The 115,343-nt window shown below is 36.5% G+C and carries 102 protein-coding genes, 21 tRNA genes, 3 pseudogenes, 3 riboswitches and 1 other annotated feature (2 of these 130 cut by a window edge); of the genes and pseudogenes, 21 read left to right on the forward strand and 105 right to left on the reverse strand.

Features of this window, described 5'->3' with window-relative positions; all coding sequences use genetic code 11:
• From NQZ71_RS21670 to NQZ71_RS21695, 6 genes are all read right to left on the reverse strand, one after another.
• Positions 1–1,330, reverse strand: the 5' portion of a protein-coding gene (locus NQZ71_RS21670) for a YndJ family protein (RefSeq protein WP_317012404.1). 251 nt of this gene lie to the left of the window's left edge; 1,330 of the gene's 1,581 nt are visible here — the first part of the coding sequence; the start codon lies at positions 1,328–1,330; its stop codon lies beyond the left edge, outside the window.
• Positions 1,299–1,910 (reverse strand): DUF4166 domain-containing protein, encoded by a 612-nt coding sequence (locus NQZ71_RS21675; protein WP_275008982.1) that lies wholly within the window; start codon positions 1,908–1,910, stop codon positions 1,299–1,301. Before NQZ71_RS21675 ends, NQZ71_RS21670 begins: the two co-directional genes overlap by 32 nt.
• A gap of 1 nt (position 1,911) precedes the next feature.
• The gene (locus tag NQZ71_RS21680; RefSeq protein WP_317012405.1) at positions 1,912–2,826 is read right to left on the reverse strand and encodes a DoxX-like family protein; all 915 of its coding nucleotides are present in this window, start codon (positions 2,824–2,826) and stop codon (positions 1,912–1,914) included.
• 175 nt (positions 2,827–3,001) lie between these two features.
• On the reverse strand, positions 3,002–3,661 hold the full coding sequence (locus NQZ71_RS21685; RefSeq protein ID WP_144454326.1) for a suppressor of fused domain protein: 660 nt from the start codon (positions 3,659–3,661) through the stop codon (positions 3,002–3,004).
• A 497-nt stretch (positions 3,662–4,158) separates the two neighbouring features.
• Positions 4,159–4,482: a hypothetical protein gene (locus NQZ71_RS21690; RefSeq protein ID WP_185763607.1), complete on the reverse strand. Its 324-nt coding sequence runs from the start codon at positions 4,480–4,482 to the stop codon at positions 4,159–4,161.
• Between the two features lie 351 nt (positions 4,483–4,833).
• Complete coding sequence (locus NQZ71_RS21695; RefSeq protein WP_317012406.1) at positions 4,834–5,742, reverse strand: LysR family transcriptional regulator; 909 nt, start codon at positions 5,740–5,742, stop codon at positions 4,834–4,836.
• A 108-nt stretch (positions 5,743–5,850) separates the two neighbouring features.
• Between NQZ71_RS21695 and NQZ71_RS21700 the strand changes: the two genes are divergently transcribed.
• Positions 5,851–6,519, forward strand: coding sequence for an O-methyltransferase (locus NQZ71_RS21700; protein WP_275008980.1), 669 nt, complete (start codon positions 5,851–5,853; stop codon positions 6,517–6,519).
• A 495-nt stretch (positions 6,520–7,014) separates the two neighbouring features.
• On the opposite strand, the gene NQZ71_RS21705 is transcribed toward NQZ71_RS21700, so the two are convergent.
• Both NQZ71_RS21705 and NQZ71_RS21710 read right to left on the reverse strand, forming a co-directional pair.
• Positions 7,015–8,199, reverse strand: coding sequence for a hypothetical protein (locus NQZ71_RS21705; RefSeq protein WP_317012407.1), 1,185 nt, complete (start codon positions 8,197–8,199; stop codon positions 7,015–7,017).
• Between the two features lie 250 nt (positions 8,200–8,449).
• Positions 8,450–9,322, reverse strand: coding sequence for a LysR family transcriptional regulator (locus NQZ71_RS21710; protein ID WP_144454313.1), 873 nt, complete (start codon positions 9,320–9,322; stop codon positions 8,450–8,452).
• Between the two features lie 133 nt (positions 9,323–9,455).
• On the opposite strand from NQZ71_RS21710, the gene NQZ71_RS21715 reads away from it, so the two are divergent.
• Positions 9,456–10,148 (forward strand): DUF554 domain-containing protein, encoded by a 693-nt coding sequence (locus tag NQZ71_RS21715; protein WP_394374157.1) that lies wholly within the window; start codon positions 9,456–9,458, stop codon positions 10,146–10,148.
• Between the two features lie 316 nt (positions 10,149–10,464).
• Here the strand turns inward: NQZ71_RS21715 and NQZ71_RS21720 are convergent, their stop codons facing one another.
• From NQZ71_RS21720 to NQZ71_RS21755, 8 genes and pseudogenes are all read right to left on the reverse strand, one after another.
• A complete protein-coding gene (locus tag NQZ71_RS21720) occupies positions 10,465–11,148 on the reverse strand; it encodes a DUF3600 domain-containing protein (protein ID WP_275008975.1) in 684 nt (227 codons plus the stop codon).
• Positions 11,138–11,718: pseudogene (locus NQZ71_RS21725) on the reverse strand (sigma-70 family RNA polymerase sigma factor). Before NQZ71_RS21725 ends, NQZ71_RS21720 begins: the two are co-directional and overlap by 11 nt.
• Positions 11,719–11,893: 175 nt before the next feature.
• The gene (locus NQZ71_RS21730) at positions 11,894–12,109 is read right to left on the reverse strand and encodes a hypothetical protein (protein WP_317012408.1); all 216 of its coding nucleotides are present in this window, start codon (positions 12,107–12,109) and stop codon (positions 11,894–11,896) included.
• A 253-nt stretch (positions 12,110–12,362) separates the two neighbouring features.
• Positions 12,363–12,569: a hypothetical protein gene (locus tag NQZ71_RS21735; protein WP_317012410.1), complete on the reverse strand. Its 207-nt coding sequence runs from the start codon at positions 12,567–12,569 to the stop codon at positions 12,363–12,365.
• Between the two features lie 167 nt (positions 12,570–12,736).
• Entirely contained in the window at positions 12,737–13,228 is a 492-nt protein-coding gene (locus NQZ71_RS21740) for a hypothetical protein (protein ID WP_317012411.1), read from the reverse strand.
• Positions 13,229–13,638: 410 nt separating this feature from the next.
• A pseudogene (locus tag NQZ71_RS26250) lies at positions 13,639–13,953 on the reverse strand (methyl-accepting chemotaxis protein); the annotation flags it as partial.
• A gap of 724 nt (positions 13,954–14,677) precedes the next feature.
• Positions 14,678–15,715 carry a ketopantoate reductase family protein gene (locus tag NQZ71_RS21750; RefSeq protein ID WP_275008968.1) on the reverse strand — a complete coding sequence of 346 codons (1,038 nt, stop codon included), beginning with the start codon at positions 15,713–15,715 and terminating at the stop codon, positions 14,678–14,680.
• A gap of 14 nt (positions 15,716–15,729) precedes the next feature.
• Positions 15,730–16,476: an acetoacetate decarboxylase gene (locus tag NQZ71_RS21755; RefSeq protein WP_317012412.1), complete on the reverse strand. Its 747-nt coding sequence runs from the start codon at positions 16,474–16,476 to the stop codon at positions 15,730–15,732.
• A 138-nt stretch (positions 16,477–16,614) separates the two neighbouring features.
• Here NQZ71_RS21755 and NQZ71_RS21760 point away from each other — a divergent pair, with 138 nt between their 5' ends.
• On the forward strand, positions 16,615–17,502 hold the full coding sequence (locus NQZ71_RS21760; protein WP_317012413.1) for a LysR family transcriptional regulator: 888 nt from the start codon (positions 16,615–16,617) through the stop codon (positions 17,500–17,502).
• Positions 17,503–17,897: 395 nt separating this feature from the next.
• Here NQZ71_RS21760 and NQZ71_RS21765 read toward each other — a convergent pair whose 3' ends face one another.
• Together NQZ71_RS21765 and NQZ71_RS21770 are read right to left on the reverse strand one after the other, a co-directional pair.
• Positions 17,898–18,761, reverse strand: a complete 864-nt coding sequence (locus tag NQZ71_RS21765; protein ID WP_317012414.1) for a hypothetical protein — start codon at positions 18,759–18,761, stop codon at positions 17,898–17,900.
• A 454-nt stretch (positions 18,762–19,215) separates the two neighbouring features.
• Positions 19,216–20,148, reverse strand: coding sequence for a HEAT repeat domain-containing protein (locus NQZ71_RS21770; protein WP_317012416.1), 933 nt, complete (start codon positions 20,146–20,148; stop codon positions 19,216–19,218).
• 427 nt (positions 20,149–20,575) lie between these two features.
• On the opposite strand from NQZ71_RS21770, the gene NQZ71_RS21775 reads away from it, so the two are divergent.
• From NQZ71_RS21775 to NQZ71_RS21785, 3 genes are all read left to right on the forward strand, one after another.
• On the forward strand, positions 20,576–21,208 hold the full coding sequence (locus NQZ71_RS21775; protein WP_317012417.1) for a GntR family transcriptional regulator: 633 nt from the start codon (positions 20,576–20,578) through the stop codon (positions 21,206–21,208).
• A gap of 233 nt (positions 21,209–21,441) precedes the next feature.
• A complete protein-coding gene (locus NQZ71_RS21780; protein WP_317012419.1) occupies positions 21,442–22,191 on the forward strand; it encodes an SDR family oxidoreductase in 750 nt (249 codons plus the stop codon).
• Positions 22,192–22,408: 217 nt separating this feature from the next.
• Positions 22,409–23,743 (forward strand): gluconate:H+ symporter, encoded by a 1,335-nt coding sequence (locus tag NQZ71_RS21785; protein ID WP_317012420.1) that lies wholly within the window; start codon positions 22,409–22,411, stop codon positions 23,741–23,743.
• 109 nt (positions 23,744–23,852) lie between these two features.
• Here the strand turns inward: NQZ71_RS21785 and NQZ71_RS21790 are convergent, their stop codons facing one another.
• The 7 genes from NQZ71_RS21790 to NQZ71_RS21820 form a co-directional block, all read right to left on the reverse strand.
• Positions 23,853–24,035 carry a hypothetical protein gene (locus NQZ71_RS21790; protein ID WP_144454298.1) on the reverse strand — a complete coding sequence of 61 codons (183 nt, stop codon included), beginning with the start codon at positions 24,033–24,035 and terminating at the stop codon, positions 23,853–23,855.
• Positions 24,036–24,230: 195 nt separating this feature from the next.
• Positions 24,231–24,458: a hypothetical protein gene (locus tag NQZ71_RS21795; RefSeq protein WP_144454297.1), complete on the reverse strand. Its 228-nt coding sequence runs from the start codon at positions 24,456–24,458 to the stop codon at positions 24,231–24,233.
• A 24-nt stretch (positions 24,459–24,482) separates the two neighbouring features.
• Positions 24,483–24,695 (reverse strand): helix-turn-helix domain-containing protein, encoded by a 213-nt coding sequence (locus tag NQZ71_RS21800; protein WP_317012421.1) that lies wholly within the window; start codon positions 24,693–24,695, stop codon positions 24,483–24,485.
• A 10-nt stretch (positions 24,696–24,705) separates the two neighbouring features.
• Positions 24,706–25,182, reverse strand: a complete 477-nt coding sequence (locus NQZ71_RS21805) for a DUF2975 domain-containing protein (RefSeq protein ID WP_144454295.1) — start codon at positions 25,180–25,182, stop codon at positions 24,706–24,708.
• Positions 25,183–26,278: 1,096 nt separating this feature from the next.
• Complete coding sequence (locus NQZ71_RS26255) at positions 26,279–26,482, reverse strand: YjcZ family sporulation protein (protein ID WP_144454294.1); 204 nt, start codon at positions 26,480–26,482, stop codon at positions 26,279–26,281.
• Positions 26,483–26,628: 146 nt separating this feature from the next.
• Complete coding sequence (locus tag NQZ71_RS21815) at positions 26,629–27,480, reverse strand: protein-glutamine gamma-glutamyltransferase (RefSeq protein ID WP_317012422.1); 852 nt, start codon at positions 27,478–27,480, stop codon at positions 26,629–26,631.
• Between the two features lie 167 nt (positions 27,481–27,647).
• The gene (locus NQZ71_RS21820) at positions 27,648–28,034 is read right to left on the reverse strand and encodes a collagen-like protein (protein WP_275008958.1); all 387 of its coding nucleotides are present in this window, start codon (positions 28,032–28,034) and stop codon (positions 27,648–27,650) included.
• 322 nt (positions 28,035–28,356) lie between these two features.
• Positions 28,357–28,637: a binding site (T-box leader), on the forward strand.
• Between the two features lie 60 nt (positions 28,638–28,697).
• On the opposite strand from NQZ71_RS21820, the gene NQZ71_RS21825 reads away from it, so the two are divergent.
• Entirely contained in the window at positions 28,698–29,912 is a 1,215-nt protein-coding gene (locus NQZ71_RS21825; RefSeq protein ID WP_317012424.1) for an MFS transporter, read from the forward strand.
• 89 nt (positions 29,913–30,001) lie between these two features.
• On the opposite strand, the gene NQZ71_RS21830 is transcribed toward NQZ71_RS21825, so the two are convergent.
• The 3 genes and pseudogenes from NQZ71_RS21830 to NQZ71_RS21840 all read right to left on the reverse strand — a co-directional run bounded on the left by NQZ71_RS21830 (position 30,002) and on the right by NQZ71_RS21840 (position 32,062).
• Entirely contained in the window at positions 30,002–30,571 is a 570-nt protein-coding gene (locus tag NQZ71_RS21830; protein WP_317012426.1) for a DUF6434 domain-containing protein, read from the reverse strand.
• Positions 30,572–30,830: 259 nt separating this feature from the next.
• Positions 30,831–30,983, reverse strand: a pseudogene (locus NQZ71_RS21835) (group II intron reverse transcriptase/maturase); the annotation flags it as partial.
• Positions 30,984–31,321: 338 nt separating this feature from the next.
• Positions 31,322–32,062 (reverse strand): SDR family NAD(P)-dependent oxidoreductase, encoded by a 741-nt coding sequence (locus NQZ71_RS21840; protein ID WP_317012428.1) that lies wholly within the window; start codon positions 32,060–32,062, stop codon positions 31,322–31,324.
• Positions 32,063–32,194: 132 nt separating this feature from the next.
• On the opposite strand from NQZ71_RS21840, the gene NQZ71_RS21845 reads away from it, so the two are divergent.
• Complete coding sequence (locus NQZ71_RS21845; RefSeq protein ID WP_317012429.1) at positions 32,195–33,049, forward strand: LysR family transcriptional regulator; 855 nt, start codon at positions 32,195–32,197, stop codon at positions 33,047–33,049.
• Positions 33,050–33,254: 205 nt separating this feature from the next.
• Here the strand turns inward: NQZ71_RS21845 and ltrA are convergent, their stop codons facing one another.
• Complete coding sequence (gene ltrA, locus NQZ71_RS21850; RefSeq protein WP_455710047.1) at positions 33,255–35,066, reverse strand: group II intron reverse transcriptase/maturase; 1,812 nt, start codon at positions 35,064–35,066, stop codon at positions 33,255–33,257.
• Between the two features lie 1,013 nt (positions 35,067–36,079).
• Between ltrA and thyA the strand changes: the two genes are divergently transcribed.
• A complete protein-coding gene (gene thyA, locus NQZ71_RS21855) occupies positions 36,080–36,955 on the forward strand; it encodes a thymidylate synthase (protein WP_275008951.1) in 876 nt (291 codons plus the stop codon).
• Between the two features lie 575 nt (positions 36,956–37,530).
• On the opposite strand, the gene dfr is transcribed toward thyA, so the two are convergent.
• Entirely contained in the window at positions 37,531–38,028 is a 498-nt protein-coding gene (gene dfr / locus NQZ71_RS21860) for a DfrD/DfrG/DfrK family trimethoprim-resistant dihydrofolate reductase (protein ID WP_317012430.1), read from the reverse strand.
• A gap of 387 nt (positions 38,029–38,415) precedes the next feature.
• Between dfr and NQZ71_RS21865 the strand changes: the two genes are divergently transcribed.
• Positions 38,416–39,582, forward strand: a complete 1,167-nt coding sequence (locus NQZ71_RS21865; RefSeq protein ID WP_317012431.1) for a cation:proton antiporter — start codon at positions 38,416–38,418, stop codon at positions 39,580–39,582.
• Between the two features lie 26 nt (positions 39,583–39,608).
• Positions 39,609–39,887, forward strand: coding sequence for a hypothetical protein (locus NQZ71_RS21870; RefSeq protein WP_317012432.1), 279 nt, complete (start codon positions 39,609–39,611; stop codon positions 39,885–39,887).
• 237 nt (positions 39,888–40,124) lie between these two features.
• Here the strand turns inward: NQZ71_RS21870 and NQZ71_RS26260 are convergent, their stop codons facing one another.
• The 7 genes from NQZ71_RS26260 to NQZ71_RS21900 all read right to left on the reverse strand — a co-directional run bounded on the left by NQZ71_RS26260 (position 40,125) and on the right by NQZ71_RS21900 (position 45,996).
• The gene (locus NQZ71_RS26260) at positions 40,125–40,217 is read right to left on the reverse strand and encodes a hypothetical protein (protein WP_394374158.1); all 93 of its coding nucleotides are present in this window, start codon (positions 40,215–40,217) and stop codon (positions 40,125–40,127) included.
• A gap of 1,049 nt (positions 40,218–41,266) precedes the next feature.
• Positions 41,267–41,842, reverse strand: coding sequence for a pyridoxamine 5'-phosphate oxidase family protein (locus tag NQZ71_RS21875; protein ID WP_144454282.1), 576 nt, complete (start codon positions 41,840–41,842; stop codon positions 41,267–41,269).
• Positions 41,843–42,017: 175 nt separating this feature from the next.
• A complete protein-coding gene (locus NQZ71_RS21880; RefSeq protein ID WP_317012433.1) occupies positions 42,018–42,272 on the reverse strand; it encodes an NUDIX hydrolase in 255 nt (84 codons plus the stop codon).
• 262 nt (positions 42,273–42,534) lie between these two features.
• Positions 42,535–42,840, reverse strand: coding sequence for a hypothetical protein (locus NQZ71_RS21885; RefSeq protein ID WP_144454281.1), 306 nt, complete (start codon positions 42,838–42,840; stop codon positions 42,535–42,537).
• A 368-nt stretch (positions 42,841–43,208) separates the two neighbouring features.
• On the reverse strand, positions 43,209–43,847 hold the full coding sequence (locus NQZ71_RS21890) for a hypothetical protein (protein WP_144454280.1): 639 nt from the start codon (positions 43,845–43,847) through the stop codon (positions 43,209–43,211).
• A gap of 831 nt (positions 43,848–44,678) precedes the next feature.
• On the reverse strand, positions 44,679–45,206 hold the full coding sequence (locus NQZ71_RS21895; RefSeq protein WP_317012435.1) for a hypothetical protein: 528 nt from the start codon (positions 45,204–45,206) through the stop codon (positions 44,679–44,681).
• A 112-nt stretch (positions 45,207–45,318) separates the two neighbouring features.
• The gene (locus NQZ71_RS21900; RefSeq protein ID WP_144454278.1) at positions 45,319–45,996 is read right to left on the reverse strand and encodes a hypothetical protein; all 678 of its coding nucleotides are present in this window, start codon (positions 45,994–45,996) and stop codon (positions 45,319–45,321) included.
• A gap of 572 nt (positions 45,997–46,568) precedes the next feature.
• On the opposite strand from NQZ71_RS21900, the gene NQZ71_RS21905 reads away from it, so the two are divergent.
• Entirely contained in the window at positions 46,569–47,504 is a 936-nt protein-coding gene (locus NQZ71_RS21905; RefSeq protein ID WP_144454277.1) for an NADP-dependent oxidoreductase, read from the forward strand.
• Positions 47,505–47,893: 389 nt separating this feature from the next.
• Here NQZ71_RS21905 and NQZ71_RS21910 read toward each other — a convergent pair whose 3' ends face one another.
• From NQZ71_RS21910 to NQZ71_RS21935, 6 genes are all read right to left on the reverse strand, one after another.
• Entirely contained in the window at positions 47,894–48,478 is a 585-nt protein-coding gene (locus NQZ71_RS21910) for a DUF6366 family protein (RefSeq protein WP_317012436.1), read from the reverse strand.
• A gap of 36 nt (positions 48,479–48,514) precedes the next feature.
• A complete protein-coding gene (locus tag NQZ71_RS21915) occupies positions 48,515–49,000 on the reverse strand; it encodes a hypothetical protein (protein ID WP_260055131.1) in 486 nt (161 codons plus the stop codon).
• A gap of 198 nt (positions 49,001–49,198) precedes the next feature.
• On the reverse strand, positions 49,199–49,693 hold the full coding sequence (locus tag NQZ71_RS21920) for a hypothetical protein (RefSeq protein WP_317012437.1): 495 nt from the start codon (positions 49,691–49,693) through the stop codon (positions 49,199–49,201).
• Positions 49,694–50,079: 386 nt separating this feature from the next.
• The gene (locus tag NQZ71_RS21925) at positions 50,080–50,550 is read right to left on the reverse strand and encodes a hypothetical protein (RefSeq protein WP_317012438.1); all 471 of its coding nucleotides are present in this window, start codon (positions 50,548–50,550) and stop codon (positions 50,080–50,082) included.
• A 133-nt stretch (positions 50,551–50,683) separates the two neighbouring features.
• Positions 50,684–51,130 (reverse strand): GNAT family N-acetyltransferase, encoded by a 447-nt coding sequence (locus tag NQZ71_RS21930; RefSeq protein WP_144454273.1) that lies wholly within the window; start codon positions 51,128–51,130, stop codon positions 50,684–50,686.
• Positions 51,131–51,239: 109 nt separating this feature from the next.
• Complete coding sequence (locus NQZ71_RS21935; RefSeq protein ID WP_275008939.1) at positions 51,240–51,758, reverse strand: NUDIX hydrolase; 519 nt, start codon at positions 51,756–51,758, stop codon at positions 51,240–51,242.
• A 370-nt stretch (positions 51,759–52,128) separates the two neighbouring features.
• Between NQZ71_RS21935 and NQZ71_RS21940 the strand changes: the two genes are divergently transcribed.
• The 3 genes from NQZ71_RS21940 (at position 52,129) to NQZ71_RS21950 (ending at position 55,001) form a co-directional block, all read left to right on the forward strand.
• Complete coding sequence (locus NQZ71_RS21940) at positions 52,129–53,160, forward strand: Delta(5) desaturase DesA (RefSeq protein ID WP_317012440.1); 1,032 nt, start codon at positions 52,129–52,131, stop codon at positions 53,158–53,160.
• Between the two features lie 111 nt (positions 53,161–53,271).
• Positions 53,272–54,405, forward strand: coding sequence for a sensor histidine kinase (locus NQZ71_RS21945; protein WP_144454270.1), 1,134 nt, complete (start codon positions 53,272–53,274; stop codon positions 54,403–54,405).
• Complete coding sequence (locus tag NQZ71_RS21950; RefSeq protein WP_144454269.1) at positions 54,402–55,001, forward strand: response regulator transcription factor; 600 nt, start codon at positions 54,402–54,404, stop codon at positions 54,999–55,001. Before NQZ71_RS21945 ends, NQZ71_RS21950 begins: the two co-directional genes overlap by 4 nt.
• A 56-nt stretch (positions 55,002–55,057) precedes the next feature.
• Here the strand turns inward: NQZ71_RS21950 and rbsB are convergent, their stop codons facing one another.
• The 23 genes from rbsB to mmuP all read right to left on the reverse strand — a co-directional run bounded on the left by rbsB (position 55,058) and on the right by mmuP (position 82,125).
• Complete coding sequence (gene rbsB / locus NQZ71_RS21955; RefSeq protein ID WP_144454268.1) at positions 55,058–55,975, reverse strand: ribose ABC transporter substrate-binding protein RbsB; 918 nt, start codon at positions 55,973–55,975, stop codon at positions 55,058–55,060.
• Positions 55,976–55,992: 17 nt separating this feature from the next.
• Positions 55,993–56,916: a ribose ABC transporter permease RbsC gene (gene rbsC / locus NQZ71_RS21960; protein WP_127741977.1), complete on the reverse strand. Its 924-nt coding sequence runs from the start codon at positions 56,914–56,916 to the stop codon at positions 55,993–55,995.
• Between the two features lie 43 nt (positions 56,917–56,959).
• The gene (locus NQZ71_RS21965) at positions 56,960–58,441 is read right to left on the reverse strand and encodes a sugar ABC transporter ATP-binding protein (protein ID WP_275008936.1); all 1,482 of its coding nucleotides are present in this window, start codon (positions 58,439–58,441) and stop codon (positions 56,960–56,962) included.
• Positions 58,442–58,455: 14 nt separating this feature from the next.
• Positions 58,456–58,854, reverse strand: a complete 399-nt coding sequence (gene rbsD, locus NQZ71_RS21970) for a D-ribose pyranase (RefSeq protein WP_317012442.1) — start codon at positions 58,852–58,854, stop codon at positions 58,456–58,458.
• Between the two features lie 2 nt (positions 58,855–58,856).
• Positions 58,857–59,735, reverse strand: a complete 879-nt coding sequence (rbsK, locus tag NQZ71_RS21975) for a ribokinase (protein ID WP_144454265.1) — start codon at positions 59,733–59,735, stop codon at positions 58,857–58,859.
• Positions 59,728–60,714, reverse strand: a complete 987-nt coding sequence (locus NQZ71_RS21980) for a LacI family DNA-binding transcriptional regulator (protein ID WP_260055125.1) — start codon at positions 60,712–60,714, stop codon at positions 59,728–59,730. The genes rbsK and NQZ71_RS21980 overlap by 8 nt, the downstream gene beginning before the upstream one ends.
• Before the next feature lie 226 nt (positions 60,715–60,940).
• A complete protein-coding gene (cobA, locus tag NQZ71_RS21985) occupies positions 60,941–61,720 on the reverse strand; it encodes a uroporphyrinogen-III C-methyltransferase (protein ID WP_317012508.1) in 780 nt (259 codons plus the stop codon).
• A gap of 26 nt (positions 61,721–61,746) precedes the next feature.
• The gene (locus NQZ71_RS21990) at positions 61,747–62,589 is read right to left on the reverse strand and encodes a formate/nitrite transporter family protein (protein ID WP_260055124.1); all 843 of its coding nucleotides are present in this window, start codon (positions 62,587–62,589) and stop codon (positions 61,747–61,749) included.
• A 21-nt stretch (positions 62,590–62,610) separates the two neighbouring features.
• Positions 62,611–62,931, reverse strand: coding sequence for a nitrite reductase small subunit NirD (gene nirD, locus NQZ71_RS21995; protein ID WP_144454261.1), 321 nt, complete (start codon positions 62,929–62,931; stop codon positions 62,611–62,613).
• A 15-nt stretch (positions 62,932–62,946) separates the two neighbouring features.
• Positions 62,947–65,358, reverse strand: a complete 2,412-nt coding sequence (gene nirB / locus NQZ71_RS22000; protein WP_275008931.1) for a nitrite reductase large subunit NirB — start codon at positions 65,356–65,358, stop codon at positions 62,947–62,949.
• 481 nt (positions 65,359–65,839) lie between these two features.
• A complete protein-coding gene (locus tag NQZ71_RS22005) occupies positions 65,840–66,334 on the reverse strand; it encodes an LURP-one-related/scramblase family protein (RefSeq protein ID WP_144454259.1) in 495 nt (164 codons plus the stop codon).
• Between the two features lie 388 nt (positions 66,335–66,722).
• The gene (locus NQZ71_RS22010) at positions 66,723–67,859 is read right to left on the reverse strand and encodes a glycerate kinase (protein WP_317012443.1); all 1,137 of its coding nucleotides are present in this window, start codon (positions 67,857–67,859) and stop codon (positions 66,723–66,725) included.
• A 22-nt stretch (positions 67,860–67,881) separates the two neighbouring features.
• Positions 67,882–69,153, reverse strand: coding sequence for a GntP family permease (locus NQZ71_RS22015; RefSeq protein ID WP_317012444.1), 1,272 nt, complete (start codon positions 69,151–69,153; stop codon positions 67,882–67,884).
• Positions 69,154–69,273: 120 nt separating this feature from the next.
• On the reverse strand, positions 69,274–70,392 hold the full coding sequence (locus NQZ71_RS22020; RefSeq protein ID WP_317012445.1) for a sugar diacid recognition domain-containing protein: 1,119 nt from the start codon (positions 70,390–70,392) through the stop codon (positions 69,274–69,276).
• A 559-nt stretch (positions 70,393–70,951) separates the two neighbouring features.
• On the reverse strand, positions 70,952–72,265 hold the full coding sequence (locus tag NQZ71_RS22025; protein WP_275008927.1) for an MFS transporter: 1,314 nt from the start codon (positions 72,263–72,265) through the stop codon (positions 70,952–70,954).
• Between the two features lie 65 nt (positions 72,266–72,330).
• Complete coding sequence (locus NQZ71_RS22030) at positions 72,331–73,278, reverse strand: phosphoglycerate dehydrogenase (protein ID WP_275008926.1); 948 nt, start codon at positions 73,276–73,278, stop codon at positions 72,331–72,333.
• Between the two features lie 65 nt (positions 73,279–73,343).
• The gene (pdxA, locus tag NQZ71_RS22035) at positions 73,344–74,348 is read right to left on the reverse strand and encodes a 4-hydroxythreonine-4-phosphate dehydrogenase PdxA (protein WP_275008925.1); all 1,005 of its coding nucleotides are present in this window, start codon (positions 74,346–74,348) and stop codon (positions 73,344–73,346) included.
• Positions 74,349–74,380: 32 nt separating this feature from the next.
• Positions 74,381–75,679 (reverse strand): four-carbon acid sugar kinase family protein, encoded by a 1,299-nt coding sequence (locus NQZ71_RS22040; protein WP_275008924.1) that lies wholly within the window; start codon positions 75,677–75,679, stop codon positions 74,381–74,383.
• Positions 75,680–75,696: 17 nt separating this feature from the next.
• Positions 75,697–76,863: an iron-containing alcohol dehydrogenase gene (locus tag NQZ71_RS22045; protein WP_275008923.1), complete on the reverse strand. Its 1,167-nt coding sequence runs from the start codon at positions 76,861–76,863 to the stop codon at positions 75,697–75,699.
• Positions 76,864–76,884: 21 nt separating this feature from the next.
• Positions 76,885–77,772, reverse strand: a complete 888-nt coding sequence (dapA, locus tag NQZ71_RS22050; RefSeq protein ID WP_275008922.1) for a 4-hydroxy-tetrahydrodipicolinate synthase — start codon at positions 77,770–77,772, stop codon at positions 76,885–76,887.
• A 148-nt stretch (positions 77,773–77,920) separates the two neighbouring features.
• A complete protein-coding gene (locus NQZ71_RS22055; RefSeq protein WP_275008921.1) occupies positions 77,921–79,660 on the reverse strand; it encodes a PrpR N-terminal domain-containing protein in 1,740 nt (579 codons plus the stop codon).
• 133 nt (positions 79,661–79,793) lie between these two features.
• Positions 79,794–80,741: a homocysteine S-methyltransferase gene (gene mmuM, locus NQZ71_RS22060; RefSeq protein ID WP_317012446.1), complete on the reverse strand. Its 948-nt coding sequence runs from the start codon at positions 80,739–80,741 to the stop codon at positions 79,794–79,796.
• Positions 80,719–82,125 (reverse strand): S-methylmethionine permease, encoded by a 1,407-nt coding sequence (gene mmuP, locus NQZ71_RS22065; RefSeq protein ID WP_260055113.1) that lies wholly within the window; start codon positions 82,123–82,125, stop codon positions 80,719–80,721. Before mmuP ends, mmuM begins: the two co-directional genes overlap by 23 nt.
• A gap of 72 nt (positions 82,126–82,197) precedes the next feature.
• A riboswitch (SAM riboswitch) is annotated at positions 82,198–82,301 on the reverse strand.
• Between the two features lie 306 nt (positions 82,302–82,607).
• On the opposite strand from mmuP, the gene NQZ71_RS22070 reads away from it, so the two are divergent.
• Positions 82,608–83,819 carry a CynX/NimT family MFS transporter gene (locus tag NQZ71_RS22070; protein WP_144454246.1) on the forward strand — a complete coding sequence of 404 codons (1,212 nt, stop codon included), beginning with the start codon at positions 82,608–82,610 and terminating at the stop codon, positions 83,817–83,819.
• A 261-nt stretch (positions 83,820–84,080) separates the two neighbouring features.
• On the forward strand, positions 84,081–84,566 hold the full coding sequence (locus NQZ71_RS22075; RefSeq protein WP_317012447.1) for a CBO0543 family protein: 486 nt from the start codon (positions 84,081–84,083) through the stop codon (positions 84,564–84,566).
• A gap of 7 nt (positions 84,567–84,573) precedes the next feature.
• On the opposite strand, the gene NQZ71_RS22080 is transcribed toward NQZ71_RS22075, so the two are convergent.
• A complete protein-coding gene (locus NQZ71_RS22080; protein WP_317012448.1) occupies positions 84,574–86,226 on the reverse strand; it encodes a M20/M25/M40 family metallo-hydrolase in 1,653 nt (550 codons plus the stop codon).
• Positions 86,227–86,296: 70 nt separating this feature from the next.
• Positions 86,297–87,037, reverse strand: a complete 741-nt coding sequence (locus tag NQZ71_RS22085; protein ID WP_275008919.1) for an IclR family transcriptional regulator — start codon at positions 87,035–87,037, stop codon at positions 86,297–86,299.
• A gap of 299 nt (positions 87,038–87,336) precedes the next feature.
• Here NQZ71_RS22085 and NQZ71_RS22090 point away from each other — a divergent pair, with 299 nt between their 5' ends.
• The gene (locus NQZ71_RS22090) at positions 87,337–88,533 is read left to right on the forward strand and encodes an ornithine--oxo-acid transaminase (protein WP_317012449.1); all 1,197 of its coding nucleotides are present in this window, start codon (positions 87,337–87,339) and stop codon (positions 88,531–88,533) included.
• Positions 88,534–88,566: 33 nt separating this feature from the next.
• On the opposite strand, the gene NQZ71_RS22095 is transcribed toward NQZ71_RS22090, so the two are convergent.
• The 30 genes from NQZ71_RS22095 to hmpA form a co-directional block, all read right to left on the reverse strand.
• A complete protein-coding gene (locus NQZ71_RS22095) occupies positions 88,567–88,992 on the reverse strand; it encodes a CBS domain-containing protein (RefSeq protein ID WP_144454241.1) in 426 nt (141 codons plus the stop codon).
• Complete coding sequence (gene kdpDN / locus NQZ71_RS22100; protein ID WP_394374159.1) at positions 88,992–90,173, reverse strand: KdpD-like non-kinase potassium sensor; 1,182 nt, start codon at positions 90,171–90,173, stop codon at positions 88,992–88,994. Before kdpDN ends, NQZ71_RS22095 begins: the two co-directional genes overlap by 1 nt.
• Positions 90,174–90,229: 56 nt before the next feature.
• Positions 90,230–90,793, reverse strand: a complete 564-nt coding sequence (gene kdpC / locus NQZ71_RS22105; RefSeq protein ID WP_317012450.1) for a potassium-transporting ATPase subunit KdpC — start codon at positions 90,791–90,793, stop codon at positions 90,230–90,232.
• A 31-nt stretch (positions 90,794–90,824) separates the two neighbouring features.
• Entirely contained in the window at positions 90,825–92,879 is a 2,055-nt protein-coding gene (gene kdpB / locus NQZ71_RS22110; RefSeq protein ID WP_317012451.1) for a potassium-transporting ATPase subunit KdpB, read from the reverse strand.
• Between the two features lie 12 nt (positions 92,880–92,891).
• Positions 92,892–94,559, reverse strand: a complete 1,668-nt coding sequence (kdpA, locus tag NQZ71_RS22115) for a potassium-transporting ATPase subunit KdpA (protein WP_317012511.1) — start codon at positions 94,557–94,559, stop codon at positions 92,892–92,894.
• Between the two features lie 26 nt (positions 94,560–94,585).
• Entirely contained in the window at positions 94,586–94,666 is an 81-nt protein-coding gene (locus NQZ71_RS26265) for a potassium-transporting ATPase subunit F (protein WP_394374160.1), read from the reverse strand.
• A gap of 197 nt (positions 94,667–94,863) precedes the next feature.
• Positions 94,864–95,005: riboswitch (cyclic di-AMP (ydaO/yuaA leader) on the reverse strand.
• 79 nt (positions 95,006–95,084) lie between these two features.
• Positions 95,085–95,230: riboswitch (cyclic di-AMP (ydaO/yuaA leader) on the reverse strand.
• A gap of 400 nt (positions 95,231–95,630) precedes the next feature.
• Positions 95,631–95,704 (reverse strand) — tRNA-Arg (locus NQZ71_RS22120).
• Positions 95,705–95,740: 36 nt separating this feature from the next.
• Positions 95,741–95,815 (reverse strand) — tRNA-Asn (locus tag NQZ71_RS22125).
• Positions 95,816–95,824: 9 nt separating this feature from the next.
• Positions 95,825–95,901: transfer RNA gene (locus NQZ71_RS22130), tRNA-Ile, on the reverse strand.
• 9 nt (positions 95,902–95,910) lie between these two features.
• Positions 95,911–95,984 (reverse strand) — tRNA-Gly (locus NQZ71_RS22135).
• Between the two features lie 46 nt (positions 95,985–96,030).
• A tRNA-Gln gene (locus tag NQZ71_RS22140) sits at positions 96,031–96,102 on the reverse strand.
• Positions 96,103–96,113: 11 nt separating this feature from the next.
• Positions 96,114–96,189, reverse strand: a tRNA-His gene (locus tag NQZ71_RS22145).
• An 18-nt stretch (positions 96,190–96,207) separates the two neighbouring features.
• A tRNA-Tyr gene (locus NQZ71_RS22150) sits at positions 96,208–96,291 on the reverse strand.
• Positions 96,292–96,330: 39 nt separating this feature from the next.
• Positions 96,331–96,407: transfer RNA gene (locus NQZ71_RS22155), tRNA-Asp, on the reverse strand.
• Between the two features lie 4 nt (positions 96,408–96,411).
• A tRNA-Met gene (locus tag NQZ71_RS22160) sits at positions 96,412–96,485 on the reverse strand.
• A gap of 25 nt (positions 96,486–96,510) precedes the next feature.
• Positions 96,511–96,603 (reverse strand) — tRNA-Ser (locus NQZ71_RS22165).
• 16 nt (positions 96,604–96,619) lie between these two features.
• Positions 96,620–96,696: transfer RNA gene (locus NQZ71_RS22170), tRNA-Ile, on the reverse strand.
• 19 nt (positions 96,697–96,715) lie between these two features.
• Positions 96,716–96,792: transfer RNA gene (locus NQZ71_RS22175), tRNA-Met, on the reverse strand.
• A 29-nt stretch (positions 96,793–96,821) separates the two neighbouring features.
• Positions 96,822–96,897: transfer RNA gene (locus NQZ71_RS22180), tRNA-Ala, on the reverse strand.
• A 21-nt stretch (positions 96,898–96,918) separates the two neighbouring features.
• Positions 96,919–96,995: transfer RNA gene (locus tag NQZ71_RS22185), tRNA-Pro, on the reverse strand.
• An 8-nt stretch (positions 96,996–97,003) separates the two neighbouring features.
• Positions 97,004–97,080, reverse strand: a tRNA-Arg gene (locus tag NQZ71_RS22190).
• Positions 97,081–97,104: 24 nt separating this feature from the next.
• Positions 97,105–97,179: transfer RNA gene (locus NQZ71_RS22195), tRNA-Gly, on the reverse strand.
• A gap of 13 nt (positions 97,180–97,192) precedes the next feature.
• A tRNA-Leu gene (locus NQZ71_RS22200) sits at positions 97,193–97,277 on the reverse strand.
• A gap of 4 nt (positions 97,278–97,281) precedes the next feature.
• Positions 97,282–97,357: transfer RNA gene (locus NQZ71_RS22205), tRNA-Lys, on the reverse strand.
• 19 nt (positions 97,358–97,376) lie between these two features.
• Positions 97,377–97,452: transfer RNA gene (locus tag NQZ71_RS22210), tRNA-Thr, on the reverse strand.
• Between the two features lie 5 nt (positions 97,453–97,457).
• Positions 97,458–97,533: transfer RNA gene (locus tag NQZ71_RS22215), tRNA-Val, on the reverse strand.
• A 6-nt stretch (positions 97,534–97,539) separates the two neighbouring features.
• Positions 97,540–97,614 (reverse strand) — tRNA-Glu (locus tag NQZ71_RS22220).
• A 482-nt stretch (positions 97,615–98,096) separates the two neighbouring features.
• Positions 98,097–98,279: a hypothetical protein gene (locus NQZ71_RS22225; RefSeq protein ID WP_317012452.1), complete on the reverse strand. Its 183-nt coding sequence runs from the start codon at positions 98,277–98,279 to the stop codon at positions 98,097–98,099.
• Positions 98,260–98,385, reverse strand: a complete 126-nt coding sequence (locus NQZ71_RS22230) for a hypothetical protein (protein ID WP_317012453.1) — start codon at positions 98,383–98,385, stop codon at positions 98,260–98,262. Before NQZ71_RS22230 ends, NQZ71_RS22225 begins: the two co-directional genes overlap by 20 nt.
• Before the next feature lie 411 nt (positions 98,386–98,796).
• Positions 98,797–99,993 carry an NO-inducible flavohemoprotein gene (gene hmpA / locus NQZ71_RS22235; protein WP_317012454.1) on the reverse strand — a complete coding sequence of 399 codons (1,197 nt, stop codon included), beginning with the start codon at positions 99,991–99,993 and terminating at the stop codon, positions 98,797–98,799.
• Positions 99,994–100,158: 165 nt separating this feature from the next.
• Between hmpA and NQZ71_RS22240 the strand changes: the two genes are divergently transcribed.
• A complete protein-coding gene (locus tag NQZ71_RS22240) occupies positions 100,159–100,608 on the forward strand; it encodes an Rrf2 family transcriptional regulator (protein WP_144458470.1) in 450 nt (149 codons plus the stop codon).
• Between the two features lie 296 nt (positions 100,609–100,904).
• Here NQZ71_RS22240 and NQZ71_RS22245 read toward each other — a convergent pair whose 3' ends face one another.
• Positions 100,905–101,405 (reverse strand): CBO0543 family protein, encoded by a 501-nt coding sequence (locus tag NQZ71_RS22245; protein WP_144458469.1) that lies wholly within the window; start codon positions 101,403–101,405, stop codon positions 100,905–100,907.
• Positions 101,406–101,622: 217 nt separating this feature from the next.
• On the opposite strand from NQZ71_RS22245, the gene NQZ71_RS22250 reads away from it, so the two are divergent.
• The gene (locus NQZ71_RS22250) at positions 101,623–102,495 is read left to right on the forward strand and encodes a YitT family protein (RefSeq protein ID WP_127738719.1); all 873 of its coding nucleotides are present in this window, start codon (positions 101,623–101,625) and stop codon (positions 102,493–102,495) included.
• A 96-nt stretch (positions 102,496–102,591) separates the two neighbouring features.
• Here the strand turns inward: NQZ71_RS22250 and NQZ71_RS22255 are convergent, their stop codons facing one another.
• The 6 genes from NQZ71_RS22255 to NQZ71_RS22280 all read right to left on the reverse strand — a co-directional run bounded on the left by NQZ71_RS22255 (position 102,592) and on the right by NQZ71_RS22280 (position 112,450).
• Complete coding sequence (locus NQZ71_RS22255) at positions 102,592–103,719, reverse strand: SH3 domain-containing protein (protein WP_260056112.1); 1,128 nt, start codon at positions 103,717–103,719, stop codon at positions 102,592–102,594.
• Positions 103,720–103,971: 252 nt separating this feature from the next.
• Entirely contained in the window at positions 103,972–106,047 is a 2,076-nt protein-coding gene (locus NQZ71_RS22260) for a methyl-accepting chemotaxis protein (protein ID WP_144458467.1), read from the reverse strand.
• A 554-nt stretch (positions 106,048–106,601) separates the two neighbouring features.
• A complete protein-coding gene (cydC, locus tag NQZ71_RS22265) occupies positions 106,602–108,320 on the reverse strand; it encodes a thiol reductant ABC exporter subunit CydC (protein ID WP_317012456.1) in 1,719 nt (572 codons plus the stop codon).
• A complete protein-coding gene (cydD, locus tag NQZ71_RS22270; RefSeq protein WP_260055796.1) occupies positions 108,317–110,050 on the reverse strand; it encodes a thiol reductant ABC exporter subunit CydD in 1,734 nt (577 codons plus the stop codon). Before cydD ends, cydC begins: the two co-directional genes overlap by 4 nt.
• 37 nt (positions 110,051–110,087) lie before the next feature.
• Entirely contained in the window at positions 110,088–111,101 is a 1,014-nt protein-coding gene (locus NQZ71_RS22275) for a cytochrome d ubiquinol oxidase subunit II (protein ID WP_144458464.1), read from the reverse strand.
• Complete coding sequence (locus tag NQZ71_RS22280) at positions 111,098–112,450, reverse strand: cytochrome ubiquinol oxidase subunit I (RefSeq protein WP_317012458.1); 1,353 nt, start codon at positions 112,448–112,450, stop codon at positions 111,098–111,100. Before NQZ71_RS22280 ends, NQZ71_RS22275 begins: the two co-directional genes overlap by 4 nt.
• A gap of 589 nt (positions 112,451–113,039) precedes the next feature.
• Here NQZ71_RS22280 and NQZ71_RS22285 point away from each other — a divergent pair.
• On the forward strand, positions 113,040–115,343 hold the 5' portion of the coding sequence (locus NQZ71_RS22285) for a YhgE/Pip domain-containing protein (RefSeq protein ID WP_275008905.1). It continues 342 nt past the right edge of the window; 2,304 of the gene's 2,646 nt are visible here — the first part of the coding sequence; the start codon lies at positions 113,040–113,042; its stop codon lies beyond the right edge, outside the window.

Raw genomic sequence — 115,343 nt, forward strand, 5'->3', positions numbered from 1 at the left:
CGATCATTGTAGAAAAAGGAAGCGGTAAGGCGATATTCATATATGTTGTGCCATTATTTTCATGACTAGAATAAATGGCCGTGAAAACGGTACTTCCATTCACATCTCGCACCCAAGCTCGAGGGCTTTTTCGGCCATCAAGCACTGGATTGACCCCAAGAATTTGCCCGTGCATTTCCACCCGTTTCTTTGAAGCTGGCAGATTCAATTGATTAAGCCAAATACCGACGGGTTTATATATAATAAGCAGTGGTTTAAACCAAGCTGCCCAATATGTTGTTGCAAATAAACGATATTTATTCGTTTGCTCATAGAAATTTATGATTGTTTTAGGTAATTCATTAATGTCAACAAATTCACTAAGATCATCAACTAGCCCTGATTTATAGCTATTATCTGTAGTTAATCTCCCTCTTATCCTACTGACGGGAAAGCTCCAGACAGCCTGCTTCGATTCAGGCAGATAAAGTGACCATCCAAGTACACCTATTAGCCCGAAGAATATACAGTTACCTAACCCATGAAATAACAGCATAAAGTCTAATGTTACATACCATTTTCCGTAGGCACGTCCAATTGAATAGACGAGAGAGAACAGGATTGTGATACCAAGGGCACTAAATGATAAACGAATAAACAGCCCTTGCAGGAAATAGGCAAATTTTGTCTTAAGTGCAAGATATATTAAGCTATAAATCGCAAAGATATAAAAAATAACTGCAATAAATTCGAGAAGTGGCCAAAATGTTATGCCTATCGCAACAAGCATTGGTGCAGCTAAAATGATTGGCACAATGATATTGTAAAGAGCTGACTTATGAATACGACCAAAGAAACCAATTGATATTGGCAATAAGAAGGCAGAATAATGAAAGTGTATCGCTGTCAGCCAATTAAGCATTGGACTGAAACCTGTATTTATCCCATTAATATGAATAAAAAACCAAATTCCTCCCATAAATAAATACATCATACCGATATCAATAGATATCTCCGCCCAGTTGACAAAGCCACGCCTAAAAAATCGGCCAAGGCCCCATAATGCCACATACAGTGTAAACAATAGATAAATTATAGATAATAATATTTGTCCTGTATGAATAGTGATAACATGCAATAAAAATACAGACACTTGACCTGCGCCAATAATAAACACCTGTTTCTTGTTTATTTCCATTACTAAATGGAGTGTCATTGGAACAAGAATCAGTTGTGCAGCCGTTAATAACATGAAATGAAGCTCTGTTGTATAAAACCAGCTTGCCAGAAATAATACCAGTCCACATATCATCGTAAAGTTATCTATTCTCTTGCTTGAACCTGCCTTCATAAGCCATCAACCTTCCTAACATCGGGTTTCTGATATCCACGTGAATAGTGTATAGTCCATTTACGTCATCATAGCCCTCCTTAACCGTTACTTTACCTTCTAATAAACGCGGGATAGGAACCTCCCATTTTCCAAGGAGGATGCGCTGTGCTCCAGATTGGATATGCAATTCTCCACTCGATGCAACCAGAAAGGTTAAATCAGAATAAAACAAATTCGGTTCTCCTAAATAATCTTTGACAATCCTGCGTTCTGGATCGATTGTCATAAAAGCATTAAAATGTCTTGTAACTTTGTGAAAATGGAAACTGCGTTCCCAATATATTTCTTGTTCACCATTCGCAAGCTGCTTAGATGTATTTCTTATTGTAAAAGGAATATTGCTGCCTTCTTCAGGAAACAGAAACTTCCAGTGAACAGCTAATTTCAAAAAGGGCTTTAACCATCTTTTTCCGTTGTTAATATGAAGCATTATTCCCTTTCCGTGAAATGGCCGATCCATTGTGATTGAATAGCGTTCCTGCAGCTTTGGATGAAGCTTATTGAAGTCATCACCAAGTATTTCTTTATATATCATCATCTCACCTGATCCTTTTCTTTCTTATAGAGTTAGTCGCAGTTGGGACATCTTTTGCAAGTACAAATCCTACTACAGAAAGAATCCACAGACTCATATTAAATGGGACAGGACTAAAAGGATGTGTCCAAATGGACGGCTCTGCAATCACTGCTGACAATGTTAATACAGGAAAAACAATTAACTGCAATATATATAGCTGCCTCTTGTTACGGTATAAAAGCCAAACGACGCCAAATACAATTTCAGCAATGCCAATAATGGCTACTGCTGCCTCAGCTTTAGTCCCAGTTAAAGATGTTAAGCTCGATAGCATGGATATTTCTAAAGGATGATGTGCCAGTATTTTAGGGACAAACCCTTGATATACCCAAACAAAGCAAAACAGCAAAGAAATAAGTATATTACAGCAATAGCGTAAATACTGCCATCCTGGCAATTCACCTTTCTCAAGCCATCTTTTTAATACATCAAAGCTTAATGCTGTTCCCCAGCCGATGAGCGGACGAAAGAAAATATCAATAAACTGACCAAACACCCCTTTATTATGTAAATCATAGTCATATTGCGTGAGAAATATTGTTCCTTCTTCAGCCGGGATATATTGCCAATAACCCCTTCCTTCCTTAATTGGTGAAATTACTTGCTCTGTCCCAAAATGAAGTGAAGAGGTTTTGGTCCCATCCTGCTTATTATGTGTACCAACACTTTTTCCCCAGCCTGTTACCTTTAAGCCAAAGCAAAGTTTTCTTTCATATCGAAAGGACTGTGGCTCTGCTTCTGTCTTTTTCGGTAAGTAGGAAATAGAAGAAAATCTTATATCCCATTGCTCATGCAGCTCTGGTGTTTGCGTCCTTTCCCACACCTCTTCTATATTTGCTTTAATGAGGGTTTCTACATAAATTGGCTTGTTTTTCATTAATCGACCTCTATATCTTGTGATAGTTTTCACAAGTAGTGAAATAACACTTCTTCAACAAACTTATTCATACTAGCATTATATCCGCTTTCCATCTGATATCTAGTAAATCTTGCTTTTTTTTCCTTTTTTCAGTTAAAAAAGCTGTCCTCCTGACAGCTGAAAACGGCATAAATTAGAGATAAGAGTAGCTCCTCTTCATATCTGTTACCAAATAAGGATTGTCTTGCTTCATTTTTCCCACAAGCTCATTCGCTTTTGTATGATCTTCTTTTATTAACTCCAATTCCCTTTCCGTAATTCCTACTAACTGAAGAAAATCGACCCTGCCGTGAACTGTGTCAACACCAGCCGCTTCCGTATCATTAACAACCAATAATGCCGTGATTTGCGATTCTGCCCCGATATGTATGGAAGTGCCATTTCCTGCAATATATTGGAGTGGTTCTAAAAATCGCTTTTGTGTAAAGGTATAGCTAGCCAAATTAGACAACATGTCAAGCGCCCACATACAGTCATCATAAGATTCTTCCTTTAATTTAATGGTCATCTCATAGCCCCATTTGCTCCACTCGCCACCAAAGGCTTCTTCTTCAGAGTAAAGCTCAGTCATTCCATATGTCAGAATATGCTTATACCCATTTGCTGACTGATAAATACTATAGCCATCTAAATATTGGTCGCCTCCGAATATCGCTCTTGCATGGAGGTCTGTTGCGAAATGAGCCGGCTCTTGCTCTGCATAAAGTCCCGCAAAAACATCATCAATGGCATCCCAGCCTGGTGCCCAATCCTCTTGTTCTGCTGCCTGCTTTTTATACTCCTGTTTATTCACATTCGTTTCCTCCAAACAATCTATTATTCTATGCTTTCCTAATTGCTACTTACTTTATCCACGTTATCTATGGATTCCCAACCTGTTAACATGAAAAATTCACACCATCGAAATATACATTAACTCAGCTTATTTACCGATACAGAATATCCAAGTATCTACCTATTCACATTTTGTCTATACTGTATGTATCATTTTATCATTACCAACCAAATTATGGATAAGAAAATAATTATAAAAAATTTATTTTTTCATATTTTCACAGATTTTATTATTTTTCAAGTTCGTTTTGTTGGTGAATATCCTGCAAATCCTTTGGGAAAGCTGACAATATCACTTGTCTACAGCACTTTCAATAAGTTATGCTTTACTTAAGACAAGCTTTATTCATGCTTGCACTTATTGACTTTAATCAGTCATTTTTTATAAAGTGCGTCATACTATATAAAAAGCAAAGCACATTCGTTGGCGCGAATGTGCGTTAAAGAAATAATCTACTATTTGCTTTTTTTATTTTGTTTATTTCGGTATTCGTCTAACCATCGAAATAAGCGTTCCTTATCTGCGGCTTCGGCTTTTTTCTTCCGTTCTGCATTGGCGTGCAGAAGATAAAGGATAAGCCCAACAACAGCCCAGATTGCAACCCACTTATAAGCCCAGTCGTCCATCAAGAATTGAACCATCTCCAAAATTGGCGTTTTGGAGAATGATACAGTCCCACTGGCAAAACCGTCGCGGATCCGTTTGAAATTTTCGAACAAGGCGGTTAATACAAAACCACCATAGAGAAAATTTGAAATGAACAGAAGTACTTTCTTCATTTTTACTCTCACCTCCGTGATAACGAAGAATGTCCTTATAATCTTCCGATAGACGACTCGGGCAAAGCTTATTTTTTTTCGGCAGCACATCCCCCCTTTCAATACCACAAAAAGGAAAAAATAAATAATAACCTTATCAGAATTAAATATATTAAGTAATTGGCGAAAATATTCCTATTCTATTTAAACATTATTAGGCTTTTTAGGAGTGCTGCAAATATTATTGGGATTTGTTATTTGGAGGGGTTATTAGCTTTGGTTATAGTATTGCCAGCACTATTCCCTGCCTATTCACTACTGCTTGTCCCTATTATAAATTGAGGCTTTCTTCGCGCCTCTTCCTACCTACATCTATTCTCCTGCATTATTGTGTTTACTGCTTTCCATACATAAACGAATAAATTCCTTAACTACTGGTGGAAGATTTTCGCCCTTCCTTGTACAAATGGCAATAATATTCTTCACTGGCGCTATATCAACAAAAACCCTTGCAAGCTGTCCTGTTTTCACATACTCCTTAACAACTAACGAGGACACGAAGTTGACGCCATAACCTGTCATAACAGAACGGACGGCCTCATTTAAACCGGTAAACTGCAAAGCAATCTTTGGTGGTTTCACCTGATGTGTGTGACATAAGGAGAGCAGCCTTTCTCTTGTGGAACTGCCTGCTTCTCTCATGATAAAAGGCTCTTTCATAACATCCTCAAGTGATACGGTACTGTTCGCAAGCCTATGCTGAGGGGAAACGACAAACCATATCTCATCCTGAAAAAGCTGTCTCCACTCTATTTCCTCCATCTGCTCTTCCAGTCCGCCTGCATACATGGCCATATCGGCTTTATAATGAATCAATTCACGAAAGGCATCCGTTGAATTTCTCGTTGTAATGCTTATCTCAACATCCTCATTGGCTGCTTTAAAGGCTGCTGCCCATTGCGGGATAAGAAAGTTCGCAGGAAGAAAGGTAGCAGTAATATGAAGCCGCCCCTTTTTCGCTGTTTTATAATCTTGTACAAACTGTTCTAGTTGTGCTTCATGAGCAAAAAACAACTCCGCTTTTTGCGCCAATGCTTCTCCAAACGGTGTTAAAGTAAACCTTTTGCCATTCTTTTTAAACAAGGCGATTCCCAGTTCTTTTTCAAATTGCTTTATTTGGCTCGATACAGCAGGCTGACTTATCAGCAGAATTTCCGCAGCTTTAGTAAAGCTCCCCAAACTTGCTACATGATGAAACAATCGAAGTCCATGAAGGTTCATTCAACTCCTCCTTATAACTTTAATTTATATAAATATAAAAAACATATATTTTATTTATATAAAATTATAACTTACAATGAATATATAATCCAAAAGGAGTTGGTTATCATGAAAAACGATAAAACTTGGAATTCAGTTGACCACTATTTTACGGCACAGCTTCAGCCAGAAAGCAAAGATTTGCAATATGTAAGAGACAATAATCAAAAGAATGGCTTACCCGATATTGATGTTACTCCAACACAAGGAAAATTCCTCGCAATGCTTGCACAGCTAAAAGGAGCAAAAAACATATTAGAGATAGGCACACTTGGCGGCTACAGCACCATATGGCTCGCTCGCACCCTCCCCGAGGACGGAAAAATAGTCACATTAGAGGTAGACCCCATTCATGCAAAAACAGCTCAAGCAAATATAAACTCAGCTAAACTAGGGGATAAAGTTACAATAATAGAAGGACCTGCATTAACCACCTTGCCTACATTACAGGAACAAGGATTCTCCAATTTTGACTTTATCTTCATTGATGCAGATAAGCCAAATAATCCCCATTATATTAAATGGGCACTTCAATTGGCCGCAAAAGGTGCGGTGATTGTTTCTGATAATGTTGTCCGGGATGGCGAAGTCATAAATAAGAACACCTGTGATGAAAAAGTGCTCGGAATCAGGAAATTCATTGACATCCTTACAAAAGATGAACGGGCCGATTCAGTCGGTATCCAAACAGTTGGCGAAAAGGGATATGACGGATTTGTGCTAACAATTGTTCAATAAAAAAAGAAAGGGAGGAGCAAAAACTTGCTCTTCCCTTTCTCTCATGATTGAATTGTTTCCTCTTTAGAGCGAGGCTTTCGTTCTTCCTTATATCCTCCCTTTGGATGGTCGCCATTGGAGAAAATAATAAATAGAACCGAAAGGAAAACAAACAGGTTTTTCAATGTAAAAACTTCTTTCTAGATTTATAGATTAATAACGTGTAAACATATTTAATTATATATTGTATGATTTAGAAAGACAATTGTCCTTTATTCCCCTTTTCCTTAGTACGGCTGGAAAAACAATTGATTATGTCTCCTGACAAGCTCTAAACTAAACAATAATAAATACTTTCAATAGTCCTATTTTTTCCTATACTTAAATCAGAGGTTTCTGTCTAGGAAAATATTATTCTAACACTAAACAATTATTCACTCCAAATAACCTCCATGTTAAGGGGCAATTGGCGTAAGAAGCGCTCAAAATCCATAAAGAAAAGCATGAGAAATATCCTCATGCATTCAAGCTTGCGATTAATTTTACTGATTTATACGTTTCTGCCGGGTCGTCTGTATTCTTATAGAAGTATAATTTGTAATTTCCTAAATCGTAATATAGAAGATAGCTTCCATCTTGTTCACTATATTCTTTAGCAATTGGTTCTCCTAATGATTGGATTACTTCCTTTTCTGATAGGTTAATTGGTAAGTAATAGGATGAAATTGGTGTTTTTGGATCTTGAACGTACTCATGGGGTGTTCCAAATCCGATGTGGTAGTTTTTATACATTAGCTGATATCCACCTTCTACCGCTACTACCCAATCAGGTTGGCCATGGCTTTCCATCATCGCGCCAACTGTTGACTTAAGAGGTACATCTATACCTTGAACAATTCCTTTTTTGGCATTCACTAAAAAGTCTGGAACCTTGACTTTCTGATTGTTTATTTGAGCTGAAGCTGCATCAAATTCTCCAGTGTTCTTCGTTGGAGATGGTTCTGTTTCTTTAACCTCTTCAGAATCAGATGATTCTGTTGGTTTTGGTGTGGTGATTGCTTCTTGAGACTCATTATTTTCCTGTGTTTCTTGATTGCCTTGCGATGTTTCTTCTTCCTCTGCCTCTTTATCTTCCTGGTTTGTTGCGCTATTGAACTCAGTTTCTGTTAAATACGTAACTTCAATCGTATAGTCCGTATTATTTCCAGCGCTTGAATCATTAGCTTCGTGAATCAGGATTTCTGCAAATCCGTCTGCCAAACGGTAATAATAGCTGTTTTGACTATCTGCTTGTTCTGCATTACCTTTAACGAGAGTAAACACAGGTGGAAGTAATTTTTCAGCTAAGCTATGAATTTTTTCTTTATCTCCGGCTACGTTGAATTTAAGGGAGGTAATTGCATTAGCTTGATCATAGTATAGAGCTATCTCATTTTTCACTTTTCCTGAGAGCTGGAAGGCCTTTTGTCCATCACCTTCAGACGTTGGCTCTCCATATAGAGATTGTGCTTCTTGGATGTTATCTCCAAGCTGAGGATATTTTAAATTTAAAAGTATCGAAAGTACATCCTCTTCTACAATTTCCTCTTTAACTGCTTCTGATGAATCATTGATCTTAAACACTTCTAGCTTCCATAATACCAATAGCGCCAGTATTACGATTAATACTGTTGTGATAATGATGACCAGCTTCTTTTTCAACGCTTCCTCCCTGCCTTCTGTGTATTATAACTTTCAATGTCACTTTAACACATTCACGGTGTTTTTTGTCATTTATATTACGAATGTTACAATCTTTACAAATTATTGTAACAAAATTTACATTAAAAATGGTGAACCCTATTCATATATTCAAAATCAGCCTTTGTATGAAAAAGATTACTTCCTATTTGCAAATAAAAAAAGCATGCGAAGAAGCCTTGATTACTCCTTAACTTCATATATTTTAGGTTTACTTTGACTCTAACAAGTTTTTGATAAATTCGATAAATCTTTGCGAAGCTGGAGCGATTTCTTTTAGTGATAATGCCGCAATACCAATAATTCGATGCTGCTCTGGCTCAAGACGAAGTGCTGTCACTTTGTATGGCATGCTTTGCAGGACTAGTTCAGGCATAATGCTGACACCTAATTCATTTTCCACCATCGCTAAAATCGCTTGGTCATCAGCCATTTCAAAACTGTTTTGGAGTGTAACACCAGTATCTTTTAATATGCGTTTTATGTCGTGGTTATAACCCGATTTTAGAGTAATAAAGGCTTCATTTTCTAATTGATCAATACGTACCTTATCAAGATTACTCAGAGGGTGTTTTTGTGGAAGGATACATAATATCCGATCTTTTTTTAATGGAATTGTTTCGAATTTTTCTGTTGTTGGTAAAGTTGTAAAACCAAAATCTATAACACCGTTCACAATCCACTCTTCCACATCCTGGTAGCCCCCTTGAAAAATTTTTATCTCAATGAAAGGATGTTCTTGTTTAAAGTTTTTCAGCAATCTTGGCAGCCATTGAATACAAACACTTGTAAAAGCCCCAATACGTACTGTTCCTACTTCGAGTCCCTTGATTGACGCTGCTTCTTGCTTCAGTTTTTCGTCCCAATGCAGGACAGTTCGAACAGACTTTAACATTCTTTGCCCATTACTTGTTAAAGTAATTCCAGACCGACTTCTTATTAATAGTGGAAATCCAAATTCCGCCTCAAGGTTTGCGATTGAATAACTAACCGCAGACTGCGTTATATTTAATGCTTCTGCCGCTTTTGTTAAGCTTCCCAATTCTACAACTGTGTTAAAAACTTCATATCTTGCCAGGCTCATCCCTATCATTCCTATCTATCGATTTCATTCATGCTTACTATCTAAAACTTTGATTTTATTTATATATAATTTACCCCTATAATACAAGAAAACACAACAATATGGAAAGAGTCGGTGAACTACAGTGATTTTAATGGGGGCTTTAGCAAATGCAATCGGTGTAAGCGTTGGTACATTATTAGGGAGTCTACTTCGTCGTATTCCAGAAAGCATGAAGGACACTGTTATGAAAATAATGGGCTTAGCCATTGTCGTTTTGGGAATGCAAATGGGACTTAAAACGGAAAATTTTCTTATCGTGATTTTAAGTCTTGCTATAGGAGCAGTTATTGGTGAGTTACTTTCCTTAGAAGATAAAATTACCAAGCTAGGGGATTGGTTAGAGAAACATGTCGGCTCAAATAAACAAGGAAGCATATCACAAGGATTTATAACTGGTACATTGATTTTCGTAGTTGGGGCAATGGGCATAATTGGTGCCTTAGATAGTGGTATTCGAGGAAATAATGATGTGCTATACACGAAAGCCGTTATTGACGGATTCATTGCAATTATCTTAACGACCACATTGGGTATCGGCGTGTTATTCTCTGCAATTCCCGTCATTTTATATGAAGGGTTAATAGCGATTTTCGCTACCCAAATTGTTCGATTGGTTCCAGATGCTTTAATGGATCAGTTTGTTATAGAGATGTCAGCAACTGGCGGTATTATGATTATTGCTATTGGGTTAAATTTAGTTGGAATTACAAAAATTAAAATAGCTAACCTTCTACCTGCGTTAGTAGTTGCTATTGTTGTCGTTTCGATAATGCATTTATTTTAAGTTTTATTTATTAGTACGATTATAACTTAATATCATAAAGAGGCTGGGACATAAGTAAGTGAATCTGTATAAAAACCGAACTGCTTAATCAATGATTAAATAGTTCGGCTTTTTTGTGTTTTTTTAGTTTTAATACACTGATTAGAAAACTTAGAGGAATGGAGTTAACGTCTCCATAGGAAAGTAGTTAAACTTCCCCCAAGTGGCTAGAATACTTTTAGTTGGCAGCATTTTATCACCTGCATTTAGTAGAATGTTTTAATAATAGCAACTATTTCTGCAATAAGGGACTGAAATCCTCCTTTAACTAGTTCTTTTACTCCATTTGTTTTTCATTTACATAGTCAATAAATGCCCTTGCTTCTTCAAATGGACCTTGCAAATCCGTTGGTATTTCCTTTGTTTCTATATAATGGTCCGGATTTATCTGACTCTTTGAAATGATTTCTTCATAAATCATAAGAGATTTAATATAATGCTTGTATTCCTCTTCAGTTAACAACTCCTTACTAGATTCCAGACCATTTAATTGATCATAGTATGGCTGTATTTCTAAATAAACTTTTGCAAGCTCTGTTTGTTTTTCTTGTGAGAGTGCAGCATAGTTAATCCCTCCATATTTGTCACCAAATTCAAGCTTAGCATCAGTCATTATTTTTACAAGTCCGATAAACTCTTTATATTCTGCTGGTTCAATCTGGCCTTGTGCTTGGGCAATTTTTGCATCCAACCTGAGGTAGCCTTCCATTGTTGCACTTGTAATATGCTTTTTCAAATTATCAAAAGAGCCGTATAGTCCATCAGCTATGAGAGATTTCGTGGCAAATGCCCCTGTCGGTATTAGCAATGAAGCAGCTAAAACACCTGTGATAATTCTTTTTTTCGTTTTTGACTTTCCGAGATGGATACTAGTCATAACATTCATTCTTAGTCCTGGCGGAGGAGTAATTTCTTTTCCAATCTCTTGTAAGGACTCCCTAAGTTTAGTCTCAATATTCATAAACCTTCCTCACTTCTTCAAGAATTTTTTTATTTTTTCCTTTTGTACGTAATTTTGTTAAAGCTGCATTTATTCTTGACTTAACTGTTCCAATAGGAACCTCCAAAATCGCTGAAATCTCATCTTGGGTATAATCGTTTAAATAACGAAGAATAACTACCTGTTTCAGTTTATATGGTAATTCATCCACTAATTTGACTAGCTGTTTATTGTTATTTTTTCAATAACTTCGGTTGAGAAATCTAATTCTTTTTCCTCTTTAAATTCCTCAACCTTCTTAACAGTTCTAATGATCATCCACTTTTTTCTTCGATAAGCTTTAATTTGTTTTAACACAATTCCCATTAACCAAGGCTTAAACTTCCGTTCAACATCGAATTTTTTTATAGACTTAAACACCTGTATGTAAATGTCTTGTACCAAATCATCTACATCTGTTTTTTCCTCCACTAAAAAGTGAACTGTTTTAAATACATCTTGGATTGTTTTTTCGTAAAGTTCCCCGCATGCCTCTTTGTCTCCAACTCCAATAAGGTTAATTAATTTAATAAATTCATTATCAACACTCAACCTTATTCACCTCCTTTATGTCTTACACTATATATTGGTAGCAATTTCAAATTTCGTTCGATTTTTTTATAATAAAAAAGAGCCTATTATGCATTGGCTCAAGAAAGTACTTATTAATAGGGCTTGTTTAAGCTATCCTTAAGTAGAGTGCTTGTTAATGGCTCTCGATAAAAAATTAATATCCAAAAAATCTTGGAACCTGAACACCAAGATCAAATAGTGTACTCATTACAAAAAAGAAAAGAATGATAACCACACAAATGTTTACAATAATATTTCCAAATGTACTACCCGCTTCTGCAACATCCTCTTGCTGCTGTCTTTTTATTTCTCTATATATCCCTTGTACCTTTTGTTGTTTTTTCGTTTTTGTATGATTTTTTTCGTTCATCTCGTCCTCCATTATATGAAAGGATAATATAATTACCAGTTTACTACAAATCTTCATATGGATAAATATGTATTTCCTAATCAGGAAATTGGAAGAATTATAAATTGTATATCAAACAAAAAAAAACTCCCCATAGGCAGTTTTATGTTTTACTATATTTAAATTATATTTGAAGATTAAAATATCTCCCTAAAAATCTACTAAAATACGAAGGTTTTCTGCAAAATGCAAACATTGCTTATGTATATAGCTATCATTTTTCTTTATAAAGCTTCCACAATTCATTCTGTTTTTTGCTTATATTTTCATTATCTAACTTTATTTTCTTCAGTCTTCTTTTGAGCATAAGGTTTGTTGGTTCTTGCTGCAGCCTTTTTATGATTTTTATACTACGTTTTCTATTATTAGATAATTCATTATTTAATGTTTGTATATCAAGGAGGATAAGCCTTTTATTCATACGAACTCCCTCTCTTTTAATAGATTGACCTTTTAATTTACCCCAAATAATAGTCTTCAAACAAGTAACCAGTTAGTTCTTTAATACTTTTCTAGAATATCTTTAAGGATTAAAAATAAAAACAGTATCGCCTTTGTAATGAAAGGCTAATTGATTTAAATATTACTTCATAATTCCGTAAATTTATATTGTGCTCCTTCTACTCTATTTATATATATCACATTTTCATCCAAACCATTACAAACAGCCAAATAGCCTTCTTCAAGGTGTAAACCGACTCCAGTCAATTGTTCGAAGCATTCAATAATTTCTACCTTATCTATGCGTTTGTTAATAAATTCAGCAAGTTGCATTAACTTATTTTGTTCCCATCTAAGCAAGAAATCGGTACCATAGTAATCAATTTCCTCCGCTAAATCTATTTGATCAAATGTTATAGCGTATTCGCCACTCTTATATGCACACAATTCCAACTGGCAATCTTCAAACCTAATTATTACGGGTAAATCATTAAACCACTCATCACTATATTCTTCCCATGCAACCAAGATATCCTTTATCATTTTACCTTTAAGACCATGTAGTCTAATTTTCTGGTCCTTTATTATTTGAGATAGTTCTGTGTAAAGTTTAGGATTGTAGCTTTTTATCCCTAGCATGAAATCACCTCTGAAGTAAGTTGCTGCATTACTATAATTTTAACATTAATTATTTAGCAGAAATGACTGGTTTGTTAAACTTTATATACTTTTAACCAAAATACACCCATTTTCATATCAAGCCCTTAACGAACAGACGCTTATTTTATCCTTTTAGAAATCAAAAGAGCTTTTCTTCTGTCGAGAAAAGCACCATTTAATAGGTTATTAGTTAGCTAGTTAAAACAAGCAACCTCCAAATTATTTCTGACTAATCATTAGAAAAAGGCGTCAATCCATAATGGATTAACACCTCTGTTACATCAATTACAAATTACATAATTAACACTAACATGCAATATTTTGAAATAAAGATATTAATTAGTGTATACCATTTTTTAAAATGTGGTTACAAGGTAACTTCCCCTTAATTAAATTAACTCTTTCATATAAGCAAAAACCTCTTTGCTTTGTTTTTCTAATTTTTGCATTTCCTCTAAGAAATCTACCATTACAGTGGATTGTTCTTCAGATGATGCACTTACTTCCTCGATACTGATTTTCAAACTTTCAATGCTATTTTTTATTTCAACTAAAGATCCGCCGATTGTTCCAACTGCTTGTTTAGTATTCTCTGAAAGTTTTCTTATTTCTGTTGCAACCACTCCGAAGCCTTTTCCAGCCTCTCCAGATCGTGCTGCTTCAATTGCCGCGTTTAATCCTAATAAATTAGTTTGCGTTGAGATTCCTTCAATGATTTTCACTAAATTTCCGATTTGCTGTGTATTATCATTTGCTTTAATGGCCTGGGAAGTAATTTCATTACTTGTCGCAGATAATTCTTCTGATTGTGCAGCGACAATTTGGATTTTTTCATGAAGTGTGCTGATTATTGCATTTAATGAACTTAATTCCCGATCCAGTTTTTCTTCCACTTCTAATGTCTTGCTTATAGAGAATAAACCTACAACTTCTTTTGTTTCTTTATCTTTAATTGGTGTTACAGTGGAGAAAAAGGGAATACCAAGACTTTCTTTCGGGACATATTCTTCTACTTTTTTCGCTTCCTTCAACGCACGAATTAAAAGTTCATTTCCTGGTACAAAAGCAGGATCGCCAACTTTTATATTTAGAGGAAGACTTGTTGATGGTGAGAAATAAATGATATTTTGTAAATCTGTAATCATAATCGCAGTAGTTTTGCCTGTTGTTTCTTTAATTATAGGTCCTAAATCAACTAAAGTTTGTAATGAATTATGCAATGATTTTTGCCCCTTTCTTTATATCTTTCATATATATCGGTTAAAACACTTAACTATTAAGGACAGGAATACTAGCTATAGCGCTTACTTTAAAAGTTTTTTTAAAAAGTCCCTAAAAGCTGTGGAATGAATTAATTATCGGAACACTTTATAGCAGTAAACAGCTATGCAGACAAAAAAGGATTGCCATAGCAATCCCTTCATCTGGTTACATCTTGTGTTTATTTATTAGCTCTTCAAAGTTTTTTATATTGGTTTTAAAATCAGGTACAGTTTGAGAATCTTCCGCAGACTTAACCAGTTTAACAACCATGTCATTAAATGGCGTTGAAATACTTGTACCTTCTGCCATTTCGGGAACAACTCCATTGATGAAATCAATTTCAGTTTTGCGTTTTTTTTCAAGATCCTGTAGCATACTTGCCTTTAAAAGTCTTGAAGGCTCCATTACTGTCCTAAAGGTTTGAACTCGTGCAGGAACTTCTTGTTCATTTGTTACTTCTAATGAAGCGATATCGAAACCATTCATTTTTGCGAATGTAACCCCAATAGCGTGACCAACCTTAATCGTTTCATCTGCAATATGAACGGCGCTAGTGATGCCATATTCATTATCGAGAATGTCACCATATTCGCCATTCAATGCTGCGGATAACCCACTGAACGCATTATTGATAAGTAGTTTGGACCATTTCGTTCCAACTAAGTTGTCAGATATATGTGTTCCGCCCACAAGGTCTAACACAGCTTTAATTTGCTTGATTCTATCTGTTGTTTCACCATTTAATTCACCGATTTGAAAGGCATACTTTTTAAATTGAGTATATTCGGTTGTTAAGCTGGATACTCCAGGCTCAATAAACGTTGCGCCAAACTCAACAGAACCTGCAATTACACGCTCTTTACCGACAATGGATGCAACATTATTCTCCGGAATACCGTTCTGTAAGGAACAAACTACACTATCCTCATCTAAAAACGGCAGTAGCTCACTAAGAACAGAGTTGTTAAATAATTGTTTCGTCAGCAGTAAAACTAAATCATATTTGCCAGATTTATTATCTGGGGTAATAGCTTTCACCTTTGCTTGAAACTCATGTGTACCAATCACTTTAGCACCTGTTTGATTTAATGCATCTACATGTGCCTCGAATGTATCAATTAATTCAACCTCCATTCCACCTGCACTAAGATATGCACCCACGATAGTTCCTAAAGAACCTGCTCCTAAAACAGCAATTCTCATAATAAAAATCCCCCTTATTTTTCCTCTAGATAGTTATATACAGGCTGTGCAGCATTTAAGGTTAAATCCGTAACAAAATGGGATGCTGAAACGACTTCTAACACAGGTAAATCTGCCAGAGGTGCCAATGCATGTTCGAATAATTGTAGGCGAGCTGGACCTGTCCATGCTTCTTTCACTTTTATATCTGTTATTTGTGTTCGTATTAAATCACAAATCCTCAATTCTCCCGTATAATCGGTTGCGATTTTCACCATAAAATTAGGACGGCAAATTTCACTTTTAGCCTTATCCTTGTCCATTTCGGCATGCTTATACCCCATTGTTGCGGTTGCTACTCGAAGGGATCCGTAATCCAATGTTCCAACTAGCGTATCAGAATCTGTATATAACTTAGGTGCCCCTAATTTCTTCGGATAAGCAGTTAGTTCACGTCCACTTGCAATTGCTGGAAAGTTGTCTACATACATAGAATGCACATAATCCCCTTCCTCTCCATTAAAGTTGACAGGAATCACTTGTCCAGCCTCCGTATAAGCACCAAGTCCAGAAACATCGGGCATCCACATAACTTCGAATTTGACTAATGGTTCCGTAATTTGAAGAGGTTCTGGCACTGCCGCACGTAAGGCTTTTTCATCTGTGCGATAAATAATATTTAGATATTCGCGATTCACAAACTTATACGGCGGCATAGGATAAGCTGGTGCAGTTAACGGTGTATTGAGATTTTGTGCTATGTTGTTTACATCTATTTTCATTAAAATGACACCTCTCCTAAGTTTTATCTATTACTTTTTCTAAACTATGTAATTATCTTACATCTGCATTTACATTTAATCTAATACATATTAAGATATATATATATTTATCGAAATAAATAAAGGAGTTTCAAATCAATGGAATTACTACAACTCAAATACTTTCAGACAGTTGCTTATACAGAGCATATTTCAAATGCGGCTAACCAGTTAAATATTGCCCAGCCCTCTTTAAGCTTGACTATTAAACGACTTGAGGATGAATTAGGAACTGCGCTTTTTAATAGGAATGGGAGAAATATTCAATTGAACTCCTCCGGAAGAATTTTTTTGAAGCACGTTGATAGAATTTTTATAGAGCTTGAAAATGCACAAAAGGAAATTCAAGCAGAAGAGGATAAAATGTCTCATACGATAAAAATCGCTATCTCCAACCCAAGATTTCTTGCAGGACTAATCAGCGACTATATTAATACCTCTCCTGAATCAACGATTCACCAAGGAATAAAAGCCAAAAGTGACATTATTTCAAGCATAAAAAAGGGGGACGTTGATTTAGGGATATCTGGTCATCTGATCGAAGACGACGAATTAGAGAGTTGTTTATTAGTAGAAGAAGATATTGTGCTTGTTTTGCCGCATACCGATAAGTATAGGGGTATAACGGAACTATCATTAAGTGAGGTTGCAAATGAGCCTTTTATCGCTTTGGCAGATAATGAGGAATACAGCGAATTCACTACAAATCTTTGTAAAAAACATGGATTTGTTCCGAATAACATTTTTGAGGTAGATTCCTACTTACTTTTAGAAATAATTAAAGTAAATCAAGGGGTTGCACTACTTCCCATTTCAGTCTGTAGGCAATTAAAGTTAAATTATGTGAAAATCGCAGACATTTCCCCCTCCTATTCAGTCAGTCTGTCATGGATGAGAAATAAATTGCTGTCCTCATCAGAAAAAAGCTTTAAAGACTTTATTATTGCTTATTATCAAGAGAATATTAAAATGTTTAAGGTGGATTAAATATAAATAGATGTACAAAAAGAGGCTGGGACAAAAGTATGTGAATCTACGTAAAAACGGAACTATTTAATCAAAAAAACGATTAAATAGTTCCGTTTTTTAGTTTTAATACAATGATTAGAAATCTTAGTGGAATGGAGCCGGAGGACACTCGACTACTAAGGGAAATAGAGGACGCTTTAGACCCCGACAGGCGAAGACGAGGAGGCTCAGCTTTCTCCCCGCAGAAAGCGAGAGGACGAGCGCGCAATGAAACGAACTAATATTAAACCCATATTCTATTTAGTCGTGCTTCATTTTTCAAATTTAGATGTAATTTTTATTATTCGTGTATAGAAAGTTTATCTTTTGTTTAGTCCCAGCCTCTTTTTGCTTACAATTGGTTAATGAAGAAATTATTTAAAGCTCACATTATCCTTTGATATTTGCACACTTATAAAGTCACCTAATGCATGGACTACAGCTATTGTGACAACAATTGAATCCTCAGTTACATAAACAAATACCTCAGGAAAGTTCATTTTATCTGCTTCTAAAAATTTCTTAAGTAGGTCTTGATTATCTAAGCCTGCGATATACTTTTGGATTTCCTGTTTATATTCAGAGGATTGATCTGTAACAATTTCCCCCTGTTTAAACGCTTTAACAAACGCATCATCAAGATTGACTAAATCATTTAACCTTATTTTTTCACCTGTTTCCATATTTACAAGTGTTGAATAAGATAAGTTTATCGGATAGCTGTTGATTGGACTCGTAAGTAACCCTTCATATGTTATACTAACAAACTCATCATTTACAAATGGAATGTGGTACTTGATTTCTCCTGTATAGCCTTCATAATAATCTTTTTCAAAATAATAACTCGCATCCTTTGTTATTACACTGTTCATTTTATTTGCCTTACCCGAATCTTCATGAGCTAATTGCGGATAACTTACATTAATATTGCCTTTTGTATATTGTTTTGAAGTGAAGCTGTTTTCCTTATAAAGTACTTTTGATTCATCATTTGGTGCTGTTTCCTGATTTTCTACTGCACCGTTATTATCGTTCGTTTCTTGTTCTTTATTTTCTACTGTATCATTTTCAGCTTTTGTTTCTTGATTCTCCACAGCATCATTATCAGTATTCGTTTCTTGGTTCTCTACTGCATCATTTTCGGAGTTCAAATCTGAAGCCACATTACGTTCCCCGTTACTGCACGCCAATAACCACAATAGAGATACAATACCAACAATTATTATTTTTAAATACATTACATCACCTATATTGGTAAATTCGTTCACTTTAACAAATACGAAGAACCTAAATTACGATTAAATTTCTGTCACAAACGCGAATTCTCTTTTTTTAAACTAAATGAAAAGATAAGGCTAACAATCACATAATAAATACCTAAAATAGAAAAGCAATCTGTAGCAATTATTAATAATTCTATATGCAAAAATACGTATCGCCAACTAAATGAACTAAGCATAAATGTTATCGGAAGTACAAGAAATAGAATAATAAAGATGAAGCTTCTTTTATTATTTATTGTATCTCATCTCCTTTTTATCCATATTATAACAAAAATAAATGGTTTATTCTTTCCTTATAAGCATAAATTCCACTGCGTAAAAAGCAGCGGAATTATTTTTAGATTTTTTCACTCTATATTCAAACATAAATATTTATGATTTACTTCTGTCAACATTAGAATTAAATTATTTAATTACCTCCCTTCTTAAAACCTTCCTTTTCCCTCTCTGAAAGAAAATCCCACTTTTTTAATTTAATCCAATTTAATAATTTTTGAACGTTATCATTATCATTTTTGTACTGATTTAGGAATTCAAAAGCTGGCACTAGCTCATCACTATCTATCTTTCGCTTTTTACTTAAAACTGTTTTTACTCGTTTATAAACAGCATCTATAGCCGTTTTATCACCATGATTTTTAATTGCTAACAGAGCATAGCTTTTTACATGAGGGGAACGGTCGCCTAAAGCCTCTATATATAGTGGAAGGTATGCTGCCCCTCCTAAACTATCGAGTGCAGAGACAGCAGAACGTCTTACTTCTCCTTTTGTATTCGTGAATAATGGGAGGATATATGGAATGGATTTTGCAGACCCAATTTTACTAAGAGAACCAAGTGCATAATAAAGATCATATTCATCTTGCGATTTTGTAATCACTTCTATAAGAGCGTCTTCTACGTCTGAACTTTTACATCTTCCAAGTGCTGAAATCGCCGAATGTCTTACCACCCATCTGTCATCTTCTAAACACTTAATAATGGAAGAAGCGTCTGGTATAACCGCTTGTTCTTCAATACTCATGAGTATGCTTTCTAACGTATGTTTATTTGTTTCCTTATCAATCTGTTTTAAAAGAATATCTACTACACGTTTATCACCTGTATTTGCTCCAATTTTTCCTAAAGCAAAATAAATATTACTTTTGAGCGATTCTTTTTTGCTTGTTTTCAACATGTCAATGAGATAAGAGATATAGGTTGTGTCTGTCAATTCCCTAACCTTTTCATAGGCATTCCAAGAAGGAGCTCCCTCATTTGTGTAGGTTCCATCCTCTTCATTATAAATAGTGTCCTCTCCATCCATTTCATTGATTAAATCCTGTAATTCTTTCTTATTCATGATAGAAACCTCTACTCATTATTATTTAAACTTATTATATAATAAGTGTGTATCAAGCTGACTGCAATTATATTTCTAAAAAAAGCTTAAGCCTCACACCTTAGGATTTATGCCACTTTACTTTTCGTATATTAAAGAGGAATATCTTCATTACATTTGTCATTTCATGTACTCCTTCTAATAAAAAAACTGTCAGTTCCAAATATAGATAATTTACTGCAGGTATTTTCCACTTTTATATCTCTTTCCTCCAGATGTAATTTTCATATTCCTTTTATAATGGTTTGTGTTTTCCTGCTAATTTAATGAAAACTCCCACTGATTAAAGACAATTTCAGGGAAGTTTATATATAATAAAGTAATAAACATGTTGAACTCACTACTTACGACCCAGATAACCTATTATTTGAAAAGGAACGGTATAAATATGGATAGATTAAAAGAAGATTCGTCAATATCGTTAAAAGATCAAGTGAAGAAAATTATTCGTGACGAAATTATTATTAATAAATTAAAACCAGGTGAACGGATCGTAGAAACAGAGGTTGCCAAAAGACTTGGGATTAGCCAAGTTCCTGTTCGGGAGGCCCTAAGAGGCTTAGAGGAAGAAGGACTTATTCGTACAGTTAAGTATAAAGGTGCCTTTGTAACAGAGATAAATAAGACTGAAATGTATCACATTTTTTCGTTGCGAGCATCCATTGAGACAGATGCAATTGAAATAGTCACGCCAAATCTGACAAATCAAAAGCTTGGAGTGCTGTATGATATTGTCGAGCAAATGAAGAATGAAAAGCCGGATTATTTGCTTCAGGCTAAATTGGATATGGAATTTCACCGCACCATTATTGCTTGGGCAGAAATAGCAACATTCGATAGAATATGGTCCATGCTGAATAGTCATATTCAGCGTTATATTACCATTCTCAATCCAGAAATCAGAATACTGCCTCAAGAAGTGCATACATACCATTTAGAGCTAGTAGAAGTATTAAAGCAAAAGGATATTCAAAAATCCAAGGAAGTATTTAGGCAGCATATTATGAAAATGGTTCTGTAAGTCTTTTGTGCTCAATAGTATAAAGGTAGAGTGTTGATCATTATATATATAACTTAAAATTATATATAATATGCATCGACACGCCCTTAAAGATTATATATAATGTTACTAGTTATATATAATCTTTACATAAAGAGGTGTTGATCTCCAATGAAAAATGTTGTTTAACAACAAAATGATAACGGTTTCTTTTTATCAATGATTAACAGATTTATGAAGGAGGAAATGCTACGATGTTTCGATTAGATGGAAAAGTCGCTGCAATAACAGGTGCGACAAGAGGCATAGGAAAACAAATGGCACTAGCTTTAGCGGAAGCTGGAGCAACACTTGCGTTGCTCCAAAGGAATACGGAGGATGACAGCGTTCAAAAGGAAATTGAAGCAATTGGCAAAAAGGCGGTTATCGTGCCCTGCGATTTAGAAAATCAAGCTCAAGTAAAGCGGGCCATACCAACAGTTGTAGAGCTGCTAGGCAGCATTGATATTCTTGTTAATAATGCAGGCATTCAACGTCGTTCCCCTTCAATATCGTTTACTGAAGATGACTGGGATGATGTCATCAATGTGAATCTGAAAACTGTTTGGCTGCTATGTCAGGAAGCAGGTAAATATATGGTTCCGCAAAGACAAGGAAAAATCATTAATATGGCATCCCTTCTATCCTTTCAAGGAGGATTAACTGTTCCTGCCTATGCTGCTGCTAAAGGCGGAGTGGCTCAGCTGACTAAAGCATTAGCTAATGAGTGGGCAAAGGAAAATGTTAATGTTAATGCGATTGTACCTGGCTATATTGCTACAGATATGAATGAAGCGTTAGTTGCAGATGAATCACGCAATAAACAAATTCTTGAACGCATACCTGCTGGCCGCTGGGGAACTGCAGAAGATTTCAGCGGAACAATTGTATTTTTGGCATCAGAGGCTTCCAATTATATACATGGGCATTTATTGGCAGTAGATGGAGGCTGGTTGGGCCGTTGAATTATGGGTAGCTTTCTACAATTAGGTCTTTCTCATTTATGAGAAATTAGCAACAAATTGCAGGAAAAGATAATGATTTATCTAAATATGCCCATTAAAAAAGGGTCCTATAGTAATAATCAAATGATGCCTTGCTTGTCTTCTAAGCAGGGTAAAATCACGCATTTATGTAAGCGTTTTATCATGATTGACTATACCATTTCCTGGAGGTAATACTATGCCTATTTTAATTGTTGCTTTTGGTGTCCTTATTTTATTATTCCTTATTATGAAAATGAAGCTAAACACTTTTGTATCCCTGGTGATTGTCTCGTTTTTAGTTGCTGTTGGGCTTGGAATGGAATTAACGGAAATTGTAAAGACAATAGAAGCTGGTATTGGCAGCCAATTGGGGCATTTAGCTTTGGTTTTTGGACTTGGCGCAATGCTTGGAAGATTAGTATCTGATGTAGGTGGTGGACATAGAATTGCCATTACCCTTATTAATAAATTCGGCAAGAAGCGAATACAGCTGGCTGTTGTTGTTGCTTCCTTTATTATCGGGATTGCTTTATTTTTTGAAGTTGGACTCGTACTATTAATTCCAATTATTTATGCAATAGCGAAGGAAGTAAAATTGCCTTTTCTATATTTAGGAATCCCAATGGCAGCGGCATTAAACGTAACACACGGCTTCTTGCCTCCACATCCAGCACCAACTGCGATTACAGCTGCTTATGGTGCAGACATTGGTCAAGTATTATTATTAGGTACACTTATTGCAATTCCGACAACGATTGTCGCAGGGCCGCTATTTAATAAGTTCGCAATGAAGGTATTGCCAAATGCTTATAATAAGAGCGGCAACTTAGCTGCATTAGGTCCTCAAAAAGAATTTGCATTAGAGGACACACCTGGTTTTGGCATCAGTGTATTAACATCACTATTTCCTGTTATATTTATGGGGCTTGCAACGATATTCTCCTTGCTAATGCCTGGGGAATCTACAGTGAAGGAAGTTGTTGAATTAATTGGTGCACCTGGTACAGCCATGCTGTTATCGCTTTTAATCGCCATTTATACGATGGGATATGCAAGAAAGATTCCAATGAAAGAGATTGGCAGTACACTTTCTGAATCTATTGCACAGATTGCCATGATGCTGTTAATCATCGGAGGCGGCGGTGCCTTTAAACAAGTCCTTGTAGACGGCGGTGTCGGTGATTATGTGGCAACATTATTCAGCGAAACAAATATGTCCCCTATTTTAGTTGCCTGGATGATTGCTGCAATTTTACGTCTTTGCTTAGGATCTGCAACAGTGGCTGCACTGACAACAGCAGGGCTCGTCACCCCTTTACTGACGTTAAGCACGGTAAACCCAGCGCTTGTCGTTTTAGCAACAGGAGCAGGCAGTGTCATATTCTGTCATGTTAATGATGCAGGATTTTGGATGGTAAAAGAGTATTTTGGTTTAAGCATGAAGGAAACATTTCAGACATGGAGTGTGCTGACAACCGTGATTTCTGTCACAGGGCTTTTGTGTGTGTTGCTGTTGGGTGTGATTATTTAAAGTATGCAAGCGGTTTTTTGCGAGAAAGTTATGAAGCTATTAAATACATAAAATCTTTATGTAAACGTCCCATTATTCCATCTTAAGACAGGTAATCCTGTCTTTTTTTTCATTGAATTATATGCAAGCTCGTCCCCTGCATAAATGCTGCAGATGAATCAACTGCATCACCGGCATTCACAATCAATTGCACAACTATGTTGAAATTAATAGTTTCCATCTCTTCAATCATTGTCTGACCCTTGAGATTATAATCCCAAGTAAACCAGTCCTTTTTCGCTGTCTCGATCACTACAAAAATTGTTCTAACCTTTAAGCGAGCACCAGAAAACCTCCATTTTGTTAAACACAGATAAAAGGTATTTCCCTCTCACTTCCTCTTATCCAAAGAATTGCAAATGGACATGCGGACTCCTAAACAAGCACTATACTTTTGATATGGTTATGCAACTATTTTTCTGGAGACACTTCTTTGCAATGGGCCATTTTAATCTATTACCAGAAATGCTCTGCCTTCCTCTAAGAACGCTTCCAGCTCCTCAAACTCCAAATAGGTAAATCCATGTGTTCGTGACACACAGGTAATTACATCATTTTCTTCATCCACACTAAATATAGTGTATCTACATCCATCTAAGATGATGGCCAATCCTAGCGGAAGATTTGCATGATTATCATTACTATAAAACCCACTTGTTTTCTCGAAAACTTTCATACTATCACCTCTTTATAAAATAAGTTAATTATCATCTTGACGGTACTCTAAAATGTCGCCAGGCTGGCAATTTAATGCCTTGCAAATCGCATCCAATGTAGCTAACCGCACCGCTTTAGCTTTCCCGTTTTTTAGAATGGAGAGGTTTGCCATAGTGATACCGACCTGCTCCGAAAGCTCTGTCACACTCATTTTTCGTTTTGCTAGCATCACATCTATATTAATTACAATTGCCATATTTTCCACCTCATATCGTATGCTCATTTTCGTCTTTTAGTTCAATTGCGTCCTTCAGAAGCTTTTGAAGGACAGCAGCAAACACCGCAATAACGATGGAAGCAAAAACAGGAACCATGCCAATAAGAACTAATCCTGGAGCATCGTCTAGCTGTGCTACAAAAAAAACAAATGGAAGCATAAATACATATAAGCAGCTAATGACCATTGCACTTAGTTTTATCCACTTTAACGCATTCACTGAGTCTTCTGAGAATGCGTTGTTCTTATCAATATAGTTTAAAAGTCGGTAAGCCTGATACAACGCATAGAAATAAGGGGCAGCTGATGCATACATGATCGTAACAATGGGATATAAAACTTCCGCATAATCTGGATTTGCAGCATGTGTGGGTAACCAAGTTAAACCAAAAATCCCTAAAGCTAAAATCGGAATTCCTAACAGAAAAACAGCTAATTTTAAAAAGGACGTAGACCCTCGTTTCATTTAAAACACCTCACCAAATGAATTTAACACATAATTTATTGTTTTACAATAAATTATTATTGATTTTTACTAATTAGTTATTGAAAGACATTTTGTAATGAGCCTATTAATCTTTAAAAAATCTAGACTAAATTTCAATAAAAAAAGGCCTAAACCCCATATGTTCCAAGAGTTTAGACATTTTACTAAGACATTTATTAATAAGATAAAGTACAGTATCTTATTACCTGAATTCTTCACTTATTGTATAAGATATAAAACAGCAGTTTTTTGCTATATTTAGCAATACCGCTTTTTATCAATTCGTATTTTATTTTCCTATCAAAACAACGATCACATAGGAATATAACCTTTAGTCAGATATACAAAAAACACAACGGGAATGAAACTAAATATCATACATAAATTACATAAGGCTAACCATCTTGTGTTAGAGAGTATTCCTAAAATCATTCCAACAGGGTTAATAATTAAAGTAAGCATCCCATACGGTGCCTGTATTTTAAAAGCCAAATAAGGCATCCAGACGACTATGCCACAAGGAATAATGTCATAGATAGCCAAAAGTATCGTTCTCTTTTACAAGTGACATGATTAAGTAATTTCACTCTTTTCAGTCCCTTTTTACACTTATTATAACATGGTTTTAAAAATTTATTGGCTAACCCTTCTTAATAAGCATTCACTTATCTCTAAATAGACAGTTCACACAGTTATCTAATTATAAGCGCTATTTGTCTTAGAAAATGAAGATGTTAATGTTCTTAGCACCTTTTATACAGGGCAACATCTCAACATATTTACTACTGTTTATCTTTATCCGTTACTAAAAGTAAATTTTTTAATCAATAAGCTTTTTTGATAAATAACATATGTAAATTGTCTTTTTCAATAATCTACTTATTCGCATACAAAGAAAAGCACTCCCCTTTAAAAAGGAATGCACTCCCCCGCTTTATCTCTTACGTTTTTTATTAGCTTTCACAACATTTCTAGAGGCACTTTCTATAGTCTCTTGCATCTTAATTGTAAATCCTCATGTTACAACTTATAACACCAAATGAGCTATTTTTTTCTGCCTAAGCAGAAAAAATATTTAACAGAGACATGCTCCAACAATGATTAATAGAATAAATAACACGACAATTAAGACAAAATTATTATTTTGATATGTCGGACATGCATAACTGTAAGCTGGTGCTGTATAGGTAGGGAATGATTGAACAAAAGCAGGAGACGTAGTGGGCTGAGGCGGTACATTCGCACCGACTGTTGGAGGCGCGTTCACATTTGCATACATATTTAAACATCCTTTCTTTTTAAGTAAGCTTCTCACTACATAATACTCTCAGATATGAAAATGGAGCCCGTCTACTGAAAAATGGGTGTTTTACCTGGTAATTAAAAATGTCATTTATCGAATAAGGTACTTATGCTATTTTTGTCTTAGAAGAACTGAAATCCCAATGAAATTAAATAATTATTGTAATTTAGTAATGAAATGGAACTGAGGTTATGGTGTACGAAAGGCTGTTTTATTTTGAAGTCAATGCTAGTCGGTTGTCTGTTTGTCAATGCTGATAAACGAGAAAAAGAAGGTCTTGTCAACAAACTTGTTAGGGCTGCGGAACGATTACTCCCTTGCCTTCTCTGTTTATTGAGAACCTGAACTATTTTTTCATTAGTTTTAATAGAAAATCCGTGTCCGAAAAAGCTTGAGTCATCGAGAAGTATGGCATTTACCCCTCTAAACCAAGGTGTTTGTGGGTTAAAGTCGGGATTATCGAAGTAAACAATGTCACCAGGTAAAAAACCACTTGAATGAAATGTAACGAGACCGAGGTCAGTATCAGTATGCCAGCTGTAAAGATAAAGTCCTTGAAAATAAGCATTGAATATATGATGACCAAGGGTCTGTAACGTAGCATAGTAATAGATAATCACAGAAGCTGTAGCACATTCAAACGCATACAGCGAACTGTTCTTAAAAATGTCCATAATTGCATCAGAAGGCCTAACATCCGGTCTCAGTAGAAAACCACCAGCCTTCGTTAATTTCCAGTAATTTGGGTTACATCGAGCTTGCTCGAAAATAGTAAATTCAGGCCTGGCTTCATTCATTGCTCTTGCGCTGTTAATAATATTTTTCCGTACTTTTATTTCAAATAGTAATTCTCTTGAAGAATTATAAGAATATACAATATTATCTTCTTGCATAAATTGCATTATGTTTTTCTCAACTTGATCTAATTCCAAATTTTCTTGGAATTCAAAGGATTTACCCATTACTTGTATCACTCTTGTTCCTCCATTCTCTGCTTTTTCCAACTGTATTAAACATAACTTATTCCCATCTTCTTTTTAAAATAGAGCAAATCCTGTTAGCAGGAAGCTATCCTTGCATAATAAATAGTTTCTACCTAAGTAAAAGGGCGATGCTCTAATTAAAGCATCACCCTGTATATTTAGTAGCATGTAAATGAAATAATTCTTCTTGTGTCAATACCAAAAATCACCCAACCCCTACCAGTCCATCTGAAACCAGCCACAGATCTTGGGCCTACGAATACTGGATAAAACCAAAATCCTGTACCATTACTTAGCCAAATAAAAGTATTACGAAACAGGCATAATCTTATTGCTCCAGGATCCACAGCGAATGGTGAAGCAGCTGCTTGTTGAGGAATAAATGGTGGAGGAGGAGCTGTTGGAGCTTGTGAAGGTTGTAATGGTGGTAGACCTGATGGTCCTCCAAAACCAGGTCCTCCAAAACCAGGTTGACCTGATGGGCCTGGAGATTGTGGAAATAGAAAATTCAGAAATTGTCGATCATAATTTATATTTTGATACATTTGAAATATCGCCACCTTATTTTAAATAAATCCTAAAGGTATTGTATGTTTTACTTTTTTTTGTGAAGCTTATTCGCCTAAAACTTAGGCTGTTAAATTTCATTGTTGATATTACTTAAAAGATAAAAACACAAAAATACTTTGGTTTTTCGTGTTTCTTGTTCAACTCCCCCCTGTTAGTGTAAGTACATTCCTTCACAAATTTGTCTTTCGCTATTTCTTTTATTACAGGAATGCTTCCATGATTGTTACATAGGTAAAATCTCAATTTTTATTTTTTTATACTATATTTATTCTGTTAAATATTGTATAATCCCCTTTAATAAATGCAATGAAAAGAAGAGTAAGTGTGCAAAAGCATAACAGAGAACTCCAGTTGCTGGAAATGGAGGATGTAATTGTACCCTGAACCAAGTCTTAGAGCAGCATATAGGATATTTCTTTCTGATATTGATTATATGTCGGTTTTCTTCCGTTAAAGAGAAAGAGTATAAACATTCCACTAATTTGGCTTGTAGTACTCGAAAAGGTTTCTGTGGTAACACAGAAATAAACTGGGGTGGCACCACGATCTTCTTAAATATAAGAAGTCTCGTCCTCAAGGAGTATTCCTTGGAGGTGAGATTTTTTTGTTTTTAAAACTTATATTGAGGAGTTATTAGAATGAAATGGAAAAATCCCCTTTTACTTTTATGTGGAATTGGAATTTCAAATATAGGTGCATGGGTTTACTTAATTGCATTAAATTTAATTATATTAGATATGACGAGGTCACCGTTATCCATTTCCTTACTATATATGCTACTGCCTATCGCCACCTTGTTTACAAATCTCTGGTCGGGAAGTTTTATTGATCGATTTAATAAAAGAAACCTCATGATTTTTCTTGACTTATTTAGAGCAATATTTATCTTTACATTGCCTTTTTTTGAGTCTCTTTTTCTAATTTACATAGTAGTTTTTATCATTAATATAGCTAACACTATATTAATGATAAAAACTACTATGGTTTACATGACAAAGTTAATTCCAAAAACAAATAGGCAAAGATTTAATGCCTTAAGAAACTTCATTAATTCATGTGGATTTATACTCGGACCTTCCATAGCAGGATTTCTTTTTATTATTGGTACTCCAAATCTAGCTATTCTGCTGAATTCTTTTGCGTTAATCTTATCAGCGATAGTCATACTGCTACTTCCAAATGTAGAAATAAAGAAGGGAGATATACTTTTACAAAAGATCAATATTGCATTAATCTTAAACGATTGGAAAAGCGTATTTCAATTTAGTAAAACTAATGTCTATGTGACTCTCATTTATGTTCTATTTAGTTTAGTTACAGTGTTTATGACTGCCTTAGATTCTTTAGAAGCAGCTTTTGCTACAGAAGTACTATCATTATCTGATAGTACCTATGGATTTCTAGTCAGTATTGCAGGAGTTGGAATCATTGCTGGTTCACTTGTTAATACTTTATTCGCAAACAAATTAAAACTAAATGTTCTAATTGGACTTGGTGCATTCTTCACACCTATTGGCTACATAATCTTTGCCTTTTCAACTGATTTTATATGGGCATCTATCGGATTCTTCACTTTAACTTTTTTCTTGTCATTCGCAAACATAGGGTTCTTAACTTTCTATCAAAACAATGTCCCTGTAGAGATTATGGGAAGGTTCTCCAGTATTTTAGGAATTCTGGAAGCTGGTTTAATTATATTATTGACAATGACATTCGGTTTATCTGCTGAGCAGTTTGACATTCGTCCCATTTATATCCTTGGATCGGTAGCTTTCTTAGTATTAGGGTTAATAATCATTATTTTTGTAAGTACTAAGTCTAAAAGAAATTATCATGAACAGGTGCTGGAATAAAAACCAAGTAAGTCCCTTTCTAAAGTAGAAAGGGACTATTTTTAAGTTATCACTCAAATCTGTTCTTCCAATATCCTGTCACGTTTTTACTATTTAGTAATTAAATATTTATTGTTACCCGGCTGTTTCTTGGTTTCATTCCAGGCTTTAATCGCTTTTTCACGACTTACACCTTGGTTCTTGGGATCAGCAAAAAAATCACGAATGAATTGATTATATTCAAATTGAGGTGCTATGATTTTCTTATAGGAAGGATCTTTCAATCGTTCTTCTTCCTCATTCCAGGCTTTTACAACATCACGATATGTTTTTCCTACATTGTTTTTAATAAAGTTTTGTATAAAGGTGGAAAAGTGAAATTTTGGGACAACTGACTTAAAAAATTTTCTTACATTTTGACTACAACGATGGTTTTCGGTGATGACTGTATCCAAGCTTAAGTTTTCTTGAGGTGGAAGCTTCTTATTCGTATTTGATTTTCTTTGAGGTTTTTTTATTTCCCCTGTCCGAAGAAATATTTCAATCCTATTGGTAATCTCTATTTTAGAACCTAAAGCACTGATACCGTTTTCTCTACAAAAAGACTGTAATTCTTCCTTTAACCAATAGAAATCTTTAAAACTTTCTACACTTATATCTTTCGTTAAATCAGGTCGCATAAGATTACCCCCCTCACTTTCATTCTACATTATAGAACAATTGTTCTTTTTTAAATAATACCATATTTTAACTAATGATATGTAAAAAAGCCACATTAAAATGCGGCTTAATCTTAAGTATAAATTCATCAAGAGGGCTTTTTTCAATCAAATCGCATTTTCACTTATTACAGGAATGCTGCCCCGTTTCTTCCTTTCATAAGCTATTTTCCATTTGTCGTTTGTTTCAGCGAACTTTCTCTCGTTATATATAAATGCAGAGTTTACCTTGGACTTTCTTCCTGCTCGACTTCCGTTTTACACGAAATTTCCCTTGTTTACTTTTGCTGCAAAAATGGGTAAATCCAAGAAAATCAAAGCTTGCTGGTTTGCTATTTCCTATTCTTTTTGCGTTATGTTCCGCAAACCTCCCATGTTGCTTTCTGCACGCAGGTAAGGCATCAGCCCTCTCAGTTTACAAACGTTTATGGAGCTCAATCCCTTCAACCATATGGCTTGTGGCACGCTACCTAACTGTCTAAGCTTAAAGACTAAAGTTACCTTTAATCCTCCAAGACTCGCTACGAACGAATGGCTAGTTCTTACTCGGCGGGAATCCCACCCGCTATATGATACGACCTATGCTCGGCCGCACACCTGCCACGTTTATAACATAAGAAATTCTTCTCTTTATTTAATCCAAGAATGCTTTTTTTGATGAATAAATGTGAAATGATAGATTATTCTGTCCTTATAAATAAACCCTCTTAATTAGAGGGTTTGACCATTATCTATAGTAAATACTTGCCCCGTTATAGACTCTTGAGTTAGTTGAAAAATTATAGCTTCTGCTATATCATCTGGTGTGGAAATCCTTTGAAGTGGCAATTTACCTGCAAGTTGATACATTTTCTTTTCATTACCAGCCCACCACCTTGTTTCTACAGCTCCAGGAGAAATACTATTAACTCTTATTGAAGGTGCCAATGCGATAGCCAATGACCTTGTCATTGTGTGTATAGCAGATTTTGTTGCTGCATATGGGATGGATGAACCTATACCAGTAATTCCTGCTACACTTCCTATATTTACTATTACTCCAGATTGTTGTTTTTTCATATAAGGAACAACAGCCTTTATGCAATAGAACATTCCCTTCACATTTACACTGAAAAGAGAATCCCATATTTCATCTGTTACAGTATCTAAGTCATCCATAGCTATTTGAGCTGTAATACTAGCGTTGTTTATTAAGCCATCGACAGATCCAAAAGTTTGAACAGTTTGATATACTAATTCCTTTACTTCCTTTTCTTTTGCTACATTTGCTTTATAAGCAATAGCTATCCCTCCATTTTGTTTTATCTCATTGACAGCTTTAAGAGCTTCATTTTCAGATTGGTTGTAATTTATCACCACTTTTACACCTTCAGCTGCTAGTTTTACAGCTGTAGCTCTTCCTACTCCAGTGCCACCACCAGTAATGATTACTACTTTATTTATTAATTTCATTTCACGACCTTCCTTCCTTATTTTTAATTTATTTGTACTATTACATTATGCTTTATTTTAAAATGAAGAGTATAATACAGAATAATGAATTAGGTATCATTTAAAATGATACCTACGAGAAGGGTGAAACTATTGGAAAGTCATGAATTAAAGATTTTCAAACACGTTGCAGGACTGCAATCAATATCTAAAGCTGCTGAAAAGTTAGGATATGTACAACCAAATGTTAGTCAACGGATAAAGAATTTAGAAAATGAACTAGGTGTTCGGTTATTTATGCGAAATAATCGGGGAGTAACATTGACTGAAGAAGGGAAAAAATTATTAGATTATACAAATGAAATATTACAATTAATAGACGAAGCTAAGACAGCTGTTAATCCTAATAAATGGAGAGAACCATTAAAGATAGGGGCCTCTCAAACAATTTCTGCAGTTAAAATTCCTCACTTACTTTCTTCTTTTTTAAAAGAATATAATAATATAGATGTGAAGGTAAGAACAAATAATAATTTGACGTTAGAAGAAATGCTTTTCTATGGTGAAGTTGATGGTATATTTGTAAATAGTAGCAAAAATATAACTAATTGCGATATTATTTATAGTTACTTTGAGAAAATTGTACTAATAACTCCTAAACTTAATCCTTTTGACATTAATTCTAGTTATACGTTAATAGTTAATAGTGATGTAAATTGCATATATAGAAAACAATTATTGGAGTTGTCCAAAGAAAGCAACTTTCATAGTTCCAATATCATTGAGTTTGATTCACTAGAATCCATTATTCAAGCAGTTCATGATGGACTAGGTATTAGCATAATACCTGCAGACATTGCAGAAAATCGAAAAGGTACAAAGGAAATCATATTCACAGAATTACCTAAGAGAATACAAGTAGACTTTTTAATCAAGAATAAAAAACAGCAAACACCGGGTCTAAAAAAATTCATTCGCTTTTTGCAAATAAACAACAATAAAAGTTAACAGTGGTTATATTAGGCAGTCATACTATATACTGCCTATCTTTGTGAGTGAATTCACTTAATACAGATAGGTAAGGGTTTGAGGTTATCGCTCCCTTTTCCCCCTGTTCACACCGTACGTGCGACTTTCACCGCATACGGCGTTCCAACTAAACCAATTTATTGTTTTCTATGTATTTAAGCAGTTAGAGTGCTGGATTCCAATGTTAGATAATTTCATTTTGACATTTTAATCGTAGTTTATTTACTTTTTCTTTCTGCTTTCTATCTAGATTTAAAGATTGTAAAAGATTTTTTATTTTAACTTTGTCTCTTAGATGTATCAACTGATGTATTGCTTTATGAACAACAATCAAGTTTGAATAACTGTCATCTCTGGACAGTGAAAAAGGAGTTATATGATGGCAGTGCCATTCATTAATTCCTAACTTTTCATCTAATATGGCACATTTTCCATATTGTGCGATAAACTTACTGATTCTGTTGTCATTGTACTCAATTGTTCTGTTTGGAATGTAGTTTTTCATGATATAAGAGAGCGTTGTTTTATCAATAGCTTTCAGGCTATTGTGTATTTTATCTCTACCTTCGGTAGTAAAGTTACAAATCGTTTGCGAGAAACACAGTGGAGTTCTCCAACGCTGGGCATGTATGGGGACAAATACCATCTGTTGTATCTTAAATAGTCTCACATTATAACCCTTGTACCTCTTCTGTAAGGTTTTTGTCATATCATGAATACTTGCCTCTGTTCTAATGTTCTTTAATTGATTATATATCGATTTACGAAGATGAGCGTTTAACTGATTAAGATTAATAGTAATGTTTGTTGCGAAAGCGTAATAGTTTTGGATACCCATAACGACAGTATTGAAATTCCAAACAGTTTCAGCACAAGGTTTTCTTTTGACTACTTTTATAGCCTTTTTAATCTGTCGGGAGGTATTTTCTTTAGCCTTTTTGGACATATCAGACCTCGCTACATAACCAAACCTTGTTTTTCCTTTCCTTACAGCCTTTATTAAGAATCCAAGGAACTCGGAAGAGTTTTTCTTTAGATTTATTACTTTCGATTTCTCCTCGCTAGTTTCCAACTGCAGTCTTTTTCTCAAGAAATCTCTCAATGCGTAATTCATTCTTATTGCTTGTGACCTAGTTCTGCACAGTACCTTAAAATCGTCCGCATAACGGATGATAAAACATTCTTTTAACGACGTTTTCTTTAGCTGCTGATATTTATTACCAGAGGTGGAATAGGTATATCTGCTTTCAAACGTTTCCCATTGGTCACTAACCCACCAATCTAATTCATTTAACACAATGTTAGATAATAAAGGTGACAGTATACCTCCTTGCGGAGTACCTTTAATAGGTACTCCTTCCCCTTCAATCTCTGCTTTAAGTAGCCTAGATATAATGGAAAGAAGTGATTTATCCCTAATACCTATAGACCACATTTGCTTCAAAAGCTTGCTATGATTAACGTTATCAAAGAATCCTTTAATATCCACATCAACACAATGATATAGGCCCGATTGGTTAATGAGAAACTCAAGTCTGGCTTTGGCATGATGCGTGCTGCGATTCGGTCTAAATCCATAACTATGTTTATGGAATTTTGCTTCGCAAATTGGCTCTAAAATTTGAAGTATGCACTGTTGAAAAATTCTATCCCATATGGTTGGAATACCCAAAGGTCTAGTTTTCCCATTTCCTTTTGGAATAAATACGCGCCTTACTGTTTGTGGTTCATACCTTTTAAACATAGATTGAACCTTTGCTATTACATCTTCTACTGTTAAATGCAAAATATCATTAATTGTTAACTTGTCAGTTCCACCAGTTTTACTACCAGTGTTCCTTTTAATGTTCCGGTAGGCAAGTCGTATATTATCTTGAGAACTCATTAATTCTGTTAATTCATAGAAGCTATGACCACTGACACTTTGAGAATATAGTCTGTCAAAACAATCTTGCATACTATAATACTCGCTGTGCCTCAATTTCTTCCGTTTCAATAAGTTGGTGACTCCTTTCGGAGTTAAACCTCTTTTAGTCTTACGAGAACCTTATTAATCGATAAAGAACTGCCTTACTTGGTTCAATAAATCTTTATTAGTCTAGTGGCTATCCCTCCATGTGGATTAGACATTTCATAGGTACTGTGCCACCACTTTCACTGATATAAAGACAAGTTATGCAGTAACTAGTATCATTATTGCTTTCCTTGTCATCGTTTCATTAGAAGTAAGTCCTCCACGTTATCAGTTTACAACGTTGAGTTATATCTATTATAGAATGAACTTAGGTGCTTCCTTTAAGCCTGTTAACGTTCATACGCCTGTAACGTATCATGGGTTTTTATATTAGTTATTCTTACTCACCCACAGCTAACCTCACAATTTGGTGATATACACATTTCTATGTATCGCAGTTATAGACCCGTACATTCAGAAATTTGTCAGCTTAACCTTTACTTTTAGGTTTTTTCGCATTCTCACCATATTCATTCAACTCAAGCACCATGAATTACACCACTCCATCGAGTAGGCTTTCGTCAGCCGAACTGATACGGTAATTTCTCATGCCTTTTCATCGAGCTTATAACACTTTCATCCTTACTAAATCAGTGCTATTCGACTAAGAGAGAACCCTTCCGAGCGTTACCTCATCATTTGATTCTTTGATATAACCCTTCAGTTCCGAAAGGAACTGCCTAATCTTTACCGGAGTAATGTATCCATCCTCCATTTAAACTAGGAACATTTCGCACAACTATCCTGCCCTGTTTCTCCCATAAGAGTTTTTTCATTTTTTACATGCTACCCATTTCCTTGTTATGTCGGCATTAGGGTTAAAGGAAGAGGTTGGTTTATTGCAATGGTTAGGTGGATTCACCATCTTATTTGGCATTGCAATATGTAATTTCCGCTTTAAAAGAGCTAAAGTATCTAGCAATTTAAAAATTTATTAAACTGTTAATTTGTATGTTATGATAACTGCTACTAAAAGAAATAAAAAGGATGATTTTATGCTTAATTATACTGGATATGACAAGATTTATCGGGATATAGTAATGGACATTATTAACAATGGAACTGATCAAGACCCTACTTTGGTTCGTGCTAGATACTCTGATGGAAGTCCTGCACCAACAAAGTTTATCCAAGGAATCAATTTTAAAATCAGACCTGAAGATGGGATACCTATTTTGCGCTCCAAAAGAGTTTTCCAAAAAACTCCTTTGGTAGAATTAGAGTGGATTTGGCAAGAGTTGTCAAACGATGTGACATGGCTTCAAGATCACAAATGCAAGGTCTGGAACGAATGGGCAAACACAGAAAATACTATTGGGAAGGCTTATGGATTTCAACTTGCGAAGAAATGTCGTCAGGTGTCTTGGCAAACTGAAAAGTTAAATCAAGTAGAGTATGTTCTTTATCAACTCGAAAAAAATCCTAGTTCTCGTAGAATAATGACAAGTCTTTGGGACGTTGATGACTTAGATGAGATGACCCTAGAACCTTGTGTATGGGCTACTAATTGGAAAGTAAACAATAATGTACTCGATTTACATGTTAAGCAAAGATCTGCCGATATGGCTTTAGGTCACCCATTTAATGTCTACCAATATTCCGTCCTTCATAGATTAATAGCTGATCAATGTGGTTATGAATTAGGCACAATGCATTGGTGTATTGATGATGCCCATATATACGATAGACATATCGATATTTTAATAGAACAATTGTCTCAACCTATTCCTGAATGTTCACCTACGCTTATTCTTCCAGATAAATTCGATGAAAATGGTCGAAAATCCTCATTCTTTGATCGTAGATTATCTGATGTCCAATTGCTTGATTACCAACATAACGGTATATTTAAATATCAAATAGCTGAATAATATAGAAAAATTTATAATAAATGTACAAAAAGAGGCTATGACATAAGTATGTGGATTTGCGTAAAAACCGAACTTCTTAATCAATTAAAGATTAAATAGTTCGGTTTTTACGTTTTAATACAATAATTAGAATTCTTAGTGAAATGGAGCGGAGGACACTCGACTACTAGGGAAATAGAGGACGCTTTAGACCCCGGAGGAGGCTCAGCTTCCTCCCCGCGGAAAGCGAGAGGACGAACGCGCAATGAAACGAACTAATTTTATATCCATATTCTATTTAGTTACGTGCTTCATTTTTTTAATTTAGATGTAATTTTATTATTCGTGTTTAGAAAGGTTATCTTTTGTTTTGTTCCAGCCTCTTTTGGGTGCCAGGCTACGCCTTACTTTCAACAAGGAAAAGCCTAACTTCCTTGTCTGGTATGAGAACAGGTTTGACCTTCTCACTAGCGCTGCAAATTAATTAAGGACACACCTTTTTTACTTTAACAATTTTTTTACGTTCTTAATTTTTCAAGTAACATCCTATGCATAAAAAACACCCAATTTTATTGTATACTACAGAAATTGTGTTCTTAGCTGTTTATACTTTTTCTTTCATAAACATGGAAATAGTAGATATAAGGATTTTTATCGTTCATAACTCCTTTTTCAACAGATACTTCTCTCCACTCATTGAAATTAACTTCAGGAAAAAATGTATCTCCTTCAAAATGATGATGTATTTTTGTAATGTGCATTTTATTAACATAAGGCAAGAATATATTATAAATCTGTTCTCCTCCGAAAATGAATATTTCCTCCTCATTCACACACAAATCAAAAACTTCCTCGACTGAATGAGCAATTTCACAGCCATCAAAATTAAAATTCTTATCTCTTGTTAGAATAATATTCCTTCTATTAGGTAAAGCCCTTCCGATTGATTCGAGGTTCTTTCTTCCTAATACAATTGTATGTCCCTTAGTAGTATCTCTAACATACTCCCAATCCTTAGGAATTCTCCAGGGGATATCGTTATTTTTTCCTATTACTCTATCCTTAGCCATTGCAACAATTAGGGAAATTCTCATTTTTATCACCGCCTTTTTACTATTTTACCATATAAAATTTATCTTACTATTGAAGCTCTTTGTTAAGTTTAATTACCCAATAGTTTATAAAGCAGAGAGGATCTCCTTCTCCATTAAATAAAGAAAGCTCCCCCATTGTTAGCTGTAATTCATAATAGAATATTTAATTTTTCTCGTTTTTCCATTTCCATTTTTTCCTAACGCTAATTCACCCCCTCTTCACACGCATATAATTAGCTTCTGAATGATTTTGCACCAAATATGAGTAGCTATATTAATTGTTTTTTTTCATTCAATAAAACGGTGTTTATTGTTGTTAAAACAGCATATTGACAGATTGTTTTTAGGGTATTAAACTGTAAATCAACCTAAAAAAGGGGGTTAAGAATGGAATTCATTTTATATCTGTTATTAATATTAATTGCTACAAAAATTGCAGGTGATCTTTCCGTAAGATTAGGACAACCATCTGTACTGGGAAAACTAATAATCGGGATTATATTAGGTCCTGCAGTCCTTGGGTGGATAGAAAATAATGATTTTATTCATTATTTCTCTGAAATCGGAGTTTTATTACTCATGTTCTTAGCCGGTTTGGAGACAGATCTAGATCAACTTAAGAAAAATTGGAAAGCTGCTTTTGCAGTTGCTATAATCGGCATCATCCTTCCTTTTATCGGAGGATTTGGTATTGGAGAACTCTTTGGATTAAATACAACATATTCCCTATTTATAGGAATACTACTATGTGCAACATCTGTAAGTATTACTGTCCAAGTGTTAAAGGATATGAATAAACTCAATTCCCCTGAGGGGAGCACTATATTAGGTGCTGCAGTTGTAGACGACGTTCTGGTTGTCGTGCTCTTAGCTGTCATGACTAGTTTTCTTGGGAATGGAGATGAAGTATCCCTTGGACTTCTAATAGGTAAAAAAGTTATCTTCTTTATTGGTGTATTACTTGCAGGAGCTTTCCTAGTTCCCCAAATGTTAAAAATACTCTCTAAATTAAAAGTTACAGAACCTGTGGTATCCATTGCCCTTGTCGTTTGTTTCGCTTTTGTATATTTTGCAGATATTCTTGGAATGGCAGGAATTATTGGAGCATTCGCAGCTGGCATAGCCATTTCTCAAACAAACTTTAAGCACACCGTCGAGAGTAAGGTGGAGCCTATAGCATATGCTGTATTTGTCCCCGTCTTCTTTGTAAGTATCGGTTTAAATGTTTCATTTAGTGGTATAGGAAGCCAGATTGGGTTCATTGTAGCCCTAGTAATTGTTGCTATCCTTACAAAACTTGTAGGTGGGGCTATTGGAGCAAAGTTAACTGGATTTAAAAATCGTTCTTCTCTTATTATCGGAGCTGGGATGGTTTCTCGAGGAGAAGTAGCACTAATCATTGCGGCTACTGGTTTGCAAGAATCCCTTTTGTTACCTGAATACTTCACTGCTATAGTAGTCGTTATAATTGCAACAACCTTGTTTGCTCCTCCATTATTAAAATATTTAATACAAGGGGAAAGTAAATCTTTAAATAGAGAAGAAACTATTTAACTTTAAAATTTAAGGTGGTCATTTACTTGGCAAATAAAATTTATCTCTTTTCGTACGACACTGAAAATGCGGTTACTAAAGCAAGTGTTGAAGCCATTATGGATGATTTATATGACGTATTAAACATCTTTAACAAGAATGTATACCTTATTAAAACAGAAGATGATTTAAGTATATTAGATAAATATATCCAAACTTATCTAAAGAATGATGATAGATATATATTAGTCGATATAACGGAGCAACCACTAAATTTCAATAATTTAAATGCTACTGATCCTAACTATTGGTTCTATAATATTTAATCTAGATTAATTAGTTTAGTTAGGATTACACAAACTGTCTAATATAAAACAATCTCAACAATAATGGCAGGAAAGGCGCGTCGAAATGAATAGGTGAAATATCGGTACCTGTTCGTGTTGCGTTTATAAGGGCGCTGAACAATTGACCGATGTATAGTTCTTCTCCAATTCTTAGTCGACCTCTTCTAATTCGTCTAGCGTTTTCATTCTTTTTTTATGTACTTCATCATCTCGTCATCAAATTTTAGAGCGGGAAAACGGTTCTAGCGGTACTAAGTCATCTATTTCACGAAAGATATTTTCTAACGCTCTTCTCTGTTCTGTAACCATTTCATCTGCTTGTCGTTCTTTTTGAGCGAGATCTTCCTCCAAAAAGGACTGTATACTTTTGTGTTACCACCAAGTTCTTTATCTTCTAATTTTCCGGCACCCCCTTCGTGAAAGGCAATTTGACGATCAACGAATCGTTCCCAGGCACTCACTACATCAAGTTGTCCTTCGAAAAAACTTTTTATGGCGGAGGCTCCTTAGCCTTCGAAATCATCTAAGTCTGTTATATCTTGCATTGTCTGCGGATCTCAGTGAATTGTTGTCTTATTCCCTTGTAGTGTTCTGCTCTTTGTTCCATAGCCTCTCCTAAACTGGAAACATCTAAGTTTTTCACCTTATCTCCTCGCTTTGTTAAGGATTATGGGAGAAACCTTGTGATAATATTATGCATAATTACCCATAGTTCTATTGTAAAAAAGTAAGAAAATGGATTATATAGGTAAATGGATGTGAATTTTTAAAGGGACAAATACAATTATATTTGGCTTTGTTAAAAGTTAAGGTTGATAATGAAGAATAAAGAACTTATTATTAACATTTTTATCCATTTCGTGTTGAATAAAAATGTTAATCTATGGATGTGAAGAGAATGATAAAAGAATATTTTAGGGATGGATTTTTAATTTTAGTAATGTTTCTAACAATGTTTTGGTCACTTTATAGTATTGATGGGATTATAGATTTTACCGATCCATTAATCTTATTGCCAATGTTATTAATAAGTAGTTTTCACCTAATTTCTCCACTTTTTTTAAGTACGGAAAGAATCAATTCTATAGACAATTGGTTTGATTCTTTATTAGGTTTTAATTCAAAATAATGAATAAACTATAAGAGTGATGTGAAAATAGCTACCATTAGTAGCTATTTTTATGTTAATTAGCTATATAAAAAGTTGGCATCAGGATACCACAAATGATTGACTTTTAATAGAAATCAACCATTAACTTTAACATAGCCTTCATTTATTACAGGAATGCTGACCTGATTTGCGACATAAGAGAAAAGCTTCCCTCTAATTAAGGAAAGCCCTGGTTAGTACAATAGAATTATTTAAAATTATTAAAGTTAGCTAAACTTTCTCCAATCGGTGTAACTATCCCATCCATACTTATAGAATTTTTCTTTTTACGATATTCCTCTAAGTCTTGTTCACTTTTATTGTTAGTCCATTTTTGAAGAGTATCTCGTTCACCGTCGTATGAGTAGAACGGTACACTAAATCCACATGATGTTTTTACTGTTTCAATCCTTGCATGAATAATCTGTCGAGCACCAGGAAGTATGTCAAAATGTTTCGCCATATCAGTCCATTCAGGTGTGCCAGGTAATATCACATTACCGCTACCATATAGCCTTAAAATCATAGGAGGTCCTTCAAAAGCTAAGAACATAAAAGTAATTCTTCCGTTATCCTTTAAATGTGCACTTGTTTCATTTCCACTACCAGTTAAATCTAAATAAGCTACCTCATTCGAGGAAAAGATTCTTAATACATCATGACCTTTTGGTGAGATGTTAACATGACCATCTGCTGTTAGAGGTGCTGAGCCAACAAAAAAAACCCGTTGTTTTCTTATAAATTCTTCGTGTTTTGGAAGTATTGATGAATAAACAGTTCCCATAATAAATTCCTCCTCATCTAACAAATGTAAAAATTAAAAAGCCTACCATCTCATATATAATGGTTATATTTATATTTATTATAGGAGTGCTGTACTTTATGAATCTGTAGAAGTTTTACGAAGATTTTTAGCTTCCTTAATATTGTCAATTAACCCAATAGGAGCATTTGAATGGTTAAATATCTCCTCTGTTGTCATCCAATAAACCTTTACTACCTTCATCTGGGCTTTTTATATACGGCTCATCATTATCAAACTCACAAAGGAAAACGATATCATTTACTTTATAAACATTTTCTTTTTCAAAGGGAGTATTTCTTACATAAATTAAATTATCTTTTACTTTAACACCAACCTCTCCAAATAACTTCCTTTTTAATGTTTTATAGTAAGTTAATTGAATTAACCTACTTTTCGACTGTTCCACCAACCAAGAAGAGAGGTCCTCCCGGATAGTCTTCCTTCATGCTTCTTTGGTTAATTTTAAATACTAATCCTTGCTATACTGCTCCTTTTACATTTATATAAAACAATATTACTGCCCCTTTTAGTTTATTATGGTAACTATTTTCTATGAATAACTATATAATCCCTTCCTCAACAAATGCCCTGTTTCTTCCACAAGCATCACGAATTTAGCCATGATAGTACCATAAACAAATGAAACTAAGTGATAGAACCTTACCAATAAATTAGCCCCACCACATTGCGCAAACAATGAATGACCACATAGATACAACTATTCCTACTGTTCCAAATGAAAATATGTATAAAAGAGTGTATTTTTTATCAAGTATTTTTGTTTTTATCATCAAAAATGCGATTAACGGGGTAACTAAGCACATGCTGATGCTAATAATAGTCATTATTGTTAAGTAATATAGACTATCAGTTGTATTACTTATTCCCTCAAGAAAGTAGGCTAATGATTGTCCATATACACCTAATACTGTTCCCATTACAATAAGCACCCATAAAACTATATGACTTAATTTCATCGTAATTCACTCCTTATGTAATATATTTTTTGCGTTAGTATAATATTACACTAATAATAACAAAAGTTACCCACTTTTAGTATCTTATTTTCAAATTAAATTTAAACCCCTCACTTGTAAAAAGAAAAAACCACCTTACAAGTGGTCATTAAAACAGTTTATTTAACTAAGAAACGAAAATACAATGCTGACCGTTTTTTACTTCTTCGTTATATTTTTATTTGCCAATATAGCCACGCTTATCACAAGATATTGTGTTGTGACAGATAGTACTGATGCTGTCAACCTGTATGTTTTATAGTTAATATATAAAAAAAACCAAATCTTTAATGGATTTGGTTTTTTCGGTACTAGTTCCTTTTGAGCTATTAGTAAGATGTTTGTCCTTCTGTATCAGATTCTGAATCTGAACCGTCATCTTCCATATCATCAGGGTAAACAATTGTATCAATTTCTTTATTAGTAGATTCATCTATTACTTTAATAGTTGTTTTAATGTTATCTGCAGCTGCACCATCATAAAGTTGATAATACATTCCAGCAAATCCAACTGTAATAAGGCCGAAAGCATCCATACTATCTTCGTATGCAGCTTGATCAACCGTTATAGTCACTTCTGAAAAGGAGTCGTTATGAGTAACTTTCTTAAATGATGGATAATCACCACTTGTTGGTAATTCGTTTAATGTGTCTTCCATACTTTTACTCATTTCTTCCATCATTTCTTTGTGTTTGGATTTTGACATTTTATATGTTAGGGAACCGTCATCGTTTTTTGTAACTTTTATTCCCTCTGCTTCTGCGTCTTTTGCCATACTATCGATATCTTCATCCTCTAAGAAAGAAGCTGGTAATGTTACTTCTACATTCAGAAAGCCTTTATCTACTTTTACAGCCTCATCTGAACTTTCCTCTTCGGAATTTTCACTTGCTTCTTTATCCGAACCACAAGCAGCAAGTGCAAGCATTACCATTGCTAGTAGCAATGCATAACTAACCTTTTTCATTACTAAGAATCCCCCTGTGTACGTATAGTATATTTTTTGTACTATAGTAACATACCATATTTACTAGGATTCATCTACCTGTCTTTTATGGCTTGAGGACGGGGAGTTAATAACTTTATAATTTCAACGTTGGGAGAATGCTCCCACTTTAAAACACAGCTATGTGATAAATAATTTGAAGCTTAAGTGGGGGATGAATCGCTTAGATAGGATTTTTATTTATTTCAGTTATAATGCCATTATTGTTTCATTGTATATTACTAGTACTAATGCTTATCATAGATAAATACTACCTGATTTACTTATTAGAATACAATGTAAATCATATACTAATATACTTTATATAGTGTACCTTTAGATTTTTCTTAGTCAACTTCCCTCTATATAATGAGGGAAGTTCAAATAGATACCACATCAACGTAGAAGCTTTACTGCCGGTTTGGCAGAACTAGTGTAATTCTGCAAGGTCCTCAATGACTGGATTGCCTAGCACATGGTTCTTTTCATTGATTGAGGTTACAATTAGTTCACTTCGTGATTAAGAGCAATATACTCAATTTCTTTTAGCAATTCAACTACCACAGGTTAATCGGATTTATTCTCCGCAGAATAACCGACAACCTAGCATTGTTCCATTTTATTAACTAATACACTTCCTAAGACTTCTAATACTTCAACTCTTGTTATTTTCATCATATATCTCCTTTAAGCACTTGTTATTCTTAGTAATTATAGTGGGGGGTTCTTCCTTGAATGGGGAATTAAAAGAAAAAACAACGGGAGTAATTTCCGCTGTCTTTTGTGTAGGAATGAGTTCTCTTTTTTAATTTACTACTTAAGATTATCGATTTCCCAAAATGCCGGCATAGGATCAGCAGTACTATCAACTAGGAAAGAAAAATCATCTTCTATTTTATCAACATTGAAACTAACAGTAATATCTTTTACCTCTTCTGACTGTATTTCAACAGGTTCTATTGTATCTTTATAGACAGTTGATTTGTCTATAAGAATAAACTTAGCTTCTGAAGGGTTTATAGCTAGTTTATCGTCTCGTACGTTCTTAATAGATAGATGAACATCCACTTTATTATCAGCGGTGCTTTTTGCTCCTAGAACAGTTATTAAATAATGGCCACCCTTAATAGCTTCACCATAGTTTAAAGATGATTGTAGAAGTATATTTTGGTATTCATTTACTTCTTCCGATGCTTCCGTATTAATCTCGCTGGTTGTTTTTTCTGCAGTAACACCTATTGTTTTTTCCTTTGCATCATCCGAAGTGGATGACTGGTTACAAGCACCTAATACAAACAAGGCAAACAACGAACATAATATTGTGTATAACAACTTCCTCAAAATTAAATCCACCTTTCTCCTTTAATTGAATAATATTCAAGTAGAAAAAATGACGAATATTAATACTCGCCATTTTAATTTTGTTATACATATAACTTCTTATAGTTGCTAATTAAAAAGTATATTCAACTTGTTGCTCCGGAGTAATATCTTCGTAGCTGTCAGCATCCATTGAAGAACCGAAAATAAGCTTCAGTTTAGAAATATCTTCATCTTTCACGATAAATGCATCTACGAATTCCTTTTTTACTTTTCCAAGAAAGACTGAATCTCCGTCTGCTTCTGTATAGATAAAGTCATTAGAAATAGCATCGATTTGTTGGCCCTTATCTGTTACAAGATCTGTTAGAGCATACCATTCAATATTCTTTTCTTCTGTATTTTCTACATCATATTGAATTTGAACGTATGTGAATTCATCACCAATCGATTGAGCTGCATCTGACTCATAAGACAGGTCATTCTTGAATTCTTCATCCAGGTTCGTCATTTTGAATAGTTTAATATCTTTCATCGTTACCTTTAGCGGAGCGATGTCTACTGTTTCATTGATATCTTTGATTTTTAGTAATTCTAGTGTTCCACCCTCGATATCTGATTTTTGTCCTGCTTCTGTGAAAACAATGTTTCCATTATCGTCCTTAGGCGGAGCGTTGCTTACATCTTTTTGTTCAGCAGCCGTTGGTGCCTTTTCTTTTTCTGTTGAAGAAGTCTTTTCAGAATCACTTCCACAAGCAGCAAGTACTAGTCCTGATGCCAATACAAGTGTTGTTAAGATAGTCTTTTTCACGTTTGTTTCCCCCAGTTTATATATGTTTAAGACTTACACATTATAGCAAATTCAAACAATTTGCGTAATAGGGTTTTACTTGTAATATAAACTGTCCTACTTTTGTCTAATGGTGGCTTCATAATAAATTATTTACTGACATTTTGATTTAAAGAAAAAAATTTTGAATTTAAAGCGTGTATTTACTTAGTTCACAACTAATATACAAACTATCCTCAAGTTGATTGTTCTAAATGATTGACTATACGATTATACATTTCGTAAAATCTTACATAAAAACTTCCGCAACTTTGTGAAAAATCAGTTAAATCTGTAAAAACTTAATATTAAAATTAAGACTTTTTATTGTTAAAAAAATGACTCCTCAGATTCCTCGAAAGCTATGCCTATGGTTTATATATCTATAGACAATCGTTTTTCATAAAACTATTTTGAATAGCTTGATTAAAAATTTTAAAAAAGGAAAAATAAATAAGAAAAGTTCCCCTTTTTGTCAGGAGAACTTTTAAAAAATCACATTTTTATCAATAATAATACGTATTAGGCTATCATATTAAAGGAGTGTTATAAAAATGAAAGCAGTTGTGATTAATCAATATGGAAGTAAAGAAGAATTAGTGGAGCAGGAAGTTAATAAACCAAATGCAGAAGCCAATCAAGTGGTTCTAAAATTAGAAGCTACATCCATCAATCCAATCGATTGGAAATTAAGAGAGGGTTATTTAAAAGAAATGTTTGATTGGGAATTTCCTATCATCTTAGGCTGGGATGCGGCTGGAGTCATAACAGACATAGGTTCAAACGTTACTAAGTGGAATGTTGGAGATCGAGTATTTAGTCGTCCTGAGACAACTCGTCGCGGTACGTATGCTGAATACATAGCAATTGAGGAGCACCTACTGGCAAAACTACCTGATTCTATCTCATATGAGGAAGCTGCAGCTGTACCTTTAGCTGGTTTAACGGCATGGCAGGCATTGTTTACTCATGGCCATTTAAAAGAAGGTGAAACTGTACTTATTCACGCTGGTGCTGGTGGTGTAGGGATTTTTGCTATTCAATTAGCAAAGTATGCCGGTGCTCATGTTATAACAACAGCAAGTGAAAAAAACCACGAACTTCTCTATTCCTTAGGTGCTGATCAAGTCATTGATTACAAAAAAGAAAACTTTGAAGAGGTTCTAAAAGATGTAGATTTAGTGTTTGACACGATGGGTGGAGAAGTAGCTGAGAATAGCTATAAGGTACTTAAACAAAATACCGGAAGATTAATTACCATTGTTGGTGAACCAAATCATGATACTGCTAAGTCTCACAATGTATCGGCAAAGGGTATTTGGCTGCAGCCTGATGGTGAACAATTGCAGAAAATGGCGGATCTAATGGAAGAGAAAAAGATAAAGTCTATTGTAGGGGCAACATTCCCGTTTAGTAGACAGGGTATTTATGATGCACATGCTTTGAGTGAAACTCACCACGCTGTAGGTAAAATTGTCATTACATTTTAAAAAGGAGATTGGCAACGCACAAATTTAGGTAGACATTATAATAGGTATGCTCTTTTGAAACGGATGAGCCTGCCTATTTTTTATTAATAATATTTCATTTTCATAAGAGAAAAAGGGGATCATTATATTTAAACAATAAACCAAGAACGAAGTGGTTTCCCCACTTTCTCAACCCTTATTGAACCTCCACAGATTTTACGAATATCTTTTGAATACTGCCCTGTTAGCATTAGAGCAAGTTAGAAGTATTAATCCTTACTAGATTACTACCAAGTTTGTGACACAATAAGAATTCTCTCCATTTATTATTGGAAGCCTGCCCTATAGTAACATAAGAAAAGCTCCCATTACTTCAGAAAATGGTGAGATTTTAATAAACCTCATATCTATCAATAATTGTTGAAATACACAGTGTCATTAAATGTCATTCCAAAATGGCTATATTCTATATAAACATTATTTATTTCTTCATTATAAATGACACTAACCCCATAAATTTCATCATCTTTTGAAACAGTTTCATCATCTTTTGAAGTACCTGCTTTTATAACTACGTCTTCTATGTTAGTAAAACCATATGCTTTCGCTTCCTCACTCTGAAAATCATCTGTTAAGACAAAACCTTGTAATGAATTACTAACTTGTAATTTCGTTTCTATAGGCTTTTCATTGTTATTTACTGAAACATCTAATATTTTCACATCACGAAAACCATTGTTATCAATCCCAACAACAACTGATTTATTATCTTCATTTGAAGCAATAGTGTCAATCTCCAAAGGCGGATTAAATTTCAATAAAAAGTATACACCAAAAATAATTATTACGAGAATAACCATTCCGGTAAACTTCCAATTCAAACCACCCACTAATTCAGCAAGCTTGCTTCCTTGAATACTACTAGAAGGACTTTTTAATTCTTCTTGTCTCATTTTTTCTCTTTTTACTTTAAGATTATCTTTAGCATTTCTCATTTTAATTCCCCTTAATCTTTTATCAGCTCTATATACTTAAATATATTTTAAGCTGAATTCTTCTACGAATAATCCACTCGTTATTACTTTTGTGCTTGCTTTAGGACAATCATTAGCAGCTCCAATATACATATAATAGTCGTATCCAAAATGAACAGAGAACTGTTTTTTATAGCTTAAACTACACCAAATGGATTCCCGTAAAGTTAGCTTTATTAACTCTTTAATTTCTCGCTTAGATACTCCTTTGCCTAACCACATTGTTAACATAAAGCTGGAGGCATTTTGTTCCACTACTCCATCAGAATGAAGCTCCAAATCCTTCAAATACAATTTATCTATATTCATTTCATTCATAAAAGATAAAACTGCATTTATATATTTGTCTTCCGTTTCTAAATACTCTTCCTCACTAACTTTACTACCTATATCAGAATAAGAAGTCCATTCATCTTTAATTTTATAAGAACCATTATCATTCCTGTGTAAAGGGTTATATTTCGTTACTCGCCACGAATACAATAGGGTCTCTCCTCAATTCATTTTAAAATTATGAGACTAACACTAAGATAAGTTTCTCCAACAAGGTAAGTTCTCTTTATATAATTCAGAAATACTACCATGTTTGTTCACTAAAAATAGCAGCTTACCTTCCATAAGCAAAAAAATCCTACTTAAAAAAGTAGAATTTATAATAATTGCATTTCAAAAAAATCTTTCTCATGACCATTTCTCATCATCATCTATCCATTCCCAAGCAGTTAAATCGAATGATTTCATTGCGTCATGAAAAACAAAATAAGAAGGTAGATTTAATGATTCTGCAACAGTATTCTTCCAGCAATTTTGAAACCACTCTCCAATTGCTTTTTCTTCCTTAGATGCTAACTCTTCTTCATTTTCCTCATAAAAGCTGTAAAATTCATCAAGCTGTTCATCTGATATTTGACTTATTTCCACATCTGAGACTATTCCTTCGCTACCAGCAAATAACACGGAATCTTCGGTTTCTTTAAATACTTCATTATTATCTCTATCCATTGTAAACATCCTAATACTAAATGATGATTGATCCATAAAAACAACAAAGTCTAATAACTCAATTTCAGGAGAAAAATCATATGTTCTTATCTCCAGTAATTTTTTTGTTAGAGTTTCTGTATTATTATTTAAGCTTTCTACAAATGTATCCATATACTTATTAACTAAAAACATAACAACCCCCTTGGTATATTTACCCATTATATACCAATAATTACCGAGAAGTATAATGTAAATATTTATTATTCTAGTTAACTAAAAGAGAGGTTGCCCAAATCGCAACCTCTTAACAGTATAAAACTGATATATGCTTATTTTATTTACTTGAAATAAAATTCAAAAGCAAATAAACCATGGTTGACAATACAATAACAGGTACAATTCCTACAACAGCACGTGCTACATATACCTTTACACTACTTGATTGATATTTAGTGAATTTTAACTTTTTCACAAAATTAGAAACCACAATAATTGAGAATACTGTAACTAAAATAGTGACTGTGCTCCTCATCGCTGTGACCAACTTGTTAAAATCCCTGCACCAAATAATTTAAATTTCATTTGTTTTTTCCCCTCTTAAATGGATAGCGTTCTAATGATAAAACTAAAGCTTTAAATTCATCAATATCTTCTGTTACCCACTGATTTCTATCAAGTTCGCGTATTACTTTCTTTGAAACTGAAAGTACAGAATCCTTGAGTTCTTTCAATAGGAATCTTCCTTTAAAACTGTCATCTAAATTATCTTCAAATCTAAAATTCATTTCTACTTGATTTTCACTTATTTTTTTCAAAAAAATTTCTGGTGTGCCAGCCATAAAACCCAATTTATAGTTTGTTCCAATTCTAGAAATATCAACACCTCTAATAGATTTAATCCACCAAGATAAGATGATTACCAAAAAATCATCCCACCCTTCACTAGGAAAGTATCGATGATAATCAATAATAAAATATATCGTGCCTGTTATACTTCGATTCATTTCTAATGAAGCTAAATCAACATTAAGGGAAATATGCTGTTCCAAATAATTCATCCTTTTTACACTTTGTTTCCTTTACTATTCTCTAAACCTTAATAAATTCCTTTTGCCGGAACTGCATGATTGTAACATAAATAAGCCTTTTTTCTTTTATTACAGGAATGCTGACATTATAAGTCTATTCTACTAGACCTAATTCATAATGATAAAAAGTAATGTCTTTCTCGTATCCATTTTTTTCATATAAGCGTTGGGCTGTATAATTATCTGGTGCTGTACTTAGACTAAGACTTTTTGCACCTGTTTCAATAGCAAATTCTTTTGCTTTATGTAATAGCAGTTCACCAACGCCTTGTTTTCTTGCTTGTGCATCAACATATAAGTCGTTTAATATCCACGCTCGTTTCATTGAAATGGATGAAAATGTAGGATAAAGCTGAGTAAATCCAAGATAGTTTTGTTCGTCTTTAACAACAAATATTATGGATTCCCCCTTATTAATCCGCTCTTTTATGTAATTCTTAGCTCCTTCTAAATCAGATTCTTGTTGATAAAATGTACGATACAAATTAAATAAATTTGCAACTCCATCTAGATCTTCCATTGTAGCTTGAAATATAATCATTCTTGTTCCTCTCCTACTACTTTTAATTTTTTTATATTTATTAGGTATAATTTTATATGGTATTTTATTAATTGCTTCTTAGTAGGCATCACGCCTTTTTAAGCTTCATTTAAAGACGGATCGAGCCATAATGATCGCGACCCTCAAAAAGAAAACCAATGATACTTTGATAATAAGGTATAAATTTTTTTTGTTCGATTAGCTTTAAGATTTCCTCTTTAGAGGCCCATTTAGCTGCTTGTACCTCTTCAGCCTGTAACGTCAATTCATTTAAATCAAAGTCATATTCGATTAAATAATAATCATCAAACCCACGTTCAAAGTTAATAGTAAAGTGTGGACGAATTTTGTCAAAGTTATAATGAATTCCCAACTCCTCGAATAGCTCTCTTGAAGCGGCCTGCTGACTTGTATCGCCTGCAATGGCACTGCCGCCACATGTGATATCCCAAAGGTTCGACCATCCTTCCTTAAAGGGCTGACGCTGTTGAATGAGCATTTCTCCTTTTGAATTAAATATACATACATGTACTACTAAATGAAGCTCGTCTGGTGCCATTTCATCTCCACGTGTTATTTGTTTTTCTATTTTATTACGATGCTTATCAAATACATCCCACTTTTCCATAGCAAAACTCCTTTGTATATTTTAATTACAAAATTTACCTAGTATACTATAATAATCATTTAAAATAATCATTTTTACAATGATTTTTTAATGTCAGAAGCGTTTATGTTATTTAAGACAGATTTCCCTACCCTGCTTTTAATTCCAATATCAACTAAAATCCAGTAAGGGAAACGTAATTCTACATCCCTTATTATTAAGCAGCCTCATAGTAGTTTACTTGCAATTTTGTTAGCGTTTTAGTGGCCATCTCACAAGGAAATGCTCCCTATATGACAAATGTCATATAGCGACCATGACATGTATGTCTGCAAATATGTTAGGGCTATATTTATAATGGAGATATCGAATAATAGAAGGGAAGCTAATTATGAATATAAAAAACTTAAAACAATTGAGAACTGCTGTAGCGCCCTTTGAGAAGTCCACTTTGAAAACGAGTGTCTGGCAGCTTGTCAATACTATCCTGCCCTTTGTGTTGCTCTGGATTGCGGCCTACAAAAGCTTAACAATTTCTTATATTTTAACACTTGTGTTCGTTGTAGCTGCAGCAGGATTTTTGGTCAGAATTTTTATTATTTTTCATGATTGCTGTCACTTTTCTTTCTTTAAGAACCGGAAGGCGAATAAGGTTTTAGGTACCATTACAGGAATCCTGACATTATTCCCATACAGCAAATGGCAGCATAGCCATTCTATTCACCATGCAACAAGCAGTAACCTGGATAAACGTGGCGTCGGCGATTTATGGATGATGACGATTGACGAGTATGAGAATGCCTCTTTGTTTGTAAAGCTGCAATACCGCTTGTACCGCAATCCATTCATCATGTTTATTTTAGGGCCTATTTATGAATTCCTTTTGGCGAATCGCTTTAATCGTAAAGAAGCTAGATGGAATGAAAGGCTAAATACGTACGCAACTAACATTGCCCTTGTATTATTGGTTATTCTGCTTGGAAGTACACTTGGCTGGTCCTCTTTCTTGCTTGTACAGCTGCCGATTTTTCTTATTTCTGGCTCTGTTGGAGTTTGGTTATTTTATGTACAGCATACTTTTGAAGATACGTATTTCGAGGAAGATGAAAATTGGGATTATGTTAAGGCGGCTGTTGAAGGAAGCTCCTATTATCACCTGCCGAAATGGATGCAATGGCTGACTGGTAATATCGGCTACCATCATGTGCATCATTTAAGTCCAAGGGTTCCTAATTATAAATTGGAGCAGGTTCATAATGAGACAGAACCACTGCGGAATGTACCAACGATAACACTGGCAAGCAGTCTCCGTTCTTTGAAGTTCCGTTTGTGGGACGAAAAAGACAAGAAGTTTATTAGCTTCTATGAATGGAAAAAACAAAAGAAATCACTTAAATTGTCTGCAGAATCAGAGATGCAATAACATAAACCAATCTTATGAGCAGCAATTATAACGGCGTTTATGCCATTAATTGCTGCTTAATTATGTTAAAATGTACAAATGACAGCCAATAAATAACGAGGTTTTAAACTGATGATAAAAAAATTAGAGGTTTTAAAGAAGAGCACCGGCATTTCTCCTTATATATGGACATTACTTACTATTTTGCCCTTTTATTTTATATTTCACGCCTCTTCAGCGGTTGATGTGATTGCTGGTATCATCCTAACGATTTTATTTTTTCTATTTTATAGATTAGCCTATCTTTCAAAAGGCTGGACGATATATTTATGGCCTTCCCTTTTGATTGGGATATCCACCTTTGCCATTTATGCATACAGCTATGTGTATTTTTCTTTTTTCCTGTCGTACTTTATTGGTAATATAAAAAAACAAATTCCCTATTTTGTCCTTTACTTTATACACTTGGCGGTTACCACCTTCGCCATTTACTACAAAGTAATAATAGGTGATTCCTTGCTGTTAAAGCAGCTTCCGTTTGTGCTGATTATATGGTTCGGTGTTATTTTATTGCCATTGACCATCCATAACCGCAAAGAGAGAGGCCAGCTGCAGGAAAAGCTGGAGGATGCGAATAAACGCATATCAAATTTAGTCAAACTAGAGGAAAGACAGCGGATTGCCAGAGACCTTCATGATACACTTGGCCAAAAACTTTCCCTTATTGGCTTAAAAAGTGATTTAGCAAGAAAATTAGTTTATAAGGACCCTGAACAAGCCCGCTTGGAGCTTAAGGATATTCAGCATACTTCAAGAACAGCATTAAACGAAGTCCGAAAAATGGTCTCTGAAATGCGTGGCATTAAATTGAGAGACGAGCTCCTCCTCGTAAAAAAAGTATTAGAGGCGGCTGAAATAACCTTAATTAGCGATATTGCTTCCAATCTAAAAATGTCATCGATTGCTGAAAACATTATTAGCATGTGCTTAAAAGAGGCTGTTACAAATGTGGTTCGCCATAGTAATGCCACCTCTTGCTATATAAGCATCAGCCAAAATAAAAAAGAAACAATCATGGAAATTAAGGATAATGGAACAAGTCCTTTTAAGGAAGAAGATACTCACAATGGAAATGGATTAGCAGGCATGCGAGAACGATTGGATTTTATCAATGGTACTTTAGAGATTTCCATCAATGAGGGAACAATATTAACAATCGTGATTCCACATGATGGGAAATTAATCGAAAGGGAGGAGTTATTATGATCCGGATTGTCATTGCCGAAGACCAGCGCCTGCTTTTAGGTGCTTTAGGTTCATTGCTTGATTTAGAAGATGATATTACGGTTGTCGGTAAAGCAAACAATGGTGAAGAAGCAGTCCAGCTTGTTAAGGACCAAAATCCTGATATTTGTATCATGGATATTGAAATGCCTGCCAAGACTGGCTTAGAAGCAGCGGAAGAGCTCATGAACCATCCATGCAAAGTCATTATTCTAACTACCTTTGCCAGATCAGGCTATTTCCAGCGGGCCTTGAAGTCTGGCGTATCGGCGTATTTACTCAAGGATAGTCCAAGTGATGATTTGGCAAAAAGCATCCGCAGTGTGATGGAAGGAAAAAGAATATACGCACCTGAGTTGGTTGATGATGTATATAGAGAAGAAAATCCCCTTACAGAGCGGGAAAAAGAAGTCCTTATGCTAGTTGCAGATGGTAAGAATACAAAAGAGATTGCTCAAGAGCTATCGATTAAAACCGGAACAGTACGCAACTATATCAGCATGATTCTCGATAAATTAGAAGTGAAAAATCGCATAGAAGCCATCACGAGATTTAAGGAAAAAGGATGGTTCAAATAAAAAAGGACTGAAACCAGTCCTTTTTTGTCTTTAGGCTACTCAAACCATTCGCAAATTTAATCCTTTGTAACTAATTTAAGCGGTGCTGCAATGTTTTCCTCGACCTTTTTACCTTGTAAAACGTCTCTTGCAGCATTTACCGCAAGCTTACCAATTAGCTCTGGTTGCTGAGCAACTGTTGCTTCCATGTCTCCAGCTTTAATGGCATTTAGGGCGTCGTCATTTCCATCAAATCCAATAACCGACACATCTTTACCAGAGCTATTAATTGCCTCAATAGCCCCTAATGCCATTTCATCATTATGAGCAAATACTGCTTTAACATTTGGGTTTGCTTGCAGTAGATTTTCCATGACAGTTAAGCCTTTTGTCCGATCAAAATCAGCTGCTTGTTTAGCAATGACATTCAATTTTTGATCCGCTATATTATGAAAACCTTGACCTCTTTCCCGAGTAGCTGATGCCCCTGGCACCCCTTCTAATTCAATAACCTCAGCTTTTTCTCCTAACTTTTCAATCAAATAATTCGCAGCCATTTCTCCGCCTTTTATATTATCAGAAGCTACTAACGCTTCTACCTTCCCTTTATCTGCAGAGCGATCCAACGTAACTACCGGTATGCCAATATTATTTGCTGATTGAACAGCTGTTGAAATAGAAGCAGAATCGGTTGGATTAATAAGCAACGCATCTACCCCTTGCTGAATTAAATCCTCGACATCATTCACTTGTTTTGCCGAATCATTTTGTGCATCAACGATAATAACTTCCATCCCTAAGCTTTCCGCTTCCTTCACAACTCCATCTCTTAAAGATACAAAAAATGGGTTGTTTAACGTCGAAACTGATAAACCAATTTTAATATCCTCTAAATCTTCCTTTTTAGCTGGCTTTGCCCATGAAGGCGGTTGCATAGAACAAGCACTTAGGAGCAAAAGTGTGAGTGTTAAACATAAAACGATTAATTTTTTCATGGTAATCTCTCCTTATACTACTTTTTACGATCAAGTAATACTGCAATTAATATAACAATCCCCTTAACTACCATTTGGTAGAAGGAAGATACGCCAAGCAGATTCAATCCATTATTTAAAGTACCAATAATTAACGCACCAATAAGTGTCCCAAAAATCCGTCCTTTTCCCCCTGAAAGGCTTGTCCCTCCTAACACAACCGCTGCAATTGCATCAAGCTCATAGGAAGTACCCGCTGTTGGCTGTGCTGAATTTAAACGAGATGTCAGAATCGCACCTGCCAAAGCGGCAAGCATGCCGGATAGACTATAAATCATGATTTTTACTTTTGGTACTTTAATACCTGAAATTAAGGCTGCCTTTTCATTGCCACCAATCGCATATGTTTTGCGACCAAATGGAGTTTTGTGAAGAAGAACAAATAAAAACACAAATGCTAGAATCATCGTAATAGCTGGTACAGGTATTCCTAGAAAATACCCACGGCCAAATAACTGAAACAGATAATTATCTCCAAGACCAGTAATAGGGTTACCACCAGTATAAACAAGTGTTAAGCCTCTGAAGATCGTCATTGTTGCTAGTGTTGCAATAAATGGGGCCATTTTTCCGATTGTAATGAATAATCCGTTGACCATTCCCATTAAAGCACCAAGAATACAGCCAATTAAGATGGCAACAATTGGGTCTACGCCAGCTACCATCATCCCTGCAGTCAATGCACTGGATAACGCAAGAATAGCTCCGACAGATAAATCAATTCCTCCTGTTAAAATAACAAAGGTCATCCCAAAAGCAATTAGTGCATTAATGGCAACCTGCCGCAATAAATTTAATAGATTCAAAGGTTCAAGAAAACTAGGATTTAAAATGGACACAATCACTACTAATAAAAACAAACCTAGTAATGGTCCTAACTTTTGGGTAATAGTATTCATCATATTCGTCTTACTCGGTTGTGTTACTGTATTAAGGGGATTCATATTATTGACCTCCTGTTGCCAATGTCATAATTTTTTCTTGGGTCGCATTTTCTTTTAGTAATTCTCCATTTACTTTTCCTTCATGGACGACGAGTATTCGATCACTCATGCCAAGAATCTCAGGTAATTCCGAAGATACCATGATAATAGCAACACCTCGCTCTGTTAGCTCATTCATTAGTTGATAGATCTCTCTTTTCGCACCAACATCTACTCCTCTTGTCGGTTCGTCTAAAATGAGCAGCTTCGGTCCTATTCCTACCCATTTGGCAATGACCACTTTTTGTTGATTTCCGCCTGAAAGTCTGCCAACAGCAATATCCTTTGATTCTGTTTTAACTGTTAAGCGTTTGATAAGCATATTAACAAAGTCTGACTCACTTTTTTCCCGGATGATTCCTTTTGGAGCAAAGCTTGCAAGTGTTGGCAAAACGATATTATCTTTTATGGAGAAATCAAGGATTAACCCTTCATCCTTGCGATCCTCTGTAATGAAGCCAATACCTAACTTAACAGCCTGAACTGGTGTTTTAATATGGACCTTCTTGCCATTGAGCCATGTTTCACCGCTATCGCTTGGATCAAGACCAAAGATCGTCCTCATAATCTCTGTTCGTCCAGCTCCCATCAATCCTGAAACCCCAACGATTTCGCCAGCACGAACAGAGAAGTTGATGTCTTCAAAATAGCCTCTTTTTGTTAAACCCTTTACTTCCAGAACGGTTTCACCAAGGCTTTGATTTCGAGTAGGAAATCGATCCGTTAATTCCCTGCCGACCATTTTTCTAACAACCTCATCAAAATTAGTTGCAGGAATGGCCTTCGTATCAACGGTTTTCCCATCACGCATAACGGTAATCCTGTCACAAATAGAGAAAATTTCCTCCATTCGATGAGAAATATAGACGATTGATACGCCTTCCTTTTTCAGTGAAGAAATCACATCAAACAGCTTGCTGATTTCCCTTTCAGTCAGTGCAGCAGTTGGTTCATCCATAATAATTACTTTTGCTTCTGTCATTAATGCCTTCGCAATTTCAATCATTTGCTGTTCCCCAACAGAACAGCTTCCCGCCTCTTTATCCAACGGAATGGATACGGATAATCGATCAAACTGCTTATTTGCTAACGCTTTCATTTCAGCGGTTTTTAAAAAGCCAAAGGTATTCTTTCGTTCCTTGCCAATAAATAAGTTTTCTAGCACAGTCATATCAGGCCAAATATTTAATTCCTGATGGATAAAGGTAACACCACTTTGCTCGGCTTCTTTTGGATTTTTAAAATAGGTTTCCTTGCCATCAATGGTGATTTTTCCATTATCTCGGGCATGCAGTCCTGTAAGTACGTTCATCATTGTTGATTTTCCTGCCCCATTTTCCCCCATTAGCGCATGCACTTCTCCATCAAGCAAATCAAAATCAACACCAGTCAAAACTTGATTGGTTCCAAATGCTTTATGGATGTTTTCCATCGTAATTCGCATCGTTATCACCTCATTTAATTAAAAAATACTCCTGATTGTAAAATACAATTTGCATATGGTGTAATCTCACCTGTACGAATGACTGCTTTAGCTTGCTTCGTTAATTGTTTAAACTCCGCGTGGGAAACGTTTTCAATTTTCTTATCAGCGAATTTATCCTTTATGTAGCGAGCATGCTCAGGGTTTCCTGCTTCTATTTCAGACGCAATTATCACTTTTTCGATAAACATATCCTCTTCCACGGCATTCACAACATCTATAAATGAAGGAATGCCGCCTTTAATTGCTAAATCAATCTTTTTAATACCTTCTGGAATTGGTAAACCAGCGTCTGCGATTACAATATAATCGGTATGACCGAGGTCAGCCAAAATCTTCGCAATGTGACTGTTTAAAATACCATAACGTTTCAAATTTATAAACTCCCTTCTACTTCTTCTCTTGTTGGCATCCCGCCTTGTGCACCAAATTTTGTTACAGACAAGGAGGCAGCCCGATTAGCAAAACGAATGCTATCTTCCATGCTTTTACCCTCTGCTACCGCCACTGCAAATGCTGCATTAAAGGTATCTCCTGCACCAGTTGTATCAACGGCTTCAACAGAATATGCTGGGATAAGCCTTTCCTTTACACCATCAGAATAACGAACTCCGTTTTTACCTTCTGTAACTAATAATTTATTAGGAAACTCTTTTAATACTTCAGTGATATCCTTGTCTTTAAAAAGGATAGCCGCTTCTGTTTCATTTGGTGTAAGATAAGCAGCCCTTTCAATAACATTTTTACTTATAGGTCTTGCAGGAGCTGGGTTAAGTAATAAAGGCACATCATTTGCAAAGCAAATTTCTGCAACATATTCGACTGTTTCCTCTGGAATTTCTTGCTGAATAAGTACAATATCAGATGCAAGAATAACATCTAGTGCTTTTTCTACTAAATCAGGTGTGACATAATCATTAGCACCTTTCACCACAATAATGCTGTTATCACCCTCTGCCAAGGTAATATGTGCTGTGCCTGTTTCCGTATGTGTAACCCGTTCCACATTGGTTGTATCAACACCATTAGCAGTGAAATTATTTACAATTTTGTCCCCAAACTCGTCGGCTCCAACACAACCAATCATTTTTACATCAGCACCGAGCCTGGCAGCTGCGACAGCCTGGTTAGCCCCTTTGCCACCAGGAACTGTCTTAAAGCTTTCTCCAATAATAGTTTCACCTTGATTTGGTCGTTTTGCTGCAGTTACAACTAAATCGATAGAAGAACTGCCAATTGTCGTCATTTTAATCATTTTTCTCCACCTTTCTTGTTGTTTGCCTTTCTATAAAGGTAACAGGCAATTGAATATTCTTTTGTGCTAACGGCTTATTATTAATAATGTTCATTAATAGTTTTGCGGCTTCCCTTCCCATATCATAGGCAGGCTGCCTTATAGTTGAAAGGGATGGGAACAGCAGCTTGCTAAGCGGGATATCGTCATATCCGATAATTTGCAAATCATCTGGAATGGATCTTCCAATGCGCAGCGCCTCATGTAAAATTGCTGCTGCACTTAGGTCATTGCTGGCAATTATTCCATCTGTTTCAGGAAATTTCTCAAATAAGGTTTTAGCCATTTTTTCGGCATCATGAAAGCTAAATGATGATGTAATCACTTGAAAGTCCACATTAGCGTCACACAGCTCATCAACTGCACCCTTGAATCTGTCTTGTGCTGTCCTTAATTCAATCGGACCTCTGAGTAATGCGATTCGTTTACTTCCCCTTCTGACCATTTCTTGTGCTGCCTTTTTTCCTCCATCCAATCCATCTGCATAAACGGAAGGATAACTGCCTGTTATGCGATCAAGTAAGACGACAGGAAAGGACAGATTTTCGTAAAGCTTTGTCTCAGCGTGATTTGTTGCTGAAATAATGCCTATTACATTATTTTGTTTAAAAGTCTGTATGTAATCTATTTCTTTTTCTAGTTTTTCATCCGCATTTCCAATAATTAAGTGGAGTCCTTGCTCCTGCATTTCATCCTCTACCCCACGAGCTAGCTCAGGAAAAAAGGGATTGCGAATATCAGGAAGCAATAACCCTATTAATCTTGATTTTTTTTTATATAAAGATCTTGCTACTTCATTTGGTTTGTAATTTAATTCCTTTATTGCGTCGTTAACGAGCTTCCTCGTATCTTCATGTGCATAGCCTTTATTGTTTAATACTCTCGAAACGGTTGCCACAGATACTCCAGCTCTTTTGGCAACATCCCGTATTGTAGCCATGTGTTCACCTCTTTTGTGTAACCGGTTACACACATAGTAACATATTATTTTTTCGTACGCAATATATAATAATGTGATAATCAGTTTAGATTTCCTGAAAATTAGCAAAAGGACCATAAATTTTCACTATGGTCCTTTTGTATAGTAATAGAAATAAAATAACAACCCAATCATTCTTAGTATGTGTTGTCTGTATTTATCGCATCCATAATCAACATTTTACATTTTAGCTTCCTGAAACAAGTTCCATGGTGACTTGTTTATTCGCTGCTTGAATTTGCTCTATTCTATTTCTAAAGCTAACAACTTCACCAACAATAATCATTGCCGGGTTGTTTATCTTTGTTTTTTGCGCAATACTTACAATTGTTGCAATTGTACCTGTTACTGTTTTTTGTCCGGAGGTGGTACCTTCTTGAATAATTGCGACAGGTGTATCCTCCCGCTTTCCATGCTTTACTAATTGGTCACATATATATGGCAGATTTCCTACTCCCATATAGATAGCTAATGTATCCACCCCATGAATAAGACTTTCCCACTTAATATCTGTTGGTTCTCCGTTTTTGCAATGACCAGTAATGATTGCAAATGAGTTACCAAGCTCCCTATGTGTGATGGGAATTCCAGCATAAGCTGGAGCAGCAATTCCAGCTGTTACACCTGGTACGATTTCATAAGGAATATCGTTCCTTACCAATTCCTCTATCTCTTCCGCCCCTCTGCCGAACACAAAAGGGTCCCCACCTTTAAGTCTAGTAACTATTTTTCCTGAGCGAGCATATTGTACCAATAGCTGGTTAATCATTTCTTGTGGCATTGTATGAAATTTTGGTTGTTTGCCACAATAAATGAATTCTGCATGTGATTTTGCTTCCCGCAATAATTCTCTATTAACTAATCGATCATATACAATAACGTCGGCTTGCTGTATACATTTTAAACCTTTAATTGTAAGTAAGTCAGGATTACCTGGGCCTGCTCCAACTATATATACTTTCCCCATCATCATGCCTCCCCTAAAATAACTTGTTATGTTTCAGCAATATAGTCTTCCTTTTCTGAAACTACCATGCTACTAGTTTTCTTTTTCACTTTATGATGAGTAAAGTATAATGCTAGACCTGTAAATACAACGCCACTTACTAAATTGCCGAATAGAACAGGGAGCTGATTCCATAACCACCAATCTGCTAACGACACATCCGCACCTAACATCATCCCTGCAGGAATGACAAACATATTTACAACAGCATGTTCAAATCCTTGTGCAAAGAAGATCAAAATCGGCAACCACATAGCAACAATTTTTCCCATTGTGTTTGTAGATGTCATCGCCATGACTGCCCCTAATGTTACCATCCAATTACATAGTAATGCTTTCACAAAAACGACGATTAAACCATCACTGCCAAGGTTTGCATACAATAACGTTTTTGCTTCTGCAACTGCGATAATTTTTGCAGCGATAGCATTGTCAGTCACATGACTAAGTTGCGTTGTGGCGATAACATATAGCAAAGCATACAGTCCTGCTCCTATTAAATGACCGATTATGACCCAAAACCAGTTTGAAAGCATTTGAAAAACGGAAACCCTTTTTTCTAAAACAGCTAAAGGGATGAGCGCAAAACTCCCTGTTACTAATTCAAGCCCGAGCAGTATGACTAATACAAAACAAGCCGGAAATAATATTGCTCCAAAAATCCCCATTCCCGTTTGAATTTCAGCGGTGAATGCCAATGTTGTACCAAACCCAAGAAGGGCCCCTGCAAGCCCTCCTCGAATTAACATGTCTATAACAGATAATTTCGCTTTTGCTTCACCAGCCTCAATCATGCCCTGCACTACTTGATCTGTCTTTACGAATGACATGGTATTCCTCCTTTTGTAAAATCAGATAACAATGTATACAAGGTTCTCTTCCACTTCCACTTTATATGCTTTAACACAACCATGATCTGGTGCTTGAACCTGGCCGTCACACACATTAATTTTCCAATCATGCATCGGGCAAAAAACATGTTCTCCGCTTACCATTCCCTCTGCAAGGACACCGCCTTTATGGGGGCATCGATTCTTTATGGCACGGACCTTCCCATTTGCTAGCTTAAATAACGCAATCTCTTCCTTCCCAACAAAAGCTGTTTTTCCAAGGCGTTCTGGCAAATCCGAATATTTACCGATTAAGACTCTTCCTAGTGTATTTTCCACAATTACTCCCCCTACCTATCATTTAGAAGCTACTGGAACATTAACTGTTTCATAAAGTCTTTTTACTAAATTTTCATCCTTAAGTGTTTCACTCCATGGTTCTTGAACGGTTGCTAAAGTTATATCCATCCGTTTATTCAGTTCATCACGGAAGCCTTTATCTTCAAGTTTTTCCTTCACATGATCAATACCAAGACGGCCAACCCATACAGATGTTCTTTCTAAGTAATTCGCTGTTTCTCGATAGTACTGTAAAAAGGCCCCAGTCCATTCAAGTACCTCAGCTTTTGTTTTCACCTTAACGAATAAGTCACCCTCCCTAAGATCAGTACCTGCATTACCTCCTACATAAAGTTCCCATACTCCATCTAAACCAACAACTCCAACATCCTTAATTCCGCTCTCAGCACAGTTTCTTGGACAAGCTGATACAGCCATTTTTATTTTATGTGGTCCATTCAATCCTTCAAATTTCTTCTCTAATTCAATTCCCATTCCTACTGAGTCTTGTGTGCCAAAACGACAGAAGTCTGCACCAACACAAGTTTTAACTGTACGTAATCCTTTAGCATAACCATGTCCTGATGGCATCCCAAGCTCTGCCCAAATACTTGGTAAGTCCTGCTTTTGAACACCAAGCAAGTTAATGCGTTGTCCCCCAGTTAATTTAATCATTTTCACCTTGTATTTATCTGCTACATCAGCAATCTTTCTGAGGTCATCTGCATTAGTAACACCACCATACATTCTTGGAATCACACTAAAGGTACCGTTATTTTGAATATTGGCATGCAATCTTTCATTAACAAAACGAGATTCCCTTTCGTCCTTATATTCCGTTGGGTTCAGCATTCCTAAATAATAATTTAATGCTGGTCTGCATTTAGAGCATCCGTCATCGTTTTTCCAGCCCAAAACATTCATAACTTCCCGTGTATGTGTAAGATGCTTTTCTCTGATTTCATCAACAACTTCATCCCTTGTTAACGTGGTACAAGCACAAATGGATTCCTTGTGGTCTTCACTATATTTATCACCTAGTGTAAATTCTAAAATATCAGCAACTAATGACTTACATGAGCCACATGAACGTGAAGCATTCGTACACCCCTTTACCTGTTCAACTGTTGTAAGTCCATCATTATTAATAGCCGAGACAATATTCCCCTTCGTTACGCCATTACATCCACATACCACTTCATCATCTGTCATCTGTGCTACTAAGCTGGCACCAGATTCTTCCGTCTGATTTGATTCTGTATATTCCTCTATATTTGCACCATTCTTGATTAAATTTAATAATCGATTGCCTTCCTTGGTATTACCAAACAAAACAGCTCCAATTATTTTCCCTTGCTCTATCATTATCTTTTTATAGATGCCATTCCAATCATCCAACATTTTTATTGCCTTAGTGTTCTCATCCTCTCTGATTTTTCCAGTAGAGAAGACATCTACACCTGACACTTTTAATTGCGAGGAAAGAACCGACCCTTTGTATCCCTCATCGTATACACTGCAAATACGTTTAGCTAACGCTTCTCCCTGTTGATATAGTGGGGCAACTAAGCCGTATACCATTCCTCTGTGCTCAGCACATTCACCAACTGCAAATATATTAGGAATATCCGTTTCCATATAATCATTAACGACAATCCCTCGATTAACAGGAATACCGGATTTTTCAGCTAATGCCACGTTTGGTTTTATTCCGACTGCCATAACAACCAAGTCTGCTGCAATCTTTTCACCGGTTTTAAACCGTAATCCTGTTACCTGTTTTTTCCCAAGAATTTCAGTTGTCTGTTTATTTAATAAAAAGTTCATGCCTTGATTTTCCAACTCTTTTTGTAACAGCTTACCTGCCTCTCTATCTAATTGTCTGTCCATAATATATTCATTAATGTGAATAACATCTACCTTCATTCCAAGATTAAGCAGCCCACGAGCCGCTTCAAGTCCTAGCAAGCCTCCTCCAATAACGGCTGCTTTCTTATACTTTTTTGAGTATTGCAGCATTGTTTCACAATCTTTAATATCGCGAAATGCAGTTACACCCTGTTTATCTGAACCAGGCAGTGGCAGCATAAACGGATTAGATCCAGTTGCAATAATTAACTTATCATAAGGTTCTTCGCGATTCTTATCTGTATAAACAATCTGTTTTTTTGTATCAACATTAATTACGCTTTCACCTGGATATAAGCGAATATTGTTGCTTTCATACCAATTCCAATCATTCAATGTAATATCTGCAACCGTTGTATCTCCCTGCAAAACCTTTGATAATTGGATTCGGTTATAGTTTGGATGTGGTTCACTTCCAAAAACAGTAATGTCAAATCCATCTGGATCAAGTTTTAATATTTCTTCTATCGTCCTAATTCCGGCCATTCCATTTCCAATCAAAATTAACTTTCGCTTTAACATAACTGGCAGCCCCCTCAAAACTTTCGGATTATTCCGATAATATCCCTGTGCCTAGTTTACTCGGCTACCTAGTAGTACTGCAAGCAACATGTAAGATTTTCTCACATATTCTTTTTGCTACATTTCCGTGTTAAAGCGTTGCTACTATATCAACTTTATTTAATTTTTTTGAATTATACCAAGGATGAAAACGTTACCATAATTTCACAATTCAATTTCTTTAATGAACAAAAACACATCTAAAGACCTGTAAGGATTTTTATCACTATTTCTAAATTTATTTCTTAATACATGGAGTTTTTTTGTTTTGAAAAAATGAAAGCTAAAATAATAGAACGCAAGATACCCAGTATACTTAACAAAAAAAACCTCAATTAGATTTAGTACTGGAAAAAGCACTATATCTAAATGAGGTTTTATCATAATGAAAAAAGGATGTGTTATGATTTCCTAACATAATAATTACTTCAGCAAATTGGCATCAGGTCGCCGCAGAAGAAGCAGCTGCTTCATCAGCCTTCACACAATCAATTGCAACAACCAACGCAATAATTATAGCCTCCATGTCTTCGTTCACTACTTGAACCTTATAGCTGTCACCCCAAGTGAACCACTCCTTGCTAACTGTACCGATCACTTCCCCATGCTGCAGGACCTGAAAGTCCATATCCCACCAGTTACCCTGTACATCAATACCAGCAGCATCTATCGTGTAACGTGGTTTAAAAAACGAAAATTCTTTTTTTATCGTTAGCTCCTCTTGACCATTGACCTCTACATAAAACTTCGGTAAAAAGCTAAATACCTTTTTAGTAATAAGGGCAACTTCTTGTCTTGCTGTATTCATAATGGAGAAAGTCTTTGGTATTTGCATAAAGCTCCCTTCCACATAATAAATATCTTTTTCCTGCTGATCCTTAACTGTAAACTTTCCACTTAAACTGAATACCTTTTGCTTTATATAAAGCTGTTTCATAAAAAGCCTCCTTTAAAATTGGCCAATTCTATTACCGATTAATAACTTTCTTTGTTAGCATTAAACCTAACTTTTTCGTTAATATTTATAATAATTATTTACGTATTAAGTCAAATAAAGTTTCAAAATCCAATATGTTCATTAGATGGAACAGTTGGATTCCAGTCAATTTTTTATTTTTCAAACATAATAAAAAAGTAAAAGCACCATGGCTTTTACTTTTAATTTCAATCTAATTTTATTATTACTCATTAAGCAATTGGTGTCTCCACTTCAAGACCAAAACAAATACCTAGTCTGCACTCTACCTCCATCAACTCTCTACTCTGGCAATTACAAGGAAGCTCACCGACGCTTTATAAGGGAGTCACCAGTATACTTGCGACTCTTATTTTCTTTTCAACTGCCAGACTGCAGCAATATTGCGGGCTGTTCTCTCGACAAATTCGTCTGCATGGAGGAAAGCCTCCTGTAAGGACACTGCACCTGGAACTATGCTGAATATGGCATCAATCCCGTACTCATGAACAACATCACTATCACTTGCGACGTTTCCAGCAATCCCAATTACAGGTACGCCGTGTTTTTTGGCTGTTTTCGCAACACCGATTGGGGTTTTTCCGAAGATGGTCTGTCCGTCAATTTTACCTTCGCCTGTAATGACTAAATCAGCTCCCGCAATGATGTCGGAAAGCTTTGCTGCTTCCATAACAATATCGACCCCACGACTTAATTTAGCTTGCATAAATGCCAGCAAACCTCCACCAAGACCACCTGCAGCACCGGCTCCAGGCACATCTGCTATTTTCACGCCGAGATCTTTTTCAATAATTGCCGCATAATGAGCAAGGTTTTCATCCAGTTGGTTGACGATTACTGGTGTCGCCCCTTTTTGTGGTCCATAGATAGCAGAAGCTCCTTTTGGGCCAATAAGCGGGTTATCAACATCGCAGGCTACTTCTATTTTGACATCTGCTAATCTTGAGTCTAACCTGGATAAATCAATGGCAGCGAGATCGCTTAAAGCCCCGCCTCCTTCTCCTATCTCTTGTCCGTCTGAATTAAGAAAACGTGTACCGAGCGCTCTCGCCATCCCAGCACCGCCTTCATTTGTAGCACTGCCGCCAATTCCGATAATTATATGATTGACATTATAGTCTAGTGCAGCGGCAATCATTTCGCCAGTGCCTCTTGTTGTTGTAAGTAGTGGATTTCTTTTTGTTGCTGGAACTAAGTGAAGGCCAGAGGCGGCGGCCATTTCAATTACCGCTGTTTTTTCATTCCCTAATATGCCAAAAAACGCCTCTGCTGCTTCTCCCAATGGTCCTGTCACTGTTTTTTTGATAATTCTTCCGCCTGTTGCATCAACTAAAGACTGAACAGTGCCTTCTCCGCCATCTGCCATTGGAACCTTCACATATTCAGCATTTGGAAGAACCTGCTTGAAGCCTCTTTCTATCGACTCTGCTACCTGTAATGCTGACAAGCTTTCTTTAAAGGAATCTGGTGCAAGGACAATCTTCATTATTTTTGCTCCTCTCTATTTATTAGCCAAATAAGTGAAAAACCCCATAAATAAGCGTTGAAATAAGTGCTAATGTTAAACCAACTAGCGTTTCATAAGGTATCAGCTTTAAACGCTCCTTCATTTCCATATTGACACTGCCGCCTGTTGAATGGAAAAAGCTGCCGTGCGGGAGATGGTCGAGCACTGTTGCTCCTGCGTGAATCATTGCTGCCCCAGCCAGTGCGGAAACACCCATATCTAAAATGGTTGAACTAAACACTTGGCTTGCAACCGCTGTTCCTGCAGTTGTAGATGCTGTCGCCGCTGACATAAAAATACCGGAGACTGGTGCAAGCACAAAGCCGGGAAATCCAAGGACATTTAAGCCATCTATGAGTACATCCTTTAAGCCGGAATTTGCAATAATACCTGCTAATGTACCTGTTCCAAGCAGCATGATGGCAACACTGGTCATCTTACCTAATCCGGAAACAGCATAATCATTAATCTTTTTCCCTCTTCCCATTACAATTGCCCCGACAACACCGCCAGCTGGCAAGGCAATCATTGGATCAATACTAATATTAAACAACGGTCGTAATGACAATAGCAATATCGTAACAATTGGGGCAATAATAGCTGTTAAAAAGGAAGGAAGCTTTAAACTATTAGGAGCGTCGATTTCCTCTACTTGGATGACTGACCCTTTATTCACAAGTTTTTTTGCGAGTATGTATGTAACGATAAGCCCGAATACAGCCGGGATGATACCTGCCGCCATAATCGAGGTTAGCGGAACATCAAAGGCATCTGACGCTGCAATCGCATTTGGGTTTGGAGACATGATATTACCAGCTTTTCCTCCGCCAATCATTGCCAGTAGTATGGCCATTTTTGAAATGCCTGCCTTTTTAGCAATGGCAAGTGCAATTGGTGCAACTGTAATGACAGCAACATCGACAAATACCCCAACTGTTGTCAGAATCATTGTCGCTAATGATAAAGCGAGAAGCGCTCGTGTTTCTCCCAGCTTCTTAACGATTGTTTCGGCTATAACAGCTGCTGCTCCAGATTCAATCAATACACCAGCAAGCACACCGGCAGCCAAAATTCTTAATAAAGCAGGAATGATATCCTCCGCACCTGCCATCATTAATGAAACGGTATTAACTATATCAACTCCTCCGACAAGCCCCCCAACTAAGGCGCCGGCAATCATCCCATAAGCAGGAGAGACCTTTTTAAGTATCAAAACGATTGCTACAACAAGTGCAACAATCGCTCCTAATGCACTTACTTGAATGTCATCCACAAGAGTTCCTCCTCGTTTGTTATATACATATTGTAAGCGGTTGCTGATGGTTTTTCTTTGGACACAGCATAAAAAATAAGCTTGGCAGCACCAAGCTTTTTTGTGCATTTGCACAATATTTTATGAAAGCTGATTTTGCAGGAGCGAAAGATAAAGCTCCACTAGCTCCTTCAATTTTCGCGGGTTTTTGCCTGTCAGCTCATTAATTCTTTCTAAACGGTACCGAAGTGTGTTCCGATGGATAAACAGCTTGCTAGCGACTTTGTTGACATCGCCATTTTCCTCCACATACATAAGTAATGTTTCAAGCAGTTCCCCTTTTTTATCCTGATGCTTGAGGCGGTCAACATATGGTTCCATGCTGACACTTAATCCTAGCTCTAGCGCTTGTGAAAGAAAGATCGGCAGCTTACTATCATCTGAGAAATATAGAGTTGTATCTGGAGACAGCTTCATTCCAACCTTCAAAGCATGAACAGCCTCCTGATAAGAAACGCTTAGACCTTCCATGCCACTATGATATGATCCAAGTGCAATTTTAACTGATATCCCTTCCTGTTTTTCAAAGTAGGCTGCCCACTTCTTTAGTTCAAGCTTTGTAGCAGCTTCATTCCAAACTCCATCCTTTAAAGCTATCTTTTTTAATAGAATGATATATTGCTGGTGAACTACATGGAGATCATCCTTTAACAGCTTAGAACGGAGCGATTTAAACACTCTCGCTTTATCCATAGATGCAATAATTACCGCCGTCCTCGGTATACGCACATCTATGCCGAGCCGTTTCGCCCTGTCAAAAAAGAGCGCATCGTATTCCTTCCCGTCAAGAAGTTTGGTTACAAGCTCCTCCTTAAGACGCTCATCCCATTGCATTTCCTCCATTAAAAATGCTTGCTGGATAATCATTTCGGCAGCCATCTTCACAAGCTCTCCATAATGGCGGATTTCTGTTGGATTTCCTGTAATCCCAATAACTCCGACCACTTTATCGAAAGATTTGATCGGTAAGTTAATGCCCGCTTTTACGCCATGGAATTGCCCAATTTCTGTATCAGCAATTTCAAAACCAGCTTGCGTTTCAATCACCTTTAATGCGCCTTCATGGACAGCATCGACCCGTCGCTCATCACCAGAAGCTATGATAATCCCTTTTTCATTCATCACATTAATATTCCAGTTGATGATTGTCATCGTTCGGTTGACGATTTCCTGTGCTAACCGTTTGTCTAAGTATTTCATTTACTTCCTCTTTTCTGACACAAAAGGATATTTATTATTCTTATATCTATCATAACATAGCTCTTTTACTGCTAATTTATCTAGATTTATTCTTTTACAATAAGTAAGTCAAGTAAAAAAGCATGTCCAGTTGTAACAATACTGTTAACAACTGGACATGCTTTTTAGTTTTTAGATGAAATCTTAGGACGGGCAAAAAATACATCGTTTGCAGGACAAAGAATATTACCACAAAAATAAGGAAATCCACAAAGACATTTAATTGAGCATTTTCTACAATGAAATCATGAAGAAAGAATGTAATACACAAAACTATTAGGGATCCTAAAACGCTTTGTTTCCAAAAAGAACTATACGCTATCTTTGAAATGACAAATACCTCCCTTTTCATCTGGCATATATTTATCATATTAAGTTTTAACCATTGGTACAACCCTTGCCTTTACCCCAATTCTCATCTAGTAAAAATTCTAATCTGAATTTCCTATGGACAAGCAGAGCTTTATATACTTGCCAACAAAAAAGAGGCCATTTCAGCCTCTTCAAAAATCAATACCAATTAAGCATCTAAAGGTTCAACCTTACCTAACAGGAATATATAATTGAATATTCCTAGGATAATTAATCCTGCTGAAAACAAAAGTGCAGGGACGAAGGAGCCTGTAGCTGCAACGATAAAGCCTGTAATAATCGGTCCAACTACGCCACCCATATTAGACACTGTATTTTGCATACCTGCAACGATGGATGTCATATTTTTTGGAGCTACGTCTGAAGGCAATGCCCATACTTGTGATGCAGCTACAGTTGTTCCTGATTTAGCGATACATAATAACACTACTGCTAGAACTGCTGAATCTGCAAAGGCAGCAAATCCGATACAAGATGCCATCAATAAGCCTATAATCAAAAATAGTTTTCTTGTTGCCGTTAACGATAGTTTGCCGCTTGCAGCTACTTTATCAGAAGTCCAGCCAGCAATAACCTCTACTACCATCGCTACTAATAGTGGTAATGACGCGATAAAACCCATCTCAATTAAATTCATGCCTCTTTCTTCAACAAGGTATGATGGCAGCCATGTAATAAAGAAATAGGAATTATAGTTAATGACAAAGAAACCAAGACACATAGCCCAAATATTGCGGTATTTTAGTAACTCATACCATTTCATTGCTGGAGCGCTTGATAATCCATCTTTTCGAGATTGTCCAGAGCGGATATAATGAAGTTCTTCTTCATTCACACCTTTATGGTCCTCTGGATTTTCTTTAAAATAGATGAACCAAATAACTCCCCAAATGACTCCTAATAATCCGATAACTACAAAGGTTGCCTTCCAGCCAACAAGGGCAATCAGCCAAACAATTAGTGGCATTGCGATTGCTCCGCCGAACTTGGAACCGCTGTCAAAAATACTTGAAACGGTTGCTCTTTCTTTATCAGGGAACCACTTTGATGCAATTCCCGCATTACTTGGGTATGCAGCAGCTTCCCCTACACCTAGCGCAACCCGAAATCCTAACAGTGATTTAAAGCCAGTTGCCAGCCCTGTCACTGCAGTAGCTACAGACCACCAAATTACTGCAAATCCGAGCGTTTTCTTTTGTCCGTATTTATCTGCAAACCAGCCTGCTGGAATTTGTAACAGTGCATAGGACCAAAAGAAGCCTGACATGATAACACCCATTTGTGCTGCAGATAAGTGGAATTCCTCTGTAATATATGGTGCAGCAGCAGAGAGCACCGTACGGTCAATGTAATTGATGGCAATTGCCAGCCACATGAGGAAAATGACAACCCAGCGGACCTTTGATTTCTTTCTTGCAGGCTGTATGCCTTCATTAGGAATGGTCTGTTTATTTTCTATCATACATTGTTCACCCATTTCATCATTTATAGTGGAAGCATTTCCTTACATTTCGAAAAAAAGTGCATTTATAGCTTAATTACATGGTTTGGTTCTTTGTTGTTAACAAGTACGTCAACAATATTCTGCACACACACCATACCAAGGGTATTAATTGCTCCACTTGTATAGCCGGCTATATGTGGCAAGGCAATAAAATTGGAATGCTCAAAAAGCGGATGATCGGTAGCAGGCTCTTCTTCAAACACATCTAAAGCAGCTCCAGCAATTTTGCCATTTTTCAATGCTTCATATAAAGCAGCTTCAGAAACAATGCCACCTCGTGAAGCGTTTACAATAAATGCCTCTTCCTTCATAAGTGCAAACTCTTTTTCTGCGATGAGATTTCTTGTTTGTGGTGTTAATGGCATATGTAATGTGATAAAGTCACTACTTGTCAGCAATTCTTCAAGTTGCACATATTCAATACCATACTCCGCAGCAAATGCATCGTTTGGATATGGATCATAGGCGACTATTTTCATATCAAAGCCTTTTGCCCTTTTCGCTACTTCTCTGCCAATCATTCCAAGCCCAACGATTCCTAACGTTTTTCCGTATACATCTGAACCAAAAATTCTTGGCCATTCCCCTTTTTTGGTTTTATCATTGGCTTCAGGTATTTTTCTCGCTAATGAAAGCATTAGTGCAAATGCAAAATCAGCTACAGCATGCTTGTTGGCATTAGGGACATTTGTGACAACGACCCCTCTGTCCTGTGCCGCTTTTACGTCTATATTGTCAACACCGACACCATGCTTGCAGACAATCTTTAAATCTGGCAAGCTATCAAGTACCTTTTCGCTAATGGTATTAAAAGCAACAATCGCCGCATTAACCCCTTGCATTTTCTCAATGAATTCAGCTTCTGTAATATCTGCTGGTAAATACTCAAACTCGATTTGGTGATTTCTTAAGAATTCGATTGGTTCATTGGAGTATTTAGCAAATGAAGGTGAAGTTGAAACAACTTTCATGTTCATTCTCCTTTTCACTGCGCAGGGGAAAGATAGCATATCGCTAACCTCCCTCCCTAGCTTGATTATTTTTTGACTTCTTTAGGAGCTAATTCAGCAGCAGATGTTAATGCAGCAAGCATACTTCTTTCATCTGCAATCCCTTTACCTGCAATATCAAAGGCAGTACCATGATCAACTGATGTTCGGATAATGCCGCCATTTAAACCAACGGTGATATTCACGCCTTCTTCTAAGCCGAGAACCTTTATCGGTACATGTCCTTGATCATGATAACAAGCTACTACAATATCAAAATCTCCCCTTACAGCTCGGAAAAATAAAGTATCGGCAGGATACGGTCCGGTAACATTTACACCTTCTGCAGCAGCTTTTTCAATGGCAGGCTGTAATTTTTCCTCTTCTTCCCCCATACCGAACAGACCATTTTCCCCTGCATGCGGGTTTATTCCGCAAACAGCAATTCTTGGGTTTGGCATACCAGCATTTCTTAATGTTTCATCCGCTAATTGAATTACTTTATATGTACGCTCAGGATCAATTAAATCAATTGCTTTTCTTAAACCAACATGTGTTGTCAAATGTATTACCTTTAGCTTTGGTGATGACAGCATCATGGAATAATCCTTTGTATCTGTTAAATCTGCTAATATTTCTGTATGACCAGGATACTTATAGCCGCCTAAATGCATTGCCTCTTTATTTAAGGGAGCAGTACAGATTGCCGCTATTTCCTTATCCTTTGCAAGCTGTACTGCCTTTTCCAAAAACTTAAACGCAGCTGCGCCGGATTGCGCTGATACCTTACCAAATTCAAGATTTGATTCGAGCAAGTCTAAATCAACAATATCGATAACTCCGTGTTGGAATTTTGCCTCTGGGACTGCTTTAACTATATTTACTTTAAAAGAATAACCTAAAATATTGATTGCTCTTACTAAAATGGAGGAATCACCTATTACGACAGGCTTGCACAAATCGTATGTTTCTTGGTGTGCTAGTGCTTTAACAATAATCTCGGGTCCTACGCCTGCAGCGTCCCCCATTGTAATTCCTATAACTGGCTTCATCTTGATTTTCCCTCCTCTTTTGGAAAGTATTATTACTCAGCAATCAGTTGTTGCTGATCTGTGCCATTTAGTTTTTTTAATACTGTGCTCATTGTGTACTCATTACCGAAGTTACCTGCTTTTGTAACTGCGATTATCCCACTATTGTCTAATCTTCCAATTGGGATACCACTCTCGACTTCATCAAGTAAGTGAAAATACTCAATTTCAAGATGCTCAAGTACTTGCTGTGCAGTATCTCCACCTGTTAGGAAAAGTCGTTTCACCTGACATTCACGAATGATTTGTACGGCTATATTACCTATTGTTTTGGAAATATTATTGCTTATTTCCACTAATGTCAGTCCTCGATCTATCCCAACCCTTTGGGTTTCCTCGACTTTATCTGAAGAAAATAACACAACATTTTTTTGTGTGCGGATTGCTTCAACAGCTCGGTTTTTTATGGAATCAAGCTCTTCTTGTGCCCTACTTTCTCCTGATAAAAGGTTAATTGGATTACATTCAATTCCTTCGATTTGTTCATTATTTAAGAGATAACCCAGCTGAGTTCTCCCTATTTTGCTGACACTGCCGACAACGAATAATGCTGGTAAAATTGGCTCATTTGGCATGAAAGGTTTCTTTTCCTTGACTTTTAACTGAAAGAGTTTCGGTATATGTGCAATTAATCCAGATGAACCACAATATACTGTTTTATAGTTCATGAGATTAATAGCGTGCAATAACACTTCAAAATTCAGTTCTTCTACTGAATCAACAGTAATGTAGGAAACTCCTTCTTGCTTATACTTTTGCAAAGCCTTACAAACCTCGTCAATCCCACTTCGCAGCACGTCTTTATTAATATGGCCCACCTTACGTCCAGCCTGCTGTTCGATAATTTTCGTAATATTAGACTCAAGCACTGGTGTTTTCGGATCTTTAGCTACCTCTGTTTCATGCAGCAGTTTTCCATTTAAATAATGCAGGCCATTCGCGATTATTCGGTCGTTTTTCGGATATCCTGGTGCAATGACGATAAAGTCAGGGCATAATGCTTCAAAAAGCGCATTTAACTCTATTCCAATATTGCCTCTCATCGTGCTGTCGATTTTTTTATAAATTACATCAAATTTCTCTGCTGCTAATATGGATGCAAGCTCATATACTTTTTCATAGGCTTCTTCTTTTGATAAAGAACGGCTGTCTGTATTAAAAATGACCGTATCATTTTGTCGATTAATTCTGTCATTTTTCACAGAAACGACTACATTCAGCCCGTAAGGCACTAGCTGTGCACCGCAATCACTAGCACCTGTTAAATCATCAGAAATTACTGCTAATCTCATAGTTAACACACCACTCCCTAGCCAAGCAGCCTGCGATAAATCGCTTCCATTTCATCGGTGCTTACCTTTTTCGGATTATTGTTCAATAGCCTAGTAACTTGTGCAGCTGAAACTGCCAAACTCGGAATATCTTCTTCGACCACTCCATATGCTTGTAAATCCTGTGGAATCTCGAGTGTTGCAGTCCATTCCGAGATTTTTTCAATCACCTTTCGCGCTTTTTCCTCTGCCGACAGACCAGAAACAGCTAATCCCATAGGTTCTGCAACAAGTGCTAATCTTTCTGTACAAGCATCTAAGTTAAACTCCATCACATGTGGAAGCAGCATTGAGTTTGCAACACCGTGAGGAATTTTAAATTTACCGCCAAGTGGGTATGCTAATGCATGAACGGCAGCAGTGCCTGCACTTGTCAAAGCCATTCCTCCGTACATGGAACCAACTAGCATCTTTTCTCTTGCTTCTACTGATGATCCATTCTCATATGCCTCGACAATACTTGAAGCAATAAGACGAATCGACTCAAGTGCAAACATATCACTTAACGGATTTGCTTTATTTGAAATAAATGACTCTAATGAGTGAGTAAATGCGTCCATACCAGTCGCTGCAGTAATTGGCTTTGGCAATCCAACTGTCAATAGAGGGTCTAATACAACCAATGCCGGTAATAGGTGGTTGCTAACAATCCCGATTTTCAATTCCTCTTCAGGAATTGTCACAATTGCGTTAGGAGTAACTTCAGCGCCAGTTCCAGAAGTTGTTGGTATTAATACTGTAGGAACACCAGCCTTTTCCACCATATCAGTGCCTAAAAGCTCTCTGACTTGCTTATCATTTGTCATTAAAACAGACAAGATCTTCGTTGTATCAAGTACACTTCCTCCACCAATACCAATAAGAACATCGTACTTTGTATTAGAGGTTTGCTGAAAAACGTCCTCGATATTTTCAACCGTAGGCTCTGGAAGAATATCTAAATTAATATTTACATATATTCCTTGGTCTTCAAGCTGCTCCTTAATTGTTCCAACAAACCCTAAATCGCTGATGGAGGGCTGCGATATAATCAGCGCTGAATTTATGTTTTTACTTACTAGTTTGATATCATCCTTTAATCGTTTAAGGGATTCTTTACCTGCTATTATTTGTTTTGCTGTCTGAAAGCTATAAATCGGTTGCATTTTTCTTTTCCTCCCAGCCTATTAAACTTGTAATTTTGAATAACCAGAAACCATTTGTTTTACCACTTCAAGTCCTTCGCCTTCAAGCTCCTTAACGGGAAGTTTAGGAGGTCCAACATCAATACCTGATAACACAACTGCCTTTTTTAAGGCTGAAGGAAGCGTTCCATATTTAAATGTGTCTCGCAATGGCTGAAGCCTGCTTTGTGCTTTCTCTGCTTCTTCCAAATTTCCATTCATCCACTGTGTATAAATAGAAACAACTATTTCTGGCAATAAATTTGCGGTTGCTGCAACAGCCCCTGCTCCCCCTGCTTTTAATGTTTGTAGAATAAGCGAATCAGTTCCTGCCAATACGGAGAAGTCTTTATCCTTTGTCAGCTCGATATAGTGTTCAATATTTTCGAAGTTGCCGCTGCTGTCCTTAATACCGATAATGTTCGGAACATCTGCGAGTGCAGCTGCTGTTTCAGGCTCAATATTCACACCTGTTCTTCCTGGAATATTGTAAAGCAGCACAGGTAAGGATGTAGATTCGGCTACTTTTTTAAAGTGCTCCTTTAATTCTTCTTGTGATGGTGCGATAAAGTATGGCGTAATAACCGATAACGCATCTGCACCAAGCGCTTCCATTTCTTTAGACAGCTCGATCGATTCCTCTGTACTATTACCGCCAGCTCCAAGAATAACCGGAACTTTTCCATTAGCTGCTTCAATGACAGTTTTTGCGATCTTCAGTTTGTCTTCTTTATTAAACAAATGAAATTCTCCATTTGTACCAAGTGCAAATATGCCGTGTACTCCCGATTCTATTAGATGGCTGACAAGCTGATGCAGCACCACCTCATTAACTGTTTGATCCTGGCGTATTGGTGTCACGATTGCTGGAATAATCCCCTTAATATCCATAATAAACCTCCAAATAGTTGCATTTTTAAACAATTAACATTTTATGTACCGCTTACATTTTTCATTATAAAACTAAAGGTTTAAAAACTCAACACTTTTTTAGTTGAATTTTTAAACCTTTTTAAATCGTTGTATTTTGCAACGATTATTATTCTTTTAATTTTCTCCATAATGTTGTTCGGTTAATTCCTAATCGTTCGGCGGTTTTCGTCTGATTTTTGCCTTCTTCTAGCCAAACTTTTTGGATGATGCTTTTTTCTATTTCATCTAAGGTTCCTGTTAACGTCAAATCACTCGTCACACCAGCAGGTTCACCTTGCATTACTTCTGCAACATCTTCTATTTCTAAATAATATCCATTTGAAAATAACACACCATTATTTATGGTTTGTTTAAGCTGATTAATATTACCTGGCCAATTCCCTTGTTCTAAATACTCTTTTGCCTCTTGACGAAGGCCAACGACTTGCTTTCCATACCTTAAGTTTTGTTCATTGATGAAAACAGATGCCATCCCTTCAATATCTTCTTTTCTTTCCCGTAATGGCGGCATTACAAAGCTTACATCAGACAAAAGCTGATGAAGACTTTCCAAAAACTCACCTGTTTGGATTTTAGCAAAGATATTTTGGCTGCAAGATATGATAAAAAAGCACTCCTCTTTATGCTCTTTTACAAAGCGATATAAAACTCTTTGCAGTTCGATTGTCAAAAACTCGATATTTTTGATGAACACTGTTTTCTTATCATTTTCTGTATCAATCCGTGATAGCCAATCCAGCCAAGTCTCTTTTGTCATAAGCGCACAGTCAAATGTAATTAAATAAGAACTGTTTAGATGCATGTTACTTGCGTGTATATAGGAAGCTATATATTCTTTCCCTGTTCCTTTTTCACCGTTTATCCAAATGCTTGAATTCACTTGTTTACTATTTTGGATAAATGTAAAGATCTTTTGCACTTTTTCATTTTTAGACAGGAATGTAAGGCCATTGTTTCTTTTTTCATCACCAAATGATGTCAGAACGCCAGCTTGATTTTTCTCGTTAACGCCCAGTCTTTCCAGCTTGAAGACAGTTATTTGCTCATCGTTTCTATTTAGCTGCTCATGTAAGACCTTCCAGTGTGCTTCTGCGTCTGAAAGGAAGGAGGCATGCTTTTCACCAACCTGACTACCTAACAATTCCTGCAATTGCTCTTGCATGTTCGGCGTTACTTGTTCATTAAAAAGGCTATTGCTGTATATTCTTGTTTTATTGGCATCATAAACAGCTATTCCCAAATCAGATTGCTGAATCAGCTGATATGGCAAAGAATAAGTATCTTTTATTTTTTGATAAAATCCATATACCTTCTCGGCATTGCGGAAAGCTTTCATGACACTTTCTTTTCCTGATGTAAGCAGAATGCCATTCAAACCGGCACTATGTGCCATTTTGATTGTGACAGCATCTCCAATAATATTTTGATAGCCATTTAATTTAAGATTTTCCAGGATCGCGCTGATATCCTGCTCCTGTTTTACTTTGTAGGATGACATGCTAATATTTAAAATTTCACAAACCGCAGCAGCACCCTCTGCAATTTGCTCAAAACCTACGATTGCTGTTTTTCCAGGATATTTCTTTACAAGCGTTAATACGCGAAGCATATCATAACCGGAAACCTCTATTTCAACGACTGGTATACTCAGCTCCCGCTGAATGAGTTCTGCTGTTCCTCCTCTGCTTATAATAATGTCAAAGCCTTGCTTTTTCGCGGCTTTTGCTAGTGATAAGCCTTGGTTTAAATCACCAATTTCTGTCGTAATATCAAGCTTTTCTTTTTTTGCCAGCTGTGTAATTAATTCTTTTAGCCCTTCATATGGAGCTATTGCTAATACCTTCATTCCGTTCACCTTCTGTTGCATATTTAAACATACCACTACTATACCAAATAATTACACTGTTGAAAAAAGAAAATGCTACAAATATAAAAAAGACCACTTTCCCGTAAGGAAGTGGTCTTCCGATTTACCTCATTCACCTTCGCCAATTCTTCGCAATCTCTTCAATATCCCGTGGTGATGTTCGGCAACAGCCGCCAATAATGCTTGCTCCTGCTTTAAACCATTCTTTATGGTTCAAGCTGGAACAGACTTCCTCGCCATGCCATGTTTTTGTTTCAGGATTATATGTTTCACCCGAATTCGGATAGACGATTATTGGTTTATTTGTACTTTCTTTAAAATTTTTGATTGCTTCTGTAACGATCGGAGCTGGTGCACAGTTTAATCCAATTGCGGTAATTTGGTCATTTTCGCCAAACAAACTTCCACAATCTCTGATTAGCGTGCCGTCACTGATTTCTGTATCTGATTTTAAAGAAAAAGAGAGCCATGCATATGTATCTGGGAATTCACTTAGGATTTTTACTAACACTGTTGCTTCCTGCAATGACGGAATTGTTTCAAATGCTAATAGGTCAGCCCCTGCTTCAATTAATGCCGCCATTCTTTTACGATGGAAATCTGCCAACACTTCATCTGATACTCCGTAATTCCCGACATATTCGGATCCATCTGCCAAGTAGGCTCCATACGGTCCAACTGATGCTGCGACTAACGGCTTCGGCCTATTTGGGGTTGGGTTTGGCTGTTTATGCTCCTCCCAAAAGTCATCCCTGGCTTTTTTTGCGAGGGATACAGTCTTTTTTATTAACTCTAATGCGGCAGATTCTTGAATGCCTCTTTTGGCAAAACCAGCAATGGAGGCTTGATAGCTCGCGGTGATGACACAATCTGCTCCTGCTAGATAATAGTCCATATGCACCTGATAGATAAGCTCCGGATTGTCTAGAAGCACAGTCGCTGACCAAAGAGGATCATCCAAATTACAGCCATGTGCTTCTAATTCAGTCGCTAACGCTCCATCCAAAATCATTAGAGGGTATTCTGTTAATATAGTCTTAATTGGATTGCTGCTGAACATATTCTGCTTCCCCTTTCTTCTTAAGCTTCTTTGTGATGTAAAAGCTAATATAGCAGAATACGATAAACGGTATTCCACAATATAAGGCTATTCGTTGTGTTGGGTCAAAGGCTATTCCAATGCATGATGCAAGACAGAGTACAAAGGATGCGATTGGTACAAAAGGATAAAGTGGCGTCCGATAAACAAGATCGTCAACTGAATTACCTTCTTTTAAATACTGTTTGCGGAACAAAAACTGCGAAGCACTTATGCTCATCCATACAGCGACAACAGCAAGTCCAGAAATCGACACTAGTACGATATAAACGGTCCCTGGTGCAATAATGCTTGATAAAAGGGCCAATCCTCCGCCAAGCATGCTGAATACCACTGCATATACTGGAACACCGTTTTTGGATAGTTTTTTAAATCTCGGAGAAATAGTATTTTTATCTGCTAGTGACCATAGCATTCTTGATGATGCATAGAGTCCTGAGTTCGCTGCTGACAAAATAGCAGTCAATATTACAAAGTTCATAATATCTGCTGCATAAGGGATTCCGATTCGTTCAAAAACAGCCACAAATGGGCTTTCTAGTACACCGGCTTCGGATGATGGCAATAGTGCTGACAAAATAAAGATCGTTCCAACAAAGAAGATAACTAAACGCCATAATGTTGTGTGAATCGCTTTAGGAACTGTTTTCTCTGGATTGGCTGTTTCACCTGCTGCAATTCCGATTAACTCTGTTCCTGAAAAAGCGAAGTTAACTGCCAGCATTGTCATGAATACTGTGATAGCTCCATTAGGAAAAAGATCACCACTTGTGAAATTACTTAGCAATGGTGCTGACTGTGTATGTGCCATTGGTATAATGCCAATAACAGCACCTAAGCCTAGTAAAATGAAAAGTGCGATAGCAATTACTTTAATGGAAGAAAACCAAAATTCAGATTCTGCGAACAATCTCACTGTTAGTATGTTCAACATAAATATTAAAAGTGCGAATACTAAGCTCCAAATCCATACATTAACAGATGGAAACCATCTTTGCATAAGAAGTCCCGCCGCTGTAAATTCAGAACCTAATGCAACAGTCCATGTTAACCAATACAGCCATGCAACTGTATAGCCTGTAGCTGGATTAATGTATTTAGCGGCATAGCTGTGAAATGCTCCTGTTTCCGGCATATGTACAGCCAGCTCTCCTAAGCACAGCATCACCAAATAAACGACAAGCGCTCCAATAAGATAAGCAAGAATTGTGCCTATTGGGCCAGCCTGCTGTATCGTATAGCCTGAACTCAAGAATAGCCCTGTTCCAATAACTCCTCCAAGTGACAGCATCACTAAATGCCTCGTTTGCATTTTTCGTTGAAATTGTTCTTTGTTGTTTTCCATCCCAAACTCTCCTTAAAATATCCAGAAAAAAACACACCCAAATTAGAGTGTGTCGCTGACAAATAAACTAAGCTCTCATCTATCAGGGAGTCAACACCCACTGGAATTAGCACAGTGTCAATAGACCTGCTGCTGAGGCTTCATAGGGCCAGTCCCTCCACCTCTCTGGATAAGAAATATTTTTTTAACATTACCAATCAATGAAATTAATGTCAATAGGGTCGTATCTGGCAAAATAGCAGAGAATTATTCTTGTATTTCTTATTTGGAGGGTGTTTGAGAAAGTTACCTGTTACTACCTACACTATTTTCTATGTATGGAATATTTCAATATAACAAAAAAAAAACAAAAAATATTTAATTCCCATGCACAACTAGTTAATCATCTAGCTACTTTTTTAGAAAAATCATTCTCAAAAAAACTATCATTGTTATGTTATACTGTATAAGGTTTGCAACATAAGAGAGGAGTTACCAATATTATGGACTTATCAAAATCATCTGAGTATAACAAAACTAAATCTATTTCTATTTATTTACTTATTGCAGGGATTGTCCTTGTCGCTTTCAACCTTCGCCCGGCAATTACTTCTTTAGGACCTCTTGTCGGCTTTATTCAGGAAGACGTTGGACTAGCCCATTGGAGTTCAGGGTTACTGATGAGCTTGCCATTAATCACATTTTCCATCATGTCACCTCTCGTACCGAAAATATCCAGCCGGTTATCAAATGAAAAGGCGCTTCTTCTCGGTCTAATTGTATTATTAACAGGCATTTGTTCTAGATCTATTCCATATACCTTTTTCCTTTTCGCTGGGACATTACTAATCGGAATTGGCATAGCTATCGGCAATGTGCTCCTGCCAGCAATTGTTAAGGATAAATTCCCAACAAAGTTTGGTCTCATGACAAGTGTATACTCTACTTCAATGGGTATTTTCGCTTCCTTAGCTTCAGGTCTTAGTGTTCCGCTAGCTGAAGGGAACGGTCTAGGCTGGCAAGGTGCTCAAATGGTGTGGGGCATTCCTGCTGTAGCAGCGATTATTGTCTGGTTTTATTTACAGAAATACAATCGGAATGATAGTGCTGAAGTTACAAATACAAATCTAGTTACTCCAACAAAAGTTTGGTCTTCTCCGATTGCATGGCAAATCGCTATTTTCATGGGATTTCAGTCGTTTTTATTTTATGTGACAATTTCATGGCTGCCAGAAATTCTGCATAGCTATGGAATGAGCATAGAGACTGCGGGATGGATGTTATCCTTTATGCAATTAGTAGGTTTACCTGCCAGCTTTTTTATCCCATTTGTGGCAAGCCGTCTCAAGTCCCAATCTTGGATTGCCTTCGGTTTGGGCATTTGCGCCATTTTAGGCTATTTCGGGTTATTGGTTAGTGCTGACCACTATCCTATTTTAATTATCAGCATTATATTAATTGGTTTAGCTCTTGGCGGCATATTCCCATTAGCACTAAGCTTAATTGGTTTCCGTTCACATAGTGCGAAGCAAGCAGCAGAGCTTTCAGGTATGGCACAATCAACAGGCTATATTCTAGCTGCAGTTGGACCATTATTCATCGGTTCCCTATTTGATTGGACACATGTATGGTCCATCCCACTAATCACTCTTATTTTTGTAGCAGCGATTGTAACAATATTTGGAATGATGGCAGGACGGGACAGACATATTTAATATAATCAAAAGACTAGGACTTTAAGTACTTCGGTCTAAAACGACGAGGTTGCTAATAGTCTACATTAAAACCGAACTTTTCAGTTCGGTTTTTTTATTTACTTGGATGATTCATTTATAAGCCCAAGCCCTAAATAAATGATTTATTTATTTCCACTTAGGATTACACCCCCAAAAAAAACACCAATATTATCTAACATCTACTATTAAATATTTATTAATTCCAAGGACAAACTAAGAAAAAAATAAAAGGAGAAAACGATGTTTAAACGGAATGAATTAAACTTCTTACGACTATTATTCTTTGCCAGCATTGGATTATTGATAAATATGATTAGAAAGCCACCTTTAAAGGAGTGGCTGATTATCTTTTTGTTTAAAAGCTACATTGCATCAATATTAGATAATCTTGCTGTTAAAAAAGGCTATATTACATACCCTGTTAGAATATTTAGGACGTTCGACATTAGTGTGCTTTTCAGCTACTTAATCTTTCCTGTCACTTGTGTTTATTACAACCACGCATCAAAAGATTCAAAATTGCTCGGAATAGTGATCAAGTGCCTTCTTTTCAGCATTCCATCAGCAATTACAGAACATTTTATTGAGAAAAATACGAAGCTGGTCCAATATAAAAAGGGCTGGAACTCTTATTACAGCTTTTTTTCCATTGCTTTCTCCTTCTTATTTGTTAGGTTATTTATGGCTATTGTTCGCAAGGCGGAAAAAGTACAAGCAAATAATTAAATGAACATTATCCATTCTCATGATGTGATACAGATGGATTGGCTGCAAATATTTTTGTAATGCTGAAGAACAGAATATCCTTTAATGTTTCAAATGCATAGTCGATATCCAATCTTTCGGTCCACTGATGTGCATCAAAACCAACAGGTCCGATATTTAAAACAGGTACGTTCAATACTTCTAAATCTTTAAGTGGTACAGAGTATCCCCTCTCCCACATTGGCATATTAGCGGTAAGTGATATCATGGATGCAGCGGGATACTGTAAACCAGCATAGCTTAAATCGGATATACCATTAAAGTAATTTCTTTTTTCAAAATCTACTCCATGAGAAGCTAATCCATATTTCTGAATGGCTTGCACAGCATTATTGATTAATGGATCTTTATAGGAGCTTATCGCTGGATAAAAGGGCGGCGCAAAAAACAAAATCATCATCGGTGCCAATTCCTTACATAAAATCGCTAGCTTATCGACCATTTTAATCGTTGCCTCTCTATCATCCATCGCCCCCTTGTTTTTCAGGATATTTGCATGAATACTTTCCACACTTTCTTTTCCATACTTTGTCACAGCATACTTACTAAGTTCATCAAATGTTAATACAGTAACCTTCATGTCCGGTGGCACAAATGGAGTAAATTTAGCAAAGGCAAGAGCTTGTTTTTGATAAGAACTAGCTATGTTTGCTGCCGCTCTGTCAGCTGTCTCTTTTAATGATGTCACAATATCATCCATTTTCTTCTCTAATAAAAATAAATTGAATAGTGTTACGGCCCGATGCGGAATTTGCACAGAATAATCCTTTTTAATCCCATACTGTATCAAATTAGTTGGCGGCGGAGTGATTTCCCCCTCTACTATTTCGCATAAATCGGTGTTTAATTCGAATTCCTCTGTCAATAAAGAGACCATAAAATTTGCATTTAATCCTGCAAAGGGTTCCCCAACATGGGTTTCTTTTCCATAGCACAAAAAGCCTGGAAGCAATTTTCCAATCGACCCCGTATATAAATATTTATTTTGGTCACCGGGATATCGCATAAACATCGGCTCACCATTTAATACCGTCACATATTCCAAGTCATGTTTTTGTGCGATTTCTAATAAAAGTGGGACAGCCGCTCTCATTCCGACAGAATTTACTTCCTCATCTGGAACTGTCACTAGCAGAATGTTTCCATCGAATTCTCCGTTGCATGCTTTTTCTATCATAGACATATGGAGGGCAAGCCCACATTTCATGTCCATTGTTCCCCTGCCAAATAACCAATTTCCTGTTTCCATATCGTTTTTGACCTGTCTTGGCAGTTCTTCCTTATGCTGTCGAAATAATTCTGTGATTTTTTGGGGATCAAATGCGTATTCCTTCCATCTTCCATAATCCTCTACATCTACTACATCAAAATGACTGATAAGTATGACTGTCTTTTTCGTTAGTGGTTGTTTTTTTACAAGACCAGTAACAAAATACGTTCCGTCACCTGTTGGATTTTTTTGCAGATGCTGCGGATTCTCTTGGAAATATTTTAAGCTTGTTAACTGATTTATGACATAGTCAGGCAGCTCCTTTTCGGCTTTTGTGCCTGTAATGCTTGGAATCTTGACAAGATTACATAAAAGGTCAACTAATTGCTCCTTTGTACTCCATTTCTCCATGACATGCCCTCTTTTCCGTATGATGAAATTGCTTTCCATTCACTATATAAAAATGGACAGAACCCGCAAATTATGTGGTTCTGCCTATTGCTGTTGAAATTTCGTCTGCCGCTTTCTTTATACAATGAATCAAATAGGATAAACGTTCGTCACTAACACGATATTGGACGACACCAATACTGATTGCCCCGACAATATCGTGATTAAAATTAAAGACAGGTGCTGCAACAGACAATGTTCCATCTGTTCTTTCACTGAAGCTAGTAGCATAGCCCTGTTCTTTAATAAGAGCTAAATGGCCATATAATTCTTTTTGTTTTTCTTTAGATGATGGCAGTAGCTCCTTTACATTTGCCTCAATTGTCTCTTCTGGCATATAAGCTAGAATTGTCTTATTTGGCGCTCCGATATGAAGGGGAATTCGCAGTCCGATTTTGTCAATGATTCGCACATTTGTTGGACTGTCTACACGTTCTATTATGATAGCTTCCTTTCCGTCCGGAATATTGAAATAGATACTTTCCTCTACTTGAAGTGCTAATACTTCCATCACTTCTCGTGCTTTCGTTCTATAATCAGCCTTCTCAAGCTCCCTTAAGCCGATCTCCATCCATAAGCTTCCGAGTTTATATTGCTTCGTATTTTGGTTTTGCTGTACTAAGCGATGTTGAATGAGTGTATTCAGTAAGCGATGGACCGTACTTACCGGAAGACGCAAGCTATCAGCGATTTCTGAAATGGACCACCATTCTCCTTTTTCAGAAGCAATTAACTTGATAATGTTTAATGCTCTATCGATAGACTGTACCATAATGACCTACATTCTGTTTTTGACATAAAAAACCTTTTCACACCATCAATGTAGCAGACAGATAAACATTGTGCAATATTATTTTTACAATGTTAAGAATTATTAAAAATTTGGTTATAACAAGCATGATAACCTATTGACATATTATTGAAATTATTTGACAATAAAGATGATTTCCAAATAGTAGATATCGTTTCCACATTACGGAAAAACCAGCTATTTTAATTTATGCTTGGACAATACATCATATGATATAAAATCACGTTTGAAGAAACCACCTAATGAATGGAGGAACCCTTATGTCTTTATCGGAAAGGATTATAAGGCAAACGGAAAAATATGGAGCAAACAATTATCACCCCCTGCCAATAGTGATTGAAAAAGCGGAAGGGGTATGGGTGGAAGACCCAGAAAACACAAAATATATGGATATGCTTAGTGCCTATTCGGCCGTAAACCAAGGACATCGGCATCCGAAAATTATTGCGGCTTTAAAAAATCAAGCTGATAAAGTGACATTAACCTCCCGCGCCTTTCACCATAGTCAGCTCGGTCCATGGTATGAGAAGCTTAGTAAATGGACAAATAAGGATATGACATTGCCGATGAATACTGGTGCAGAGGCTGTCGAAACAGCTATTAAAGCGGCAAGACGCTGGGCCTATGATGTAAAAGGCATCAAAGCTAATTCGGCAGAAATTATTGCATGCACAGGAAATTTCCACGGCCGCACGATGGCCGCCGTTTCGTTATCGTCTGAGGCTGAATATCAGCGTGGTTTCGGTCCATTGCTTCCTGGCTTTAAACTCATTCCTTACGGAGATTTAGACAGTCTTAAACAAGCGATTACCCCAAATACGGCAGCATTTTTAATCGAGCCAATTCAAGGGGAAGCTGGTATTATCCTCCCACCTCCAGGCTTTATTAAAGCGGCATTTGAGTTATGTCAAAAGCATAACGTTCTCTTTATCGCAGATGAAATTCAAGTTGGCCTTGGCAGAACAGGAAAAATGTTTGCCTATGAGTGGGAAGACATCGAGCCAGACATGCTTATATTGGGCAAAGCACTTGGTGGAGGCGTATTTCCTATTTCCTGTGTTGTTGCTAACAAGGACATACTCGGCGTATTCAATCCAGGATCACACGGGTCCACATTTGGCGGAAACCCACTTGCATGTGCCGTCTCCATCGCAGCATTAGAAGTCATTGAGGATGAAAAGCTTGCAGAACGGTCCCATGAGCTTGGCTCTTATTTTCTTGCCAAACTGCAAGAAATCAAGAACCCGGTAATTAAAGAAGTTCGTGGCAGAGGATTATTTATCGGCATGGAATTATATGAGGAAGCACGACCATATTGTGAGCGGTTGAAGGATCTTGGCTTGCTTTGCAAAGAAACGCACGATACTGTAATTCGGTTTGCGCCGCCGCTGATTATCACAGCGCAGGAATTGGATTGGGCACTTGAAAGGATTAATCAGGTGTTTACCGCAAAATAATGAAGATAAGAACAAGAAACTGATTAGACATTCCTAATCAGTTTCTTGTATCATCGCATTCCCATTTTGCTTTGAAAGCCACTGCATCACTTCTCTTCGTCTAATAATCCCAATAAACACTCCTGAATCATCAACGACTGGGACAAAGTTTTGTTCAAGTAGGGTACTAACAATTTCTTCTATTTCGCTGTTGACAGAAATAGCTTCATATTTAGAATGGAGCGGCACATCTTGAAGGCTGACCACATTTGTATGCTGAAAATCGAGATTACCAGTATTTTTCATTTTCCACAGTAAGTCACCCTCAGTTATTGTGCCTAAATAGTGACCATCCTTGTTTAAGATTGGCACGGCACTGTAGCGGTGATATTCCATCTTTTCCATTACCTGCCTCATTGTCCAATGTTGAAATACGAAAGCAACCTCTTGTTTTGGAATAAGAAAAAATGCTACGTTCATTATCGTTTATTTTCCTTTCTTATTGGCTTGCTGTCTGCCACAATATGAATATCTATATTAGTTGTTTGTCTCATAATATCATTGACGATGGAGCCTCTTTTAATTTCCTCCCACCTTGTTCTTGCTGATTGCCCTAATAATATTTGCGTAATAAAGTAACTTTTGGCTGTTTCAACAATTATTTGAGCAGGCTTTTTCTTTCCTTTTTTCTGAAGAATAAACTGAGCATGAAACTGCAAGGATAATTCTTCCCATACTCTGATCGTTTCTCTTTTCCATTGCGGCATTTCCAGCACATCAGTATCTGTAACATGGAGCACATAGAGCTTTGCCTTTAGTCGATTGGCCATACGCCAGCCTCTTCTTATCAGCTTTTCCGCTGTTTCACTATACTGCACGCAAACTAATATCTTTTCATGAAGTCCAATCGGACCTTGGTAAAGATGACCATTGTTTTCTTCTATTTTTTCATCCACATCATCTGCTACTTCTCTTAACGCCAACTCTCTTAATGCATAAAGATTCGCTTCCGTAAAAAAATTACTTAAGCTTTGCTGAATTTTATGGTTAGCATAAATCTTTCCTTCCTTCAGCCGCTTTCTCAATTCCATTGGTGTGATATCAATAAGCTGAATTTCATCTGCTTTATCAAGGAAAAGGTCTGGCAGTCTTTCCTTTACTTTTACTCCAGTGAAATTCTCCACAATATCATGAATACTTTCCAAATGCTGTATATTAACAGCTGTGTAAACGTCAATCCCTGCAGCTACTATTTCTTCTACATCTATATATCTTTTTGGATTTACTGATCCATAAATATTCGAATGAGCAAGCTCGTCAATAATGACAATTTCAGGTCTTCTTGATAAGATGGCCGGAACATTTACTTCAAAAAACTTCTTTCCTTTATATGTTATTTCTAGCAGTGGAACTCTCTCTAGTTTTCCTACCTGATTTCCCGTTTCCATTCTGTTATGTGTTTCAATCAGCCCAATGACAATATCCTTTCCTTCATTCCGCAATTCATTTGCATCCTGTAGCATTCTATATGTCTTTCCGACCCCTGGTGCTGCGCCAATATACAGCTTTAATTTCCCCCTGCTTTGCTTATTGATTTCTGCAAGGATTTCTTCAGGCGTTCTCCTGTTGGCAAATGGATGTTCCTTATTCACACACATCATCAACTCCATCATTCATAAGCTTCCCGCTTAGTCACAAGCGGGAAACCCAATCTATATTAGGGGATTAATTTCGTTAATTCTATGTTCAATTGCAGAACATTAACCTTTTCCTCGCCAAACATCCCCCAATCCTTTTTCTCTGTATGACGCTCAATCAAATCCAGTAAAGCCTGCTTTGTTATGCTAGTATTATTGGAGATTCTTGTTATCTGTGCTCTTACTGCCTCTGGAGTAATATGAGGATCAAGCCCGGATCCAGAGTTTGTGATTAGGTCAATTGGCAAATCCTGCAGTGATTGATTTGGATTTTCCCTCTCCCAATCCGCTATTGATAGCTTCGTCCGCTCAAGCATCTCTGCATTTGTTGGTGCATAATTATTGGTGCCAGAGCTTGAAGCATCATAATTAATGCTTGAAACTCTCCCATGAAATAAACGTTCATCAGTAAATGACTGGCCAATTAGCTTAGAGCCAATTATTTCACTATTTTCCCCGTACACGAGGCTGCCGTTAGCTTGTGTTGGGAGCAAAATGGAGGCAATGCCTGTAACAGCAAACGGGTAAATCAATCCACAAATAAGCATAAACAGCAAGCTGGTTCTTGCAACGGTTGCAAACATGTTTTCATCCCTTCCAATAGTCAAATAAAATTTATAATACAGTCGATATAAGCAGGTCAATTACTTTAATGCCAATGAACGGTACGATAACACCTCCAGCGCCGTATAAAAACAGGTTTTTCTTTAATAATGCATCAGAGCTCATTGGCTTATATGCTATTCCCTTCATTGCTAGCGGAATGAGAAGCGGGATGATAACCGCATTAAAAATTAATGCAGACAATATTGCCGAAACCGGTGAGTGCAGCTCCATAATATTTAATCTGCTGACTTCTGGTATTGCGACCATAAACATGGCTGGCACTATCGCAAAATACTTGGCAATATCATTTGCAATGCTAAAGGTTGTTAATGCTCCCCTTGTCATTAGCAGCTGCTTCCCAATACTAACTACTTCTATGAGTTTAGTTGGATTAGAATCCAAATCAACCATGTTGGCAGCCTCTTTAGCAGCAGTTGTACCACTGTTCATTGCCAATCCAACATCAGCCTGTGCTAATGCTGGCGCATCATTGGTACCATCGCCTGTCATTGCGATCAATTTGCCTTTTGCTTGCTCCTGCTTAATGACTGCAATTTTATCCTCTGGCTTACATTCAGCAATAAACTCATCAACCCCTGCTTCCTTAGCAATCGTAGCTGCAGTCAAAGGATTGTCGCCAGTGCACATGATTGATGTTATGCCCATTCTCCGCAGCTCTTCGAATCTTTCTCTCATGCCTGGTTTTACAGTATCCTTTAAATAAATGAGTCCTACTATTTGGCTGTCAATTGCAACTGCTAAAGGTGTACCCCCTGCTTGTGCAATATGATTCGCTTTTTTGTCTAAATCTGCAGGTATTATGCCTCCTTTTGATAAAACCCATTGCTTTATGGCATCTACTGCCCCTTTACGGACCAAACTCCCATCCTGCAAATTCAAGCCGCTCATTCTTGTTTCCGCTTTGAATTCAACTATTTCCGCTCCAGCTGCCAATGTATTATCATAGTGATAATTTTCCTTTTTTAATAGCTCCAAAACAGATCTGCCTTCTGGTGTTTCATCTTTCAGTGAGCTTGCTGCAACCCATTTATAAAAGATATCCATATCAGCCTCGCCTGCTTTGATAAATTCACTTGCCATCCGATTCCCAAATGTTATCGTACCTGTTTTATCTAAAATAATCGTATTAATATCACCAGCAGCCTCAACTGCTTTACCCGACATCGCCAAGACATTGAATTTTGTGACCCGATCCATCCCAGCGATCCCAATGGCTGAAAGGAGTCCGCCAATAGTTGTCGGAATTAAGCACACAAGAAGAGCAATTAATACTGGCAATGAAAGCTGAAAGCCTAGATAGTTTGTAAAGAAAGGCAGTGAGATGACAACAAACAGGAAAATAAGAGTTAAGCTAATCAAAACCGTATTCAATGCTATTTCATTCGGTGTTTTTTGCCGCTCTGCTCCTTCTACTAATGAAATCATCTTATCCAAAAAGGATTCTCCAGGATTGCTTGTTATTTTCACCTTTATTTCGTCACTGACTACAATTGTCCCGCCAGTTACAGAATTAAAATCGCCGCCAGCTTCTTTTAAAACAGGTGCAGATTCACCCGTGATTGCTGATTCATCGACAGATGCCAAACCTTGAATCACTTCTCCGTCACCTGGTATCGTTTCTCCTTGCTTAACTAATACAACGTCACCTTTTTTCAGCTGAGAGGATGGTACATGACTAATGCTGCCTTCATTTAAAAGGTTTGCGAACATATCTGTTTTAGATTGTTTTAGCGTACTGGCCTGAGCCTTTCCCCGTCCTTCTGCAATCGCCTCTGCAAAGTTTGCAAACAAAATAGTTAACAATAGAATGATAGAAACGGCAATATTAAAGCCGCGTTCCGTCCCGTTTGCTTCTAATGCGTCTGGAAAAATGGCCAGAACAACTGTGATAAAAAAGCCTAATTCTACAATAAACATAATTGGATTTTTCACCATTAATGTTGGATTCAGCTTAATAAATGAATCCTTAACCGCCTGTATGATAATGTTATTATTCATTAACGTACTTCCTTTCTGACTTTGCAGTTCCTCCTGAGTATTCATAGCTACCCTCCATCACCATGTTAAAAATTCTGCAATTGGCCCTAAAACTAATACTGGGAAAAACGTCAACGCTCCAACAATGAATACTGTTCCGATAAATAAACCTCCGAAAAGAGATGTGTCTGTCTTAAATGTTCCTGCTGTTTCTGGCACAGTATTTTTTGCTGCAAGACTTCCAGAGACTGCAAGCATGGTAATAAGGGGGAAGTATCTGCCAATAAACATAGCAATTCCTGTTGATATATTCCAAAATGGCGTTGCATCACCAAGCCCTTCAAAACCTGAGCCATTATTATTAACAGACGAAGTAAATTCGTACAGTACTTGTGTCAATCCGTGAAAGCCTGGATTTGATATCCCCTCACTCCCTAATGGTGTAAATAACGCAAGCGCACTCCCCACTAATATAAGAATTGGTGAAATCAACATTGTTATAGCAATCAGCTTCATTTCTTTACCTTCTATTTTTTTGCCGAGAAATTCAGGTGTTCTTCCTACCATTAGCCCAGAAATAAATACAGCGATTAGTACATACATCATTATATTGATAAAACCAGAGCCGACACCGCCAAATACTGTATTTAACAGCATATTGGCAAGAGACAGCATACCAGATATCGGTGTTAATGTATCATGCATCGTATTAACAGCACCGGTCTCTGTTGCAGTTGTTGTTATCGCATAAAAAACAGACTGTGCAATGCCTAATCCTACTTCCTTTCCCTCCATACTGCCGTTTTCAGCAGATATGCCAAGTGCTGTAATTGCTGGGTTTCCCTGATATTCTTGATAAAGAGACGTGCTGAGGAACACAAGAAAAATCATAGACATTGAGATTAATAGTACTTTTCCTTGTTTTTTATTTCCAACTAGCCTTCCGTAAGTAATGGGAATGGATGCTGGCAATAAAAACATTAAGATAATCTGCAAGATATTGCTGATTGCATTAGGATTTTCGAATGGATGAGCAGAGTTAACACCAACATAGCCTCCTCCGTTGTTCCCTAGCTCCTTGATGGAAAGAAAGGAACCAATCGGCCCTGTCGCTATTATCTGCACCTCCCCTTCTAGCGTCGTTGCTTCCATCGTTGTTTCGAATGTTTGCGGAACACCAAGCGCTATAAAGAGAAAGCTAGTTACAAAGGCAATAGGCAGCAGGATTCTTGTAATGCTTTTTGTAAAATCAATAAAGAAGTTGCCGATATTCTTTCCAGCCAGCCCCTTTATGAACGCAATCGCCACAGCCAAAGCAGTAGCCGGCGCGACAAACATCATGTAAACAATGGCTATCAACTGGGAAAACAACGATAGTCCAGACTCACCACTATAATGCTGTAAATTCGTGTTTGTCATAAAGCTTATCGCCGTATTAAAGGCTAAATCTGGGCTCATTCCCGCAATATTCCCTGGATTTAACGGTAAGTGTCCCTGCATCCGAAAGATTAAATAGACTAACAGAATCATAAAGGCATTTGCTGTAAGCATCGATAAGGCATACTGCTTCCAATTTTGGTTAATGTTTCTTATCCCCCCAAGCTTATATATCCACTTTTCAACAGGATGGAATAGTTTATCTAGCTTCGTTGTATTGTCACTAAAAACAGAAGCCATATAGTTTCCCATTGGTATTACCAGTCCAACTATGATCAGCAATGTGAGAATGATAGATACTATTGTCAAAAACAATTTATTTCCCTCCATCCAGCCTAAAATTTCTCAGGATTTATTAAGGCATAAAGCAAATAACTAACAACACTAAATGCCAGGATAAATATAAAAATAATCATTTCTGTCCCTCCTGCTCATTTCGGGCTGTTTTTCTAGCAGACCACTTAATTAATTCATACATAGAGGTTAAGGACATTCCGATAATAAAAAGCATAAGCAAGTCTTCCATACTTTTCTCCTTCTTATGTTAAAATTTACCATTATTTCCACACAAAAAACCCCCTGTATTACACAAGGGGTAAAATTCCAAGGTAATACCTTCTGTCTTAACGCTTACGAGGTTAGCTGCCGGATTCGGGCCAAGAAGTAGCCCTACCTTTAATAAGGATTCACCCCGGTGAGAAATCTCACAATTAAAATGGGTCCCCCGCTCCAAGTGGATTCAGCGATATAAGATATTTTTTTTATATAGTTAACAGAAAAAAGACCGCGGAGGATTACCCCGTGGTCGAGTTGATTTTTTCGATCACCAGTTACACATCCTCTCTCTTCACGCTTACGAGGTTAGCTGTCGGATTCGGGCCAAAAGAGTAGCCCTACCTTACTAAGAAGGATTCACCCCGTGCGGTAAAATTACCGCGGATGGGTCCCCCGCTCTAAAATAGACTCAGCGATATAAGAAGTAATATTATGTTAGCAATCATACTCCTTTAAGTTAATGCATGTAAAGATAGTTAAAATTCGATTTTCATTCAAATTAAACCATATTGAACCAATTGAGCTAAATTTAATAGCATAAGTTAACGCTAGCTCCTTTTTCCACTTGAATTCTTTCATTTTTATTAGCTTTTGCAAAAAAAGACAAAAATAAATAACTTACCTAAACCCTTTTGTAAATGCTGATAAAAAGAACTTTGAGGTAGCTCTGAGTTGCCAGCATTTTAAAATAGGATGTGTTGCTGCTTCAGTTTACATAAAGAGTACGAACATTTCCTCCGTACCCTTATCATGCGGATAATATTATATTAAAATAAAAATAAGCCCTCTCCTTTAAATAATAAAAGAGAGGGCTTATTTTAAGTACGCGCCTTAGAGGATTCGAACCTCTGACCGTACGCTTAGAAGGCGTATGCTCTATCCAGCTGAGCTAAAGGCGCATGATTTTGTTCAATTATGTATTACATAAGTAATTATGGCTCCGCAGGTAGGATTCGAACCTACGACCGCTCGGTTAACAGCCGAGTGCTCTACCACTGAGCTACTGCGGAACAATAATATGGTGGGCCTAAATGGACTCGAACCATCGACCTCACGCTTATCAGGCGTGCGCTCTAACCAGCTGAGCTATAGGCCCATATTATTTTGGAGCGGGTGATGAGAATCGAACTCACGACATCAGCTTGGAAGGCTGAGGTTTTACCATTAAACTACACCCGCGTTATTTAGAGAGGGATTATGATTATTACCAGTCTTCCCTCTATGACTGGGCTAGCTGGATTCGAACCAACGAGTGACGGAGTCAAAGTCCGTTGCCTTACCGCTTGGCTATAGCCCAATGAAAAAATATGGGGCGACTGATGGGAATCGAACCCACGAATGTCGGAGCCACAATCCGATGCGTTAACCACTTCGCCACAACCGCCAAGGTTATAAATTTTAATGGTGGAGGGGGACGGATTCGAACCGCCGAACCCGAAGGAGCGGATTTACAGTCCGCCGCGTTTAGCCACTTCGCTACCCCTCCGACATAAAATGAAACATGCTGCTATTTTTTTGTAAAAAATGGCGGTCCGGACGGGACTCGAACCCGCGACCTCCTGCGTGACAGGCAGGCATTCTAACCAGCTGAACTACCGGACCGTGATTGCGGGGACAGGATTTGAACCTGTGACCTTCGGGTTATGAGCCCGACGAGCTACCAGACTGCTCCACCCCGCGATAATAATATTTAAATTGAGTTATATGGAGGAGGAAAGGGGATTCGAACCCCTGCGCGGTTTGACCCGCCTGTCGGTTTTCAAGACCGATCCCTTCAGCCGGACTTGGGTATTCCTCCTCGAAACGCATTCCTATGGTGGACCTTGTAGGACTCGAACCTACGACCGGACGGTTATGAGCCGTCTGCTCTAACCAACTGAGCTAAAGGTCCAAACATGTTTAAAATAATATGGTAGCGGCAGAGGGGATCGAACCCCCGACCTCACGGGTATGAACCGTACGCTCTAGCCAGCTGAGCTACGCCGCCATTATTTTGATATAGTTAATTAAATTAATTGGTGGAGCCTAGCGGGATCGAACCGCTGACCTCCTGCGTGCAAGGCAGGCGCTCTCCCAGCTGAGCTAAGGCCCCAATTTTCAAAGAAAGTATTCATGGTCGGGAAGACAGGATTCGAACCTGCGACCCCTTGGTCCCAAACCAAGTGCTCTACCAAGCTGAGCTACTTCCCGTTTATATATGGCGCGCCCGAAAGGAGTCGAACCCATAACCTTCTGATCCGTAGTCAGACGCTCTATCCAATTGAGCTACGGGCGCATTTTTATTTTGTCGTAGTAATTCTGGAGCGGAAGACGGGGTTCGAACCCGCGACCCCCACCTTGGCAAGGTGATGTTCTACCACTGAACTACTTCCGCATATTGAATTAAATGGTGCGGGTGAAGGGAGTCGAACCCCCACGCCTTGCGGCGCTAGATCCTAAGTCTAGTGCGTCTGCCAATTCCGCCACACCCGCATTATGGTGAGTCATGCAGGATTCGAACCTGCGACCCTCTGATTAAAAGTCAGATGCTCTACCAACTGAGCTAATGACTCATTTCTTTTTCAAGAAAGATGGTGCCGACGAGAGGACTTGAACCCCCAACCTACTAATTACAAGTCAGTTGCTCTACCAATTGAGCTACCTCGGCATATATGGTGGAGGATGACGGGATCGAACCGCCGACCCTCTGCTTGTAAGGCAGATGCTCTCCCAGCTGAGCTAATCCTCCATATATTGGTGACCCATACGGGATTCGAACCCGTGTTACCGCCGTGAAAGGGCGGTGTCTTAACCGCTTGACCAATGGGCCTTAATTCTAATTTTTCTTTTGCTGATTCAGCGTTTGTTTCGTTTGTTGTATCAGCGACAAGTAATATTATATAATTCTTTAAGAGTTATCGTCAACACTTTTTCAAAACTTTTTTTAAAAAAATAGACGTTTTTTTCATAAACCCTGTTCCATCAAGGTTTATGGGTGTATTTTTCGATAGGTTTTTTATTTTACACTATAAATTTCAATGATAAAAGCACTCTTTAGACAAGAAAAAAATTAGCGAATTAAAAAAAAGTGGATTATATGGATTAATATTATATGTAACATCAGCCCTAAAAAAAAAAGACACTTCAATTTAATTTGAAATGTCTTTTGTCATATATAAAGTTAACAACTACTCCTGTGTTTTCTTTACAAGAAGGTTTTTTATCTGAATTATAATTCTTGTAATTCATCTTTCGGTATTCTCTTAAGTACTTCTTATACATTGATTGATATATCTTTTGGCATGAATGCCATCAAGCCTCATTAGGTTCTTTATATTCTGCTTTGCGGCTAAATATGACAGTCCCGACCTTTTCTTCACCCTTGATAGATGCAATGGCTTTTTTATTGTGTTTAATTGAATTTCTACGTTTAGTCATTTCTTGGTCAGATATCATTTTCTTTACTACTTCAAAATCAATATAATTGCTGCTCATCTCGCACCTCAAAAAGCTCTTGAACTGTTAGCATAAGCATTTCATTAGCGCCTTCAAATTGAATAGCTTGATCTTGAGTCAATTCATAATCAGTTTGTACTGCCACAGTTATTACGTGACTTACTTCACTTCTATTCTTAAGTATAGGATAACATATTAAATAGGTGTTTTAATCTGATTGCTTCGTTCAATTAAAAGTTATCTCCTGTTTAAAATAACAATCAATAATTAATATTCGATCATCAGCTTCTTCTGCTTATATCAGCCAGCATAAACATATTCCATGACAAAAAATAAACAAATAGAAAAGTACTTAAAGAAGGAAATTGATTGGAGCGTTAAGGGGTGAGTCTCCTACAGGATTAACGCGACAGGCGAGACCCATCAGGCGTATATGCCGATGCCTCTCGCCCTGTAACGGAAATCAATTCCCCCCTTTTAATATGTTTAAAATCATTCCTGAATGTGTTTGTCTACGAAAAAAAAGCGGGCAATTGCCCGCTTTTTATCTAATCTTCTATTCCAAACTGCTTGCCGGACCAAAAAATTCAAAATGAATATTTTCTGCTGGCACTTCTAATGCTTTCAAATGAGAGTTTATCATTTTCATAAATACAGTTGGTCCGCAGAAATAGAAATCTGCATCCTTGCTTGGAATAATAGACTGTAGCCATTCTAAATCCATAAACCCTTCTTTATCATATGCCTTCTCTTCTAAATCTTGTTGCGTTGGTTCGGAGTATGCCACATAACTTCTAATATTTGCATGCTTTTCAGCTAATTCTTGCAGCTCTGCTTTCAATCCATGTACAGAGCTGTTCAATGCACCATGAATAAACACTACTTCTCTCTCTGGCTGCTCCTTAACAATCGTGTTAAGCATGCTGATCATTGGTGTAATACCAACACCGCCGCTAATCAATACAACTGGCGTTTCTTTATTATCAAGAACAAATTCTCCAGCAGGTGCACTTATTTCTAGTATAGAACCTGTTTGCACATCTTTGTGCAAATAATTAGAAACTACCCCATGTTCTTCTCTTTTAACGCTTATTCGATAGTAAGATTTGCCTGCTGCATCAGATAAGCTGTAATGACGTATATGAGAATACTCTTCTCCCTCTGGATGAACTCTGACTGTCAAATATTGTCCTGGAAGGAAGGAAGCAATTGCCTTTCCATCTTCCGGCTCTAAATAGAAGGAAGTTATACAGTCGCTTTCTGCCACTTTTTTTGTAACAACAAAGCTTCTAAAGCCTTCCCAGCCGCCAGCCTGCTCTTTTGCTTCTTGGTACATATCCTTTTCGATTCCGATAAATGCATCTGCAATGACGCCATAAGCTTCACCCCATGCACCGATAATCTCATCTGTTGCCGCATCCCCTAATACTTCCTTGATTGAATTAAGTAATGTCTCACCAACAATTGGATAATGCTCTGGCAATACACCTAATGCCCGGTGTTTTTGAGCAATTTGCTTAACAACTGGAATTATCGCACCTAATTTATCAATATGAAGAGCTGCTGCATAAACAGTATTAGCTAGTGCTGTTTGCTGCTTCCCTTCTCTTTGGTTAGCATGATTGAAAATATTCAATAACTCCGGATGTTTAGTAAATAGTGTTTTGTAAAAGTGAGTTGTTATCGCTGTTCCATGCACTTCTAGTACAGGCACAGTACTCTTAATAATTTCGATTGTTTTTTCGTTTAACATGATTACTTCCCCCATAATTTAAACATGTATTTGTTTTACATGTTTCTATTATACTTAACTTATTTATAAAAGATATATATCTAATACATCTTTCATAAATTTGTCACAATTACATCAGAAACAGTTTGGTGCTATAATAAAGAGAGCTTCAATGGAGGTTTTCTAATGAGATTAACAAATTATACGGATTATTCTTTACGCGTATTAGTATATTTAGGATTAAAAAAAACCGGTCAGTTGAGTACTATTCAAGAAATTGCTGATACATATAATATTTCTAAAAACCACTTGATGAAAATAATTCATCACCTTGGTAAGCTCGGTTATATAGAAACAATCAGAGGACGTAACGGCGGTATAAAGCTTGCAATGAACCCCACTGAAATCAATATCGGAAAAGTAGTTTTAGCAACAGAAGAGGATTTTCATATTGTCAATTGTTTTAGTGAAGGCAGGAATTATTGTATACTTACCCCTTCCTGCAAGCTTAAGCACGCATTAAATGAAGCACTGATGGCTTTTTTATCTGTTTTAAACAGCTATACTTTAGCTGATTTCCTTCATAATAATGATGAATTGAATGCTTTAATCGGCAACCCTTTTTCTGATAAATAGAAGGAAGAAAACCTCAAACTTTTATGCGTTTGAGGTTTTCTTCCTTTCTAACTATTTAAACGACCGATAATTTAAAGGATTTTACCATTTTTGCTTTTCGTCAAGAACAGTATGACCTTCATCACACTCATTCTTTAATACTTCTAATCGTCTTATTCTTTTACCAGTTAGATGCGATAATATTTGTAGGAACAGATGCATTAATTTACTGCTGTCACCATTGTTCATTATTAATCTTTCCAATATTCACACCTCATTTGTTTTTACTAATTATACCATTTGAATTAGGCATCATCCTAAAATTTAAAAGGAATTTTAAACAAATGAATTAATAAAGTGATAATAATAATGGATATTAGGTAGGCTCTTCCTGGTTTTTGCTGATGCAAGGCAATAACAGAAAACATGACAAGATCAAATATAAAGGAATACTCAAATTTCCAGCCGTTTTGATAGGATATTCTCCCCGTAATATAAAGGATTAACTCTACTATTATGTAGACAACTGACCATATTACTATATATGGAATCCTTTTTGACCAACGCGAAGGAAAATGTGAAAGAAACAGAAATACACTGATAGGCATTGTTATAAGTGCGTATGTAATGACAACCATTTCATGACCGTAAAAGAAATCAGGATGGAACTTCCACAATGTATCCTCCTTAACGATATACTCGTAAAGTAGTCCGCCAGTCGAAATAAATAACATGCTGGCATGATATTCCCGCCAGTTTTTCCAATCTCCCCACTTAAAAGAGGCTAAAATAGTAAGAAGTGTGATGGCAACGTGCATCAAACACAACCCTTTCAGATAATAATATAGGAAAGAGAATCATCTCTGAATAATTAAGAAGAGAGAACCTTTTTATATATACTTTCCATTTATGGGAAAGTTCATGTAAAAAATAGGTGTAAAATATGTCTTAACACTCTTCATTGTGAAAACAACCGGTAATTATGATAGTATTAAAAAGGATTTAAAAAGAGTATACAGAAACGAGGAAAGAGAAATGAGTGTGATCACAAAAAAAAAGCCCAATAATGTTAAGTTTCTATCACGTATTTTATTAGTAATTATTGGCGGCTTCATAACAGCTTACGGTCTTGAAGCAGTATTAATTCCAAACAATGTATCTGACGGAGGAGTTACGGGGATAAGCATTGTTATTTCCGAACTAACTAATCTTCCACTAGGTATCTTAATTGCAATATTAAATTTGCCTTTTGTATTTCTTGGTTATAAACAAATCGGTAAAAGTTTTGCAATATTCTCGGTAATTGGCATAGCCTCATTAGCTGCAGGTACAGTACTAATGCATCATATTAATACAATAATTCATGGAGATACATTGCTTATTACCGTTGTCGGCGGGATTATTATCGGTTTTGGCATGGGTCTTGCACTCCGTAATGGTGGAGCACTTGATGGAATCGATATGTTAGCAGTACTTCTATCCCGAAAACTGCCTTTTGGTACGAGTGATCTTATATTATTCTTGAATGTATTTGTATTTGCAATAGTTTCCATTGTATTTGGTCTCCAAGGAGCTATCCTCTCTGGTATCGCCTACTTTATCGCCTCAAAGGTTATCCATATCGTCGAAGAAGGTTTAAGTGGATCGAAAACCTTTAAAATCATCACAAGTGAACCAGAATTGATGGTAGAGACAATCCGTGACAGACTTGGCAGAAGTGCAACATACAGTCTTGTTCAAGGAGCTTATTCCAGCGAACAATTTAAAGAAATAACTTGTGTCATTAACAGGCTGGAAGAAAGCAAAATGAAAGAAATCATCTATGAAATTGATAAAGGCGCCTTTGTTACAGTATACGATGTAGCAGAAGTTAAGGGCGGTAATTTCAAAAAGAAAGATATTCATTAATCCAATATTGGTGTGCAAGGGACATCCTTTGCACACCTTTTATTATGTATTCCACAAAACAATAACCCCACTCTAGGAGTGAGGCTCTTGGTATAACTAGTATTTGCCTAAGCCAGAGTCTGGTGTCTGGATGATAACAGGGTTTTTATCTGGGTTCAGCCATTTTAAAACAGTTGTAACATTTGATTTTGACGTGGCGGTACAGCCGGCAGTATAGCCGTATTTTCCTGCAACATGGAAGAATATCGCACTACCTTTGCCTGCAACTGGGTTTTTCGTATTGTAATTAATAACAAACCCTAAATCGTACTCAGGAATATTCATTTTTTCAGCACTATTCCAGCGTCCATTGTTTTTGGAAGCCTTTTGCCATGTGTTATATAAGGAAGAAGCTGGATCATCTACCCATACATCATCATTCGTAATTTTACGGTATGGTAATTTAGTACCTGGATTTGCACCTCTGCCAAACGCAGTACCAATCGTATATTTTCCTGTTGGCGAAGCTTGTGAGCCTTCTGACATTTTGTCAGTCATCCCCTTTTTGCCAAGCACACCTGCCATTGAATCGACTTGCTTCCACTTACCCTTTGCTTTCTCAAATGTTCTGATTGTCGCTGTTTTCGATGAAGAATTCGCTGATGTAACTAAAATCAGCTGTTGGGCATTACCAAGTGTCTTCATATTATTTACAGTATCCACAATCGATTGCTTAGAAGAACTATTAGATGAAGTCGCTTTTACATATGTACCGCTGACATAGCCTGTTTTTCCTTTAAAGTCAATTTTATACCAGCCATTAGATTCCTTCTTCTGAACTGTCAGCTTTGTTCCCTTTTTTACAGAACCAATCACTTTAGACTTTGTATTTGAACCGCTTCTTACATTCAGTGTATCTGCCGTTACTGTATATGTAGTCTTTGTCGCAGATGTAGTCGCTTTCACATATGCACCGCTGACATAGCCCGTTTTCCCTTTGAAGGTAATCTTATACCAGCCATTAGATTCCTTCTTCTGAACTGTCAGCTTTGTTCCTTTTTTAACAGAACCAATCACTTTAGACTTAGTGCTTGAACCGCTTCTCACATTCAATGTATCTGCCGTTACAGTGTATGTTACCGAACTTGCTGCTTCTGCAACAGCTGGCGTTAACATCCCCGCACCTACAACTAAACTAGAGCTAATAACTAAGCATGTAAGCAGCATACAAATATACTTCTTCACTCTGTTCACTTCCTTTCCTGATGACCTCCATATTGTAACAGGTTTTATCCGATTACTAGATTTCATCACAAAAAAATCATTGAATTGTAATCGTTGACATAATTATATTTCTAGAGGTTGCACTACCTTTCATACCCTTATCACTCTTATTTTTAATCCTGTAATAAATGATTTGTTAACAGTTCCTACTAGGGCTCGTAAATAAAAAAGAGGCGCGAATGATAAAATCCGTGCCTCTTTCAAAATAATATACTAGTCTTCTTTTTTCTTTAATTTAAAGAAGTTAATTTTAGTCTTCATTTCATACGTCATCTCACCTAAGCTGACAGCTGATGCACTGACTTCTTGGATGGAAGCAGACATTTCCTCTGCAGATGCGGAAATTTCCTCTGCTGAGGCAGCTACATCTTCCGCTATAGCTCCTGTTTGATCCAATTCTTCCATAATAACCGTTTTTTCTTGTTGGATTTTTATTGAAGAATCTTTAATGTCTTTGATTTTAGGTGAAATCTCTTCTACTGCATTTATTATTTCCTCAAAAGAATGAATAGTTGTATCTAACTGTCCTCTTTGTGATAGAAGTTCTTTGTTAACATCCTCTGCGGATTCAACCATTTGCGTAGTATCTTTAGAAACACCATTAATAATGGAATCAATCTTGTCAGAAGACTCTCTGCTTTTTTCAGCCAAGTTTCTGATTTCATTTGCTACTACAGCAAAACCTTTTCCAGAGTCACCAACTCTTGCTGCTTCAATAGCTGCATTCAATGCTAACAGATTCGTTTGTTCAGCAATTGAATTGATAATTTCTGTCATCTCATTAACATTGCGGATGTTTAATTCAACAGACTTTACTCTCTCTATTAATTCCATAAATGTTGCATTTAATGATTCGAAAGCCTTCATCATCATATTCATTTCTTGACTGCTTTCATTTGCCATACTTAATATAGAATTCGTGGAGGAATCGACTTCATTAATTGATTGCGCCATAATATCTAAGCTTGTCCCAAATTGATTTAACCCAGAATTTACACTTTTTATTTTATGATGCTGCTCTGTTGCACCTTCCGCGACAGTTGTAATTGCTGTTGCAACGTTTTCCGAGGTGGCACTCATTTGTTGAGAAAACGAAGACAGGTTTTGAGCATGATCATCAATACTTAAAGCATTTGTCTGGAAGTTATTAATAACATCTGTTAAGTTATTTTGCATATTAAACAATGATCTTCCGATATCTCCAAGCTCATCTTTTCTTGTCAGGTCTTTCTCTGCAAATTCATTAACTAAACCGCCATCTGCCACAACCTCTGCAATGTTACTATATTTCTTCGCTGTTTTCCCCATACGATTTGAATAAATAACAATTGCTATAGTGACCAAAACAATCGAAACAAGTCCAGATAGGACAAAAATTCTTAGCAAGTCATTAAGGCTATCAAATAGTTTACTTTCACTTACACTTATCCCTATCTTCCAGTCTGTATTAGGAATAGTTGAAAAGTAGTAGAAATATTTTTCATTATCTGCTGTATATTCAGTTTTTCCCGTCTTATTCGCTAACATATATTTAGAAGCAGTTACCAAGGATGAGTTTTTATCATCCAAGATACTTTCCTTTGTTAAACGCTTTTCATCTACACCACCGAGAAGAATCCCATCGCTCTGTACCAACATGGCTTTCCCATCGTAATCAATGTTTGCTTCCGTAATTAACTTTTGGATGCTGCTAATATCAACATCTACTGTAACGACACCCATTAAGTTACCATTTTGATTCTTAAAAGGATAAGCAGATGTAACCATCGAAACATTTGTAGATGGATCTGCATACGCCTTTGTCCAGCCCCCATTTTCTTGAGAACCAACTTTATACCACTCTGTAGACCAAATATCTAGGTCGCCTGTAGTATAGGAATCATCAACAGTAACATTTTCTCCATCCTTATAGGCATATGGTGCATACTGTTTTTTACCTTTTACTGCGTTTGGCTCAAACCAAATTCCCATCGCAAATGTTTCATTATACATAGGAATGTAATTTTGTAATAAACCATTATAATCATTATCCTTTAATAAGTCAGAATTAACTTCAACAGTTTTTGCCAAACTGTTGGCTAAACCATTTTCCTTTTCCAATATGGTAGTAATACCTTGCGCAGTTTCTTCTATTTTTGTATTCATTGCATAATCAAGTTGTCGCTTGATGATTTGTTTTGAAAAGGTATAGCCAATTGACGAAATAACAACTAACGCAATGATGATAATAGGAACAACAAATGAAATAAGTGATGCTGCAATACTTTTCTTACGATGTTTGAATTTCATATTTCCCCCTGCTTACTTTAATATAGATCACAATATGACTACTATCGTCTAGGCAGAAGGAATTATGAAGTGCATTTCATAAAAAAACGCAAATTTCGACATATGTATTTTCTTGAAGTATTACTATGGACTTAGATGCAAAAAAACTTCTTTGGGTAATTCCCTATAAAAAGAGGCTGGGACATAAGTATGTGAATCAGCGGAAAGACCGAACTATTTAATCAATTATTGATTAAATAGTTTGGTTTTTTGTTTTTAGTTTAGATACAAAAAATTAGAAATTTTAGTGAAATGGAGCGGAGGTCACTCGACTACTAAGGGAAATAGAGGAAAGGATGAGACCCCGCTTGCGAAGACGAGGAGGCTCATCTTCCTCCCCGCGGAAAGCGAGTGGGTGCAGCGCAATGAAACGAACTAACTTTAACTCAACATTCTATTTAGACACAACCTTCATTTTTCAAATTTAGTTGTACTTTTATTATTCTTGTTTAGAAAGGTTATCTGGTTATCTTTTGTTTTGGCCCAGCCTCCTCTTAATATACATTCAAATCTCTTTACAGCAAACTTTCCTCCAACATTTTCATCTGATAAAAATAGCCTTCCTTAAACATCAGCTCTTGATAAGAGCCATATTCTATTATATTGCCATGATCCATTACAATAATTGTATCCATTTTGTCTAATCCTTGTAACCGGTGACTGACTAGAATTAATGTATCTTGTTCGGCAGCTTCAAATAGATTTTGGTAAATAGTTTGTTCTGTCAGTGCATCTAGTGATGAAGTTGGTTCATCTAATAACCAGAGATGGCCATTCTTAAGGAAAGCTCTAGCAATTGCTAGACGCTGTCTTTCGCCACCAGACAGATTTGCAGCATTCTCTAATACAGGCTGATCTAATGAAAAATGCTCAAGATTCACCTTAAATAAGGCATCCTTCAGCTTATCATCAGTAAGGTCATTACCTGCTAATTGAAGATTTTCGCGGATTGTACCGTAAAAAAAATGATTTTCCTGTAATACTACCTTTGTTTTTTCCCAGATTGCTTCGTCAGCAATACTAGCTGTATCATGTGCATCCCATTTAACTGTTCCTTTTTGAACCTGTATTAACTTTAGAATGATTTGCAGCAAGGTTGACTTGCCCGAACCACTTGCACCAACAATTGCGACTTTGGATTTGGCTGGAATGCTTAATGATAGATTCGTAATGATTGTGCGCCAATCTCCTTGATAAGTAAATTGTATCTCTTTAAAGGTAAGTGCAGGTGCTTTATCTGCTAACTTATAAATAGATGACTGTGTACCGTTACTCTGAATATCAGGGTCTTCTATTACTTCATATAAACGCTGTGTAGCATCCTTACTTTCCTGCATATAAACTGGAAAGACTGCCATCGGTGCAGCAGGCTCAAAAACAGTTAAGGAAATCATGACAAGCATTGCAAGAATTACCCCTTCTAATGTCCCAGTAGTCACTAAATACGCGCCAATTGCTAACACAAACCAGCTAACTACGAAGGTAATAAACCCATTAAACGATTGGCTCGAAATTTTATTTATATTTTCAGCCTTTTGTTGAGTAATATAGGCTTCCGATTGATTTAATAAGTGGTTTTGTTTTATCTGCAATTGTTGAAACAGCTTTAAATCGCGAAATCCAAACATCATTTCTGTTATATATGTTGATAAATGACCTCTTTCATTCCTAACTCTTCCGTTAATTTTCACCTGTCTTAATGTAAAGAGAGCTGGAATAATAATGGTAGTCAATAAGAATCCGATTATTAATATGACTGCAATCTGTATGGAATAGAAGCTTGTAAAGAGAATTGTGCTTATAAAGACTAGTAATAACACAATTGGTGGGTAAAAAACTCTCAAAAAGAAATTTTGCAGGCTCTCAACATCCCCAACAACACGTGCCAGTAAATCACCACTTCGATATTTATGGAATACGTTTGGAACTAGTGGCGTTAATTTTTCAAAGAATGCTACTCGTAAATTACTTAAAATCGTAAATGTGGCTCTATGGGAATAAAGACGTTCTCCATATTTCGCCCCTGCTTTCACAAGACCAAGTAGCTTCACAGCAGATGTTAAAATAATTAATGTATAAAAGGGAGGGATTAAGGCAGATTTGGATATAAGGTAACCACTTGCAGCAAAAAGGCCAACACTGCTTATACCAGCAATGAAACCACAAATAATTGCGATTACTATATCTTTTTTCTCGATTAACATTAACTTAATCACTTTAAACAATGATCTCACTGTTTTGCCCCCCCTTTTTGAATAGTCACAACTTTTTTATATGCCGGTACATTGTCTAGCAAGTATTTATGTGTACCGATTGCTTGTAGTCGTCCTTTTTCCAAATAAAGAATTTGATCTGCATTTTGAATGGTGTGCAAACGATGAGCAACCGTTATAACGGTTGCCATTTCACTTAGTTTTTCAATCGATTGCTGCAAAATACCTTCCGTAGCTAGATCAAGTCCTCGTGTTGGCTCATCAAGTAAAACAATTTTTGGTTTTTTAAGGAAGGCTCGTGCAATGGATACGCGCTGCTTCTCTCCACTTGAAAGTCCCCTGCCAGCTTCGCCTATGCTTGTTTGTAGCCCTTTTTCTAAAGAAGTAATTAACGGTAAAAGCCCTGCTAGTTTTGCAGCTTCATATACAGCCTTTTCATCAACCGCTTCTGTCATCCCCATTGAAATATTTTCAAGTATCGTACCTGAAAACATATAAGGATGTTGCGAAATATAAGAAATCTGCTTTAACCAGGATGCTTCCGTATAGGAAGTGAGCTCCATATTATTGAGTTTAATTGATCCGTTGCCTGGCGTTATCATCCCTGCCAATAAATGAAGTAACGTAGATTTCCCTGTGCCACTTGCCCCAACTATCGCAATTTTTTGTTTTGGTAGAAATGTAGCAGTCATGGGCTGTAATTGAAAGCCGTCATCAGGATAGGTATACCCTACGTGATCAAGCTTAATAGTTGGTGGATTGCCCTGCTCAGGTATTTCTTGTCCTCCCCATACTATCAAACTATCTTGTTCTTCAAATTCTTCCAATACTTTTTTTGTTGCTCCCATACTTGCCCTGCCATTATGAAATGTTAATCCTAATTCTTTTAATGAAGTAAAAAACTCCGGTACTAGAATTAAAATGAAAAAGGCAGGAAAGAAGGATATATTTTGATAAATAATCATTTGGATAGCCAGTTCCAGTGCAACAATTCCTATACTTAACATGGAAATAAGTTCAAGTGCAAAGGATTGTGTAAAGGCAATTTTAAGAATTTCGAGTGTCGTGTCACGAAAGCCCAAACTCGTTTTTTCTAATTCATCCTTTTGACGGTTCGTTTGGTCAAATAGCTTTAACGTAACAAGTCCTTTTAATGTATCAAGAAATTTGCCAGAAAAAGAAGCTAATTTTTCTAACTTCTCCTCTGACTTTTTTTGAGTTTTAATACCGATGATAATCATGTAAATCGGAATAAAAGGTGCTGAAACTATTAATATTAGACCAGAGTTCACATGCTGTGTAAAAACTACAATTAATATTAATATTGGCACAAATATACTCTGCATCACTTGAGGAATAAATTGACTATAAAAGCTGTCCATTTCATCAACACCATCAAGCAGCATGCTAACCTTTTTCCCTGTTTGCCCTTTTCCAGCAATATGCAAGGAGCTATTCGTATATTTTGTTAATAATTCTCTACGAATATTTCCCTTAACATCACTAGCTATTGATACTCCGATACGTTTACTTAAATAATCCGAACCGGACCTCATTAGTAATATCAATAATAAGAGCAGTAGCCATGGTACAATATCCGCAAAAGTTTGATCTTTCAAAAATACACCGTCAACAATACTCGTCATTGCAAAAGCCTGAGTAATAATTGCTATGCCAAGTAATAAAGTTAATCCCATTAATATAAAGATACTTTTTTTATATAGCCATATGGTCTGCTTTAGCTTTTGCATAATCAATTCAGCCCTTTGTAATCATCTAGTATTTTCATTACTTCTTTCCCTTCGCATAATTTGCATCAAATAAGAATAGACGCATAAGCAAAATAAGAGATGGAACTAATAAAAGCAGTCCTCCTATAAATGCAGCGATAAGTGCAATTGCCATCGAAGGATTTGTAGCACTCTCTTCTATATTTATTTGTGGGAAAAGTAAATATGGAAATTTAGCCATTCCGTACCCGAAAAATGCCAAGAAAAATTGCATCATTACGGCAATAAAGGCAACACCATAATATTTACCAATATATAATAGACTGATGGCGATTAAGAAAAATGCCATGGATAGTCCAAAAACCCACCATAAATCAATCATATTTTCGAAATTCTGCTGGTTCCTCTGACTTAAAGCAATCATTGTTGTTAATGCCATAATAATGGTTGGTGTAGCCCAAAACAATGCCCATTTCCTCACTAAATGAAGAGCTGGTTTATCATTTGCCTTTGAAGCATAATAAGTAATAAAGCTTGCACTTATAAAAAGAACGGATACTATCGCTAACCCAACAATGCTCCAAGCCAATGGGCTCGTAAATAACTCCAAATACTTTAATGATACTTGACCATTGTGTTCAGAAATGAATCCGCCCTCAGAAATCGTTAAAGCAACCGACAGGGATGCGGGGATAAACAACCCTGTAGCACCATATAGAAACATATAAACATTACTTTGTTTTGATCCATAATTTTCAAAAGCATAAAACGAGCCTCGAATCGCTATTAAAATGATGGCGAAGCTTGCAGGTACAAGTAATGCAGATCCATAATAATAGGCTGATGATGGAAAGAAACCAACAATACCAACAAAAAAGAATACTAGAAATACATTGGTTACTTCCCAAACTGGAGATAAATATCGCGAAATAATTTTGTTTATGATGTGATCTCGTTTTGTTACCTTTGCAAAATAAGCAAAAAAGCCTGCACCAAAATCAATTGATGCCACAATTAGATAACCATATAAAAACAACCATAATACACTAATCCCTATGATTTCATAGCTCATTTTTTATCCCCCTTTGATAATTCAGGGTAGTGCTTCTCCAAATCAAGCTCCACTGGATTATCTTTAAACAATTTTCTTAAGGTAAGAATAAATAGCGTTCCAAGCACCACGTATAATGCTAAAAATAAGAAGAACATATGCACAATATAGGGTGATTTAGTCGCAGCCTCTTCTACTGTCATGTAGCCTCTCAAAATCCATGGCTGTCTGCCAAGCTCAGCGAAAAGCCAACCGAACTCAACTGCTAACATCGCAAGTGGACCGCCAAGAGCAAGGAGCCATAGAATAAATTTATTGTGGACATCCCAGCGTTTTAATCTGCTTAGGACAAGATACAAAAACGAAACTGCTAATAAGAAGAAGCCAATCATAACCATCAAATCAAACAAATAATGAATAATCAATGGTGGTCGTTCATCTTCAGGTGTTGCTTCTAGTCCTGTTACCTCACTAGTAAAATCACCATGCGCTAAAAAGCTTAAGAAACCGGGAACCCGAATGGCGCCAACGACTTCATTATCTTCATTTAACCAACCAAAAAGTACTAAATCAGCATTTCCTTCTGTTTCAAAATGCCATTCTGCGGCTGCTAGTTTTTCTGTTTGATGTTTTGCAAGGTATTTTGCTGACAAGTCTCCACCTAATGCTGTTAGGATGGAAAAAACAAACATAGAAATAACAGTCATTTTCAATGCTTTTTTATGATATTCTGCAGCTCCCTTTTTTCTTAATAGTGCGAACGCCGCAATAGCTGCTAAGATTGCAGCAACTGTTAAGTACGAGCCTCCTAAAACATGAAATACTCTTGTTGGAGTGGATGGGTTTAACATTGCTTCAAATGGATTAACTGCCGAAAATTCACCGTTTTCCATTGTGAAGCCAGAAGGTGAATTCATAAACGAATTAACTGTGCTAATAAAGACAGCTGACATACCAGCACCAATAATTACAGGTATGGATATTAACCAGTGCGTATATTTACTTTTAAAACGATCCCATGTATAAAGGTAAATTCCAAGAAATATGGCTTCAAAGAAAAACGCAAAAACCTCCATAAACAGTGGCAGCGCAATCACATTCCCTGCAAGCTGCATAAAGTTTGGCCAAACGAGTGATAACTGTAAAGCGATAGCAGTACCTGTAACTACCCCTATTGCTACAGATATAACAAACCCTCTGGCCCATCGTTTAGCTAATAATTCATAATGTTTATCTTTCTTTCTAATACCAATAAACTCAGCTAATGAAATAAATAATGGTACACCTACACCTAAAGTAGCAAAAACAATATGAAAAATCAGAGTCATAGCTGTAATTAATCTACTTATCGTAACTGTATCAAACTCCATTTTTTCAACCTCCTTGAATGTAAATTTATGTGAAATGATGAACAATACATTGCAAACTTAAATATTTTTGACAACAGATTGCTCCATTCAAACAACTACAGATTCCTAAATTGAACAAATTTGCATTTATACTATGTACAGCATTACTTTTCTAACCTAATCTAACCCTTGGTTTTCTTCATGATATGGTTTTATTTCTTTATTACCACTATGTATATAATGTTAACATGAATAGTAATAAAGAAATTGTGAACAATCGGTGTACTTTTTGTGTCAATTTTCGTAAGGATAAGTTTTCCATTTTCATTAAGATATACAATTTCCTTTATTACCTGCGCATCCTAGTTAAATAATAATGCAGCATTGTATTTAACTAATAAACTCCCAATTTGCAATGGAAAGCCTTAATTCTACTGCTTTCCTATCAGCTCTCTTCTTAAACCGATATTTCTTGTGCACCTTTTTTGCTTGGAATATAAATCCATACAATTAACGATTGACATGATAGAAGATTTATTAAAGAATGATATGGTAGAAAAATCCACATAATAATGATTCATACATAATGAATAAAAGGGAGATTAAGTCATTGCGAAACATATTTACTATTTATAAAAATGATTGGGTACGGATCTTCCGAACTCCTGTAGCTTTGTTTTTAATCATAGCATTAATGATTTTACCCTCTCTTTATGCTTGGTTTAATTTAAAGGCTTCATGGGACCCGTATTCCAACACTAGTGGTATTAAAATTGCGATAACTAACGAGGACGAGGGTGCTGTCATTCGTGATAAGGAAGTACATATCGGCGATGAAATTATATCAACCTTAAAAGAGAATGATAAGCTCGGGTGGACATTTGTCAGCAAAAAGGAAGCAGCTGAAGGAGTCAAAAAAGGCACTTATTATGCAAGTCTTTATATACCGAAGGACTTTTCAGAGAAGATAGGTACTGTTTTAGAGGATGAACAAGTAAAACCAGAAATTGAATATACTGTTAACGAGAAATTGAATGCCATTGCACCAAAAATGACATCCAGCGGTGCTTCAACCATTGTCCAATCTGTTAAGGAAAGCTTCGTGGAAACAGTAAGCGAATCTGTCCTGACTATCTTTAATGATGCGGGAATTAAGCTAGAGGAAGAGCTTCCTACTATTCGCAATATCGAGAGTAAAATTTTCACATTAGAGGGAGACATCCCTCAAATTGATGCACTATCTGAAAAGATTCTCCATTTAGAGGAAAAGCTACCGGTAATTGATGAACAGGCACAAAAACTATTAGCATTAGAAGCTGCCATTCCAGAATTAAATGCAGCATCAGAGAATGTTTTATTATTAGAAGAAAAACTTCCAGAGCTTGAAAAGGTTGGCGATGGGATTCTGCTTCTACAGGAAAAAGCCCCTGAAATCGAACAAGCGGCAACAAAGGTAGCTGAATTAGAAAGTCACTTTTCCGAAATTAGCGAGACTGTTACAAAAGCCGTCACTAATGTTGAAAAGATGCAAGAATTTATTACAACAGCTAGTGGGTCGTTAGCAGAAATTGAGCAAGGTATCAATAATGGGCAACAAATAGCGGAGGTCCTCCCTGATTTTATCGAGGAAAATTCGGAAGCTTTCGAAACAATTGGTCCGGTTTATAAACAGAATCTTCTTTTGTATGAAAACACAGCGGATGCTGTTCATCAGTATGCGACTTTAGTGAAAACTGGTTCACTTTCTGACCAAGAAATAACAGAAAAGGCAGCACTCCTAAAGACACAGGTACAAACAAGTATAGATAGTATCAACCGCTCCATTGCGTTATTTACGACGCTTAATACTGCCAATGGAGATACAGCTTTACAACAAGAGATAACAGACCTGCAAGCTTTGCAATCAAACTTTAATAAAGAAAAAGAATATCTTGGTACTATTCAAGCAAATAATGCTGCGGAATTAATGGCATTGTCTCAAGAAGCTATTAACACAAGCTCAGCAATGCTTAACCGTTATGATACGCAAACGGCTCCTGCCATAAATAATGCTCTAAGTGTATTGAAAGAAACAGCCCAAAATGCAGGCGCAGATTTAAAAAGTGCCCAAGAGAGCTTGCCGAAATTAAAAGAAGTTTTAAATACAACAAAAGATTCGCTTGCCCTTGCACAGGAAAATTTATCTAAGCTTGAAAACAATCTCCCAGCAATTGAAAAAGAGATTCAGAAAACCTCAAGCATTATTCAAGACAATATGGCTGATGTTTTAGTTGGGATAGATAAAGCTGCAGACTTTTATACAAACACATTTCCATCCTTAGAAGAGAAAGTGCATGTAGCAGCGGACTTTGTGCGTAACGACCTTCCTGAAGCAGAAAAGCAACTATCTAAGATTGCTTCGATTATTAACAATGAACTGCCTGGTTTAGAAGATTCCGTTCATAAGGTTGCGGATTTAGTGCGAGATGACTTACCGAGCTTAAAGAAAACCATAATGAATACAGCCGATTCTATCCGAGAATTTGAAGATAATTATGATTTAGGTGAAATTATCTCCTTGTTAAAAAATGATATAAATGAAGAAAGTGACTTTATGGCGAATCCAGTTGTTTTAGATGAGCATTCTCTATTTGCCATTCCTAATTATGGTTCTGCTAACTCTCCTTTTTACACAACACTTAGTTTATGGGTTGGAGGATTATTACTGATTTCGTTGCTGCGTGTGGATGTCAGAGATCCTGAAGGAATTTATACTTCTAATCAAATCTATTTTGGTAGAGGTTTAACATTTCTTACGATCGGATTTTTCCAAAGTCTGATTGTTACTTTAGGAGATATATTCATCTTAAAAGCATATGTCGCAAATCCAGTCGCTTTTGTGCTTTTCAGTATGCTGATCAGTATGGTTTTCATG

It is taken from the genome of Niallia taxi, assembly GCF_032818155.1.
Classification (GTDB): domain Bacteria; phylum Bacillota; class Bacilli; order Bacillales; family Cytobacillaceae; genus Niallia; species Niallia taxi_A.

Coding starts and splice junctions, on each gene's coding strand:
- NQZ71_RS21825 (WP_317012424.1), top strand. CDS start 28,698: ATGAAATGGAAAAATCCCCTTTTACTTTTATGTGGAATTGGAATTTCA.
- NQZ71_RS21830 (WP_317012426.1), bottom strand. CDS start 30,571: ATGCGACCTGATTTAACGAAAGATATAAGTGTAGAAAGTTTTAAAGAT.
- NQZ71_RS21905 (WP_144454277.1), top strand. CDS start 46,569: ATGAAAGCAGTTGTGATTAATCAATATGGAAGTAAAGAAGAATTAGTG.
- nirB (WP_275008931.1), bottom strand. CDS start 65,358: ATGTTAAAGCGAAAGTTAATTTTGATTGGAAATGGAATGGCCGGAATT.
- NQZ71_RS22095 (WP_144454241.1), bottom strand. CDS start 88,992: ATGAACGTAGCATTTTTTCTTATTCCAAAACAAGAGGTTGCTTTCGTA.
- NQZ71_RS21930 (WP_144454273.1), bottom strand. CDS start 51,130: ATGATTATATTTCAAGCTACAATGGAAGATCTAGATGGAGTTGCAAAT.
- kdpDN (WP_394374159.1), bottom strand. CDS start 90,173: ATGATGTGTGTGAATAAGGAACATCCATTTGCCAACAGGAGAACGCCT.
- NQZ71_RS22055 (WP_275008921.1), bottom strand. CDS start 79,660: ATGAAGGTATTAGCAATAGCTCCATATGAAGGGCTAAAAGAATTAATT.
- NQZ71_RS22245 (WP_144458469.1), bottom strand. CDS start 101,405: ATGCACGTTGCCATCACACTTCTTACTATTTTAGCCTCTTTTAAGTGG.
- NQZ71_RS21805 (WP_144454295.1), bottom strand. CDS start 25,182: ATGAAACGAGGGTCTACGTCCTTTTTAAAATTAGCTGTTTTTCTGTTA.
- NQZ71_RS22260 (WP_144458467.1), bottom strand. CDS start 106,047: ATGAAATTCAAACATCGTAAGAAAAGTATTGCAGCATCACTTATTTCA.
- NQZ71_RS22005 (WP_144454259.1), bottom strand. CDS start 66,334: ATGAAACAGCTTTATATAAAGCAAAAGGTATTCAGTTTAAGTGGAAAG.
- NQZ71_RS21920 (WP_317012437.1), bottom strand. CDS start 49,693: ATGTTTTTAGTTAATAAGTATATGGATACATTTGTAGAAAGCTTAAAT.
- NQZ71_RS21785 (WP_317012420.1), top strand. CDS start 22,409: ATGCCTATTTTAATTGTTGCTTTTGGTGTCCTTATTTTATTATTCCTT.
- rbsC (WP_127741977.1), bottom strand. CDS start 56,916: ATGATGAATACTATTACCCAAAAGTTAGGACCATTACTAGGTTTGTTT.
- cobA (WP_317012508.1), bottom strand. CDS start 61,720: ATGGGGAAAGTATATATAGTTGGAGCAGGCCCAGGTAATCCTGACTTA.
- NQZ71_RS21945 (WP_144454270.1), top strand. CDS start 53,272: ATGATAAAAAAATTAGAGGTTTTAAAGAAGAGCACCGGCATTTCTCCT.
- NQZ71_RS22080 (WP_317012448.1), bottom strand. CDS start 86,226: ATGGAGAAATGGAGTACAAAGGAGCAATTAGTTGACCTTTTATGTAAT.
- NQZ71_RS22020 (WP_317012445.1), bottom strand. CDS start 70,392: ATGAAATACTTAGACAAACGGTTAGCACAGGAAATCGTCAACCGAACG.
- NQZ71_RS21840 (WP_317012428.1), bottom strand. CDS start 32,062: ATGAAATTAATAAATAAAGTAGTAATCATTACTGGTGGTGGCACTGGA.
- NQZ71_RS21935 (WP_275008939.1), bottom strand. CDS start 51,758: ATGGAAAAGTGGGATGTATTTGATAAGCATCGTAATAAAATAGAAAAA.
- NQZ71_RS21890 (WP_144454280.1), bottom strand. CDS start 43,847: ATGAAAAAGGTTAGTTATGCATTGCTACTAGCAATGGTAATGCTTGCA.
- NQZ71_RS21940 (WP_317012440.1), top strand. CDS start 52,129: ATGAATATAAAAAACTTAAAACAATTGAGAACTGCTGTAGCGCCCTTT.
- NQZ71_RS21910 (WP_317012436.1), bottom strand. CDS start 48,478: ATGAGAAATGCTAAAGATAATCTTAAAGTAAAAAGAGAAAAAATGAGA.
- NQZ71_RS21695 (WP_317012406.1), bottom strand. CDS start 5,742: ATGAACCTTCATGGACTTCGATTGTTTCATCATGTAGCAAGTTTGGGG.
- NQZ71_RS22090 (WP_317012449.1), top strand. CDS start 87,337: ATGTCTTTATCGGAAAGGATTATAAGGCAAACGGAAAAATATGGAGCA.
- dapA (WP_275008922.1), bottom strand. CDS start 77,772: ATGGATATTAAGGGGATTATTCCAGCAATCGTGACACCAATACGCCAG.
- pdxA (WP_275008925.1), bottom strand. CDS start 74,348: ATGAAGCCAGTTATAGGAATTACAATGGGGGACGCTGCAGGCGTAGGA.
- NQZ71_RS21715 (WP_394374157.1), top strand. CDS start 9,456: ATGGGGGCTTTAGCAAATGCAATCGGTGTAAGCGTTGGTACATTATTA.
- hmpA (WP_317012454.1), bottom strand. CDS start 99,993: ATGTTAAACGAAAAAACAATCGAAATTATTAAGAGTACTGTGCCTGTA.
- NQZ71_RS21965 (WP_275008936.1), bottom strand. CDS start 58,441: ATGCGAATTACGATGGAAAACATCCATAAAGCATTTGGAACCAATCAA.
- NQZ71_RS21885 (WP_144454281.1), bottom strand. CDS start 42,840: ATGAAATTAAGTCATATAGTTTTATGGGTGCTTATTGTAATGGGAACA.
- kdpC (WP_317012450.1), bottom strand. CDS start 90,793: ATGTTTGCAACCGTTGCAAGAACCAGCTTGCTGTTTATGCTTATTTGT.
- NQZ71_RS21700 (WP_275008980.1), top strand. CDS start 5,851: ATGAAAAACGATAAAACTTGGAATTCAGTTGACCACTATTTTACGGCA.
- NQZ71_RS22045 (WP_275008923.1), bottom strand. CDS start 76,863: ATGCAACCGATTTATAGCTTTCAGACAGCAAAACAAATAATAGCAGGT.
- NQZ71_RS22250 (WP_127738719.1), top strand. CDS start 101,623: ATGAGTGTGATCACAAAAAAAAAGCCCAATAATGTTAAGTTTCTATCA.
- NQZ71_RS21735 (WP_317012410.1), bottom strand. CDS start 12,569: ATGAATAAAAGGCTTATCCTCCTTGATATACAAACATTAAATAATGAA.
- NQZ71_RS22240 (WP_144458470.1), top strand. CDS start 100,159: ATGAGATTAACAAATTATACGGATTATTCTTTACGCGTATTAGTATAT.
- NQZ71_RS26255 (WP_144454294.1), bottom strand. CDS start 26,482: ATGTATGCAAATGTGAACGCGCCTCCAACAGTCGGTGCGAATGTACCG.
- NQZ71_RS21750 (WP_275008968.1), bottom strand. CDS start 15,715: ATGAGAATTGCTGTTTTAGGAGCAGGTTCTTTAGGAACTATCGTGGGT.
- NQZ71_RS21675 (WP_275008982.1), bottom strand. CDS start 1,910: ATGATGATATATAAAGAAATACTTGGTGATGACTTCAATAAGCTTCAT.
- NQZ71_RS26265 (WP_394374160.1), bottom strand. CDS start 94,666: ATGATTATTTTTATATTTATCCTGGCATTTAGTGTTGTTAGTTATTTG.
- NQZ71_RS21980 (WP_260055125.1), bottom strand. CDS start 60,714: ATGGCTACAATACGGGATGTTGCCAAAAGAGCTGGAGTATCTGTGGCA.
- rbsB (WP_144454268.1), bottom strand. CDS start 55,975: ATGAAAAAATTAATCGTTTTATGTTTAACACTCACACTTTTGCTCCTA.
- NQZ71_RS21950 (WP_144454269.1), top strand. CDS start 54,402: ATGATCCGGATTGTCATTGCCGAAGACCAGCGCCTGCTTTTAGGTGCT.
- NQZ71_RS22040 (WP_275008924.1), bottom strand. CDS start 75,679: ATGAGATTAGCAGTAATTTCTGATGATTTAACAGGTGCTAGTGATTGC.
- NQZ71_RS22070 (WP_144454246.1), top strand. CDS start 82,608: ATGGACTTATCAAAATCATCTGAGTATAACAAAACTAAATCTATTTCT.
- rbsK (WP_144454265.1), bottom strand. CDS start 59,735: ATGATTAAAATGACGACAATTGGCAGTTCTTCTATCGATTTAGTTGTA.
- thyA (WP_275008951.1), top strand. CDS start 36,080: ATGCTTAATTATACTGGATATGACAAGATTTATCGGGATATAGTAATG.
- NQZ71_RS21780 (WP_317012419.1), top strand. CDS start 21,442: ATGTTTCGATTAGATGGAAAAGTCGCTGCAATAACAGGTGCGACAAGA.
- NQZ71_RS21820 (WP_275008958.1), bottom strand. CDS start 28,034: ATGTATCAAAATATAAATTATGATCGACAATTTCTGAATTTTCTATTT.
- NQZ71_RS21690 (WP_185763607.1), bottom strand. CDS start 4,482: ATGAAGAAAGTACTTCTGTTCATTTCAAATTTTCTCTATGGTGGTTTT.
- NQZ71_RS21990 (WP_260055124.1), bottom strand. CDS start 62,589: ATGTCATTCGTAAAGACAGATCAAGTAGTGCAGGGCATGATTGAGGCT.
- NQZ71_RS21765 (WP_317012414.1), bottom strand. CDS start 18,761: ATGTATTTAAAAATAATAATTGTTGGTATTGTATCTCTATTGTGGTTA.
- NQZ71_RS21875 (WP_144454282.1), bottom strand. CDS start 41,842: ATGGGAACTGTTTATTCATCAATACTTCCAAAACACGAAGAATTTATA.
- NQZ71_RS21795 (WP_144454297.1), bottom strand. CDS start 24,458: ATGAAAGTTTTCGAGAAAACAAGTGGGTTTTATAGTAATGATAATCAT.
- NQZ71_RS21740 (WP_317012411.1), bottom strand. CDS start 13,228: ATGCTAGGGATAAAAAGCTACAATCCTAAACTTTACACAGAACTATCT.
- NQZ71_RS21760 (WP_317012413.1), top strand. CDS start 16,615: ATGGAATTACTACAACTCAAATACTTTCAGACAGTTGCTTATACAGAG.
- NQZ71_RS22010 (WP_317012443.1), bottom strand. CDS start 67,859: ATGAAGATTGTCCTTGCACCAGATTCCTTTAAAGAAAGCTTGTCAGCA.
- NQZ71_RS21755 (WP_317012412.1), bottom strand. CDS start 16,476: ATGAAAATAGATGTAAACAACATAGCACAAAATCTCAATACACCGTTA.
- mmuM (WP_317012446.1), bottom strand. CDS start 80,741: ATGTTCAGCAGCAATCCAATTAAGACTATATTAACAGAATACCCTCTA.
- NQZ71_RS21710 (WP_144454313.1), bottom strand. CDS start 9,322: ATGAGCCTGGCAAGATATGAAGTTTTTAACACAGTTGTAGAATTGGGA.
- NQZ71_RS21865 (WP_317012431.1), top strand. CDS start 38,416: ATGGAATTCATTTTATATCTGTTATTAATATTAATTGCTACAAAAATT.
- NQZ71_RS21770 (WP_317012416.1), bottom strand. CDS start 20,148: ATGAATAAGAAAGAATTACAGGATTTAATCAATGAAATGGATGGAGAG.
- NQZ71_RS22075 (WP_317012447.1), top strand. CDS start 84,081: ATGTTTAAACGGAATGAATTAAACTTCTTACGACTATTATTCTTTGCC.
- dfr (WP_317012430.1), bottom strand. CDS start 38,028: ATGAGAATTTCCCTAATTGTTGCAATGGCTAAGGATAGAGTAATAGGA.
- NQZ71_RS21720 (WP_275008975.1), bottom strand. CDS start 11,148: ATGAATATTGAGACTAAACTTAGGGAGTCCTTACAAGAGATTGGAAAA.
- mmuP (WP_260055113.1), bottom strand. CDS start 82,125: ATGGAAAACAACAAAGAACAATTTCAACGAAAAATGCAAACGAGGCAT.
- NQZ71_RS21680 (WP_317012405.1), bottom strand. CDS start 2,826: ATGAAAAACAAGCCAATTTATGTAGAAACCCTCATTAAAGCAAATATA.
- NQZ71_RS22275 (WP_144458464.1), bottom strand. CDS start 111,101: ATGAGCTATGAAATCATAGGGATTAGTGTATTATGGTTGTTTTTATAT.
- NQZ71_RS21775 (WP_317012417.1), top strand. CDS start 20,576: ATGGATAGATTAAAAGAAGATTCGTCAATATCGTTAAAAGATCAAGTG.
- NQZ71_RS22225 (WP_317012452.1), bottom strand. CDS start 98,279: ATGAGCAGCAATTATATTGATTTTGAAGTAGTAAAGAAAATGATATCT.
- kdpB (WP_317012451.1), bottom strand. CDS start 92,879: ATGAATACTCAGGAGGAACTGCAAAGTCAGAAAGGAAGTACGTTAATG.
- NQZ71_RS21800 (WP_317012421.1), bottom strand. CDS start 24,695: ATGGCAATTGTAATTAATATAGATGTGATGCTAGCAAAACGAAAAATG.
- NQZ71_RS21730 (WP_317012408.1), bottom strand. CDS start 12,109: ATGAACGAAAAAAATCATACAAAAACGAAAAAACAACAAAAGGTACAA.
- cydD (WP_260055796.1), bottom strand. CDS start 110,050: ATGCAAAAGCTAAAGCAGACCATATGGCTATATAAAAAAAGTATCTTT.
- NQZ71_RS22085 (WP_275008919.1), bottom strand. CDS start 87,037: ATGGTACAGTCTATCGATAGAGCATTAAACATTATCAAGTTAATTGCT.
- NQZ71_RS26260 (WP_394374158.1), bottom strand. CDS start 40,217: ATGGTTACAGAACAGAGAAGAGCGTTAGAAAATATCTTTCGTGAAATA.
- NQZ71_RS22280 (WP_317012458.1), bottom strand. CDS start 112,450: ATGGAGTTTGATACAGTTACGATAAGTAGATTAATTACAGCTATGACT.
- NQZ71_RS22025 (WP_275008927.1), bottom strand. CDS start 72,265: ATGATAGAAAATAAACAGACCATTCCTAATGAAGGCATACAGCCTGCA.
- NQZ71_RS22030 (WP_275008926.1), bottom strand. CDS start 73,278: ATGAAAGTTGTTTCAACTTCACCTTCATTTGCTAAATACTCCAATGAA.